Origin of the sequence: Microvirga puerhi (assembly GCF_020089865.1) — a bacterium.
Lineage (GTDB): Bacteria > Pseudomonadota > Alphaproteobacteria > Rhizobiales > Beijerinckiaceae > Microvirga > Microvirga puerhi.
In genome coordinates this window covers 285,879-396,746 of record NZ_JAIRBM010000001.1, presented here as the reverse complement: position 1 = coordinate 396,746, position 110,868 = coordinate 285,879, and the positions used below count along the sequence as shown (strand labels likewise).

At 61.5% G+C, this 110,868-nt stretch carries 112 protein-coding genes and 5 tRNA genes (2 of these 117 running past the window's edge); 31 read left to right on the top strand and 86 right to left on the bottom strand.

Going from position 1 to position 110,868, the window contains the following annotated elements; genetic code table 11:
• A protein-coding gene (locus tag K9B37_RS01885; RefSeq protein ID WP_439651663.1) for an SIR2 family NAD-dependent protein deacylase crosses the window boundary here: on the bottom strand, positions 1-399 show its 5' portion. 360 nt of this gene lie to the left of the window's left edge; 399 of the gene's 759 nt are visible here — the first part of the coding sequence; the start codon lies at positions 397-399; the stop codon falls past the left edge of the window.
• A gap of 60 nt (positions 400-459) precedes the next feature.
• Between K9B37_RS01885 and K9B37_RS01880 the strand changes: the two genes are divergently transcribed.
• Positions 460-1,437 carry an acetyltransferase domain-containing protein gene (locus K9B37_RS01880; RefSeq protein ID WP_224311085.1) on the top strand — a complete coding sequence of 326 codons (978 nt, stop codon included), beginning with the start codon at positions 460-462 and terminating at the stop codon, positions 1,435-1,437.
• A gap of 23 nt (positions 1,438-1,460) precedes the next feature.
• Here the strand turns inward: K9B37_RS01880 and K9B37_RS01875 are convergent, their stop codons facing one another.
• Positions 1,461-1,979 (bottom strand): Lrp/AsnC family transcriptional regulator, encoded by a 519-nt coding sequence (locus tag K9B37_RS01875; protein WP_224311084.1) that lies wholly within the window; start codon positions 1,977-1,979, stop codon positions 1,461-1,463.
• Between the two features lie 220 nt (positions 1,980-2,199).
• Between K9B37_RS01875 and K9B37_RS01870 the strand changes: the two genes are divergently transcribed.
• Positions 2,200-2,826 (top strand): 2-dehydro-3-deoxy-6-phosphogalactonate aldolase, encoded by a 627-nt coding sequence (locus K9B37_RS01870; RefSeq protein ID WP_224311083.1) that lies wholly within the window; start codon positions 2,200-2,202, stop codon positions 2,824-2,826.
• The gene (locus K9B37_RS01865; RefSeq protein WP_224311082.1) at positions 2,823-3,818 is read left to right on the top strand and encodes a ribonuclease Z; all 996 of its coding nucleotides are present in this window, start codon (positions 2,823-2,825) and stop codon (positions 3,816-3,818) included. Before K9B37_RS01870 ends, K9B37_RS01865 begins: the two co-directional genes overlap by 4 nt.
• Here K9B37_RS01865 and K9B37_RS01860 read toward each other — a convergent pair.
• The 9 genes from K9B37_RS01860 to K9B37_RS01820 all read right to left on the bottom strand — a co-directional run bounded on the left by K9B37_RS01860 (position 3,815) and on the right by K9B37_RS01820 (position 11,230).
• Positions 3,815-4,063 carry a DUF6894 family protein gene (locus K9B37_RS01860; protein ID WP_224311081.1) on the bottom strand — a complete coding sequence of 83 codons (249 nt, stop codon included), beginning with the start codon at positions 4,061-4,063 and terminating at the stop codon, positions 3,815-3,817. The genes K9B37_RS01865 and K9B37_RS01860 overlap by 4 nt on opposite strands.
• Positions 4,064-4,155: 92 nt before the next feature.
• The gene (locus tag K9B37_RS01855) at positions 4,156-4,386 is read right to left on the bottom strand and encodes a DUF6894 family protein (RefSeq protein ID WP_224311080.1); all 231 of its coding nucleotides are present in this window, start codon (positions 4,384-4,386) and stop codon (positions 4,156-4,158) included.
• Positions 4,387-4,526: 140 nt separating this feature from the next.
• Positions 4,527-4,601 (bottom strand) — tRNA-Glu (locus K9B37_RS01850).
• A 73-nt stretch (positions 4,602-4,674) separates the two neighbouring features.
• Positions 4,675-6,486 carry a single-stranded-DNA-specific exonuclease RecJ gene (gene recJ, locus K9B37_RS01845; protein WP_224311079.1) on the bottom strand — a complete coding sequence of 604 codons (1,812 nt, stop codon included), beginning with the start codon at positions 6,484-6,486 and terminating at the stop codon, positions 4,675-4,677.
• Between the two features lie 70 nt (positions 6,487-6,556).
• Positions 6,557-7,018, bottom strand: coding sequence for a GNAT family N-acetyltransferase (locus K9B37_RS01840; RefSeq protein ID WP_224311078.1), 462 nt, complete (start codon positions 7,016-7,018; stop codon positions 6,557-6,559).
• An 82-nt stretch (positions 7,019-7,100) separates the two neighbouring features.
• Positions 7,101-8,099: a class II fructose-bisphosphatase gene (gene glpX / locus K9B37_RS01835; RefSeq protein ID WP_224311077.1), complete on the bottom strand. Its 999-nt coding sequence runs from the start codon at positions 8,097-8,099 to the stop codon at positions 7,101-7,103.
• 55 nt (positions 8,100-8,154) lie between these two features.
• Entirely contained in the window at positions 8,155-9,477 is a 1,323-nt protein-coding gene (locus K9B37_RS01830; protein ID WP_224311076.1) for a homoserine dehydrogenase, read from the bottom strand.
• 93 nt (positions 9,478-9,570) lie between these two features.
• Entirely contained in the window at positions 9,571-10,791 is a 1,221-nt protein-coding gene (locus K9B37_RS01825; RefSeq protein WP_224311075.1) for an LL-diaminopimelate aminotransferase, read from the bottom strand.
• Between the two features lie 37 nt (positions 10,792-10,828).
• Positions 10,829-11,230: a hypothetical protein gene (locus tag K9B37_RS01820; RefSeq protein WP_224311074.1), complete on the bottom strand. Its 402-nt coding sequence runs from the start codon at positions 11,228-11,230 to the stop codon at positions 10,829-10,831.
• A 74-nt stretch (positions 11,231-11,304) separates the two neighbouring features.
• Between K9B37_RS01820 and phaC the strand changes: the two genes are divergently transcribed.
• On the top strand, positions 11,305-13,149 hold the full coding sequence (phaC, locus tag K9B37_RS01815) for a class I poly(R)-hydroxyalkanoic acid synthase (protein ID WP_439651662.1): 1,845 nt from the start codon (positions 11,305-11,307) through the stop codon (positions 13,147-13,149).
• A gap of 69 nt (positions 13,150-13,218) precedes the next feature.
• Here the strand turns inward: phaC and K9B37_RS01810 are convergent, their stop codons facing one another.
• Positions 13,219-14,520: an OmpP1/FadL family transporter gene (locus tag K9B37_RS01810; RefSeq protein WP_224311073.1), complete on the bottom strand. Its 1,302-nt coding sequence runs from the start codon at positions 14,518-14,520 to the stop codon at positions 13,219-13,221.
• A gap of 412 nt (positions 14,521-14,932) precedes the next feature.
• On the opposite strand from K9B37_RS01810, the gene K9B37_RS01805 reads away from it, so the two are divergent.
• Positions 14,933-15,829 carry a fumarylacetoacetate hydrolase family protein gene (locus K9B37_RS01805; RefSeq protein ID WP_224311072.1) on the top strand — a complete coding sequence of 299 codons (897 nt, stop codon included), beginning with the start codon at positions 14,933-14,935 and terminating at the stop codon, positions 15,827-15,829.
• Here K9B37_RS01805 and argC read toward each other — a convergent pair.
• Positions 15,821-16,789, bottom strand: a complete 969-nt coding sequence (argC, locus tag K9B37_RS01800) for an N-acetyl-gamma-glutamyl-phosphate reductase (protein ID WP_439651661.1) — start codon at positions 16,787-16,789, stop codon at positions 15,821-15,823. The two genes, K9B37_RS01805 and argC, sit on opposite strands and share 9 nt — an antisense overlap.
• 377 nt (positions 16,790-17,166) lie before the next feature.
• On the opposite strand from argC, the gene K9B37_RS01795 reads away from it, so the two are divergent.
• Positions 17,167-17,781: a 3'-5' exonuclease family protein gene (locus K9B37_RS01795; RefSeq protein WP_224311071.1), complete on the top strand. Its 615-nt coding sequence runs from the start codon at positions 17,167-17,169 to the stop codon at positions 17,779-17,781.
• A 107-nt stretch (positions 17,782-17,888) separates the two neighbouring features.
• Here the strand turns inward: K9B37_RS01795 and rpsI are convergent, their stop codons facing one another.
• Positions 17,889-18,365, bottom strand: coding sequence for a 30S ribosomal protein S9 (gene rpsI / locus K9B37_RS01790; RefSeq protein ID WP_224311070.1), 477 nt, complete (start codon positions 18,363-18,365; stop codon positions 17,889-17,891).
• A gap of 2 nt (positions 18,366-18,367) precedes the next feature.
• Positions 18,368-18,832 (bottom strand): 50S ribosomal protein L13, encoded by a 465-nt coding sequence (gene rplM / locus K9B37_RS01785; protein ID WP_224311069.1) that lies wholly within the window; start codon positions 18,830-18,832, stop codon positions 18,368-18,370.
• Positions 18,833-19,111: 279 nt separating this feature from the next.
• Between rplM and K9B37_RS01780 the strand changes: the two genes are divergently transcribed.
• Positions 19,112-19,747, top strand: a complete 636-nt coding sequence (locus K9B37_RS01780; protein WP_224311068.1) for a glutathione S-transferase family protein — start codon at positions 19,112-19,114, stop codon at positions 19,745-19,747.
• A gap of 4 nt (positions 19,748-19,751) precedes the next feature.
• Here K9B37_RS01780 and K9B37_RS01775 read toward each other — a convergent pair whose 3' ends face one another.
• Positions 19,752-20,168: a PaaI family thioesterase gene (locus K9B37_RS01775; RefSeq protein WP_224311196.1), complete on the bottom strand. Its 417-nt coding sequence runs from the start codon at positions 20,166-20,168 to the stop codon at positions 19,752-19,754.
• A 72-nt stretch (positions 20,169-20,240) separates the two neighbouring features.
• Here K9B37_RS01775 and K9B37_RS01770 point away from each other — a divergent pair, with 72 nt between their 5' ends.
• Both K9B37_RS01770 and K9B37_RS01765 read left to right on the top strand, forming a co-directional pair.
• The gene (locus K9B37_RS01770; protein ID WP_224311067.1) at positions 20,241-20,768 is read left to right on the top strand and encodes a CoA-binding protein; all 528 of its coding nucleotides are present in this window, start codon (positions 20,241-20,243) and stop codon (positions 20,766-20,768) included.
• A 278-nt stretch (positions 20,769-21,046) separates the two neighbouring features.
• Positions 21,047-22,330: an O-acetylhomoserine aminocarboxypropyltransferase gene (locus K9B37_RS01765; protein WP_224311066.1), complete on the top strand. Its 1,284-nt coding sequence runs from the start codon at positions 21,047-21,049 to the stop codon at positions 22,328-22,330.
• 155 nt (positions 22,331-22,485) lie between these two features.
• Here the strand turns inward: K9B37_RS01765 and K9B37_RS01760 are convergent, their stop codons facing one another.
• Complete coding sequence (locus tag K9B37_RS01760) at positions 22,486-23,160, bottom strand: AAA family ATPase (RefSeq protein WP_224311065.1); 675 nt, start codon at positions 23,158-23,160, stop codon at positions 22,486-22,488.
• 286 nt (positions 23,161-23,446) lie between these two features.
• Between K9B37_RS01760 and K9B37_RS01755 the strand changes: the two genes are divergently transcribed.
• Entirely contained in the window at positions 23,447-23,863 is a 417-nt protein-coding gene (locus tag K9B37_RS01755; RefSeq protein WP_224311064.1) for a DUF1236 domain-containing protein, read from the top strand.
• Positions 23,864-23,926: 63 nt separating this feature from the next.
• On the opposite strand, the gene K9B37_RS01750 is transcribed toward K9B37_RS01755, so the two are convergent.
• Positions 23,927-24,982 carry a COX15/CtaA family protein gene (locus K9B37_RS01750; protein ID WP_224311195.1) on the bottom strand — a complete coding sequence of 352 codons (1,056 nt, stop codon included), beginning with the start codon at positions 24,980-24,982 and terminating at the stop codon, positions 23,927-23,929.
• Positions 24,983-25,157: 175 nt separating this feature from the next.
• Here K9B37_RS01750 and K9B37_RS01745 point away from each other — a divergent pair, with 175 nt between their 5' ends.
• On the top strand, positions 25,158-25,367 hold the full coding sequence (locus K9B37_RS01745; RefSeq protein WP_224311063.1) for a DUF2842 domain-containing protein: 210 nt from the start codon (positions 25,158-25,160) through the stop codon (positions 25,365-25,367).
• A gap of 2 nt (positions 25,368-25,369) precedes the next feature.
• Here the strand turns inward: K9B37_RS01745 and K9B37_RS01740 are convergent, their stop codons facing one another.
• The 5 genes from K9B37_RS01740 to K9B37_RS01720 all read right to left on the bottom strand — a co-directional run bounded on the left by K9B37_RS01740 (position 25,370) and on the right by K9B37_RS01720 (position 29,904).
• Entirely contained in the window at positions 25,370-25,564 is a 195-nt protein-coding gene (locus tag K9B37_RS01740; protein ID WP_224311062.1) for a hypothetical protein, read from the bottom strand.
• A gap of 99 nt (positions 25,565-25,663) precedes the next feature.
• Positions 25,664-26,029, bottom strand: coding sequence for a hypothetical protein (locus K9B37_RS01735; protein ID WP_224311061.1), 366 nt, complete (start codon positions 26,027-26,029; stop codon positions 25,664-25,666).
• Positions 26,030-26,189: 160 nt separating this feature from the next.
• Positions 26,190-27,233 carry a helix-turn-helix transcriptional regulator gene (locus tag K9B37_RS01730; RefSeq protein ID WP_224311060.1) on the bottom strand — a complete coding sequence of 348 codons (1,044 nt, stop codon included), beginning with the start codon at positions 27,231-27,233 and terminating at the stop codon, positions 26,190-26,192.
• A 17-nt stretch (positions 27,234-27,250) separates the two neighbouring features.
• Positions 27,251-29,389 (bottom strand): sensor histidine kinase, encoded by a 2,139-nt coding sequence (locus tag K9B37_RS01725; RefSeq protein ID WP_224311059.1) that lies wholly within the window; start codon positions 29,387-29,389, stop codon positions 27,251-27,253.
• Between the two features lie 5 nt (positions 29,390-29,394).
• Entirely contained in the window at positions 29,395-29,904 is a 510-nt protein-coding gene (locus K9B37_RS01720) for a putative pterin-binding protein (protein ID WP_224311058.1), read from the bottom strand.
• 347 nt (positions 29,905-30,251) lie between these two features.
• Here K9B37_RS01720 and K9B37_RS01715 point away from each other — a divergent pair, with 347 nt between their 5' ends.
• Positions 30,252-30,671: a BA14K family protein gene (locus K9B37_RS01715; RefSeq protein ID WP_224311057.1), complete on the top strand. Its 420-nt coding sequence runs from the start codon at positions 30,252-30,254 to the stop codon at positions 30,669-30,671.
• Between the two features lie 55 nt (positions 30,672-30,726).
• On the opposite strand, the gene K9B37_RS01710 is transcribed toward K9B37_RS01715, so the two are convergent.
• Complete coding sequence (locus K9B37_RS01710; protein WP_224311056.1) at positions 30,727-31,092, bottom strand: MliC family protein; 366 nt, start codon at positions 31,090-31,092, stop codon at positions 30,727-30,729.
• A 275-nt stretch (positions 31,093-31,367) separates the two neighbouring features.
• On the opposite strand from K9B37_RS01710, the gene K9B37_RS01705 reads away from it, so the two are divergent.
• Positions 31,368-32,357, top strand: coding sequence for a ketopantoate reductase family protein (locus tag K9B37_RS01705; protein ID WP_224311055.1), 990 nt, complete (start codon positions 31,368-31,370; stop codon positions 32,355-32,357).
• Positions 32,358-32,454: 97 nt separating this feature from the next.
• Here K9B37_RS01705 and K9B37_RS01700 read toward each other — a convergent pair whose 3' ends face one another.
• The 8 genes from K9B37_RS01700 to K9B37_RS01665 all read right to left on the bottom strand — a co-directional run bounded on the left by K9B37_RS01700 (position 32,455) and on the right by K9B37_RS01665 (position 37,782).
• A complete protein-coding gene (locus K9B37_RS01700; RefSeq protein ID WP_224311054.1) occupies positions 32,455-32,982 on the bottom strand; it encodes a cytochrome P460 family protein in 528 nt (175 codons plus the stop codon).
• Positions 32,983-33,470: 488 nt separating this feature from the next.
• Positions 33,471-33,548 (bottom strand) — tRNA-Pro (locus K9B37_RS01695).
• 63 nt (positions 33,549-33,611) lie between these two features.
• Positions 33,612-34,106, bottom strand: a complete 495-nt coding sequence (locus K9B37_RS01690) for a MerR family transcriptional regulator (RefSeq protein ID WP_224311194.1) — start codon at positions 34,104-34,106, stop codon at positions 33,612-33,614.
• A 23-nt stretch (positions 34,107-34,129) separates the two neighbouring features.
• Positions 34,130-34,441 carry an integration host factor subunit alpha gene (locus K9B37_RS01685; protein ID WP_224311053.1) on the bottom strand — a complete coding sequence of 104 codons (312 nt, stop codon included), beginning with the start codon at positions 34,439-34,441 and terminating at the stop codon, positions 34,130-34,132.
• 107 nt (positions 34,442-34,548) lie between these two features.
• Positions 34,549-35,526, bottom strand: a complete 978-nt coding sequence (locus K9B37_RS01680) for a beta-ketoacyl-ACP synthase III (protein WP_224311052.1) — start codon at positions 35,524-35,526, stop codon at positions 34,549-34,551.
• A gap of 12 nt (positions 35,527-35,538) precedes the next feature.
• Complete coding sequence (plsX, locus tag K9B37_RS01675; RefSeq protein ID WP_224311051.1) at positions 35,539-36,573, bottom strand: phosphate acyltransferase PlsX; 1,035 nt, start codon at positions 36,571-36,573, stop codon at positions 35,539-35,541.
• Between the two features lie 151 nt (positions 36,574-36,724).
• Positions 36,725-37,240 carry a YceD family protein gene (locus K9B37_RS01670; protein WP_224311050.1) on the bottom strand — a complete coding sequence of 172 codons (516 nt, stop codon included), beginning with the start codon at positions 37,238-37,240 and terminating at the stop codon, positions 36,725-36,727.
• Positions 37,237-37,782, bottom strand: a complete 546-nt coding sequence (locus tag K9B37_RS01665) for a ubiquinol-cytochrome C chaperone family protein (RefSeq protein WP_224311049.1) — start codon at positions 37,780-37,782, stop codon at positions 37,237-37,239. The genes K9B37_RS01670 and K9B37_RS01665 overlap by 4 nt, the downstream gene beginning before the upstream one ends.
• Before the next feature lie 103 nt (positions 37,783-37,885).
• Between K9B37_RS01665 and K9B37_RS01660 the strand changes: the two genes are divergently transcribed.
• Positions 37,886-38,341: an outer membrane protein assembly factor BamE gene (locus K9B37_RS01660; protein WP_224311048.1), complete on the top strand. Its 456-nt coding sequence runs from the start codon at positions 37,886-37,888 to the stop codon at positions 38,339-38,341.
• A gap of 204 nt (positions 38,342-38,545) precedes the next feature.
• Here the strand turns inward: K9B37_RS01660 and K9B37_RS01655 are convergent, their stop codons facing one another.
• The 12 genes from K9B37_RS01655 to K9B37_RS01600 form a co-directional block, all read right to left on the bottom strand.
• The gene (locus tag K9B37_RS01655) at positions 38,546-40,669 is read right to left on the bottom strand and encodes a sodium-translocating pyrophosphatase (RefSeq protein WP_224311047.1); all 2,124 of its coding nucleotides are present in this window, start codon (positions 40,667-40,669) and stop codon (positions 38,546-38,548) included.
• 148 nt (positions 40,670-40,817) lie between these two features.
• On the bottom strand, positions 40,818-42,050 hold the full coding sequence (locus K9B37_RS01650; protein WP_224311193.1) for an MFS transporter: 1,233 nt from the start codon (positions 42,048-42,050) through the stop codon (positions 40,818-40,820).
• Positions 42,025-43,014: a thiamine-phosphate kinase gene (gene thiL, locus K9B37_RS01645; protein ID WP_224311046.1), complete on the bottom strand. Its 990-nt coding sequence runs from the start codon at positions 43,012-43,014 to the stop codon at positions 42,025-42,027. Before thiL ends, K9B37_RS01650 begins: the two co-directional genes overlap by 26 nt.
• A 15-nt stretch (positions 43,015-43,029) precedes the next feature.
• A complete protein-coding gene (gene nusB / locus K9B37_RS01640; RefSeq protein ID WP_224311045.1) occupies positions 43,030-43,512 on the bottom strand; it encodes a transcription antitermination factor NusB in 483 nt (160 codons plus the stop codon).
• A gap of 2 nt (positions 43,513-43,514) precedes the next feature.
• On the bottom strand, positions 43,515-44,024 hold the full coding sequence (gene ribH, locus K9B37_RS01635; protein WP_439651660.1) for a 6,7-dimethyl-8-ribityllumazine synthase: 510 nt from the start codon (positions 44,022-44,024) through the stop codon (positions 43,515-43,517).
• A gap of 90 nt (positions 44,025-44,114) precedes the next feature.
• On the bottom strand, positions 44,115-44,750 hold the full coding sequence (locus K9B37_RS01630) for a riboflavin synthase (RefSeq protein WP_224311044.1): 636 nt from the start codon (positions 44,748-44,750) through the stop codon (positions 44,115-44,117).
• Positions 44,750-45,892 (bottom strand): bifunctional diaminohydroxyphosphoribosylaminopyrimidine deaminase/5-amino-6-(5-phosphoribosylamino)uracil reductase RibD, encoded by a 1,143-nt coding sequence (gene ribD / locus K9B37_RS01625; RefSeq protein ID WP_255616319.1) that lies wholly within the window; start codon positions 45,890-45,892, stop codon positions 44,750-44,752. Before ribD ends, K9B37_RS01630 begins: the two co-directional genes overlap by 1 nt.
• The gene (gene nrdR, locus K9B37_RS01620) at positions 45,892-46,395 is read right to left on the bottom strand and encodes a transcriptional regulator NrdR (protein WP_224311042.1); all 504 of its coding nucleotides are present in this window, start codon (positions 46,393-46,395) and stop codon (positions 45,892-45,894) included. Before nrdR ends, ribD begins: the two co-directional genes overlap by 1 nt.
• A gap of 15 nt (positions 46,396-46,410) precedes the next feature.
• Positions 46,411-47,715 (bottom strand): serine hydroxymethyltransferase, encoded by a 1,305-nt coding sequence (glyA, locus tag K9B37_RS01615; RefSeq protein WP_224311041.1) that lies wholly within the window; start codon positions 47,713-47,715, stop codon positions 46,411-46,413.
• A 204-nt stretch (positions 47,716-47,919) separates the two neighbouring features.
• Positions 47,920-49,176, bottom strand: a complete 1,257-nt coding sequence (locus K9B37_RS01610; RefSeq protein WP_224311040.1) for a L,D-transpeptidase family protein — start codon at positions 49,174-49,176, stop codon at positions 47,920-47,922.
• A 313-nt stretch (positions 49,177-49,489) separates the two neighbouring features.
• Complete coding sequence (locus tag K9B37_RS01605) at positions 49,490-49,948, bottom strand: DUF6163 family protein (RefSeq protein ID WP_224311039.1); 459 nt, start codon at positions 49,946-49,948, stop codon at positions 49,490-49,492.
• The gene (locus K9B37_RS01600; RefSeq protein WP_224311038.1) at positions 49,948-51,000 is read right to left on the bottom strand and encodes an enoyl-CoA hydratase/isomerase family protein; all 1,053 of its coding nucleotides are present in this window, start codon (positions 50,998-51,000) and stop codon (positions 49,948-49,950) included. The genes K9B37_RS01605 and K9B37_RS01600 overlap by 1 nt, the downstream gene beginning before the upstream one ends.
• Before the next feature lie 176 nt (positions 51,001-51,176).
• Here K9B37_RS01600 and hemB point away from each other — a divergent pair, with 176 nt between their 5' ends.
• The 6 genes from hemB to K9B37_RS01570 all read left to right on the top strand — a co-directional run bounded on the left by hemB (position 51,177) and on the right by K9B37_RS01570 (position 57,523).
• Positions 51,177-52,214: a porphobilinogen synthase gene (hemB, locus tag K9B37_RS01595; RefSeq protein WP_224311037.1), complete on the top strand. Its 1,038-nt coding sequence runs from the start codon at positions 51,177-51,179 to the stop codon at positions 52,212-52,214.
• 15 nt (positions 52,215-52,229) lie between these two features.
• Positions 52,230-53,585, top strand: coding sequence for a branched-chain amino acid ABC transporter permease (locus K9B37_RS01590; RefSeq protein ID WP_224311036.1), 1,356 nt, complete (start codon positions 52,230-52,232; stop codon positions 53,583-53,585).
• 31 nt (positions 53,586-53,616) lie between these two features.
• Positions 53,617-54,858, top strand: coding sequence for a threonine ammonia-lyase (locus K9B37_RS01585; protein WP_224311035.1), 1,242 nt, complete (start codon positions 53,617-53,619; stop codon positions 54,856-54,858).
• Positions 54,859-54,870: 12 nt separating this feature from the next.
• Complete coding sequence (locus K9B37_RS01580; protein ID WP_224311034.1) at positions 54,871-55,353, top strand: RDD family protein; 483 nt, start codon at positions 54,871-54,873, stop codon at positions 55,351-55,353.
• Between the two features lie 125 nt (positions 55,354-55,478).
• Complete coding sequence (locus K9B37_RS01575; RefSeq protein ID WP_224311033.1) at positions 55,479-56,225, top strand: arginyltransferase; 747 nt, start codon at positions 55,479-55,481, stop codon at positions 56,223-56,225.
• Positions 56,226-56,356: 131 nt separating this feature from the next.
• A complete protein-coding gene (locus K9B37_RS01570; protein ID WP_224311032.1) occupies positions 56,357-57,523 on the top strand; it encodes a calcium-binding protein in 1,167 nt (388 codons plus the stop codon).
• A gap of 135 nt (positions 57,524-57,658) precedes the next feature.
• On the opposite strand, the gene K9B37_RS01565 is transcribed toward K9B37_RS01570, so the two are convergent.
• Together K9B37_RS01565 and dnaE are read right to left on the bottom strand one after the other, a co-directional pair.
• Positions 57,659-57,925, bottom strand: a complete 267-nt coding sequence (locus tag K9B37_RS01565; RefSeq protein WP_224311031.1) for a hypothetical protein — start codon at positions 57,923-57,925, stop codon at positions 57,659-57,661.
• A 113-nt stretch (positions 57,926-58,038) separates the two neighbouring features.
• Positions 58,039-61,509, bottom strand: coding sequence for a DNA polymerase III subunit alpha (dnaE, locus tag K9B37_RS01560; RefSeq protein WP_224311030.1), 3,471 nt, complete (start codon positions 61,507-61,509; stop codon positions 58,039-58,041).
• Positions 61,510-62,160: 651 nt separating this feature from the next.
• On the opposite strand from dnaE, the gene K9B37_RS01555 reads away from it, so the two are divergent.
• Positions 62,161-63,183 carry a SphA family protein gene (locus tag K9B37_RS01555; RefSeq protein ID WP_224311029.1) on the top strand — a complete coding sequence of 341 codons (1,023 nt, stop codon included), beginning with the start codon at positions 62,161-62,163 and terminating at the stop codon, positions 63,181-63,183.
• Between the two features lie 503 nt (positions 63,184-63,686).
• Positions 63,687-64,778, top strand: coding sequence for an AraC family transcriptional regulator (locus tag K9B37_RS01550; protein WP_224311028.1), 1,092 nt, complete (start codon positions 63,687-63,689; stop codon positions 64,776-64,778).
• A 26-nt stretch (positions 64,779-64,804) separates the two neighbouring features.
• Here the strand turns inward: K9B37_RS01550 and K9B37_RS01545 are convergent, their stop codons facing one another.
• The gene (locus tag K9B37_RS01545) at positions 64,805-64,981 is read right to left on the bottom strand and encodes a putative periplasmic lipoprotein (protein ID WP_224311027.1); all 177 of its coding nucleotides are present in this window, start codon (positions 64,979-64,981) and stop codon (positions 64,805-64,807) included.
• Positions 64,982-65,267: 286 nt separating this feature from the next.
• On the opposite strand from K9B37_RS01545, the gene K9B37_RS01540 reads away from it, so the two are divergent.
• Entirely contained in the window at positions 65,268-65,711 is a 444-nt protein-coding gene (locus K9B37_RS01540) for a lipid-binding SYLF domain-containing protein (RefSeq protein ID WP_224311026.1), read from the top strand.
• A 107-nt stretch (positions 65,712-65,818) separates the two neighbouring features.
• Here the strand turns inward: K9B37_RS01540 and K9B37_RS01535 are convergent, their stop codons facing one another.
• The 30 genes from K9B37_RS01535 to K9B37_RS01390 form a co-directional block, all read right to left on the bottom strand.
• The gene (locus K9B37_RS01535) at positions 65,819-66,514 is read right to left on the bottom strand and encodes an ABC transporter ATP-binding protein (protein ID WP_224311025.1); all 696 of its coding nucleotides are present in this window, start codon (positions 66,512-66,514) and stop codon (positions 65,819-65,821) included.
• 3 nt (positions 66,515-66,517) lie between these two features.
• Positions 66,518-67,792 carry a lipoprotein-releasing ABC transporter permease subunit gene (locus K9B37_RS01530; protein WP_224311024.1) on the bottom strand — a complete coding sequence of 425 codons (1,275 nt, stop codon included), beginning with the start codon at positions 67,790-67,792 and terminating at the stop codon, positions 66,518-66,520.
• An 8-nt stretch (positions 67,793-67,800) separates the two neighbouring features.
• The gene (gene proS / locus K9B37_RS01525; protein WP_224311023.1) at positions 67,801-69,129 is read right to left on the bottom strand and encodes a proline--tRNA ligase; all 1,329 of its coding nucleotides are present in this window, start codon (positions 69,127-69,129) and stop codon (positions 67,801-67,803) included.
• 390 nt (positions 69,130-69,519) lie between these two features.
• A complete protein-coding gene (locus K9B37_RS01520; protein ID WP_224311022.1) occupies positions 69,520-69,846 on the bottom strand; it encodes a DUF1467 family protein in 327 nt (108 codons plus the stop codon).
• Between the two features lie 19 nt (positions 69,847-69,865).
• A complete protein-coding gene (mce, locus tag K9B37_RS01515; protein ID WP_224311021.1) occupies positions 69,866-70,270 on the bottom strand; it encodes a methylmalonyl-CoA epimerase in 405 nt (134 codons plus the stop codon).
• 28 nt (positions 70,271-70,298) lie between these two features.
• Positions 70,299-71,972, bottom strand: coding sequence for a ribonuclease J (locus K9B37_RS01510; RefSeq protein WP_224311020.1), 1,674 nt, complete (start codon positions 71,970-71,972; stop codon positions 70,299-70,301).
• 3 nt (positions 71,973-71,975) lie between these two features.
• Positions 71,976-72,794 carry a biotin--[acetyl-CoA-carboxylase] ligase gene (locus K9B37_RS01505; protein ID WP_224311019.1) on the bottom strand — a complete coding sequence of 273 codons (819 nt, stop codon included), beginning with the start codon at positions 72,792-72,794 and terminating at the stop codon, positions 71,976-71,978.
• A gap of 1 nt (position 72,795) precedes the next feature.
• Positions 72,796-74,235: an NADH-quinone oxidoreductase subunit NuoN gene (gene nuoN, locus K9B37_RS01500; protein ID WP_224311018.1), complete on the bottom strand. Its 1,440-nt coding sequence runs from the start codon at positions 74,233-74,235 to the stop codon at positions 72,796-72,798.
• Between the two features lie 7 nt (positions 74,236-74,242).
• Positions 74,243-75,754, bottom strand: a complete 1,512-nt coding sequence (locus K9B37_RS01495) for an NADH-quinone oxidoreductase subunit M (RefSeq protein ID WP_224311017.1) — start codon at positions 75,752-75,754, stop codon at positions 74,243-74,245.
• Positions 75,754-77,784 (bottom strand): NADH-quinone oxidoreductase subunit L, encoded by a 2,031-nt coding sequence (gene nuoL / locus K9B37_RS01490; protein ID WP_224311016.1) that lies wholly within the window; start codon positions 77,782-77,784, stop codon positions 75,754-75,756. The genes K9B37_RS01495 and nuoL overlap by 1 nt, the downstream gene beginning before the upstream one ends.
• A gap of 17 nt (positions 77,785-77,801) precedes the next feature.
• Positions 77,802-78,110, bottom strand: a complete 309-nt coding sequence (nuoK, locus tag K9B37_RS01485; protein WP_224311015.1) for an NADH-quinone oxidoreductase subunit NuoK — start codon at positions 78,108-78,110, stop codon at positions 77,802-77,804.
• Positions 78,111-78,122: 12 nt separating this feature from the next.
• A complete protein-coding gene (locus K9B37_RS01480; RefSeq protein WP_224311014.1) occupies positions 78,123-78,737 on the bottom strand; it encodes an NADH-quinone oxidoreductase subunit J in 615 nt (204 codons plus the stop codon).
• A 143-nt stretch (positions 78,738-78,880) separates the two neighbouring features.
• Positions 78,881-79,369, bottom strand: a complete 489-nt coding sequence (nuoI, locus tag K9B37_RS01475) for an NADH-quinone oxidoreductase subunit NuoI (RefSeq protein WP_224311013.1) — start codon at positions 79,367-79,369, stop codon at positions 78,881-78,883.
• Positions 79,370-79,386: 17 nt separating this feature from the next.
• Positions 79,387-80,412, bottom strand: a complete 1,026-nt coding sequence (gene nuoH / locus K9B37_RS01470) for an NADH-quinone oxidoreductase subunit NuoH (RefSeq protein WP_224311012.1) — start codon at positions 80,410-80,412, stop codon at positions 79,387-79,389.
• A gap of 12 nt (positions 80,413-80,424) precedes the next feature.
• Complete coding sequence (gene nuoG / locus K9B37_RS01465) at positions 80,425-82,503, bottom strand: NADH-quinone oxidoreductase subunit NuoG (protein ID WP_224311011.1); 2,079 nt, start codon at positions 82,501-82,503, stop codon at positions 80,425-80,427.
• 8 nt (positions 82,504-82,511) lie between these two features.
• On the bottom strand, positions 82,512-83,813 hold the full coding sequence (gene nuoF / locus K9B37_RS01460) for an NADH-quinone oxidoreductase subunit NuoF (protein ID WP_224311010.1): 1,302 nt from the start codon (positions 83,811-83,813) through the stop codon (positions 82,512-82,514).
• 14 nt (positions 83,814-83,827) lie between these two features.
• Positions 83,828-84,814, bottom strand: a complete 987-nt coding sequence (gene nuoE, locus K9B37_RS01455) for an NADH-quinone oxidoreductase subunit NuoE (RefSeq protein ID WP_369414197.1) — start codon at positions 84,812-84,814, stop codon at positions 83,828-83,830.
• Between the two features lie 113 nt (positions 84,815-84,927).
• Entirely contained in the window at positions 84,928-86,118 is a 1,191-nt protein-coding gene (locus tag K9B37_RS01450; RefSeq protein ID WP_224311009.1) for an NADH-quinone oxidoreductase subunit D, read from the bottom strand.
• Between the two features lie 21 nt (positions 86,119-86,139).
• The gene (locus tag K9B37_RS01445) at positions 86,140-86,742 is read right to left on the bottom strand and encodes an NADH-quinone oxidoreductase subunit C (protein WP_224311008.1); all 603 of its coding nucleotides are present in this window, start codon (positions 86,740-86,742) and stop codon (positions 86,140-86,142) included.
• Positions 86,743-86,756: 14 nt separating this feature from the next.
• The gene (locus K9B37_RS01440) at positions 86,757-87,341 is read right to left on the bottom strand and encodes a NuoB/complex I 20 kDa subunit family protein (protein ID WP_224311007.1); all 585 of its coding nucleotides are present in this window, start codon (positions 87,339-87,341) and stop codon (positions 86,757-86,759) included.
• Positions 87,332-87,697, bottom strand: a complete 366-nt coding sequence (locus tag K9B37_RS01435) for an NADH-quinone oxidoreductase subunit A (protein ID WP_224311006.1) — start codon at positions 87,695-87,697, stop codon at positions 87,332-87,334. Before K9B37_RS01435 ends, K9B37_RS01440 begins: the two co-directional genes overlap by 10 nt.
• Positions 87,698-87,867: 170 nt before the next feature.
• A complete protein-coding gene (locus K9B37_RS01430; protein WP_224311005.1) occupies positions 87,868-88,308 on the bottom strand; it encodes a low affinity iron permease family protein in 441 nt (146 codons plus the stop codon).
• A 153-nt stretch (positions 88,309-88,461) separates the two neighbouring features.
• Positions 88,462-88,538, bottom strand: a tRNA-Asp gene (locus tag K9B37_RS01425).
• 600 nt (positions 88,539-89,138) lie between these two features.
• Positions 89,139-89,214, bottom strand: a tRNA-Val gene (locus tag K9B37_RS01420).
• Positions 89,215-89,297: 83 nt separating this feature from the next.
• Entirely contained in the window at positions 89,298-89,576 is a 279-nt protein-coding gene (locus K9B37_RS01415) for an HU family DNA-binding protein (RefSeq protein WP_224311004.1), read from the bottom strand.
• Positions 89,577-89,770: 194 nt separating this feature from the next.
• Complete coding sequence (gene lon, locus K9B37_RS01410) at positions 89,771-92,200, bottom strand: endopeptidase La (protein WP_224311003.1); 2,430 nt, start codon at positions 92,198-92,200, stop codon at positions 89,771-89,773.
• A gap of 211 nt (positions 92,201-92,411) precedes the next feature.
• The gene (gene clpX, locus K9B37_RS01405) at positions 92,412-93,680 is read right to left on the bottom strand and encodes an ATP-dependent Clp protease ATP-binding subunit ClpX (protein ID WP_224311002.1); all 1,269 of its coding nucleotides are present in this window, start codon (positions 93,678-93,680) and stop codon (positions 92,412-92,414) included.
• 227 nt (positions 93,681-93,907) lie between these two features.
• A complete protein-coding gene (locus K9B37_RS01400) occupies positions 93,908-94,537 on the bottom strand; it encodes an ATP-dependent Clp protease proteolytic subunit (protein WP_224311001.1) in 630 nt (209 codons plus the stop codon).
• A gap of 78 nt (positions 94,538-94,615) precedes the next feature.
• Positions 94,616-96,025 carry a trigger factor gene (gene tig / locus K9B37_RS01395; protein WP_224311191.1) on the bottom strand — a complete coding sequence of 470 codons (1,410 nt, stop codon included), beginning with the start codon at positions 96,023-96,025 and terminating at the stop codon, positions 94,616-94,618.
• Positions 96,026-96,139: 114 nt separating this feature from the next.
• Positions 96,140-96,224: transfer RNA gene (locus K9B37_RS01390), tRNA-Leu, on the bottom strand.
• 183 nt (positions 96,225-96,407) lie between these two features.
• Here K9B37_RS01390 and K9B37_RS01385 point away from each other — a divergent pair.
• Positions 96,408-97,763 (top strand): multicopper oxidase family protein, encoded by a 1,356-nt coding sequence (locus K9B37_RS01385; protein ID WP_224311000.1) that lies wholly within the window; start codon positions 96,408-96,410, stop codon positions 97,761-97,763.
• On the opposite strand, the gene K9B37_RS01380 is transcribed toward K9B37_RS01385, so the two are convergent.
• Entirely contained in the window at positions 97,756-99,243 is a 1,488-nt protein-coding gene (locus K9B37_RS01380) for an NAD(P)H-hydrate dehydratase (protein WP_224310999.1), read from the bottom strand. The two genes, K9B37_RS01385 and K9B37_RS01380, sit on opposite strands and share 8 nt — an antisense overlap.
• 178 nt (positions 99,244-99,421) lie before the next feature.
• Here K9B37_RS01380 and K9B37_RS01375 point away from each other — a divergent pair, with 178 nt between their 5' ends.
• Together K9B37_RS01375 and glnA are read left to right on the top strand one after the other, a co-directional pair.
• Positions 99,422-99,760 (top strand): P-II family nitrogen regulator, encoded by a 339-nt coding sequence (locus K9B37_RS01375; protein ID WP_224310998.1) that lies wholly within the window; start codon positions 99,422-99,424, stop codon positions 99,758-99,760.
• A gap of 68 nt (positions 99,761-99,828) precedes the next feature.
• Positions 99,829-101,238, top strand: a complete 1,410-nt coding sequence (glnA, locus tag K9B37_RS01370; RefSeq protein WP_224310997.1) for a type I glutamate--ammonia ligase — start codon at positions 99,829-99,831, stop codon at positions 101,236-101,238.
• A 90-nt stretch (positions 101,239-101,328) separates the two neighbouring features.
• Here the strand turns inward: glnA and K9B37_RS01365 are convergent, their stop codons facing one another.
• The gene (locus tag K9B37_RS01365) at positions 101,329-102,039 is read right to left on the bottom strand and encodes a helix-turn-helix transcriptional regulator (RefSeq protein ID WP_224310996.1); all 711 of its coding nucleotides are present in this window, start codon (positions 102,037-102,039) and stop codon (positions 101,329-101,331) included.
• Positions 102,040-102,159: 120 nt separating this feature from the next.
• Here K9B37_RS01365 and K9B37_RS01360 point away from each other — a divergent pair, with 120 nt between their 5' ends.
• The gene (locus K9B37_RS01360; protein WP_224310995.1) at positions 102,160-102,789 is read left to right on the top strand and encodes a LysE family translocator; all 630 of its coding nucleotides are present in this window, start codon (positions 102,160-102,162) and stop codon (positions 102,787-102,789) included.
• Positions 102,790-102,912: 123 nt separating this feature from the next.
• A complete protein-coding gene (locus K9B37_RS01355) occupies positions 102,913-103,263 on the top strand; it encodes a hypothetical protein (protein ID WP_224310994.1) in 351 nt (116 codons plus the stop codon).
• A 162-nt stretch (positions 103,264-103,425) separates the two neighbouring features.
• Here the strand turns inward: K9B37_RS01355 and K9B37_RS01350 are convergent, their stop codons facing one another.
• Both K9B37_RS01350 and K9B37_RS01345 read right to left on the bottom strand, forming a co-directional pair.
• A complete protein-coding gene (locus K9B37_RS01350; protein WP_224310993.1) occupies positions 103,426-104,085 on the bottom strand; it encodes an outer membrane protein in 660 nt (219 codons plus the stop codon).
• A 44-nt stretch (positions 104,086-104,129) separates the two neighbouring features.
• Complete coding sequence (locus K9B37_RS01345) at positions 104,130-104,345, bottom strand: hypothetical protein (protein WP_224310992.1); 216 nt, start codon at positions 104,343-104,345, stop codon at positions 104,130-104,132.
• A gap of 160 nt (positions 104,346-104,505) precedes the next feature.
• Here K9B37_RS01345 and K9B37_RS01340 point away from each other — a divergent pair, with 160 nt between their 5' ends.
• Together K9B37_RS01340 and K9B37_RS01335 are read left to right on the top strand one after the other, a co-directional pair.
• On the top strand, positions 104,506-105,927 hold the full coding sequence (locus tag K9B37_RS01340; protein WP_224310991.1) for a DEAD/DEAH box helicase: 1,422 nt from the start codon (positions 104,506-104,508) through the stop codon (positions 105,925-105,927).
• Between the two features lie 109 nt (positions 105,928-106,036).
• Positions 106,037-106,591: an NADPH-dependent FMN reductase gene (locus tag K9B37_RS01335; protein ID WP_224310990.1), complete on the top strand. Its 555-nt coding sequence runs from the start codon at positions 106,037-106,039 to the stop codon at positions 106,589-106,591.
• Here K9B37_RS01335 and K9B37_RS01330 read toward each other — a convergent pair.
• Entirely contained in the window at positions 106,588-106,947 is a 360-nt protein-coding gene (locus K9B37_RS01330) for a TfoX/Sxy family protein (protein WP_224310989.1), read from the bottom strand. The genes K9B37_RS01335 and K9B37_RS01330 overlap by 4 nt on opposite strands.
• Before the next feature lie 7 nt (positions 106,948-106,954).
• Complete coding sequence (locus K9B37_RS01325) at positions 106,955-107,335, bottom strand: HesB/IscA family protein (protein ID WP_224310988.1); 381 nt, start codon at positions 107,333-107,335, stop codon at positions 106,955-106,957.
• Positions 107,336-107,515: 180 nt separating this feature from the next.
• Between K9B37_RS01325 and aac(6') the strand changes: the two genes are divergently transcribed.
• Entirely contained in the window at positions 107,516-107,998 is a 483-nt protein-coding gene (gene aac(6'), locus K9B37_RS01320; protein ID WP_224310987.1) for an aminoglycoside 6'-N-acetyltransferase, read from the top strand.
• Positions 107,999-108,012: 14 nt separating this feature from the next.
• On the opposite strand, the gene K9B37_RS01315 is transcribed toward aac(6'), so the two are convergent.
• The 3 genes from K9B37_RS01315 to sufD form a co-directional block, all read right to left on the bottom strand.
• Positions 108,013-108,309 carry an SUF system Fe-S cluster assembly protein gene (locus K9B37_RS01315; protein ID WP_224311190.1) on the bottom strand — a complete coding sequence of 99 codons (297 nt, stop codon included), beginning with the start codon at positions 108,307-108,309 and terminating at the stop codon, positions 108,013-108,015.
• Positions 108,310-108,405: 96 nt separating this feature from the next.
• The gene (locus tag K9B37_RS01310; RefSeq protein WP_224310986.1) at positions 108,406-109,641 is read right to left on the bottom strand and encodes a cysteine desulfurase; all 1,236 of its coding nucleotides are present in this window, start codon (positions 109,639-109,641) and stop codon (positions 108,406-108,408) included.
• A 119-nt stretch (positions 109,642-109,760) separates the two neighbouring features.
• Positions 109,761-110,868, bottom strand: the 3' portion of a protein-coding gene (gene sufD, locus K9B37_RS01305) for a Fe-S cluster assembly protein SufD (RefSeq protein ID WP_224310985.1). 206 nt of this gene lie beyond the right edge of the window; 1,108 of the gene's 1,314 nt are visible here — the last part of the coding sequence; its start codon lies beyond the right edge, outside the window — the gene reads right to left on this strand; its stop codon occupies positions 109,761-109,763.

Sequence of the window (110,868 nt, the reverse complement as noted above, 5' to 3'; positions counted from 1 at the left end):
GCAGGTGGCATAGGTGCCGTTGCCGTGAAGCTCGATGACCTGATCGGTCGGTACACCCGAGGCCTGATGAAGGCCGTCGATGTTCTGGGTGATGATCCCCGGCATCCGACCTGCCTCGACAAGCGACGCCAGAGCCAGATGCCCGCGGCTCGGTCGGGCTCCGCGATAGAGGTCGTCCATCGTGAATTTGCGCCGCCACGCCTCCCGGCGCGCCTCCTCGCTCTTCAGAAAGAGGTCGAAGGGAATGGGCTTGTTCTTCATCCACGGGCTGTCGGGCGAGCGGAAATCCGGGACGCCGCTTTCGGTCGAGATTCCGGCGCCGGTGAAACCAACCGCGCCATCGGCATGGTCGATCAGGTCCTTCAGCGCGGCCATTGACGTATGAAGAGGATCGGTCATGAGGATGATATAGGGTATACACTCCGTAATGCCCCTACCCCTTCACCTGAGACGTTTCGCTTGAACATCCCAATCTCACAGAGCCAGATCGCCGCGCGTCAACGTTGGGATGCCATCGACGTGGCGCGCGGAATCGCGATTCTCGCGATGATCGTCTACCATTTCAGCTGGGATCTCAGCTTTCTCAAGCTGATCGCGACCGACATCGTCGCCGTTCCGGCCTGGAGATGGTTCGCACGGTGCATCGCAGGCTCCTTCCTGTTTCTCTCAGGCATAGGATTGGTCCTGGCCCATTTGCAGGGCTGGCGTTGGAAAGCCTTTCTGCGGCGCCTTGCAAAGATCGGCGGTGCAGCGATTGCGATCACGGTCGCCACCTATTTCGCCTTTCCGCAGAGCTTCATTTTCTTTGGCATTCTTCACTGCATCGCGGCATCGAGCGTCCTTGCCCTGCCCTTTTTGCGGCTCCGCCCGGCCCTCGTCCTGGCCGCAACAATCTTCTGTTTCGCGGCTCCCTGGATTTTCACGAGCCCGGCCCTCGACCAACCCTGGCTCGACTGGCTCGGCCTCGGGACAAGGGAGCCGGTCACCAATGATTACGTGCCGATTTTTCCTTGGTTCGGCTTGGTCCTGGCCGGCATTGCTGTGGCAAAGATTGTGCTTCCCTATACGGACGCGCTTCAGATCGCGCGGTGGCGTGCCAAGCATAGCACTACTCGCCTCATAGCCTGGGCCGGCCGCAAAAGCCTTCCGATCTATCTCCTCCATCAGATCGTCCTGCTCGGCGTTCTCTATGGCGTGCTGCAGCTGACGGGCCCCAATCCCATGGCCGAGGCGCGGCCGTTCATTGCTGAATGCGAAGCAAGTTGCTTGGCGCAGAACGGCCAGGCCGGGATGTGCCGGGCGCTATGTTCGTGCGTCGTGAAGGAATTGCGCCAGAGCGAGCTTTGGCAAAAGGTCTTAAGGGACGATATCGGCCCCGAGGAGCAGACGCGCATCTCTCGAACGGCGCAGCAATGCCTGCGTCAAAGCGAGCCCTGAAATATCCGTAGCGGGTGATCCTATCACCCGAGAGTGTCAGGGATCGGGTAGCCGTCGAACGCCTTGAGCATCTTGAGAACGAATGTCGTGTGGATGCGGGCGATTCCGAGCGTCGGATCGGCGAGAAAGCCGTCAGTCAGGGACTCATACGCCGAGAGCGTCGGTGCAACGATGCGGGCGACATAATCGTATTCCCCATTGACGAGCTGCAACTCGATGACGGCGGGGTGAGCGCACAAGACCTGCTCGAGCCGACGCCGCGTGGCCGTCGCCGCATCACGCAGGCCGATATTGGTCATGGCGACGATCTCGTGACCGAGGGATATGGGGTCGAGCATGGCGGAATAGCCGCGGATGACGCCCCGCTCCTCCAGACGCCGGACGCGCTCGAGACAGGGCCTTGGCGAGAGACCGACCCGCTCCGACAATGCCTGATACGTCATCCGTCCATTGGCGGCCATGGCCTTGAGGATGGACAAGTCGATACGATCGAGAATTGTCTTGCGCGTCCGGTTGGGCGGCGGCTTGGCTTCAGGCTTCATGGCTGTCACTCGGCATTGGGCTTCGCAGGCGGCAATCCCGCCTGCGGACAGCGCACGTCTCTATCCCAGCCTCTTCGCTTGGGCAAAGTCCCGTTTCTCCGTCGACATCTATATTTCCGAACACCGATTAACCGTTGAAAGCGTATCGTATCTCCGCCAACTAAGGGAGCTGAGGCCTCAAGGTTCACGTCGCCGCAGGGGCCGGGCAAAGGGAAAGACCGTGTTTCGCGATTATCTCACCGACCTTCCATTGATCGCTATTCTTCGAGGCCTGAGGCCTGAGAGCGCGGAGGCCGTTGGCCACGTCCTGGTCGAGGCAGGTTTTCGAATCATCGAGGTGCCCCTCAATTCTCCAGATCCCTTCCGGAGCATCGAGATTCTCGCAAAGACCATGCCCCGAGAGGTTCTCGTCGGCGCCGGAACGGTGCTCGACACCGAGAAGGTCGACGGTGTGCATGATGTCGGCGGCAAGCTGATCGTCATGCCCCATGCGGACCTGGACGTGATCCGGCACGCCAAGCAGCAAGGCCTCGCCTGTACGCCCGGCGTCGCCACGCCGACCGAGGCCTTTGCGGCGCTCAAGGCCGGTGCCGATGCGATCAAGATCTTTCCAGCCGAAGCTGCTCCACCACCCGTGGTGAAGGCTTGGCGCGCCGTGCTGCCCAAGGAGACGATCGTCCTGCCTGTCGGCGGCATCAAGCCGGAAACGATGAAGAGCTATACCGACGCCGGAGCCAATGGATTCGGCCTTGGATCCGCCCTGTTCACGCCCTCGATGTCCGTGGAAGACATAGGCCGCAATGCCCGTGCCTTCGCAACAGCTTGGCGGGATCTGCGCCAGGGATGAGCTGGCTCATCCAGCCGCGCCTTATCAACGGCCCCTTCGACGACCCCGGCCTCTACCTCGACTATCGGTTTGGTCGCCGTGCCATTCTGTTCGATCTGGGCGACCTCGGAGCACTCTCGCCCCGAGAGCTGCTCCGGGTCAGCCATGTCTTCGTCTCGCATGCGCATATCGACCACTTCATCGGTTTCGACCGCCTTCTGCGCTTCTGCCTGCACCGTCCTGGCCCTCTTCATCTTGTCGGGCCGCCCGGCTTCATCGATCACGTCGAACATAAGCTTCGTGGCTATACCTGGAACCTGATCGACGAGAGTTCCGTGGATTTTCAGCTTCACGTGGGAGAGTTCGACGGCCTGCGGCTTGATCGTTTCGTCGTCTTCTCCGCCCAGCATGTCTTCGAGCGGTGGGAGGGGCGACCGCCGGAGCTGCCGCCAGGGATCGTCTATGCGGATTCGGATCTTCGCATCGAGTCGATCGCCCTCGATCACGGAATTCCGTCTCTGGCCTTCGGCTTGAGGGAGACGCGGCGTGTGAACGTCCGCCGCGGCGTTCTCGAAGCGCGCGGCCTGCCGAAGGGCCCCTGGCTGACCGAGGCGAAGAATCTGCTGCGCGCCGGCATCGTGGATGCGGAGATCGCGATCCCGGGAAATGGCCGGGTCGCGCTCAGCAAATTGAAGGACGACCTTTTCCTGACGGGCCCGGGGCAGTCGATTGCCTATGTGACGGACACGGCTCCCACGTCCGAGAATGCCGAAAAGATCCTGACCATTGCTGCCGATGTCGATCAGCTTTTCATCGAGGCGGTCTTCCCCGAGCGGGATCGGGCGCTTGCGGAAGCCGCGCTTCACCTGACGGCCTGGGAGGCAGGGCGTCTTGCTCGCAAAGCGCGTGCCAAACGTCTCGTCGTCTTCCATCACTCGGCGCGCTACATCACAACGCCAGACGCCTTGCGTGCGGAGGCCATGCTGGCCTTCGAGAGCGCCGAGACGGCCTAGCTCTTTCGTCGGCGGTCCGCTTTCAGCACCAGCGTGAAAGGAAGCGTGGCCGCAGGGTGGCGATCCTGGTCTTGGATGTCGACAGCCCACGCCGTCCAGTTGCGGAAACGCCCCTCCTCGGCGACCAGGGATAGGATTGCCACCACGCCATGCTCGAGCGCTTCTGCGAGCGTCGCGCAATTTTCCCCGTGCTTGTCGACGAGGTGAAGGTGGGCTCGTCGGAGGTTGAAGTAGAAGCGGGGCACAAGGCGGACTCCGATCCCACGACCGCAGTCTGGGCGGTATAGCGGAGCTGCCCCAAAGACAGGCAAGGTCTCTTAGCGAATCGTCGCCAGTTTCAGCGGCGTCGGCCGTGGGAGCCGCGAGAGAAGGGAACCGTCATCAGCCGACGCCCAGTCTCGTCGGTGATCTCAAGCTCGATATTGCCTGCATCCGCGAGCTGGTCGCGGAGCTCCTCGACGGTTGCGAGAGCCTCGGCTCGGGCAGCTTCGACATCTGGTAATTCGATACCCTCGTCGTCCTCGTCGAGATCGTAGCCGTCCCGGATGTTGAAAAAGAAGCGCGGCATCAGAGGCCCCCGTGTGAGTCTATGAATCTCACCTTTGAACGATATCAAGCTTATGGAAGATCCGATGACAGCCCAACGGCAGGCGAACATTTTGCCTGGGGATTCCGGCTTGAGCCTGGCAGTGGGGAGGATCCTCGAAATGGCGCGGCCTAGGGGAATCGAACCCCTCTTCCCAGCGTGAAAGGCTGGTGTCCTAACCGATAGACGAAGGCCGCTTGAGTGGGGCGCTGCCCCTGAGGTGGGCGGACATATAGATGGGTTCTTCCGACACGGCAAGCGCCAGAATGCTCATTCCGGCCTCGCAATGTCCATTATTCGCAATTCGACCTTTTCGTTGCCGCCCCAACGATCGATGGACAGGGTTCCGGCCACGTGGACAGAGTTCCCCGTCCCCTCCAGCAAGGCCTCGCCGAGGGGCTGGCCGGCGGCCCGGAACGCGATTCCGCCGATCATGGCTCCGTCCCCACCCCGAAGCCGCACGCGCATATGCCCGCCGCTGCCGACCTCTCGTGTCTCCACGATTCGGTGGTGAGGAAGGGCGAAGACGGGCTCCGGCTGGCCGGCTCCGAACGGACCTGCGCGCTCGAGTGCCGCGACGAGCTTCGTCTGAGCTCCGCCGGCCGTAAGAGTTCCGTCGATGGCGAAATGGTCCTGCAAAAGCGTTGCGCCGACAGGTTCGAGAAACCGCTCGATGACAAATTGCTGGAAGGGCTCCATGTCCGCGGCCGGGATCGTCACGCCCGCCGCCATCATGTGCCCTCCTCCCTTTATTGCAAGCCCCGCCTCGACGGCTGCGCGGACGGCACTGCCGAGATCCACGCCCGGCACTGAGCGCCCCGATCCGGTCGCAGTCCCATCCGCATTAATGGTGAAGGCAAAGGCCGGACGGCGAAAACGCTCCTTCATCCGCGAGGCGATCAGACCGACGACGCCAGGATGCCATTCCGGAGACGATGTCACGATCACGGGCAATGCGGGGGAGCGCTCCAGAAGGAACAAAGCTTGGGCCTCGGCCTCCTCGACGGCCATGGATTCGATGGCTTGACGCTCCCGGTTCAGGCGATCGAGCTCTGTCGCGAGCTGGCCCGCATGGACGGGATCTTGAGAGAGCAGCAGTCGGGAGCCCAGAGCCGCGTCACCGATGCGGCCGCCCGCGTTGATCCGCGGACCGACCAGATAGCCGAGGTGCCAGCTTTCCGGAGCACCGGAGAGACCGGCCGCATCGAGAAGGGCCGCGAGCCCTATCCGTCCGCGATTCCGCATGATCGCGAGCCCCTGGCGGACGAATGCCCGATTGAGCCCAAGCAGAGGTACGACGTCGGCGACCGTCGCAAGCGCCACCAGATCGAGGCTTCCCATTAGATCCGGTTCGGAACCGGCCCGGAAAAACCCGCGGCGGCGAAGAGCGCGGTTAAGGGCGACGACCGCCAGGAACACCACTCCCGCGGCGCATAGATGTCCCAGCCCCGAGAGATCGTCCTGCCGGTTCGGATTGACTAGCGCCAGGACCTCGGGAAGGCGCTCCGGTGCCTGGTGATGATCGAGAACCACTGTATCGAGGCCAAGGCGGCGCGCTTCGGCGAGCGGTTCATGGCTTGCCGTGCCGCAGTCGACGGTCACGAGGACGCCTGCCCCCTGCTCCTTCAAGGCCCGGATGGCATCGATGTTCGGGCCATATCCCTCGGTGATCCGATCGGGGATATGAATCAGGTACGGAACATCACAGGCCCTGAGATATTCGGCCAGGACTGCCGCGCTGCAGGCGCCGTCCACATCGTAGTCGCCGAAAATGGCGACCGTCTCCCGACGCGTGACGGCGTCGGCAAGCCGCTCGGCCGCCTTGTCCATATCGGTCAGCACGGACGGGTCCGGCATGAGGTCCCGCAGGCGTGGATTTAAGAAGCTCTCGGTCTCATGCACGCCGATCCCCCGCCCGGCGAGGACGCGCGCCACGACATCGGACAAGCCATGGGTCTGGGCGATGGCGAGCGCGATGGCACCCTGAGCGGGATCGCAGCGTTCGACCCAAGTCCGACCGAGCGCAGAACGGCTGATACCGAGAAACGGGCGGGTGGAAGACAGGAAAGCTGATTCGGTCACGGGCGGAGTCTAGAGCGGGATCGTGTCTTTTTGAATCGTGAACCCGCCCTATGCCAAGCAAGTCTCGAACTCAGAAAAGCTTCCGATACTGAATGAAGCCGCTCTTGGCTGCGACCTTATCGTACAGAATCTGGGCGGTCGTATTGGTTTCATGCGTCAGCCAATAGACCCGGCTCGCACCGTCTGCCTGCGCCCGTCCATAGACTTCCTCGATGAGAGACCGGCCGACGCCCCGGTTCCGCGCCTTCTCGGATGTGAAAAGATCCTGAAGATAGCAGTAATTTCCCGGAGACCATGTCGAGCGGTGGTAGAGGTAGTGGACGATCCCGATGATCTCGCCGTCGAGCACAGCGGCGAGACCGTACATCGGTTCCGCCGGATCGAGCAGTCGCGACCAGGTCAGGTCCGTCGTCTCAGGGGGAAGACTCGACTTGTAGAAGGTCAGATAGCCCTGCCAAAGCGGATTCCATCCGTCCCGGTCTCCTGGCTGAAAGGGACGAATGAGAATGCTGCCCGGCTGCTGGTCCGCCATGGATTGCTCCCGCAAGATGATGTCCGCTTAATCAACGGGGCGGCGTCCTATCGGAGAAACGGATAGGACGCCAAGTGCCCCATCAGTCGAGATGGAACTTCGACAATTCGCGATGTTCGCCGTAGATCCGACGTACAGTGCCAGTGGCCGAACGATACACGACCGTTTCCGTGGTGATCACGTCCTTGCCGAAGCTCACGCCCTTGAGGAGCGCGCCGTCGGTGACGCCCGTTGCGGCGACGATCACGTCGCCCCGGGCGAGGTCCGTCATGTCGTATTTCCGGTTCGGATCGGTCACGCCCATCTGGTGGGCGCGGGCCCGCTTCTCTTCGGTGTCGAGAATCAGGCGTGCCTGCATCTGGCCGCCGATGCAGCGCAGTGCCCCGGCCGCCAGAACGCCTTCGGGAGCCGCCCCGATTCCGAGATAGATATCGATTCCGGTTTCGTCGGGCTTGGTCGTGAAGATCACGCCCGCCACGTCGCCATCGCTGATCAGGCGAATGCCCGCACCCGTCTTGCGGATGGCCGCGATGAGATCCGCATGGCGCGGGCGGTCGAGAACCAAAGCGTTGATTTCGTTGGGTTTCACGCCCTTCGCCTTGGCAAGGCTGTGAATGTTCTCTTCCGGCGAGGCATCGAGATCGACGACGCCGGTGGAATAGCCCGGGCCGACCGCAATCTTGTGCATATAGACGTCCGGCGCCGCGAGCAGCGTCCCGGATTCAGCCATTGCCATGACGGCGATTGAGCCAGGCATGTCCTTGGCGCACAGCGTCGTGCCCTCGAGCGGATCGACGGCGATGTCCACTTTCGGGCCGTTCCGATTGCCGACCTTCTCACCAATGAAGAGCATTGGCGCTTCGTCGCGCTCGCCCTCGCCGATCACGACCGTGCCGTCGATCGGCAGGCGGTTCAGCTCGCGGCGCATGGCATCTACGGCGGCCTGGTCAGCGGCTTTCTCATTGCCGCGTCCGCGCAGGCGGGCCGAAGCCACGGCGGCGCGCTCGGTCACGCGGACGAGCTCCAAGGTCAGAATGCGCTCAATGAGTTGGCCCGGTTGGACGGTAATGCCCTGCGACATGGACGTATCGTCTCCTTATGAATGAGGGAAATCGGGATCCGGCCTGCGCCGGGAATTATTCGCGTTCGATGCGGATCACTTGGGGCGGCTCGGCGATAAGACCATCTCCCGAGATTTTTTCAACAGCCGAGCGGATCGATGCCTCGGTGGCCGCGTAGGTGATGAGCACAAGGGAAACCGGTGCTCCCGAGCGGCCGTGAGGATCCTGTGTCGCAGCCGTTTCGGACCGCTTCTGCAGGATGCTTTCCAGGGAGATGTCGGCCTGAGCCATGCGGGTCGCCACGCCGGCCGCGACGCCCGGGCGATCATGGACCGTCAGGCGGATATAGTAACCACCCTCATGGCGCTGCATTGGGGCCCGAGGAGCCTTTTCCAGGCGGTCCACCGGCTGGCCGAATGGAGCCTCCGCCTTTCCGAGTGCCACATCGGCGATGTCGGCGACCACGGCGGAAGCGGTAGCGTCACCACCAGCACCAGGACCGATGAGGGTCAATTCCTTTACGGCGTCGGCATCAACGGTCACCGCATTCGTCACGCCCATGACCTGGGCAATGGATGAGGTCTTCGGCACCATTGTCGGGTGGACGCGTTGCTCGATCCCGGTCTCCGTCCGCTCGGCGACCCCGAGAAGCTTGATCCGGAATCCGAGCTCACTTGCCATGGCAAGATCAAGCGGCGTGATGGAGGAAATGCCCTCGACATAGATGGCGTCGGCGTCGATTTCCGTCCCAAAGGCGAGGCTGGTGAGGATGGCGAGCTTATGAGCCGTGTCGAAACCTTCCACATCGAAGGTTGGATCGGCTTCCGCATAACCAAGGCGCTGGGCGTCCTTGAGGCATTCGGAGAAGGTCAGCCCCTCCAGCTCCATGCGCGATAGAATATAATTGCAGGTTCCGTTGAGGATACCATAGAGCCGCGATACCCGGTTGGCGGGCAGTCCTTCGCGCAAGGTCTTGATGATCGGGATTCCCCCGGCGACGGAGGCCTCGAATGCCAGGGCGACGCCCTTTTCCTCGGCGATTCGCGCAAGGGAAAGGCCGTGTTTCGCCAAGAGAGCCTTGTTGGCAGTGACGACGCTCTTCCCCTGGGACAAAGCGGTCTCGACCGTCTGCAAGGCCGCTCCGTCCGCACCGCCCACCAGCTCGACCACGCAATCGACGTCGGCAGAGCGAGCGAGCGCGACCGGATCATCGAACCAATCGAAATCCGAAAGATCGAAGCCGCGGTCCTTGGTCCGATCACGGGCGGAAATAGCCGTCACTTCAATGGGACGACCGGCCCGCTGGGCCAAGACCTCGTTCTGACGGGCGAGGATGCGGATGACCGATGCGCCAACCGTGCCGAGGCCGGCGATGCCGACCCGAAAAGGACGTGTCACGAACAGCAGCTCCTAGTGAAAGTCGCGCAGCTCTTTACGACTGCCAGGGTTGCATGTCCATGCACGGTTCATGACAGCCGATCCGGCGCGCCCTCACCCGGCTCGTGTCAACGGCACCACGTTGTGCAGCGTATTGTCCGCCGTATCGAAGAACCGGCGGATGTTGCGGGCGGCCTGGCGGATGCGCTGCTCGTTCTCGACGAGCGCGATACGAACATAGTCATCTCCGTGCTCGCCAAAGCCGATCCCCGGCGCCACCGCCACATCGGCCTTCTCGACAAGGAGCTTGGAGAATTCCAGGCTTCCAAGAGATCGGAATTTCTCCGGGATCTGAACCCACGCGAACATGGAGGCGGTCGGTGTCGGAATGGGCCAGCCGGCCTTTCCGAAGGCATCGATCATCACATCGCGGCGGCGCCTGTAGGTCGCGCGCATCTCGCGGATGCAGTCGTCGGGCCCATTGAGAGCCGCCGTCGCCGCCACCTGGACCGGCGTAAAGGCCCCATAATCGAGATAGGACTTTACCCGGGCCAGAGCCGCGAGCAGACGCTCGTTGCCCACGGCGAAACCAATCCGCCACCCGGCCATGGAGAACGTCTTGGACATGGAGGTGAATTCCACCGCGACGTCGATCGCTCCCGGCACCTGCAGAATCGACGGCGGCGGATTGCTCTCGTCGAAATAGACCTCCGAGTAGGCGAGATCGGAGAGCAGGATGAGGTCATGCTTCTTCGCGAAGGCGACGAGATCCCGATAGAAATCCAGGGACGCCACGTAAGCGGTCGGATTGGATGGATAGCAGACGACGAGCGCCACCGGCTTCGGAATGGAATGCAGCACGGCCCGCTCGGCCGCCGGGAAGAAGGCCGGCGTCGGCTCCGCCGGCACAGAGCGGATTACTCCACCGGCCATGAGGAACCCGAAGGCATGGATCGGGTAGCTGGGATTGGGCACCAAGACGACGTCGCCGGGCTCGGTGATCGCCTGCGCCATGTTGGCGAAGCCTTCCTTCGAGCCGAGCGTGGCGACGACCTGGGTGTCGGGATTGAGCTTCACGCCGAAACGGCGCTCGTAGTAGCCCGCCTGGGCGCGCCTCAACCCGCCGATGCCCTTCGAGGCCGAATAGCGGTCGGTCCGTGGCTTGCCCACCGTCTCGACCAGCTTATCGATCACATGCTGCGGTGCCTGCAGATCGGGATTGCCCATGCCGAGATCGATGATGTCGGCGCCGTTGGCCCGGGCGGCGGCCTTGATGCGGTTGACCTGCTCGAAGACGTAAGGTGGGAGGCGCTTGATGCGATAAAAATCAGGCATGGTTCAGTCCTCGGGCAGGATTCTAAAAGGCTCGTTGCTAGGGGGTCTTTTTCTTCTTGGTCGGTTGCGCAGGGCTTGCGGGGGCCGGCAAGGCGACTGTCTGGGGCGCCGGAGTTCCTCCGAGCTGCGCTGCGGCCTCACCCTTCGATTGATTTTGCGCCCGAACGGCATCGAGCTCGGCCTCGGCGGCCTTGACCTCATCAAGCGTCTTTGCTGCCGTCGGGCGCCCCTCCTGAGGCGTGCCGATAGGGATGTAATCGAGATTCTGAGGCCTTGAGGCCGTGATGAAATCCGGCCTAGCGGCCATCTTGGGACCCAGTCCGCTCGATTCCACGAACTCTCCGGTCGCGTTGCCGCCGCATCCCGCCAGGAGGGCAGCCAGGAGGAAGGCGCAGCCCGCAGCGACGGTGCGGGCGATAGGAGCGGATGCAAAATTCATTCTTAATTCCGAGAACAACGGATGACTCTAGGCTTTATGATGATCCAATCGCTAAAATGTCGGAAATGCGGCATATGAGCAATGGCAGCGAGGACCGTCGGGAGAACGCCCTTATGGACAAACCGTCGTCGACTGACAAAGCGCCTCCCCCAGTCCCGGACTTCGACGAACTCTCACGCAATCTGACCTTGCTCCTGGAAGGAGTAGGCAAGGCGACAGCGGCATACCTCAAACCCATGACCGAAGGCCAGCACCGGTCGGGGTTCGCCGAAGAGGCGGCAGAGGCTGTACGTTCTTTCGGACATATCGCCGAAGCCTGGATGATCGATCCCCAAAGGGCGGTCGATGCGCAGAATCGACTTGGGGTGCAGTTCCTGGATCTGTGGGCATCGACCCTCAAGCGCGCTCACGGCGAGCCCGTCGAGGCGATTGCTGAACCAGAGGCGAAGGACAACCGTTTCAAAGATCCTGAATGGTCCGAGAACCCGGTCTTCGACTTCCTCAAGCAGGCTTATCTCATCACATCCCGGTGGGCCGAGAATCTTGTTGACCAAGCGGAAGGCGTCGACGAGCACACACGCCACAAGGCGCAATTCTATTTGAGGCAGTTGTCGAGCGCGCTGTCCCCATCGAACTTCCTGCTGACGAATCCGGAGCTGCTTCGCGAAACGCTCCAGAGGAACGGCGCCAATCTGGTCCGCGGGATGGAAATGCTGGCGGAGGATATCGAGGCTGGCGGTGGCGAGCTTAAGATCCGCCAATCCGATCCGACGCGCTTCAAGGTCGGCGTCAACATGGCGACGACACCCGGAAAGGTGATTTTCCGCAACAGCCTGATGGAGCTCATCCAGTATGCGCCTGCGACGGATACCGTCCTGAAGCGCCCGCTCCTGATCGTTCCGCCCTGGATCAACAAGTTCTACATTCTCGACCTCAATCCGGAAAAAAGCTTCATCCGGTGGGCGGTGGCGCAGGGCCTTACGGTCTTCTGCATCTCCTGGGTCAATCCCGGGCTCGAACATGCGGGCAAGGATTTCGAGAGCTACATGCGGGAAGGAATCTTCGCCGCTCTCGACGCCATCGAAACGTCCACCGGCGAGAAGAAGGTCACGGCAATCGGCTATTGCGTCGGAGGAACTCTGCTCGCAGCGACTCTGGCCTATATGGCCGCGAAGAAGGACAAGCGGATCGACAGCGCGACCTTCTTCACCGCACAGGTCGATTTCACCTATGCGGGCGACCTGAAAGTCTTCGTGGATAAGGACCGGGTCAGTGCCCTCGAGGCCAGCATGAAAAAGCGCGGCTACCTCGAAGGCTCGCATATGGCCAACGCCTTCAACATGCTCCGCCCAAACGATTTGATCTGGTCCTATGTGGTGAACGTCTATCTGAAGGGGCAGGCGCCCTTCCCGTTCGATCTGCTCTATTGGAACTCCGATTCGACCCGTATGCCGGCAGCAAACCACGCCTTCTATCTCCGGAACTGTTATCTGGAGAACAGGCTCACCAAGGGCGAAATGGAACTGGGCGGTGTAAAGCTCGATCTGAAGAAGGTGAAGATCCCGGTCTTCAACCTGGCGACCAAGGAAGACCATATTGCTCCGGCCCGCTCGGTTTTCCTCGGCTCGAAGAGCTTCGGCGGCCCCGTCGAGTTCGTGCTGGCCGGCTCCGGTCATATCGCCGGAGTGGTCAATCCCGTCGGTAAGGCCAAGTACCAATATTGGACCGGCAATTCTCTCGATGGTGAGCTGGACGACTGGATCGGACGGGCCCAGGAGACCCCCGGCACTTGGTGGCCTCATTGGTTCTCCTGGATCGAAAAGCAGACGTCACGCCGCGTACCGGCGCGCGAACCCGGCGGCGGGAAGCTTGAGGCGCTCGGCGATGCCCCGGGCACCTACGTGCTGGCGAAGTCCTGATCCGGCCGATGCTCGCAAACGAAAAGGCCGGCAAGATGCCGGCCTTTTGCATGAAAGATACCGAGGATCTTAGTATTTGCGAACGATTGGGGCGGGAATGGCCTTCGCCGGATTGTCCCAGCGGTATTTGACGCCGGCGGAGATGATGTCGACATGCGTGTCGACATCCGCCGTCAGCACCGCACCGCGCGTTGCGAAGGTCGGATTGCCGGGCGTCAGAGAGAGGTTCGTGTTCCCGACCGCGAAGATGTGCGTATAGGCGAGGTCGAACGAAAGCTGGTCGCTCCAGTTGTAGGTCGTGCCCACGGAAAGCCACACGCGATCGGTGTCGGGCAGGCGTGGGCTACGCGTCTCGAGTTCGATCGGGGAGATTTCGTAACCGAGGCCGGCGCGAACCGTCCAGGCGGGATTGATGCGATATTCGCCGCCCACCGAGAAGAACCAGCCGTCCTTGTAGTCTAGCGGCAGATACGGGGACTGCGCCAGGAGCGTTCCCGTCAGCCCGTTGGTCACGCGCGGATAGCCGAGACGGCTCCAGTTGGTCCATTCAGCGGTCGCATTCAGCGTGAAGGCGTCCGTGATCCGCTGGCTGATACCGACGGAGACGGATTCGGGCAGGACCAGGTTGGCTTTGATCGGGATACCGAAATATTGGAAGTTGCCTTCGAGCTTCTGCTCAACGGCCGAGCGGAAACCGATACCGATCGACGTGCCGGCGAATGGGGTCAGGGTCGCACCGAGAGAGTAGCCGAAGCCCCAGCTGTCGCCCTCGAGGCCGGCCGAGGGCGCAAATGGCGATGCCGCCGTCGCCGAGAAATAGCGAACCTTGAAATACTGGGCGCGCACGCCGGCACCGACTGACAGCCAGTCATTCACCTTATAGCCGATGGTCGGCATGGCTTCGTAAGAGAATACCGACGTGGTGCGGGCATAGATCTGACCGGCCCAGACGGGGTTGGGCTTCGTTACCAGGCCGTAGGGAGCGCCGTTATAGAAGCCGAGCCAGAGGCTGTCGTTGATCTGGAAGCTGGCATAGCCCGCGGGAACGACCGCATCCATACCGATGTCTCCGGACGGACCCAGAGCGGCGAGACCGGCAGGAATCGTGAAGGTCGGCGCGATCTTCGATTCGGGAATGATCGCTGTCGCGTGGAACTCGCCCTGCCAGCCCGGAGCCATCGTGATGGTGGCGGGGTTCCAGTACATCGACGAAACGCCGGCTGAGCCCGCCGCCACGCCGGCAAAGGACTCGCCTTGCCCGGTTGCACTCTGCTCCCGCAGAGCGAAAGCGCCAGCCTGAGCTGCGCCCTGAGCGGCCACGAGCGCCGAGAGAGAGACGGCAGCCAGAATTAAAGACCGATTGAAACGCATAGAGATTTCCCGCCCTTGTCGTCTTCTGTTGTTCATACGCGGGAGAATCTTCCCCGCTTTGAAACTCACTCTGCCAATGCTTTGATTTTGCCGCAATCCGTTAACGAGTTCCTATCGAGCTTGACCGTAGGACAATATATTCTAAGAAATTGTGACTTTTACTTTCGCTTTTACTTGCTCTTCCCTGAAGGAAAAGCAGTTAAAGATTTTAGTTTATATATAAACAGACGTATTTCCCCTCTTCGCCAAAGGACAAGCGCTTATCTGTCGCTTATGTGCCCGCTGTGATGTCCGAGGCGTTTCGTCGATATGCGTGACAAAACGGCAACATTTCCGTGACGAGGAAAGCGCATTGCGCCCGACCGCTAAATCGGACCATATGATGCCCTACCGTCAAAAAGGGGAAACGCTGATGAAGCTTGTGCGGTTTGGTGAGGTCGGGCGCGAAAAGCCCGGACTGGTGGATGCCGATGGTGGAATCCGGGATCTTTCGTCAGTCATTCCGGATATCAGCGGCGCTTCCCTCAGCGCCAACAGTCTCGACCGGATCCGTAAACTCGACGCAAAAACACTCCCCCTTGCCCCTTCGGGTCAGCGGCTTGGTGCCTGCGTCGGCAAAGTGGGCAACTTCATCGCGATCGGCCTGAACTACGCCGACCACGCCGCCGAGACGGGCGCCCCCATCCCTGCTGAGCCGATCATATTCAACAAGGCGCCCTCCTGCATCGTGGGCCCGAACGATAACGTGATCATTCCGCGTGGGTCGCATAAGACGGACTGGGAGGTCGAACTTGCCATTGTGATCGGCGAGCGCGCGTCCTACGTGGGCGCCAACGAAGCCATGGACTACGTCGCAGGATATTGCGTCTGCAACGACGTATCCGAGCGGGAGTTTCAGATCGAGCGCGGCGGAACCTGGACCAAGGGCAAGGGCTGCCCGACCTTCGGTCCCCTCGGCCCGTGGCTCGTGACCCGCGACGAGATCCCCGATCCGCACGCGCTGGACATGTGGCTCGACGTGAATGGCGAAAGGATGCAGAACGGCTCGACGAAGACGATGATCTTCAACCTGCCGCAGATCGTTTCCTACGTCTCACACTTCATGATCCTGGAGCCGGGCGACGTCATCACCACTGGCACCCCTCCCGGCGTCGGCATGGGCATGAAGCCGCCGCGCTTCCTCAAGTCCGGCGACGAGATAAGCCTCGGGATCGACGGTCTCGGCGTGCAGCGTCAGCGGGTCTTTGCGTTCGAGGAGCGGCCCGCCGACATCAGATATCCCGCGCACCAGCGCTCGGTGTCAGTCTAGACCGAGCATGAGCTTGATGTTCTGAACCGCTGCGCCTGACGCTCCCTTGCCGAGATTGTCGAGGCGCGCGACCAGGACGGCGTGGTCATAGGCGTCGTTCCGGAACACGCGGAGCTCCATCAAGTTCGTATCGTTCAACGCCTCGGGCTCGATCCGCTCGAGGCGTTTTCCGTCCGAGTGCGTGGTAAGGACGGAAACGATCTGACTGCCGGCGTACCAGCGGCTCAGAACGGCCTCCAACTCCTCGGCCTTTGGCTGCTTCGGAAGCATGTCCAGGTGCAGCGGCACGCTGACAAGCATGCCTTGGCGGAAATTGCCGACCGACGGTACGAAGATCGGGCGGCGCACGAGGCCGGTATACTTTTGCAATTCGGGCACGTGCTTGTGCTCGAAGCCCAGGCCGTAGAGTTCGAAGGCGGGCGCGGTGCCTGCCTCATAAGCTTCGATCATGGACCGGCCGCCGCCGCTATAGCCGCTGACCGCATTGACGCTGATCGGATAGTCCGGCGGTATCAGTCCTTCGTCCACAAGCGGGCGAATGAGCGCGATCGCTCCCGTCGGGTAGCAGCCGGGATTGGCAACCCGGTCCGCCTTTACAATGGCGTCGCGCTGCGACGGGGCGAGCTCGGCGAAGCCATAGACCCAGCCGGGGCTTACCCGATGCGCCGTGCTGGCATCGACGATCTTCGGTTTCCGGCCATCCAGCGCATCGACGAGGGCCACCGTCTCCCGAGCGGCATCGTCGTGCAGGCACAGGACCACCAGATCCACCTCACCGAGGATCTCGCGTTTGGCCGCGGGATCCTTGCGCCGCTCCGGGTCGATGCTCTTGATCGCAATCCCGGGCTCTCCCTTGAGGCGATCGCGGATGCCGAGGCCAGTGGTACCGGCCTCCCCGTCGATGAACACAGTCTTGGTCCGCGCGTCGGATGATGTCGTGGAGGTCGTCATGGTGGTCATCGCCAGATCCGTTCTGCCTGTCAGGCCGCTGATATAAGGCTTATTCCGGAAGAGAAAATAAAAAAGCCGCGCATCGGGCGCGGCTTGCGATCAGACTTCAATAGCCGTCATCGCGCTCGCGCAGCGGGAGCGTTCATGGAACGTCGGCGGATGGTGGTCCGAATGATCATGGTCAAGACATGCGCTGCAACGCCACCGTTGTCAACAAGCGCGGCATTCGAGGAGGATGCGTATGGGTTAGGATGGAGGTTCACAGGCGTGTTGGAGAGCCTGTCGCGGTTCCTGATCTAGCCACGCGAGACCGACTGCCCCAGTCCACCTGCCGCCGAACAACGGCAATGCTATGCTGGGAAGGGACAAGGCACCGGGCAACGCTCATGAAAACGGCAATCGTATTCGACTGCGAGTTTCTTTGCATCCAGGGCTCGCAGAGCCGGTTTTGGTGCGCGGCTCACGACCCCGATCCGGTGATCGCACAGATCGGCGCGGTGAAAATCGGGCTGGAGGGCGATTTCCCCCTTCTGGATACATACAAAGCCTACGTTCAGCCGATCGACCGGTTTGGCAACAGGTATGCCATAGACCCGTTCTTCACCAAGCTGACCGGGATCATGGGGGAAGACATAGAGACCAAGGGGATGGCCTTACAGGAAGCCCTCGCTGGAATTGACCGCTTTTCAGACGGTGCGCGGTTCTGGTCGTGGGGCAAGGACGAGCTGAACATGGTCGCCATCAGCTGCTATGTCGCGGGCATCCCGCCATCGATCCCGGCGCACCGGTTCGATAACGCCGTCAAGCTCGTGATCGCAGCCGGCATGCCGATAGACGATATCGCAAAGACCCCTAGTAACAAGCTCGCGGACTATTACGGCGTCCGGCATCCTCCGTTGCACGGACACGATGCTCTCGACGACGCGCTCTCCGTGACATACGCGCTGCAACATCTCTTGAGGATCGGGAAGTTGCAGCCCGACGTCTTCGACCGCACCTAGCCGATCTATTGCCTTGGCCCAGGGTTGGCGCGGAGCGGAGGTAACAAGTCATCCAACGAAAAAGGGCGGCCCGAAGCCGCCCTTTCGAATTTTCGTTGCCGTCGCGCTTAGCGCTTCGAGAACTGGAAGCTGCGGCGGGCTTTGGCCTTGCCGTACTTCTTACGCTCGACGACGCGGGCGTCGCGGGTCAGGAAGCCTTCCTTCTTGAGCGGACCGCGGAGTTCCGGCTCATAGTAGGTCAGCGCCTTGGCGAGGCCGTGGCGGACAGCGCCCGCCTGACCGGACAGGCCACCACCGTTGACGTTGACGACGATGTCGTACTGGCCGTCACGGTTAGCGATCTGAAGCGGCTGAGCAAGGATCATGCGCAGCACAGGGCGGGCGAAGTAGACCTCGACCGCACGGTCGTTGACCGTGATCTTGCCGGAGCCGGGCTTGATCCAGACGCGGGCGACCGCGTCCTTGCGCTTGCCGGTGGCATAGGCGCGGCCATGGGCGTCGAGCTTCTGGACATGCTTCGGAGCTTCCGGAGCGGCGGTCTGGGCGGACTGGCCCAGATCGGCGAGAGACTGGAGGGTCGCCATGATTAGACTCTCACGTTCTTGCTGTTGAGGGCCGCCACGTCCAGGGTCTCCGGCTGCTGAGCGGTATGAGGATGCTCAGCGCCACCATAGACGCGCAGGTTGCCCATGATCTGGCGGAAAAGCGGGCCGCGCGGGAGCATGCGCTCCACTGCCTTCTCGACCACGCGCTCGGGGAAACGGCCCTCGAGGATGAACTTTGCAGTCCGCTCCTTGATGCCGCCCGGATAGCCGGTGTGGTGGTAGTACACCTTCTGCTCGCGCTTGCGGCCGGTGAGCACCACCTTATCGGCGTTAATGACGATGACGTTATCGCCGCAGTCGACGTGGGGCGTATAGCTTGCCTTGTGCTTGCCACGCAGGCGCATGGCAACGATCGAAGCGAGGCGGCCCACAACGAGGCCGTTTGCATCGATCACAACCCACTTCTTCTCGACCTCGGCGGGCTTCAGCGAAGTCGTAGTCTTCATTGCGCTGTTTCCCGTTGGAGCCATAAGCGGCTCAGGTTCTGAAAACGACAGCCGCCGCGAAATGCGGCGGCGAGTAAGGGGTGAATAAGCAGCCTTGTTTGGGTTGTCAACCGAAAAGCCGCCCATGCGAGACGTCAGAAATCCTTACAGCAAAAGGGTTTCCGGCAAATGGTATTAAAATACCACATTTATGGTAATATGCTACCACACGCCGCGCTGTTGGCATGGACGGCCGGTTTGGATTACGCTGCCTGCCGATCTTTCTAGGGCAGCATTCCCATGACCGAAGAACTCGTCTTCTACACCAATCCCATGTCGCGCGGGCGGATCATCCGCTGGATGCTGGAAGAGGTCGGCAAGCCCTACCGGACCGAGATCCTGGAATTCGGTACGACCATGAAGGCGCCCGAATATCTGGCCACCAATCCGATGGGAAAGGTCCCTGCCATCCGTCATGGAGAAACGGTCGTTACGGAAGGGGCCGCGATCTGCGCCTATCTGGCGGATGCGTTTCCCGAAACCAACCTTGCTCCTCCAACGAATGATCGCCGCCGCGCTCCCTATTATCGCTGGATGTTCTTCGCGGCTGGACCCGTAGAAGCTGCTCTGAGCAACAAGGCGCTTGGCCTCCAGGTGCCGCCGGAGCGCAAGGGCATGGTCGGCTATGGCTCCGTTGAGGACGTCACCAACACCCTGGAATACGCAGTTTCACAGTCAGACTACCTGACCGGCGACAGCTTCACGGCTGCGGATGTGTATGTCGGCTCGCAAATCGGCTGGGGCATGATGTTCGGCACGCTGGAGAAGCGCCCGGCCTTCGAACGCTACTGGCAGCGGATCTCCAGCCGCCCGGCCGCCATTCGAGCCCGCGAGATCGACGACGCGCTCGTGCCGAAGAAAGAGGCCGGCCAATAGATCGTCACCCACGCTCCGGGATCGAATAGGTCCCGGTCGCGTGACAGACGATTTCCTCGCTTCCCTCCGAGGCCATGGCTACCTCCCCCACCGCGAGCCGCTTGCCGAGCTTCAGAAGGCGGCACTCGGCAATCAGGGCCCGCTGCTCCGGCTTGCGAAGGAAGTTGAAATTGAGGCTCGTTGTCACCGCGAGGGCTACCGGCCCGATATGGGCGAGGATGGCGGCATAGAGCGCCAAATCCGCAAGCCCCATCATGGACGGGCCCGAAAGGGTGCCGCCTGGACGGAGATGGCGGTCGTGATAATCCATGCGCAGGCGGACCCGCAGAGGACCGACCTCCTCCACGTGATACGTGCGACCACCGAAATGGATCTGCGGAAATTCGCGATCGAGGAAGGCGCTCAGCTCCTCGCGGGTCATGACCGGCTGATGGGACGTGCGTGACACAATATGCTCATTGAACTACGGCAGTCTCTCCCATACGGTCCCGCCATGGATCACGACAATTACCCGAACGATTATATCCGCGGCATTCTGCAGAGCGTGAAGACCATTGCGCTCGTCGGCGCCTCCGCGAATCCCGCCCGCCCGAGCTGGATCGTCACCAAATATCTGCTCGAGCGCGGCTATGACGTGATTCCGGTCAATCCGGGCTTTGCCGGCAGCGAATTGCTCGGAAAGCCGGTCTATGCCTCCCTAAAGGACATCCCGCAGCCGATCGACATGGTCGAAATCTTCCGCAATTCGGAAGCGGCGGGACCGATCACGGACGAGGCGCTGCAATTGGATCCCCTGCCCAGAGTCGTCTGGATGCAACTGTCCGTGCGCAATGACGAGGCCGCGGCACGCGCCGAAGCGAAGGGCGTCAAGGTCGTGCTGGACCGTTGCCCCAAGATCGAGTTCGGCCGCCTCTCCGGCGAGATTTCCTGGCAGGGCGTCAACTCGCGGATGCTGAGCGCCAAGAAGCCCGTGCTTGCCGGCAAGGGCTTTCAGAAACTGAGCCTCAATCGGCCGCGATAGGAACGCACCCTCGTCATTCCGGGGCCGCGCAGCGGGGCCCGGAATCTATAGCCGCCGCGCTTTGCCAATAAGATGCGGCCGCTGCCCCGGTTCTTTATTCTGAATCGAAAGAGTTTATGGGTTTCCCCGCTTCGCGTGGCCCTGCGGGTCGGACTTGCCTGATGGCAATCCGGAATGACAGAACGCTTTTTGCCAAACCCACTGACGGCCTTCTTGACCGGACGAACGGTACGTTCTTTAAATAGAACAGACCATACCCGTAAGGAAGAAGGCTCCTCATGACTGATCGCCTGCCAGGTTTCGATACTCTTGCCATTCACGCGGGAGCCGCGCCGGACGCGGCCACCGGCGCCCGGGCGACGCCGATCTATCAGACCACATCCTTCGTGTTCGACGATGTAGATCATGCAGCTTCGCTTTTCGGTCTGCAGGCCTTCGGCAATATCTATTCCCGTATCGGCAATCCTACCTGCGCCGTGCTCGAAGAGCGGGTGGCGGCGCTGGAGGGCGGCACCGCTGCCCTTGCGGTGGCGTCCGGCCATGCTGCGGAATTTCTGGTCTTCCACACTCTGCTCCAGCCGGGCGATGAATTCGTCGCGGCCAAGAAGCTCTATGGCGGGTCCATCAACCAGTTCAACCATGCCTACAAGAACTTCGGCTGGAACGTCGTCTGGGCGGATTCCGACGACCCATCCTCGTTCGAGGCCGCCATCACACCGAAGACCAAAGCCATCTTCGTCGAGTCGATCGCCAATCCCGGCGGCGTGATCGTCGATCTGAAGGCTATCGCGGCCATCGCCAAGAAGCACCGCATTCCCTTCATCGTCGACAACACGATGGCATCGCCCTACCTGATCCGTCCCTTCGAGCACGGCGCCGACATCATCGTGCATTCGGCGACCAAGTTCCTGGGCGGCCATGGCAATTCCATCGGCGGTCTTATCGTGGACGGCGGCACATTCAACTTCGCCGGCGACGACCGTTATCCCATGCTCTCCAAGCCCCGGCCGGAATATGGCGGTATGGTGCTGGGCGAGACCTTCGGCAATTTCGGCTTCGCCATCGCCTGCCGCGTGCTCGGCCTGCGCGATCTCGGACCGGCGCTCTCACCCTTCAACGCGTTCCTGATCCTCAACGGCATCGAGACCCTGCCATTGCGCATGCAGCGGCACTCCGACAACGCCCTCGCGGTCGCAGAACATCTGGCGGCGCATGCGAAGATCTCCTGGGTCAGCTATCCGGGCCTTCGCACGGACCGCTATCACAACCTTGCCAAGCAGTACTGCCCCAAGGGTGCCGGCGCCGTGTTCACCTTCGGCCTCAAAGGCGGCTACGAGGCGGGCGTGAAGCTCGTCTCCAATCTGAAACTCTTCTCGCATCTCGCCAATATCGGCGACACGCGCTCTCTCGTAATCCATCCCGCATCGACCACGCATCGGCAGCTCACGGATGCTCAAAGGGTCCAGGCCGGCGCCGGACCGGAAGTCGTGCGCCTCTCTATCGGCCTGGAAGACAAGGACGACCTGATCGACGATCTGAATCAGGCGCTTGAGGCCGCTTGAACTGATGATGCTGGAGCTGTTTCACGTAAGTGCGACAGCTCTTTCTTTGCTGTGCAGCATTTCGTAGGCAATCTAAATCTTCCGAGCCGAAAAGTGCCCTAGCCTCAAATAAAAAGCGGCCCAACGGGCCGCTTTCCTTTTCGGTATGATCGTACTCAAGCAGCGGTACGCGTGCCTCGTCCCTTATAGGCGCCCTGCACAGCCTTGATCGACCTGTCGATGGCGGTCCAGAGGCGTCCCAACTCGTCCGCGGCGTATGAACCGGGATCGAACTCCTCTGCGCCCTCGCCTTCCGCGAGAGCCATCGAGAAGTCCGCGCGATGGGTGATCTGACCGGCCCAGACGGGAACTTTGAGAGCGTTGAGCGCCCCGCGTGCATCGGCAACGATGGGGGCTTCTTCTCCACCGCGCTTTGCCGGTGCGCCATTGATGACCGCGGCATAGGGTTTGCGCAGCTCACGGGCGATGGCGACCGTGTCCTGCACGGCGGCGATGTCGAACAGGCTCGGCCGAGTTGGAATGATCACCAAGGTCGCGTTGCGGATGGCTTCGACGACGATGGGCGACTTATTGGGAGGCGTATCGACCAGAACCCAATCATAGCCTTCGCTCCGCGCCGCTTTCAAAGTCTGGGTGAGATCGCGGGGATTGTGCTTCAGCGCCGGGTTCTCCTCGCCCCGGATCCGATGCCAGAACGACAGAGACCCCTGGGGATCGCTATCGATCAGAAGGGTCTTGCGTTCCGGGGTCGCGATATAGGTGGCGAGATGAGCCGCAAGCGTGCTCTTTCCGGAGCCACCCTTGCGTGACGCAAAAACCAGCACGTTCATGCTTTACTCCCGATAAGTCCGTTTCTGGATACGACCGGATGAGCCGAGTCTTCTAACACTGTTCCATTTAACAGGATAATTACCAAGTCCCCAAATGAAACGACTATTTTCCCTTTGGAAAACAGCCAAGCAGACTGCGTCTCGCGGTTTTGCCTCCCGTCAAAAGGTTCCATTTGGGTCGATAAAGAATTCGACAAGTTTTCCGTGAACATCGAATGAACAAGCGGAACCGCAGGTAAAGTTGGCCGTTGGAAGTCCGACTTTCACTGCTAAGGAGCACGATCTCATGTCGAAGAAACTTCTTCTCACCGGTGCCGTTCTTGTTGCCCTTACGCCTGCCGCCGCCTTCGCTCAGGATCCGGCCGCTGGCGGTGCTGCAGCCGGTGCGGCGACCGGCGCGGTCGGCGGCGCGATCGTCGGCGGCCCGGTGGGCGCTGCCGTGGGCGGCGTGACAGGTGCCATCGTCGGCGGCATCGTTGGCGATCAGCAGCCGAGGTTCCGTCAGTATGTGGTCACCCAGGACGTCCCGTCCTACGCCTATAGCCAGGAACTGCGTGTCGGCACGGTTCTACCGTCCAGCGGCGTAACCTATTACGAAGTTCCGGCCGAGTATGGCGTGCGTGGCTATCGCTACACCGTAGTGAATAACACTCCGGTCCTGGTTGAGCCCAGCTCTCATCGCGTGGTTCAGATCATCCGCTAACTACAGCAGGATCGATCGAAGAGAGGGCAGCTTAGGCTGCCCTTTTCTTTGTGCCTCTGTATTTTAAGCGACGGCGTCCCGGCTGACGCGGGTGTGAACGACAGCCATGCTGAGAACCACCATGGCGAAGACTTGATGCAGCAGCCCGGCCCACAACGGGACGACCAGAAGCAGCGTCGCAATCCCGAGCACCATCTGCCCGATGGCAAGTCCTGCAACAGCCCTTGCCCGGCGTCCGGCTTTGGAAGCGGGAGCCCGCCGGCTGACGGACCAGACATGCCACAGGGCCAAGATCACGATGCCATAGGCCACGATCCGGTGGTTGAATTGCACGAGAGCGAGATTATCGACGAAGTTCTCGATCCATGGCGTGACGCTGAACAGCACTGAGCCGGGGGGCACGACGCTGCCATCCATCAAAGGCCACGTATTGTAGGTAAAGCCCGCCTTCGAGCCTGCCACGAGACCGCCAAGGGCAATCTGGAGCAGGACGAGGCATGCCAGGACCGCAGGAACGGCGCCGAGCCTGGGCTCAATTTGCGCCTCGGTTGGCTCATGCTTCCGCAGTCCAGCCGCGACCCAGACGAGGCAGGCCAGGATGACGCTCGCGACAGTCAGGTGAAGGGCAAGCTTGATTGGTGCGACCGCTGTCATTCCCGGCTCGAGGCCGGACGCCACCATGATCCAGCCGACCGCTCCTTGGAGCCCGCCCAACGCGCCAATTCCGAGGAGAGTCAGTGCAAGGCGTCCCTTGATGGCTCCGCGCCACCAGAAGAAGACGAGCGGCAGAAAGAACACGAGGCCGATCAGGCGACCCAGCTGGCGATGCCCCCACTCCCAGGCATAGATGAACTTGAACTCGCCGAGGGTCATTCCCTTGTTGACGAGTTCGTATTGCGGGATTTGGCGATATTTCTCGAACTCCGCCACCCAGGCCTGCTCGGTCAGAGGCGGGATGGCTCCCGTCACGGGCTTCCATTCGGTGATGGAAAGGCCGGAGCCTGTGAGGCGCGTAGCGCCACCGACCGCTATCATGGCGATGACAAGGGCCGCGAGCACGTAGAGCCATGTCCGCACTGCGAAAAGAGTCCGCGCGGTGGAAGGACCCGACAACGCCATGCCCTCGGGCGAGGCTGCGACAGCCATACTCACTCTCTCGATGAATTTGGGCTTGAACCCGGGATACCGGCTGTCACATAGAGGTTGCGGCTCTTCGAGGCAATTCTAGCCGGTGACGCACCTCCCGGTCCTGGAATTTTGCCGGTCCCGGAATTTTGGATGAAGGATCAAGGTCATGGGCATGCGTACACGCAAGCTGATCGGCACGGTCGTGATGATGATCTTCATCGCGTTCTACGTGCTGTTCGCTATGGCAGTTGCCGAGGGCCGCATTACTGAAGCGCCCAAGCCTATGCAGACCATCGCCTATATCGTGCTTGGATTGATCTGGATCGTGCCCCTGCTTCCCCTGATCCGCTGGATGGGCAAGCCGGACAAAGTATAGGCTCAGCCGCCGCCGATCTCTTCGAGGACGATTCCCGTCCCGCCACAAATCGGGCACGCGCGATTACCGATCTTCCCGCTGCCGTTACATTCCCGGCAAATATTCTCGCCAATGCCGGGAGTATCTGAGGCGCCCTCGTCCCCTGGATTGAGCTTGGTGCCGTGAGGCATGGCCGATGTATCTTTGGGCTGGGTCATTTTCGCCGCTCGCATTGATCTCGCCGCAGATCAACGCTGCCCTGGAATCAGGGTTGCCTCAGCTACAAAAGAAAAAGGCCCGCGATGCGGGCCTTACCTTCAATGGCAGACTGTCCGGCGGCGAGGCTGCCAGCCCCAGCCCGGGACCCACTCGCTATACCGGTCCGTAAAGCAGCGCTCTACGTAGACGGGGGCTGGCGGCGGATAATAGACAGGCGAAGCTTCCTCTACATACACCGGAGCCGGGGGCGGCGGGGCATAGACGGGGCCCGCAACAGGCGCGGCATAAGCGGGGCTCTGCGAGGCGGCAATGGCGCCTCCGACAGCGAGACCGCCCAAGACGCCAAGAGCGGCCGCAGCGCCGGGAGACAGACGATCACGGGCAGCGGCTGGCTCGATCGAGGCAGCACTCGTCACGAGGGCCGCGGCCAGAACGGCACCGGAAATCAGTCGAGAGAACTTCATGAACGTCACCTTGCGTCACGCAGAGACCGAAGGCCCCTGCCCGATTCGATGGCAACATTTATATGGAGGAAAACCTCTCTGGAAGCTGAACGAATCGTGGCAGAGACGTGGCTAAGCTTGCCGCCTCGCAACATGGTAACTCATGTATTAAAGCTGCTTATCAGTCGCCTGCCGTCCTCAGCGGCACCGAGAGCAGGACACGGATCAGATCAGCCTGGCGGTTCGTTTCGGTCTTTCTGAACAGGTTCTTCAGATGGAAAACGACAGTCGTCTGGGCGACATCGAGTTCCTCGGCAATCTGATCGAGACGCTTTCCATCGATCAACATGAGGGCCACGCGCGTTTCGGATGGCGTGAGATTATAGAGACGCACGAGGGTCTCGCCGGATACCTTGGTGCGCTGCTCGGTGTCGATCAGGAGAAGCACGACCGCCTCGGGCTTTTCTTCTGCTGAGAAGCGCTGTCCCGGAATCAGCACGAGATAAGGCCTGCCGCCCGAGAGGCGTTGGAAGGACACGATCTCGTCGAGGGATTCCTCATGGAAAGCCTTCACGATGCTTTCATGAAGCTTCGCATTCGTCTTGGGAACAGCGCCCTTGAGAATGCCTTGGGATACGCCTAGGCCGTCATCCTCCGCCAGGATGCGCTCAGCCTCCTTGTTCATGAGGCGCACGCTCCCCTTCTCATCCACGACCACGACCCCGACCAGGAAGCGATCGAATGCGAAGGTCGCCTTGTACAGCGCTTCCGCCGTGCGGCCGCGGGACGATTGCAGAATCTCCTGCCATGCCTCCTCGGCACGCTGAACGGCACTCTTCTGGACCCGAGCTACTTGGTTCAATCGCGCCGCCACGGTGGCGAGAAGGATTTCGTAGTCGATCGGCTTTACCAGGTAGTCGTCGGCTCCGGCCTGCTTGCCGACGAGCACGTCGTTCCGATCAGCCAAGGCGGTCAGGAAGATGAACGGGACATCGGCCAGCTCGCCGCGCTCGCGCATGGCCTTGAGCACGTCATAGCCACCAAGCCCCGGCATCGTGATGTCGCACAGGACAAGGTCTGGCCTGTGCTTCTTGAGCACCGTGAGGGCCTCGCTGCCGTTCGCAGCCTGAATGACATTGTAATGGGCGGATTCCAGCTCCTCCGCGATGTCGGTGCGCAGATCGTCCTCGTCCTCGATGCACAAAATGGTCTGACGGGCATCCATTGTTTTTTAGGCCCCTTTCATGCCGCCTGCTGCGATTGATCGACATTCGACGTCGGCAGGTCGAACGTGAACAGCGATCCCGCAGCCTCGTAACTTTCCACCTGAATCTCGCCCCCATGCAAGTGCATGATTTTTTGAGCGAAATTCAAACCGATCCCGGTCCCTGCAATTCCGGTTGCCGTCCGGGCGCGATAAAACCGGTCGAAGATCCTGGACAATTCGTCCGCAGGAATGCCGATGCCCCAGTCCCGGACGGAGCAAAAGGCGCGGGAACCATCCATCCAGATCTTCACCTCGACGACTGGGTTCTCGCCCGAATATTTCACGGCATTCGACAGCAGATTGATGACGACCTGTTCGATCAACATGCTGTCGCAATAGACCTGAACCGATGCACCTGGCGCATCGAAGCGAATTTCCGCATGCGAACTCAGCTCACGCTGCCGTTCGCAGATATCCCAAACGAGATCCACGAGATTGCAGGACGCGGGATTCAACTCCATGCGGCCGGCATCGAGTTTGGCCGCGTTCAAGACGCTTTCCACAAGCCGTGTCAGCCGCTTCGTCGCACTTCTGATGCGCTGAACCCGAACGACCAGCTCCTCCTCGGTCATGGCCTGCCCGCGCCGAAGGATTCGCTGAGCACTCGAATCGAGAATGGCGAGTGGCGTCCGGAACTGGTGCGACACCATCGAGACGAAGTTCCGATAGGCGCCGGTAGTTTCCCGCTCCCGGTCGAGAGCCGATTGGAGAGCGCGCGCTGCCTGCTTGTAGCCGGAAATATCCGTCAAACGGACGAAGATCGTTCCGCCATCTACGGTTGCAACGGAAAGATGAGCCCATTGATCGGCACGGATCAGCAGATCGAGCTCGATGTCCTCGAATTGATCGTCTCTTGCGAGAAGTCTCTCATCCGCGCCTTCGCACATGGCGAAGCAGCGAAGGAAGATACTCAGTGTCATCTCCTCGGCACACCACACCATGACCGGTTCGGCGGAACGGATCTTCTCGTTCGCGAAGAGAAGCTTTCCGGTCCAGTCGAAGGCTGCGAAACCATCGGGTGCGGTCTCGATTGCGGCAATCAGGCGCCGCTCCGCCTGCAGGAGGGCGGCCGTGCGTTGCTGGACCTTGATCTCAAGATCGAAGTTCTGGCGCTCCGCCTGTTTTCGGGCCGCCCATTGCTCGGTGATGTCGCGAATGAAGGCGATGCCGAGTCGCCGCTCAGCGATATGGAGCGGGAAGCAGTTGATCTCCAAACACCGCTCCTGCCCCTCGGGTGAATGCCCCTCGTCCTCGAGAATGGCGCTGGTCCCATAGATCGCCTCCGTCAGAGAGCGGACGATATTGGGCTTCGCGAAGATCGGCGCGAGAGACTGGAGGTTGTGCCCGACGGTATTGTCGGGGTTAAGGCCAAGCAACCCCTCCATGCCGGGATTCCAGAGCAGGCAGCTGAGCTGCTCGTCGAAGATGATGATGCCCTGATTGCTGATGTTGTTGATGACGAGATCAGAGAGCTCCTGCTCCTGACGAAGGAGCCGCTTGGCCTGGGTCGCCTCATGCACGCCTTTGAAGAGCCGCAACAACAGGAACGAAGCGCTCAGGACGATCCCGATGACGAAGGCGAGGCTCTCGAAAACGACTCGGAGGTACATGGAGCGCTTCGCCGCCCCCTGCTCCCGGTTCAGGAGCATGACCTTGTTGGCCACGTCCCTCAGATCCTGTGCAAGCGTTCGCGCCTCGCCGCGCATCTGCAGGGCAGCCTGAGGGACGAGATGCTCGCGCACCAGGGGCTCCGCCAATGTCAGCTGAAGATAGGCCCGCTTGAGGTCACCGAGTTGCCCGAACTGTTCGACCAAACGGCCCTGCGGCCCTTCCAGAAGGACAGAGAGGCGGCTGATCAGGATGGCAATCCGGAAGTCCGGCGCCTGTTCGGGATCGCTGAACGGCTCCCCTGCGGCCTCGCGTGCGAGGCTTTCGGCGAACAGCGTGGCTTCGTACTGTGTCTGCGTGATCTGCCACAGATTGGTGTGGGTATCCTCGGTACGCAGATCGTTCTCGACCTCGAGGAGGCGCGCGACCGTAAACACGAGGCACGCGACCATGCTGGCAATCGCGACCAAGGTGATGAGGGCCGTCCTGTAACTTCTCCAACTCACCGCCGTCATCGCTCAATATGCAATCGGTTCAGCTGCCAGACCCAACGTGATTCATACAGGGTGTGGTGCAACTCATCGTAATCATCACGGGGATAGACAATCCACAACGGCCCCCTGTCGCGAAGGGCCAGCACACGACCATCTGCCTTCATCGCGAGCAAAGGAGAGTACTTCAAGTCGCTAAAGGGGATACTGATCTTGTAGTCGTTCAGGGCCGAGGCGATCATCGACGTCCCCCGGGCCCCGACTCTGTCGAGTACGGCCTTCATGGGAACGCCCTCGAAGTGCTGCACGTAGTCCGTCCAGACGCTTCCGGTCGTAATGGAAGCCGTCCCGAGGGCTTCGAGCATCGCCCGGTCGAATCGGGCCTGTCCCAGTGCATTGGTCTGCTCGATTTCTCCGGTGATCGTCAAAATCACCGGCCCTTCCGGCTGCGGCAAAGCATCCGCAGCGCGCACTGGCGCTCCACGGACCAAACTGAAAATAATCAAAAGAAACAACGCGATCTTACGCATCTATGCCCCACCAGACACAACTTGATAACATAAACAAAGTTTTTATTAATCATATTTTTCGCCGCAATCTGAATCAAACGGACGTTCCCTAAAGGTCCTCAGCTCTTGTGGTGGCTATACTGATAAGCTTCCCCTCGGGTTCTGCCGACATTCAGCGCTTCTTAGTCGGATGAGACGTCGCTCGATGTGCCCTCAAGCACGGAAAGCATAGCCGTTTTCGGCCATCTTCCGCTGCGTCTGAGCGGACACCGCGGCTCATTGTGCCGCTAATCCGTTTCAGGCTATAGTAAAGCTCGATATTCCCAATGGCTGGGTCCTTCAGCCATCATGCAATCCAGGAGTAAGCAATGCGCAAGTTTCTTGCGGCTGTGATTAGTGCGGCCACACTCGCGACATCCTTGCCCGCAAGCGCTGACATGCTGCCGCGGCCGTCTCTGCCCGACGTACAGAAGCCATATCCAAACGAAAGCTATTCTCAGTATTACTACCGTCGAGGCTATTACTATGGGCGGCCCTATTACGGGCGCCCTTATTATAGGGACAACGGGGCCGCAGTTGCGGCAGGTGTCGCTGGCGTCGCCGCTGGTGCGCTGATTGCCGGAGCGATTGCCAACTCTGCTCAAGCACAACCCGCCGCTCCTCCGCCTCCCGGCACGGTCAGCCCCACCGTGGCCGCCTATTGCGCCAAGAAGTACCGCTCCTACGACCCGGTGACCGGAACCTTCCTGGCCAACAACGGCATGCGCTACGTCTGCACTTATCCGTAATCTGCCAATCGTCGGGCGCGGCCATTGAGCGCCGCGCCCCTCTCGGCAGCCGAGATCAACGGACCTTACAGGTCGTCGCCTTGCCTTGGCGTGTCAGGGTGGCATTTCGGCCCCTGATCCAGAACTCCAACATTCCCTTGCTATAGCGGCCCCCGTCAGCGGAAATGACCTGAGGCAAAATTGTCTCGGGCGCGGTCCCCGCAAACTTGAGCTTCACAGAACCAGGACCGTTCTGAACGAGTGAAAAGACGACCTTGAGCCGCGTCCCGTCAGCACAGGCATAGGAAACGGCGTTCGGCGCCGCCAAGGCAGCGCTGCTGCCGAGAAGCCCAATAACAATTGCGGCAGGCGCGAGCAGACGGAGAACAATGCGATCAGCCCGCCAATGATGGCCGCTCGATGTTTGTCGGAAAGATATCATTTCGACACGATACAGTTGTGATTAGCCCCGCTTGGACCAAGCGCGTTTAAGCGTTGCCGATGGGTGCGCCATTGTCAAACCAGATTGGGGAGACAGCATCGGAGGGCCTTCTCCTGGCAGAATGGCGCCGCCCCGACATACCGTTGAGGTGTGCGCAGTTCCGGCTTGCAACCTGCGCTCTTTCCGACACTACCACCTACGCTTCATATTGGGAGAGGAACCGGCAGGAAGCGGCGGCGCCTCGGTACCGGCCTGCCGCATATTTGAGGAATGTCATGCGGATCATCGTTTATGGCGTAGGTGGAATCGGCGGCACGGTTGCAGCAGCCTCGGCTCTCTCCGGACAAGAGGTCATCGGCATCGCCCGCGGTGCACAGCTTGAGGCCATCCGGAACAATGGTTTGCTGTTGCGCACACCTGAGAGAGCATCGCGCGCACATTTTCCATGTGTTGAGGATCCGACGGAAATCACCTTTCGTTCGGATGACGCCATTCTGCTGTCAATGAAGACCCAGGACACCCTCCCCGCCCTGGAACGTCTGCGGGCAGCGGGGGTAGCGGAGCAGCCCATCTTTTGCGTCCAGAACGGCGTTTCCAACGAGCGCTTCGCGCTCCGCCGTTTTCCGGAAGTCCACGGGGTCACGGTCATGATGCCGGCGACTCTCACCGCACCAGGCGAAGTCTGCGCGTTCTCAACGCCGCGCCATGGGATCTTCGATATCGGTCGGTACCCGAGCTGCCGAAACAGCCACGACGATGCGCTGGCTCAGGCGCTCGAAGCCGCAAACATCGCTGCCTTCGTCATGTCAGACGTGATGCAAAGCAAGTATGGCAAGCTGATCCTCAATCTCCGCAACATCCTGGAGGCTGCGCTCGGTCTCGAAGCCGACTACGGACGTTTTGACGCCCTGCTCCGCAACGAGGCCGAAACTGCCTTCAAAGCTGCCGGCATTGTATGGCGCGATTTCGGCGGCTCTGATCCGCGGCGTGAACAACTGATGCGCTCTCGTCCTATCGAAGGAGTCCACCGCTCCGGCGGATCGACGACGCAGAGTCTCGCCCGTGGTTCCGGCTCAATCGAAACGGATTACCTGAACGGCGAGATCGTACTATTGGGCCGGCTCCATGGGGTGCCAACTCCCGCGAATGCCTACTTCGTGGATCTGGGGGCACGGATGATCCGCGAGAAGCTCAAGCCCGGATCGATACCGATTGCCCAGGTTGAAGCCGAACTCAAGGCGGCCGGCGTGGTCGATCGCTTCTGATCGGTATTGCGAAGGCGCCAAGCCGATGAGATGCGCCACCGAACGTCGCTGACGCGAGACCAAGTTTGGGTCATCCGGGCCCGGTGTCTCGCTCGGCTCAACGCTTCTGGTACGGGTGGAAAATGTAGTCCTTCGCCTTCACGGCCATATGGCACGCGTGCCCGCAATCCGAGGGGCTGGGATCGGCTGTGAATTTATCGGACGCAGCTTCGTAATTGAACAGCGCATAGCCCCATCCGCCGCTGTCCGGAAATCTCTTGCTGTCCTTTTCAATGACGAAAGCCTGCGTGAAGACATCCGGCACATCAACGACGAAGGGTGCCTCAGCGCTCTTCTTCGGCCGCCACTGGAGCTTCACGATCTTGGAGCCATCCGGGAAGGGCTGGCCGTTGCCCGGAACGCCGGCCTTGTAGGCCTGAATCATGATTGGATTGGCGACAATGACCTTGAGCACTTCGTCGGTCCGGGCGGAAGAGACCACCGCCCAATCCTCGTATCCCCTGAAGTCGGAGAATGCGATTCCGCTCGGCGATACCAGAGAATATTTGTCCTGCGCGTAAACGGCCGAGCCCAGGACAAGCGCGGCTGTCGCGATGCCAATTGTGAACCTGCTTCTACGCCGCATAGCTGACCCTCTCGCAACGGTCATGGATGAGCTTATGCACCCGGCGATTCGAACGTCACGGTCCGCGCAGCAAGAACCGCCACCACGATGTTACCAGATGCAGCGCGGGAAGCGATGGCCCGAAGGTGTAGGCGCAGCCCCTCGCGTCATGAAGCGGAGCACGCGGAATAAGCATACGGCCCCCCGAGCATCACGATGGCAGAGAGACCCACGAGGCCAGCAAGTTCAAGGACGATCTCCACTTCCACGACTTGCGCGGAACAGCTGTCACAATGCTCGCAGAGGCAGGCTGTATTGTCCCGGAGATTGTAACCTTGACAGGTCACTCACAGGCACACGCTCAGAAGATTTTGGATCGCTATCTCCCACGCACTCGCACCCTTGCCGAATCGGCCATCGCGAAGTTGGACGAACACTGCAGGAACAAGTCTCTGCAAAACGCTAGGTGAGAAGCTTGGCTTTCAGGGGAAATAAGCCTTAAAATTCAATGGTCGGAGCGAGAGGATTTGAACCTCCGACCCCTAGTCCCCCAGACTAGTGCGCTAACCGGGCTGCGCTACGCTCCGACTGACGCGCCATATAAGCCGACAATCCGCCGGACGCAATCTCTGATGCGCGAAACAGGCATCTTATTCGTTGATGCCGGGTTCAGCAGGAGCGCGCAGCGTGTCGAGAACGCGCTCGCATTCGCGAAGCTCCTCAAGAGCCGCATGGAGGCGGCTCCAATCGGCGTCGACAGCCGCCGCTTCGGCCTCCGGCCCGTCCTCGGCGTAGATGGCGGATGTCCCATCATCGGGAAAATCGGTTTCGACCGCAGTGTCGATTTGCGCAGGGCTCGCCGCGACGGATTGCTCGCCCCTTCCCACCGCCTGAACGAAGCGAACGCCCTCCTCCTTGAGAATGCGTTGCACGCCCTTGATGGTATAACCTTCTCCGTAGAGAAGGTGGCGAATACCCTTGAGGAGATCAATGTCGTCGGGCCGGTAGTAGCGGCGTCCACCGCCCCGCTTGAGAGGGCGGATTGCCGCGAACCGCGTCTCCCAGAAGCGCAGGACATGCTGCGGCAGATCGAGATCCTCCGCGACCTCACTGATGGTGCGAAAGGCATCTGGGCTCTTGTCCATGGCGCTGCCAGCCACGGGACGGCTCAATCTTCGCCGCTGGCGGTTTCGCCGTTGATATGGGCTTTGAGGACGTTGGAGGGCTTGAAGACCATGACGCGACGAGGGTCGATCGGCACCTCGACGCCGGTCTTAGGGTTGCGGCCGACCCGCTCGCCCTTGCTCCGGACCACGAACGAGCCGAAGGACGAGAGCTTCACGGTCTCGCCCGCCGAAAGGCTGTCGCAGATCTCGGCAAGGACCCTCTCCACAAGCTCAGCCGATTCGGTTCGAGAGAGACCAACCTTTTGGTAGACGGCCTCGCTGAGGTCCGCCCTCGTCACAGTCTTGCCTGCCATCGAAATCCCCCAACGGCCAATAAACGATCCGGGCTCGCTTCGCTTGAAACGCTATGCAGACACGGCCCAACGGTCAACCCGTTGACAATCCGGGAAAAACCTCAGGGTCACCAGCGGATCAGAGCGCTGCCCCAGGTAAATCCCCCTCCAATGGCCTCGATCATCACGAGGTCGCCCCGCTTGATGCGCCCGTCCTTGCAGGCAACGTCGAGCGCGAGGGGAATCGAGGCCGCCGATGTATTGCCGTGGCGATCCACGGTGATGACGACCTTTTCCTGCGCAATTCCGAGCTTGTCGGCACTCGCAGTGATGATGCGCTTGTTCGCCTGATGCGGCACGAACCAGGCAAGATCCTCTGCAGTCGTGCCGGTCGCGGTAAAGGCGTCCTGCACGACGTCCGTGACGGATCCGACGGCAAAGCGGAAGACCTCCTTGCCCTCCATCTTGAGGACGCCCGTCGTCTTCGTCGAACCGGGCCCGCCGTCGACATAGAGCTTTTCCCGATAGCGGCCATCCGAGCGCAGCTGCGAGGTCAGGACTCCCCGGTCAGCCGAGGTACCCTCGCCTTCCTGCGCCTCCAGAACGATAGCCCCTGCCCCATCGCCGAACAGCACGCAGGTGGTGCGGTCCTTCCAGTCGAGAATGCGAGAAAACGTCTCGGCGCCGACCACGAGAGCCCGCTTGTGCGAACCCGACGAGAGGAACTTGTCGGCCGTTGCCACCGCATAGACAAAACCGGTGCAGACCGCCTGGAGATCGAAAGCAGCCCCGTGCGTCATGCCCAGGCCGCTTTGAATCATGGTTGCGGTCGACGGAAAGGTGTAGTCGGGCGTCGAAGTGGCGCAGATGATCAGGTCGATATCTGCCGGAGTCAGCCCAGCATCGGCGAGTGCCGCCTCCGCGGCCTTGATGCCGAGAACCGATGTGGTCTCGTCATTGTCCGCGATGTGGCGCGCCTCGATCCCCGTGCGCTGCACGATCCATTCGTGGGAGGTTTCGACCAGCTTCTCGAGATCGCGATTCGTGACGTGGCGTTTCGGCAGATACGAGCCGACGCCACGCACAATGGAACGGATGGGTTTCAAGATGTGCCTTCCTCAGGCCTGTTGCTCGATCGGATCATGCTCGAGCATGCCCCTGATCGTCTTCATCAATTCGGAATGCACCATGTCGTAGGCGACATCGATGGCGCTGGCAAAGCCGAGATCGTCCGTGCCGCCATGGCTCTTCACCACGACGCCCTCCAGGCCCAGGAAGACGCCGCCATTGACCTTGCGCGGGTCCATCTTGTCCCTGAGGGCGTTAAAAGCCTGTTTCGCGAATAGATATCCGATCTTGGCCATGAGCGTCCGGCTCATGGCGGCGCGGAGATATTCTGCGATCTGCTTGGCGGTGCCTTCGGCGGTCTTGAGGGCGATGTTCCCCGTAAAGCCCTCGGTCACGACCACATCGACCGTGCCTTTGCCGAGATCATCGCCTTCGACGAAGCCCCGATAATCGAGATGGGCCAGGTTCGATTCCTTCAGGATCCGTGCGGCTTCCTTGACGGTCTCGATCCCCTTGATCTCCTCCGTGCCCACGTTCAGGAGCCCGACGGTGGGCCGGTCGAGATCGAACATGATACGAGCCATGGCGGCACCCATGATCGCCATATCGACCAGATGCCCCGCATCGGCCCCGATGGTCGCTCCGACATCGAGAACGATGCTCTCTCCCCGAAGCGTCGGCCACATGCAGGCGATAGCCGGGCGCTCGATATGCGCCATGGTTTTGAGGCAGATCTTCGCCGTCGCCATCAGGGCGCCGGTGTTCCCCGCGGAAACCGCCGCATCAGCATCCCCATCGCGGACGGCCTGGACGGTCTTCCACATGGAGGAGCGGCCCCTTCCCATGCGAATCGCCTGACTCGGCTTGTCGTCCATGCCGATCGAGATCTCCGTATGGCGGATCTCCGTCGCTTCCTTGAGCTTGGGATAGCCGTTCAGGATCGGGGTCAGGACCTGCTCGTTCCCGAACATCAGGAAACGGATGTCGGGATGGCGCTCCAGAGCCAGGGCAGCGCCGGGGATGACGACAGAGGGACCGTGGTCACCGCCCATCGCATCAAGCGAGATCCGGACCTGCTGGGGCATGAGATGTCGTTTCTTTCTGATATTCGTTCGACAGGGGGCGGAAAATAGCGGTTTGCGAGGGCATCGCAACCGAATTCTGTTCTGAAGGCGGCCCTTTCGGGGCCTCGATTCGGAAGGCGCTAGAAACAAAAAAGCCTTGCATGGAAGTTACTTAATCCTTCCCCTTCAGGCTATCCAGGGCGGCGAACGGAGAATCCTTCGCATCTCGCGGATCCTTGTAGTCGAAGCTGATGCCGGGCTTCCTGGGATAGGGATCAAGACCCAGAGCAAGGAACTCGGCCGTCAGGGCCCCGAGATCGATCTGACCATTCACGATTTCATCCGGCGGCTCGTATTCGTGCATCTCGGTCGGAGGCTCGGCGGGCATGCCGGAGGCTTCCGCGAAATCGACCTCGACCTCTTCCTCGATGGTCGAATCGAAGGGATCAAGGCTGACGACGCAAATCTGTGTGATCGCCGCCCTGACCTTGCCGGTGACGTGGACCCCCTTGGCCGTGCTGGTGAGGTTGAAATCTCCTGCAAGGGATTGGACGTCGGGGAGCCCAAAATCCTGTGCGAGCGCCCGGCATTCTTCGGCGGAGGCCTCGACATGAACATGCTTTCCGGTCGGCGGGATGTTCACCACATCCACGATCCGGGTCAGCGGGCCAACGGCTTCAGGTGTCATGACACTCCTCCCCCAACGAAGGCTTCGGGTCTCGGGAATGCTGGCCCCTTTTCCAGCAGGGCGGCAAGATCCGTCTCCTTCAGGGTTCGGTCCGCCGCAAGCGCATAACGCGCGAGCGGGATGGCTGGTGCCTCGGTGCCCTGCGCGTTTCTACCAAGGGCCTCTGCGAGGGCGACCTCGTCCTGTTCCTGGAGGGGAGCATCATAGGCGCGCGCCCGTCCGTAAAAGGACGAGGCCAGCTTCTTCATGCGCTTCGGCACCACCGTGTCGCCCGCCCCCATTTCCCTCAACGAGGCATCGAGGTCCGCAAAGAATGCGTCCGTCAGGTCCTTGGCCACATCGTCGGCCGGAGCGGGAAGGTGGCGGAGAGCGCGGAGGATCAGGACCATATGCAGCGAAAGGGATTCGAAGCGCCCCTCCAGCGTATCTGGAATGTCGAGGCTCGCATAGAGTCCTGGTTCCCGCGAGGCGGTGGCCACACCCTTGTAGAGTGTGGCGATCAGGACGCGCCTCGGATCCTTTCGAAAGAGACTGAAGATCACCGTGATCGGCCTTCCTGCCTTGTCAAACCCGTAACACCGGGTTACGCCATCACAGTCCAAAGGCGCAAGCTTGTCCGCGCCACAATCCTGGAAGAACCCTACGATGCGTCGATATCACACTCTCTTCTTGCGCTTGGCGGCTGCGACCATTCTGACCACCTCCCTCGCCGGCTGTATGGGCGGAGAGGAATTCCATCGCGGATACTTCGTGGACGAGCAGACGGCCGGCCAAGTCAAAAAAGGCATGAGCGGAGAACAGGTGCTCACCACTCTCGGCACCCCGTCGACCGTCTCCACCGTCGGCAACAAGAGCTGGTATTACATCAGCCAGACCTCCCGCCGGCAGTTCCAGTTCATGGGCGAGCAGATCGTCGCGCAGAAGGTCATGGCGGTCTATTTCGACAAGGGCCTACGCGTCGAGCGCGTCGCGCTGTATGGCCTGCAGGACGGCAAGGTTTTCGACTTCATATCCCGCACGACTCCGGCGGGCGGCCAGGAATCCAGCTTCCTCGGCCAGCTGCTTCGCGGAACGAACAACTTCAACCCGTTCGGCGCGTAAAATCGTCCAATCCATTCTCGAAGGCCGGGCCATACGCCCGGCCTTTTTCTTTGTGCGGATGCCCCACTTTCCGGCTGCGTCAGAGTCCGCGCGCCGGCAGGCATTGACAGTCCCGATCCAACGGAGCGTGTTTACTGAAGTCCGGACGCAAAAAGCCCCGCGGACTGAACCGCGGGGCTTTCGATCGCTGGAGGCGTCAGCCGATCAGGAGTGAGCCAAAATCGCCAGCAGCAGCAATGCGATGATGTTGGTGATCTTGATGGCCGGGTTCACGGCCGGACCCGCAGTATCCTTGTAGGGATCGCCGACGGTGTCGCCGGTGACGGAGGCTTTGTGCGCCTCCGAACCCTTGTGGTGCGTGTTGCCGGAAACATCCGTGAAGCCGTCTTCAAAGGACTTCTTCGCGTTGTCCCAGGCGCCACCGCCGGAGGTCATCGAGATCGCCACGAAGAGGCCCGTCACGATTACGCCGAGAAGCATGGCACCCACCGCTGAGAAGGCCTGGCTCTTGCCGGCGATCGCGTAGACCACGAAGTAGGTCACGATCGGCGCGAGGACGGGCAGCAGCGACGGAACGATCATTTCCTTGATCGCGGCGCGGGTGAGCATATCCACCGCGCGGCCGTAATCGGGACGGTCCTTTCCGGCCATGATGCCCGGCTTCTCACGGAACTGCCGCCGCACCTCCTCGACCACCGAGCCTGCCGCGCGGCCGACCGCCGTCATGGCGATGCCGCTGAACAGGAACGGGATAAGGCCACCGAAGAGCAGGCCGACGACGACATAGGGGTTGGCAAGAGAGAAGTCCGGCTTCACGCCCTGGAAGTACGGATAGTTGGCCGCATTCTGCGTGAAGTAGTTGAGGTCGGACGTATAGGCTGCGAACAGCACCAGCGCGCCCAGACCGGCCGAACCGATGGCATAGCCTTTGGTCACGGCCTTCGTGGTATTGCCGACCGCGTCGAGCGCGTCCGTCGACTTGCGCACCTCTTTCGGCAGCCCCGCCATCTCCGCGATGCCACCGGCATTGTCCGTGACGGGACCGAAGGCATCGAGTGCCACGATCATGCCCGCGAGAGCCAGCATCGCCGTGACGGCGATCGCGATGCCGAAGAGGCCCGCCAGCGAATAGCTGACGATGATGCCGACAATGATCACGATCGCCGGCAGCGCCGTCGACTCGAGAGAGACCGCGAGCCCCTGAATCACGTTCGTGCCGTGTCCTGTCACCGAAGCCTGAGCAATCGAGCGAACCGGCCGGAAGCCGACGCCCGTGTAGAACTCGGTGATGACGACGATGAAGGCTGTGACGGCGAGGCCGACGACCGCGCACCAGAAGAGCGCGAGCCCCGTATAGGGGGTACCTGCTATCGGACCGAAACCGATGCCGAAATAGGTCACGAGCGCGATGGCCACGATCGACAGAATGCCGGTCACAATGAGTCCCTTATAGAGGGCGCCCATGATCGATTCGTTCTGCCCGAGTTTGACGAAGAACGTGCCGATGATCGAGGTCAGGATGCAGGCTGCGCCGATCCCGAGCGGATAGAGCAGCATGGATTCGAGAATCGGCTGGCCGGCGAAGAAGATCGCCGCCAGGACCATTGTGGCGACCACCGTCACCGCGTAGGTCTCGAACAGGTCGGCCGCCATGCCGGCGCAGTCGCCGACATTGTCGCCCACGTTGTCGGCGATCGTCGCCGGATTGCGCGGATCGTCTTCGGGGATACCGGCTTCGACCTTGCCCACCAGGTCACCACCGACGTCGGCTCCCTTGGTGAAGATGCCGCCGCCGAGACGGGCGAAGATGGAAATCAGAGAAGCTCCGAATCCTAAGGCCACGAGGCTGTCGATCACCTCACGGCTGCCTGACGGAAGCCCCGCGATCCGGGTGAGATAGCCGAAGTAGAGAGCGACGCCGAGCAGCGCGAGGCCGGCTACCAGAAGGCCGGTGACCGCGCCGGACTTGAAGGCGACGTCGAGGCCGCCGCCGAGCGACTGAGTTGCAGCCTGCGCAGTGCGGACATTGGCGCGGACCGACACGTTCATGCCGATGAAACCCGCAGCTCCGGAAAGGATGGCGCCGATGGCGAACCCGATGGCGACTCGAATGCCGAGGAGATACGCGATGATGAGGAACAGAACCACGCCGACGACGGCGATGGTCGTGTATTGCCGGCGGAGATAGGCCTTGGCGCCTTCAGCGATCGCCGCGGCGATCTCCTGCATGCGCTGAGAGCCGGCGTCGCGCTTCATCACGTCGTTAATGGCCCACAGGCCATAAGCAATCGAAAGAAGGCCGCCCAAAATAATCAGGGTAAGTGCCATTGTGCCATCCTTGTTATGGGAAGCAGAATGCCGCGCTCAAAGCCTGTATTTCGGCCTTGATCGGCCCTTACCCCCAGCGAAGTCCGCAAACGCTGCCAAAATTCCAGGCAGCCTGCAACGCGACTTCCGAATGACTCACAGGAAGACTTCAGGTCGGAAGGGGAACTTTTCTGGTTTTCTGCCAGGCAAGCAGGATCAGAGCGATAATAACCGGTGGAAATACCAGCCAATTCACGCTCATCCACCCGCCCGAGCTCAGAAGTTTTCCAGAGGAAAACGAAGCAACGGCGACTGATCCGAAAACCAGGAAGTCGTTGGCGGCCTGGACCTTGCTCCGTTCCTCGGGCCGATAGCAGTCTATGACCATCGACGTGGCGCCGATGAAGCCGAAGTTCCAGCCGATTCCAAGCAGGATGAGGGTTGTCCAGAAATGGGCGACGCTCAGGCCCGACAGCCCAATGGCCGCGGCAAGAGCGATGAGCAAGAGTCCGATTCCGGTGATCTGAGCCTTGCCGAAGCGGCTGATCAGCCGTCCAGTGAAGAAACTCGGACCGAACATGGCCAGGATGTGCCATTGGATTCCGAGCGCGGCCGTTTGCACAGGATAGCCGCAATCCACCATGGCGAGCGGAGCGGCCGTCATGATGAAGCTCATCAGCCCGTAGGATACGAGACCTGCCGCGACCGCGACGATGAATCGGGGCTGCGCCATGATGACGAGAAGGGGACGCCCTCCGCTGCTGCCGCTCTGCGGGACTGCCGTCGCTGGGGCAGACCGAAGGAATGACACGATCACCAGCGATATGAGCGCCAGACAGGACTGCGCGATAAAGCCTCCGGCAAAGGGGGCGGTTGGAATCAGGTCACTGGTCCAGATCACGGTCTGCGGGCCGACGATGCCCGCGACCAGACCACCGGCCATGACCCAGGAGATCGCCTGCGGCTTGAACGAATCCGAGGCGGCATCGGTCGCGGCGAAGCGATAGCTCTGCACGAAAGAACCGTAGAACCCCGAGATGAAGGTGCCGAGGCAGAAGATCAGGAAGCTGGAAGAGGCAATGCCGAAGGCCGCGAGGCATCCTGCGAAGGCGCAAAGCCCGGCGCCGAAGATATATCCGCTGCGGCGACCGACCCGCCGCATGAGCATGGCGGCCGGAATGGTGCCGAGCGCGAGCCCCAGATTCGTCAGGCTGACGGGAAGGGTCGCCAGCTGCTTGTTCTCCGCCAGGACTTGCCCAACGAGCCCTCCGAGCGACACCACGATGGCGGGATTGGCACCGCCCAGCGCCTGCGCGCAGGCGAGGACCAACGCATTATGCCGTGCCAATCCGTCTCTTGAGATGGAAGCAGCAGGATCAGAAGTGAGAGAAGGAGCCGACATCATACCGTCTTTCGCGGGAGCCCGCCCGAAAGACCGGCGAATCGTGTTCGGGCACGACGCGACCGATGGCGGATAGGCTGACGCCGCAGCTATCGGCCTCCCTTCGAAGGATGTCGACCGCTTTTTCCGGGACGGCACAGAGAATTTCGTAGTCGTCTCCGCCGGTCACAATGCGGTCGAGAAGATCGGGGCGGGCCTTCACAGCGTCCTTGGCAGGTACCGAAAGGGGAATCTTGTCGAGATCGACAATGGCGGAGACACCACTGACCCGCATCATCTTGGCGAGATCTCCGGCAAGGCCGTCGGAGACATCCATGGCTGCGTGGGCATGGGCCCTCAAGGCCTTTGCCAGGACGTGACGCGGCCGCGGATGCAGATACCTATCGGCAAGAAAGGCCCTGCCGTCAGGCGATAGATGCCTGGCCCAATCCGGCTCCTTTCGGAGATCGAGCCCGAGCGCGGCGTCACCGATGGTCCCCGTCACGCAGAGGACATCGCCTGCCTTCGCCCCGGCGCGCCGTACCATGTGGCCCTTCGGGACCTCCCCCAGGGCAGTCACCGAGAGCGTCAGAGCACCTTTGGCCTTGACCGTGTCGCCTCCCAGGAGCGGGCAGCCGAAATCCCGGGCGGCCTCGCCCAGGCCCGCCGCGAAGGCTGCCAGCCATTCCTCGGTCCAATCGGACGGCAATGCGAGGCTGAGAAGGAAACCAGCCGGATCAGCACCCTTGGCGGCGAGGTCCGACACGTTGACGCCCAGAGCCTTGCGGCCCACCGAACCGGCCGGATCGCCGGGAAGGAAGTGAACGGTTTCGACCAGGGCATCAGTCGTCAAGATGAGGTCATGACCGGGCTTCGGCGTCAGGCAGGCAGCGTCGTCCTTCAGGCCGAGACCACCATCCGCAGCGAGCGGTGCGAAGAAACGCGCGATCAGAGCATCTTCGGATGGGCGAGGCGCTGATCCCATGAGATGCCCCGCCGCCTATCGCTTCGTGTGTCCGGCCGCCTTCTTTTCCAGCTCGCCAGCCCGCACGTCACGTGCAAGGGTGTCGAGAACGGCGTTCACAAGCCCCGGCTCATCATCGCTGTAGAAACCGTGCGTGACATCCACGTATTCGGTGATCACGACCCGGGCAGGAACGTCCTTGCGGTACATCAACTCATAGCCGCCGGCCCGGAGGATCGCCCGCAGCACGGCCTCGATCCGCTTCAACGGCCAGCCGGCCGCCAGCGCCTTGTCGATCTTCACGTCGATGGCGCGTTGGTTATCGACCACGCCGGAAAGGATATTGCGGAAGAATTCGTTGTCGGAGGGCTGGAACTCGATGCCTTCGACCTCCCGACCGATCCAGAATGCCTCGAACTCGGCCAGCGCATCGATGACGCCCTTGCCCGACAGGTCCATCTGATAGAGGGCCTGCACGGCGGCAAGGCGCGCGGCGGAACGCTCTGCGGGCTTTGCCATGATCAGGCCTCCTGAACTTTGCGTTGAATGCGCAGAACCGCGAGGGCGGCCTCCACCGCTCCCCCGCCCTTATTCAATTCATTGACGCGCGCGCGGGTCCAGGCCTGTTCGTCGTTCTCGACGGTCAGGATGCCGTTCGCCAGCGGGATGCGGCGCGTGACGGACAGGTCCATAAGCGCGCGGGCGCTCTCACCGGCCACGATGTCATAGTGTCCCGTCTCGCCGCGGATCACGCAGCCCAGCGCGACAACAGCATCGTAGGGTTTTCCGGCCTTGGCTGCCGCATCGAGGGCGATCACGACAGTCGACGGAATTTCCAACGCGCCGTCGACGGTCAGCACATCCGCCTCGGCCTGTGCGGATTCGACAGCCTTGTGGGCACCACGCAGCAGTTCGTCGGCGATATCGTCGTAAAAACGAGCCTCGACGATCAGGATTCTGGCGCCCGGAACAGGCGGGCGAGCTTTGGCAGGAGCAGGAGCGTGAGCGACCATTTGAACCAATGAGAACATGAGGGGAGCATCATGCCGGAATCCGAACGAACCAAGGGCTCGCCTTCAAGAAACGGCTCGCTGCTCCGAGAAACGATGAATGGAGGGTCCCTACTCCCCTCGGCGCGCGTCCGCAAGACGTGCAGCGTATCTGGCCATCAGATCGACCTCGATATTGAGCGCATCGTCCACTTGGCGCTCGCCCCAGGTGGTGACAGCCAGGGTATAGGGAATGATGAGGACCGAAAACACGTCTTCTTTCACGGAATTGACGGTGAGTGACGTACCGTCGAGGCATACGGATCCTTTTTCAGCGATGAAGGGCGCGAGAGCCGCCGGCGCTTTGATATAGAACCGGGCCGTCGGCCCCCAAGGATCATCACTGGCCGTAATCGCCTCCCTCGCCACGATGGTGGCGACGCCGTCCACATGGCCCGTCACGATATGGCCGCCGAGCTCGTCGCCGATCTTGAGCGACCGCTCGAGATTGATCCGGGTACCGACCTCCCATTGCGGAACGGTGGTGCGTTCCAGGGTTTCGCTCGCCGCATCCACATCGAACCAGCAGCCGCCGTCGCGCGCGCCTACGGCCACCACGGTGAGGCAAGGGCCGCCGCAGGCGATAGAAGCACCGAGGGCGATAGAGGCCGGGTCGTACGAGGCATTGATGCGCAGGCGGCGCAGGGTTCCCTGCGCGCCCTCGGCTGCGACGACCTCGCCGACATCGGTGATGATGCCCGTGAACATCAGGGTTTCTCCCAGAACATGAAAAGATCGGAGCCGAGCTGCTCGTCGCCGACGAGAACAAGCTCGTCCATTTTTTCCTGCAGCGAATGGCCGAGCGCCGGAATGTCGCCCCTGCCCCGTCCCGAGCCACCGGTGACGAGCACGAGTTCGTCGATCAGATCGCCTTGCGCCAGTGCATCGGCCAAGGCGGGCCCGCCTTCGCAGAAGAGACGTGTCAGGCAGCGCTCGCCGAGCAGGCGCAGGGCCTCAGGCAATGAAACGCGCCCGGAAGCGTCGGCCGGAACCCGTAGGACCTCGACGCCGGCCTCCATCAGGGCGCGCTCCACATGGACCGGGGCTGTCAGCGTAGTGACGATCCAGGTGGGATGCGCGCGCGCGCCTGCGACCAACCGCGATGCCATCGGTATACGCAGGCTGCTGTCCAGAACGACCCGGACGGGCGAACGATCCTCGAGGCCCGGCAGGCGGACCGTCAGAAGAGGATCGTCTGCGAGGATGGTCTCGATTCCGACCAGAACCGCGTCGGTATGGGCGCGCATCAAATGGACGCGGCCATTGGCGATCTCATCGGTGATCATCAGGCGGGGTCCTTCACGCACCCCGGCGAAGCCTTCCGTCGTGCGGGCGAGCTTCACGGTCACGAATGGCCGACCTTCCGTAACCCGGACAATGTGACCACGGTGAGCCCGAAGCGCCTCACGGCTCATGCAGCCGACATCGACCTCGATTCCGGCCTGTCGCAGCCGATCATGCCCTCTGCCCGCGACCCGCCCGTCCGGGTCCTCGATGGCGGACACCACGCGAGCAACCCCCGCCTCCATGATGGCATCGATGCAGGGTGGCGACTTGCCATGATGGGAGCAGGGTTCGAGGGACACATATAGCGTGCCACCACGGGCTCTTTCGCCCGCGCGCGCCAGCGCCACGCGCTCTGCGTGCGGACGCCCCCCGGCCTGCGTCGCCCCCACTGCAATAATCAACGGCCCATCGTTCTGGTGTTGGACCAGAACAGCTCCGACGGAAGGGTTCGGCCAAGTAGCTCCGAGATTCCGGCGGCCGAGCGCGATGGCCAGCGACATGAAACGCCGATCCTGAATGATTCTGTCGCTCAGAAGCACTCCGACAGGAGCATGCGCGGCCATCACTCGGACTGGACCGGGTTCTTCCTCGGCGCGAGCGCCTCGTCCTCCGGCTCCTCGTTGGCAAGACGGCCAAGAATCTCTTCAAAATCCTTGGCTTCGCGGAAATTCTTATAGACGGATGCGAAGCGGACATAGGCCACGTCATCGAGTCCCTTCAGGCCCTCCATCACGAGTTCCCCGACCGTCTCGCTCGAAACGTCGGCGTCGCCCATGCTTTCGAGCTGCCGCACGATGCCGTTGAGCATCCGCTCCACGCGCTCCGGATCGACAGGACGCTTGCGGAGCGCCACCTCGACGGAACGCTCGAGCTTGTCGCGATCGAACGGTACCCGGCGGCCGGAGCGTTTCATGACGAAAAGCTCGCGCAACTGCACGCGCTCGAAGGTCGTGAACCGGCCGCCGCAATCGGGACAGACCCTGCGGCGCCGGATGGCCGACGAATCGTCTGTGGGCCGGGAGTCCTTCACCTGGGTGTCCAGGCTCCCGCAATAGGGGCACCGCATGGCTTGCCTTGAGCCTCAGCCGTAGATCGGGAAGCGGCGTGTCAATTCGTGGACCCGCCCCTTGACTGCAGTCTCGACGGCGGCGTTCGCCTCTTCGCCGTGCTTGGCGAGCCCGTCCAGCGTCTCCACGATCAGCTCGCCGACCCGACGGAACTCGGCCACGCCGAAGCCACGAGAGGTCGCTGCGGGAGTACCGAGGCGGATGCCCGAGGTCACCATCGGCTTCTCAGGATCGAACGGCACGCCATTCTTGTTGCAGGTGATGTGCGCACGGCCGAGTGCCGCCTCCGCTGCCTTGCCGGTCAGCTTCTTGGGACGCAGATCGACCAGCATGAGGTGGTTGTCCGTACCGCCAGCCACGATCGCATATCCGCTGGAGACCATGGTATCGGCCAGGACCTTGGCGTTCTCGACCACCGAGCGAGCATAGAGTTTGAATTCGGGCCGGAGCGCCTCGGCGAAAGCCACGGCCTTCGCGGCGATCACATGCATGAGCGGCCCGCCCTGAAGTCCGGGGAAAATCGCCGAATTGATCTTCTTGGCCAGATCCTCCTCATTCGTGAGGATCATGCCGCCCCGCGGACCGCGCAGGGTCTTGTGGGTCGTCGTGGTGACCACATGGGCATGCGGGAATGGCGACGGATGCGCGCCGCCGGCAACCAAGCCGGCGAAATGGGCGATATCGACCATGAAATACGCGCCGACCTCATCGGCGATCTCACGGAATCGGGCAAAATCCCAGAAGCGGGAATAGGCGGAGCCGCCGGCAACGATCACCTTTGGCTTGTGGGTCCGGGCGAGTTCGGCCACCTCGTCCATGTCGATGATCTGGTCGCTTTCGCGAACTTTATAGCTCACGACATTGAACCACTTGCCCGACATGTTGACCGGCGAGCCATGGGTCAGGTGACCGCCGCAGGCGAGATCGAGACCCATGAAGGTATCGCCCGGCTTCATCAGTGCCATGAACACGGCTTGGTTGGCCTGAGATCCGGAATTGGGCTGCACATTGGCGAACTTGCAATCGAACAGGCGCTTGGCACGCTCGATGGCCAGCTCCTCCGCCATGTCGACGAACTGACAGCCGCCGTAATAGCGGCGTCCCGGATAGCCCTCGGCATATTTGTTGGTCATCACCGAGCCCTGGGCTTCCAGGACGGCTCGGGACACGATGTTTTCGGAGGCGATCAGCTCGATCTCGTCCCGCTGGCGGCCGAGCTCCAGCCCGATGGCACGGGCGATCTCGGGATCGCTGTCGGCGAGGCTTGCCGAGAAGAAGGAGTTGGACAGGTGACTGCGTGCCGCTTCGCTCGCGCTCATGATGGACCTCGCCTGCTGCGATTGCCGCCTGAATGTGGGGATCGGACTCGTCCGTTTCAGCGCCCCGCGGCAACCTCGTCTCATTTTCGTCCTGGGGCTTTACCATGGGCGTATGAACGCCGCCAAGCCAAACGGAGGGCCATTCTAAAAAAGGCTCAGCCCGCCGTGAGGCGGGCTGTGACGGAAAGGATATCGGGACGAGAATCAGTTCTGCAGGAACATCTCTTCGTCGGGTTCGGTTGGCACACGGCTCGCCACCGGAATGGCATTGCCGAGGCCGTCCTTGTTGTAGATGTCGTCGCGGAACTGAACGAGACCATCCGGCGTCGCCCAGGACGTGATGTAGACCCAGTAGATGTTGACCGGCTGGGAAAGGCGGGCGTCGATGCGCTCACCCGACTTGAAGGTCGCGTCGATATGCTCGCGGCTCCAGCCGGGCGTGTCCTTCAGGAGCCATTCGATGTAGTCGCGAACGTTCTGGACACGGACACAGCCCGAGGAGACGAAGCGGAAGTCGTCGCCGAAGATGCCCTTCGACGGCGTATCGTGCATGTAAACGCCGTGCGGATTCGGGATGTTGATGCGCACGAAGCCCATGGAATTCAGCTCGCCGCCGGGATCCTGACGGAAACGATAGCGGGTCGCCTCGTCGGAGAACCAGTTGACCTGGCTCGGGCTCAGCTCCTGGCCGGAACCGTTGAAGATGCGGATCTTGTTCTCGGTGAGGTAGTTCGGCTCCTTCTGCATCTTCGGGATCAGATCCTTGCGGATGATCGAAGCCGGAACGGTCCAGAAGGGGTTGAAGTTTACCTCCTGCACCTTCGCGTTCATGATTGGCGACTGGCGGTCGATCTTGCCGACGCCGGCCGCGTGGCGGGTATGAACCACCCCACCCTCGACCGTTTCGACGAGAGCCGCTGGGATATTCACGCTCACATAGCGGCTGCCGAGATTTCCCGAGAAGCTGCGCAGACGGACCGCGTTGATTTCAAGCTGACGGATGCGCACGTCGACGGGCACGTTCATGGCCGCGACAGTCGCAGTGGTCATCGTGCCGGTGGAGCTCAGGCCGTGCCGGGCCTGAAAGCGCCGCACACCGGCTTCGACGTAGGAATCATAGATCGGGGACTCGCCGGCGGAGGGGTCCAGATCCCCGGTGATGATGAGGCGCTGACGCAGCGCCATGACGGCCGGGTTCTTGGCGCCGACGCGCAGTCCGTCGACTCCGCGAACCGGCTGCCATCCACCCCGGGATGAGATCTCTCGATACTGGGCGATCGTCTGCTCGGTCGCGGCCAGCGTTTCGCCCGAGAGCATCGGCGTCGCCGTGCGCTGAATTCGGGTGCGGGATACGGCTTCGTAGTTCTGCGACCACTCGGCCTGGCTTTGAGCCAAGGCTGCGGTAGCCGGCGTGAAGACGAGGGCGAGCGATCCTGTCAGGAGAGTGCGGCGAGACAACATGAGCGCAGGCTTTTCCGATTGTTTCAGAGGTGACGCAGCGAAAGCAGTGGAACGAGTTCCCTAACCACTCTCAATCTCCGGCGAAAAATGCCGGGATTGGATTAAGGAACGGTATCGAAAACGAGGAACATCGGGGCCGTTTTAAGGCAAAAATAGCTGGCTCGGTGCCCCTTTCGTCATTCGATCCCCTAGGGATGATTTCTAATCGGTCACTGTGCCTTTAGGGATACACTATTCCGTGAACGAGACCGCAATTGAGACTTCAGTCCTGAACTGAGACGTGAGGATCGAGCCGTAAGCCGTTGGCTAGGTCTCATTTCTCCTGCGCTTCGAGCCATGCGAGTCCCAGATAGACGACAACCAAAGTCAGAAAAAACGAGATCGTCAGGATGCCGCTGGAGACGATCCCCGGAAAGAAGGCTGCGAGAATCAGATGGCTCATCACGGCCAGGAGCCACATGATTCCGCCCCAGGTACTCGCCATCCACAATCCGACCGCCGCGATCAGATCAATGAGCGCGAAGTAGATGACCGTCGCCTGATAGCCGGTCGACCGCGTCTCGAAATGCCCGATCGGCGTCCAGACGCCGAGGATCACCGCCCAGGCGCTGAGCCCCTTCATGATCCACAACACCGAAAGCAGCCGCATATAGCATGTCAGGATGAACCCCCATCGCAAGGCACTGGGCGTCGGCGGACGTTCCTCGATGCGGTCGGACACGGAGTCCTTGGCCAGATCCAGACTGCCTTTCTGGGCGGAAGAACGGGGCATCAGTCTATCTCCAGTTCATCGGCGCCGAGGCCGCCGAAATACTGTTCGATAGCCGTTTTATCGATCGCATCCAAGGAGGCTGGCCGCCATTGCGGCTTTCCGTCCTTGTCGATCAGAGTCGCTCGAACACCCTCATAAAAGTCGTGACCATCGACGACTCTCGAGACGATTCGGAATTCGGTCTTCATGGCGTCCGCAAAATCGAGACTGCGCCCTCGGCGAACCTGCTCGAAGGCGATGGACAAGCTCGTCGGAGACTTCGTGCGGATCGATGCTGCGAGGCCGGCAGCGAAGTCGGATCCCTCCTCGGCCGCAACATTGAGCCGCCGAAGAACCGCTAAGACGCTCTCGGCCGAAAAGCAGCGATCGATGAGATCCCGATGGGGTTTCAGTGGGGCGGGTCCCGGATCGACGGTCGCCGCGGCAAGTGCCTCGTCGACGGGTGCGCCGTCGATCAGAGCCTCTTTAACGGCGTCGATCTGCCCGCTGTCGATCGCATGGGTCGCGAGGCCGAGTGCAAGCGCATCGGCGCGACGGAGGCGTTCGCCCGCGAGGGCGATAAACATGCCCGTCTCGCCTGGCAGCCGCGGCAGCGCATAGGTCGCCCCCACATCGGGAAAGAAACCGATCCCGACCTCCGGCATAGCGAAAAGGTATCTATCTCCCGCAACGCGATATCCACCATGAAGCGAGATTCCGACCCCTCCTCCCATGACGATTCCGTCGATAAGGGAGACATACGGCTTCGCGTAACGCTTGATCAGGGCGTTCAGCCGATACTCCTCACGCCAGAAGGTCAGCGCCTCTTCCTCGTGACCGGCCCGGCCGAGTTCGGTCAGATGACGGATGTCGCCACCTGCGCAGAACGCCTTCTCGCCTGCGCCCGTGACCACGACCCGGGTGACGGTCGGGTCGCTTTCCCAAGCTTTGAGAGCCTGCGTCATCTCCCGCACCATGCCCAGATTGAGGGCGTTCAGGGCCCGCGGGCGGTGAAGCGTGATGAGGCCCGCTGGTCCCTTCCTCTCACAGAGGATATCGGCGTTCTCGTCCATGGCGGCCTCCCGGTTCTGGTCTTCAGTGGCTTAGAACAAGAGCGTGTCAGGCCGTCAACCAAGCGTCCCGGACGCCACCTCGCACCGCAACCCCCTCATGCGACGCCGGACCCTTTTTTAGACTCGCTCAAATGTGCTAACGCTCTGCCATCCGCCTGCCTCGGACGTTGGGATCCATGTCGAAGCTTACCTCCTTGCCCCGCCCTGCCCTCCATGAAGCCACTGCACCGTCCCTGTCGCTGTCTCAGCGGCCGCGACGTAATCGCAAGGCCGATTGGTCACGACGGCTGGTGAGAGAGAGCGTGCTGACCGTCGATGACCTGATCTGGCCGATTTTTCTCACCGAGGGCGCCAGCGGCAGGGAGGCCGTTTCCTCCATGCCAGGCGTGGACCGGCTCACGATCATCGAGGCTGTGCGCGAGGCCGAGCGGGCTGCGGCGCTGAAAATTCCCGCCTTGGCCCTCTTTCCGAACACGGACCCGGCCCTGCGCGATCCGATGGGGTCGGAATCCCTCAACAGCCGCAATCTGGTCTGCCGAGCCGTTCGGGAGATCAAGAAAGCGGTTCCCGAGATCGGCATCATCACGGACGTCGCGCTCGATCCCTATACGAGCCACGGCCATGACGGTGTGATGGACGGGGATCGCATCCTCAACGATGAAACCGTGGCATTGCTCATCCGTCAGGCTCTCATCCAGGCCGAGGCGGGAGCGGACATCATCGCTCCGTCGGATATGATGGACGGACGGGTCGGCGCGATCCGTATGGCCCTGGACGAAGCGGGCTTCCAGGACGTCCAGATCATGGCCTATGCGGCGAAATACGCTTCAGCCTTCTATGGCCCGTTCCGCGACGCCATCGGCACGAGCGCCACCTTGGTCGGGGACAAGCGCACCTACCAGATGGATCCCGGCAATTCCGACGAAGCCCTGCGGGAGGTCGCGCTCGATCTCGAAGAGGGCGCGGACATGATCATGGTCAAGCCGGGACTGCCCTATCTCGACATCGTGCAGCGTGTGAAGGAAACCTTCGCCGTGCCGACCTTCGCCTATCAAGTGTCCGGCGAGTATGCGATGATCCAGGCCGCTGCCGCCAACGGGTGGCTCGACGGGGAAAAGGCTATGATGGAGAGCCTACTTGCTTTCAAGCGCGCGGGGGCGGACGGTATCCTGACCTACTTCGCCCCGCGGGTCGCCGAGAAGCTCAGGGCATAGGCCCGATCGACCTCCATGAAACGCCCCGGCTTGCTCCTGGCGTGGCGCTTCGCCCTGCTGGGAGCGGCTTTGGCATTCCTGTCCGGTTGCGCTCTCTCCGTCGATGCCGAGCAGACCCGCATTTGTCGGATCGCCCTGCCCGCCCTCAATCCCGACGCACACATCACCGTCAAGAAAGTCGAACGCGGTGAGGCGCCCCGCAGCCTGATCATTTTCTACGAGGTGGAATACGCCGACCGGCCCGTGCTCGACCGCTTCGTCGTCTGCCAGTTCGCTGCGGAGGGCCTTTCGCCCAACAAGGCGGATCTCACGGCCCTGTCGACGGAGACCGGGCCGCTTTCGGGCGCAAGCCTCTTTTTCCTCAAGCACTACTACATCGATACCCCGGAGGGTTTGGCGGGCGACCCCGGATCGCCGCCTCTCGCCGAGGTGGCGGAGATCCCGCGGGAGATCGCGTACTCCCTTCAGCAATTGGCGGCGAGCTTGCCCCGAACGGCGATCTATGCGCTGCTTGCTGTCGCCTATGCGCTCGTGTTCGGCCTCAGCGGACGCATCAATCTCGCCTTCGGGGAGTTGGCCGCAGTGGGATCGGCGGCGACCGTGGCGGGAGCCTCCATCGCCCTGGTCTCAGGGATCAGCGCGCCCGTGGTCGGGCTTGCCGCCGGCTTGCTTGCGGCGCTTTTTGCCGGCGCGATCTACGGTGCCGTAGGCGGGAACTTCACCATTCGCCGGATCAAGACCGCCAGCACGCAGCCGAGCCTGATTGCGACCGTGGGCCTGTCTCTTTTTCTCATGGAGTATCTGCGGCTCGTCCAAAGTCCGGTGACCGTGTGGCTCCCGCCGATCTGGTCGGAGCAGTGGCCTCTCGCCCGTGCCGGCGACTTCCTGGTGACATTGACTCCGATTTCGCTCGTCACCGCCGCCATCGGCCTCTTCGTCGCCCTAAGCCTGATCTGGGTGATGAAGGCCACCGAATTTGGCCTCGCCTGGCGTGCCTATGCGGATGATGCGCGCGCGGCCACCCTTTTCGGCGTCAACGGCGACCGCCTTCTCATTCAGACCCTGGGCCTTGCCGGTGCGATGGCCGGGCTCTCCGGAATGCTGATCGTCGCGCAATATGGCGGATTGGGCTTCGCGGGTGGCTTCCAGTACGGCCTGAAGGCTCTCATCGCCGCCATCGTGGGCGGCATCGGATCGGTTCCGGGAGCGCTCTTGGGTGGCGTCGCTGTGGGATTGTTCGAAACCCTCTGGTCCGCTTATCTCCCCATTGAGGCTCGCGACGTAGCACTCTATGCCGCCTTGGTGGTATTTTTGATTTTCCGCCCAGGAGGACTCCTTGGGATGAGAGAACTGACGCCGCGCCCCGTCTGATGAACAAAGACAACGATAAACGGAGGAAGCCTTGGCGGATTTTGCCATTTCCATCGACGACATAAAGACCGCCGCAGGGATTATTCGCGGACAGGTGCTGCGCACCCCGCTCGTACCGTCTCCTCGCCTGTCGCAGCTGACCGGGGCGACCGTCTGCGTCAAGCATGAGAACATGCAGCCGACCGGCTCCTTCAAGGAGCGCGGCGCCGTGGTGAAGCTCGAAAGCCTGACAGAGGCGGAACGGAAGCGCGGCGTCATCGCCATGTCCGCTGGCAACCATGCCCAGGCGGTCGCTTATCATGCCCGCCGGCTCGGCATTCCCGCGACGATCGTCATGCCCGAAGGCACTCCGCTGGTGAAGGCGGAGAATACGCGCTCCTATGGAGCACGGGTCATCCTTCACGGCGAAACCCTCTACGAATCGGCCGATCGGGCGCGGCAGATCGCGGCGCAGGAAGAACTTGTCTTCGTGCATCCCTATGACGATCCCAAGGTCATGGCCGGCCAGGGAACGACAGCCCTCGAAATGCTGGAGGATGCGCCGGACCTCGACCAGATCGTCGTGCCCATCGGTGGCGGCGGCCTGATCTCAGGCATCGCGGTCGCCGCGAAGGCGCGGAAGCCGTCCATCGAGATCGTGGGGGTCGAGGCCGCGCTCTATCCCTCGTTCCAGAACGCCATCCGCCATGAGGATCGCCCCATCGGCGGAGCGACCCTGGCCGAGGGCATCGCGGTGAAGGCCGTCGGGCAGCTGCCACTCCCCATCGTAAAGGAACTGGTCTCCGACATCATCCTGGTCGACGAGCCGATGATCGAGCGCGCCGTCAATGCCTATGCGACACTGCAGCGGACCATGGCGGAGGGAGCCGGAGCGGCGGGCCTTGCTGCCATGCTCACGCAACCGGACCGCTTCCGCGGCAAGCGGGTTGGCCTCGTGCTCTGTGGCGGCAACATCGATGCCCGCATTCTGGCCTCCGTCATGGTGCGGGAGCTCGAGCGTGACGAACGCATCACCTCGTTCCGGATCACCTCCAACGATCGCCCCGGCCTCCTCGGCAAGGTCGCGACCCGGCTCGGCGAGCTCGGCGCCAATATCCTCGAAGTATCCCACGGCCGCCTGTTCCTCGACGTGCCGGCGAAAGGCGTTTCCATCGACATCACTATCGAAACGCGGGACAGACAACATACATGGGAGATATTCGAAGCCTTGGCGGCTGACGGGCTCGCTCCGAAACGGATCGATTCGCACTGCCTGTCAGAAACCGCCTACTGAGAGGAGCTATCCATGGCCATGCGGCCCGTGCCGACCATCAACCAGACGGTCTATCCCGTCGAGCGCTATGCGACCCAGGGTGTGATCAGCCGCCGGTTCTGGGCCTATCTCATCGACCTGATCGTCATTGCATTCTGGTTCGTCCTCGTTTGGCTCGCCCTCGTGATCCTGGGGCCCATCACCCTTGGCCTGACATGGATCATCCTCGCCATCGGCCTGCCGCTCGCCGGCCTGACCTTCATTATCTACAATGCCATCACGATCGGCGGCCCCTCGCAGGCGACGGTCGGCATGCGCGCCATGGGGCTTCGCGTCGTCGATCCCAATACGGGCGCACCGGTGTCGATGCTGGCCGCAGCGGTCCATGCCCTCCTTTTCTATGTTGCGATCTCGACCTTCCTGCTCTGGGCATGCGATGTCGTCGTAGGCCTCGCCCGGGACGACGGCCGCTTCGTCCGGGATCTCCTGACGGGGATGATGATCGTCCGCGTCTAGGGCGTTCGCCCTGCGGCATTGCGGGCATTTCCCACAACGCCTCTTTACCTGGACGGCGCGGGCACCAATGTTATCCTTGGGCGTTGAGTTTCAGCGCTCAAGGTTCCTTTTGGGGCAAATACAGCTTGACGAGTCAGCCTCGCGACGCACCGCAATTCTACCTCACGTCCCCTTCGCAATGCCCTTACCTGCCGGGCAAAGAGGAGCGGAAGGTCTTCACGCATATCATCGGACGCCGGGGACGGGAGCTGAATGAAATCCTTACGCAGGGTGGATTTCGTCGCTCGCAGACGATCGCCTATCGCCCTGCCTGCGATTCGTGCCGCGCCTGCGTCTCCGTCCGCGTCATTGTCGACGAATTCAACCCGTCCCCGAATCTACGGCGGGTACTGAGGGACAATGCCGACCTGATCGGCAACGTGATTCCGAACCGGCCGACCACCGAGCAATATTCCCTCTTCCGCCGCTACCTTGACTCTCGCCATGCCGATGGCGGCATGGCCGATATGACCGTGCTCGACTATTCCATGATGGTCGAGGACAGCCACGTGGACACACACATCGTCGAATACCGCCGTCGCGGCATCGACAGCAGGATCACCGGCCGAGGCACTGGCGATCTGATCGCCGTCTGCCTGACCGACGAGATGAGCGACGGCCTCTCGATGGTCTATTCCTTCTACGATCCGGACCTGCAGCACCGCAGTCTCGGAACCTTCATCATCCTCGACCACATCGCCCGCGCCAGGGCCATGGGATTGCCCTACCTCTACCTGGGCTATTGGGTCGAGGGCTCCAAGAAGATGGGCTACAAGGCCCGCTTCAAGCCGCAGGAGCGCCTTCTCGCCCCTGGATGGGTGCGGGTGGATTGACTAAACCTCCTTTTAGAACGGAGCTGCGGCAAAAGGTGAAGACACCATCTCGCAGAAATGCATGATATAACCTTGTATTTTTAGCAATGTAATATAGTTAGATCGTCACTTAAATTGTTAGTGAGGATACTATGGCCCTTACCGTTACGAAAATCGAAGGCGGCTATTACGTCAGCTCGAACGGCCCCGACGATATTACCGATCAGACGGTGTCAGCGGCGTTGGCCGGCGCGACTCTCGGCGGCAACGATCATCTCGACCTCAAATCGAACAGCTCGCATAACCTGATCACTTCGGGCGGAGGAGATGACCTTATCACAGGCTTCTTGCAGGTCGGAGGCGTGATCGATGCAGGGGCAGGACAAGACACTTTAACTTTGCTATTCAATCCCGGCTCTACGGCGACCGAGACGCTGCTGCTCGGAGATGGAAATGACAGGGTCCAGATCTCGACGCCACAAGAATTTCAAGCAGAAGCCCATCGGAACATCGTGATATATGGCGGCAATGGCGACGACACTGTCACCGGCAGCGTCGACGATGGCGATTGGGTGTATGGTGGAAGTGGCAACGATACCATTGTTCTGGGTGGCACTTTTCGCCAAGCTCTCACCAACGAATACATTTCCTGGAAGTATGACGACGTTTTCAACAGAGCCTATGGAGACGACGGAAACGATACCATTGTCGGAGGCAAGGGTTACGACCTCATCTATGGTGGGGCCGGTAATGACGAGATTCATGGCGGCAGCAATTACCTCGCACCTCCCAACTCAGGCGATGTGATCAGGTATACCGGCGATCGCCTGTTCGGCGATGCCGGCAACGACAAGCTCTACGGCGAGGTCGGCAACGACAGTCTCGACGGTGGCACGGGCGCCGATCTGCTTTATGGCGGCACCGGCAACGATGTGCTGCTCGGAGGCGCAGGAAACGATCTCCTTGCTGGCGGTGCCGGACGAGATGTTCTGACCGGTGGGCTTGGCAGCGATAGCTTCGTGTTCGACACCAGCCCGAAGACGGCAAACATCGATACGATCAAGGACTTCAACGCTCGCTTCGACACGTTCCGTCTGGAGAACAGCATCTTCAAGGCGCTTGGGCCTGTCGGCCATCTTACTGCCGATGCTTTCACGGTCGGCAAAGTCGCCGTCGATGCCGAGGATCGGATCGTTTATGACCGGACGACGGGGAAGCTCTACTACGACAAGGACGGCGTTGGCGGCGCCGCACAGGTCCAGATTGCCATCCTGACCAACAAGGCCGCCCTCACGGCAGCAGATTTTCTGGTCGTTTAATATCCAGCAGGTTACCGAGCATGAAAGTCGCGTAAGAGCATATGGCTCCCACGATTTTCATGCTCGACAGCGGTACGATCGGCTCGCTGCGGCTCTATAGCCTCGAACCGCAGCGCTCATTTTGCCGATCCAAGTCTAGCCGTTGTCCTGGGACCTGTTGGCAGGATGCTTTTTCCTGGCTGGCTTCCCTGCGGGAGCCCCTTGCGATGACACAATCATCCTCTTCGCACGCTCTGCATCGGACATGGTGCTCGCACCTGACCCGGACAGCGTGGCGGCGTTCTGGGCGCGGCCAATTGCATCGATTGCCACCCCCGGCGGCAGAGAGTGCGCCATGACCTGGGAGCCTGCCAGCATCGGCACAACGAGAATTCCAGCGAATAGAAACACGCGAGCGGTCATCGGGACATCCTTTCAGGCAATGTATTTGAGCCGCCGAAGCGACGAACATCACCTTCCTTATCGGAAATCCTCCCGGACCGAGCCCTCCGAACGAAGGGGTGGAACGCTCTATCTCAGTTGATGTGCACGTCCACGACCCCCGGTACGGCGCGCAGGGCGCCGGCGATCTGGGGGGTCGCCATGTATTTGCCGGGCAGCCTGACCTCGACCTCCCGGTCGCCATCGTCGAGAATCAGCACGAGGGAGACTTCGCCCTCGCCTCTCGCCTTCAGGCGTTCAAAGACGCTGCCAATGGGCCGTTCGTCGCGCAGGAAGATCCGCATCCCTTTCTGATGCTTGGACACTGCCTCTTCCAGAAGCTCGGCCATGCCGATGCGCGCCCGCACCTCTTCACCTTCGACGCCCGCCTGGAGCATGAGCACGACGGCATTGCCGGGCTCGAGAATGTCGCGCAGGCGCTGGAGCCCCTCTGAGAAGATGATCGCCTCGAAATGTCCCGTCTGGTCGGACAGGTTGATGATGCCCATCTTGTTGCCGGTTTTGGTTCGCCGCTCCTGTCGGTCGAGAACGGTCGCAGCGACACGACCGACGGAGTTGCCGGCCTTCACCGAGCGGCTGAATTCCGCCCAGGTCTGGACCCTCAGCTTCTTGAGAAGGTCGCCGTATTCATCGAGAGGATGGCCCGACAGGAAGAACCCGACCGCATCATATTCCTTCTGAAGCTTCTCGGCCGCCGGCCAGGGCTCGTAGGGCGGAATGCGCAGCGGCACGTCCGCCGAGGCGACGCCGCCGAACATGTCGGCCATGCCGCCATTGGCCGCTTCATGGCATTGCTGCGCGAGGCTCATGATGGCATCCACCGTGGCGCAGGCCTTCGCCCGGTCAGGCTCGATCTCGTCGAAGGCGCCGGCCGCGATCAGATTCTCCAGCGTTCGCTTGTTGATCATGCGCGGATTGATGCGCCGGGCGAAGTCCGCAAGGCTTTGGAACGGTTTGTCGCCGCGCGCCTCGATAACCGCCTCGATCGCCTGCCGGCCAACGCCCTTCACAGCGGCAAGTGCGTAGAGGATCGCTCCGTTCTCCTCCTGGTCGTACTGCACGTCGAACACGACGCCGGAATGGTTGATCGAGGGCGGCTCGACCTTGATACCAAGACGCTGCGCCTCACGTCGGAATTCCGAGAGCTTGTCGGTGTTGTCGAGATCGAGCGTCATGGACGCCGCCAGGAACTCGACCGGGTGATTGGCTTTCAGGTAAGCCGTCTGGAAAGCGACGAGGGCATAGGCTGCCGCGTGGCTCTTGTTGAAGCCGTAATCCGCGAACTTTGCCAGGAGATCGAAGATCTCGTTGGCCTTCGCCTTGTCGAGCCCGTCTTTCGCGGCGCCAGAAAGGAAACGCTCGCGCTGCGCGTCCATTTCCGACTTGATCTTCTTGCCCATCGCACGACGGAGCAGGTCCGCGTCGCCGAGCGAGTAGCCCGCGAGCACCTTGGCGACTTCCATCACCTGCTCCTGGTACACGATGATCCCGAAGGTCTCGCGCAGGATCGGCTCCAATTTGTCGTGCGGATACCAATCCTTCTTGTTGTGCTCGTCCTTGCCGAGTTTGCGCGCGCAATAGACCGGGATGTTGGCCATCGGGCCCGGACGATAGAGCGCCACGAGGGCGATGATGTCCTCGAACCGGTCCGTCTCCATCTCGACGAGGGCTTTGCGCATGCCCGCCGATTCCACCTGGAACACGCCGACGGTTTCGCCTCGCTGCAGCATCTCGTAGGATTTTCGGTCGTCCAGCGGCAGTGCCGAAAGATCGACCTCGATGCCTCGGCGCCGAATGAGATCCACCGCTGTGCGCAGGACGGTGAGCGTCTTGAGGCCGAGGAAGTCGAACTTTACGAGGCCAGCCTGCTCGACCCATTTCATGTTGAACTGGGTCACCCGCATACCGGTTTTCGGATCTCGGTAGAGCGGCACCAGCTCCTGGAGTGGCCGATCGCCGATCACCACGCCGGCCGCGTGTGTCGAGGCGTGGCGGTGCAGGCCCTCGAGTTTCTGCGCGATGTTAAGCATGCGCTTGACGACAGGCTCTTCGTCGATTGCCGCCTGGAGCTTCGGCTCGCCTTCGATGGCCTGCGCCAGGGTCACCGGATTCGCCGGATTTTGCGGCACGAGTTTGGTGAGTTTGTCGACCTGCCCATACGGCATTTCGAGGACGCGGCCGACGTCGCGCATCACGCCGCGCGCCAGCAGCGTTCCGAAGGTGATGATTTGCGCCACCTGCTCTTCGCCGTAGCGCTTCTGCACATAGTCGATGACCCGCTCGCGGCCCTCCACGCAGAAGTCGATATCGAAATCCGGCATCGAGACGCGTTCCGGATTGAGGAAGCGCTCGAACAGCAGGCTGAAGCGGATGGGATCGAGATCCGTAATCGTCAGCGCATAGGCCACGAGTGAGCCGGCGCCCGAGCCGCGGCCGGGGCCCACCGGAATGTTGTGGTCTTTCGCCCATTTGATGAAGTCGGCCACGATCAGGAAGTAGCCCGGAAACTTCATGTTCCGGATGATGCCGATCTCGTAGGCGAGACGATCGTGATAGTCCTGCTCCGTCAGACCGGGTGCGGGGCCATGAGCGGCAAGGCGCCTGCGCAGCCCCTCCTCGGCCTGGCGCTGCAATTCCTCGCCCTCGTCCAGGGCGGCAGCGTCCGGCCCGATCCCGAAGCTCGGTAGGATGGGCTTGCGCGTCCTCACACGAGTGGAGCACCGCATGGCGATCTCGACGCTGGCCTGCAGGGCATCCGGCAGATCCGCGAAGAGCTCCATCATCTGCTTGCGGGTTTTGAAGTCATGCTGCGGCGACAACCGTCGACGGTTGTCGTCGGACACGATCCGCCCGTCGGCAATGGCCAGCAGCGCGTCGTGCGCCTCGTAATCGGCAGGTGAGGAGAAGAAGGGTTCGTTGGCCGCAACGATAGGCAGCCCATTGCGGTCGGCAAGATCGATCAGCGCGTGCTCGACGAGACGTTCCTCATCCAGGCCATGGCGCTGGATTTCCACATAGAGCTGATGACCGAAGGCGTGCTTGAGAGCTTCGAGCCGTGCCTGCGCCAGCTCATGCCGCCCCTCGCGAAAGGCGGTGTCGAGCGGGCCCGTGAGACCGCCGGTGAGCGCAATGAGACCCTCGCAATGCTGTGCCAAGGCGGGAGCGAAGACACGGGGCGCCTCTCCAAGCGGCACGCCGAAATAGGCATGGCTCACGAGGCGCATGAGATTCCGATAACCTTCATCCGTCTGGGCCAGCAGGACTATGCTGGCGGGCTGCGGAAGGATGCGGGCGACAGGATCGGGCTCTTCGAAGCAGACCGACAGCTGGACGCCGGCGATGGGCTGAATTCCCGATCCGGCCAGCTTCTCAGAGAATTCCAAGGCACCGAAGAGATTGTTGGTATCCGTCAGGGCCAGCGCCGGCTGCTTGTCCGCCGCCGCCAGCTTCGCCAGTTGCGCGATCTTCAGGGCTCCCTCGAGCAGCGAGTACGAGGAATGGACGTGCAGATGCACGAAGCCGATATCGTGAAGGAGGCGCGCCATGAAACCCAACTCGGAAACCGAACTCGAGACGGCGCGTATTGTGGCACGATTCTCCTCACCCGAACCTTGCCACGGAACTCGTTCCTGTGAATCCCGGCCTACGCCATCGGCGAGAGGGCCAGCGCCCATAGCGCTATGGCAGATCCGAACATCGCAAGGGAAGCGATTTCAGCGGCCGTTCCAAGAATTGTGCGAACCATGATGACCTCCTTGTTCCTGATAAGTTCATCATTGTTCGTTGTATGTTCTGTGTAAAGCAGTGGATATTGGTACCCTGCGACGTGAGTCAACGAAGCGTTAACAGGGCGTGTATCGCCCGAGCATATGCCCAAGAAGGCTCATCTCTGCCTCTTGCGCCGCAAGCAGAACATCCGTTTCGACCGACGCGAATGCCCGTTGTCCACAGGGTCGCTCAACTGCACCCAGGCGTTTCCGCAGCCGTATTCAGGGTTTTTCCTAAGTGCTGCGGTCGAGCGTTCCCGGTATGGATAAGGGTCTGCCCAAGGCATGCCGCGCCATGTGGCCTATCCTGATGCCAGTGATCACGGCATGTATGCTTGGGTCCAGCTCGCTCCGCGGCCAATCGAGCTGGAGCCGTCTCGGCAACCGGCTTCCTCATGCCGCTGACAGTCTGATGAAAGGTCATGCGCGATGCCGCGTCTCGAAAGGCTCCGATACCTTACGGCGACGGGATTAGGGCTGACGATCCTCACGATGATCGCGCCCATGGACCCGGTCTGCGCTACGGAGGGCGGTGCTAGCCTGTATCTTCCCGGCTTCCATGGAGCCGGCGCGGCGCTTGTCCCGCCACCTGGCTTCTACTTCGAGAACGATTTCTACATGTATTCCGGAGAACTCAGCAGCGGGCGGCGTATCCAAATCGGCGGAGCGGTCCTCTCGGACGTGCGTGCCGAAGCGAGAGCCAATTTCGTCACGGGGACATGGGTCACGCCGCTTGAGATCTTCGGCGGCAGTCTTGCCTTCGGCGTGAGCGTCCCCTTCGGCGTGCCTCGCGTGAGTGCTGGTGTGGTGATCGCGGCGCCGCGCCTTGAACGCGCCTTCTCGTTCAGCCAGCGGGACGCCACCTTCAATCTCGGTGACCCGATCGCGACGGCGCTGGTCGGCTGGCATGTGGGCAACTTCCATTGGGCCATCAGCGGGTCAGTGAACATTCCATCCGGAGCCTATCAGGATGGCCAGCTTTCGAACCTGTCGTTCAATCGTTGGATCGGCGACGTCTCGGGCTCATTCACTTGGCTCGATCCTACATTGGGTCTCGATATCTCCGGTGTCGTCGGCTTCGAGATCAACGGCGCAAATCCCGATACGGACTACAATAGCGGCAATGCCTTTCACGTTGACCTTTCCATTACCAAGAACTTGACCAAGGAGTTTTCCTTAGGAGTGCTTGCCGGCTACTACCATCAGGTCTCCGGCGATGATGGCCAAGGCGTTAGCGTCGGTCCATACAAAGGACGTGTTCTGGCGGTCGGCGCGACCGCCGGCTACAACTTCGCCGTCGCAGGAACGCCAGTGACCGCACGCATCAAAGTCCTGCGCGAAGTGGACGTGGAGAACCGCCCACAGGGAACCATCGGCCTGTTTACGGTGGCTTTTCCGCTTGGAGGCTCCGCCGCTCCTGCAGCGCCGAAACCTGTCACCGCGAAGTACTGAAAAGCGTCAGGGAATGGGCTTGGTGGATCCGGATTCAGGTATCACCGCAGTGACATCTGAGGGAAAGACCTGATGGCGGCGGGCTGATCCTTGGTCATGATGAAGGGGCACAACGCGCAACCCTTATCCTCGTTCACAAGGGCCTTGGCATGAGCAAGCGCAGAGCCTCGACTATGGGAAGAGGCATACAGGAAGCTTCAGCCGCGTCGAGATCGCAGCCACCTCCCTTGGAACAACTCTCATATCCTCATCACTTTCCGTGATGTTCGCGAGAGGATCAGCGCCACCGCACGACGGCAGATCCGAATGTCGCTAGGGGAATGAATTTCAGCTGCCTTAAGATAATGACCCATTCGGCAATCCCACATCCCCGATAACTCTATCGTGTAGTTGCCAGGAATAGCCACGCTTCCTCTCTGCCACAATCTAGACCATTTACTATATTCGACTTTGCATCATCGGCCATGCCGATCACAAATAGAGCGCCATAGGGGGCAAATGCGATGGAGAACATCGTGTTTCCGGCCGCAAATACTTATGAATCGCGCTCCACTACAGGCGCACCAACGAAACGAATGCTCCAGGCTGGCCATGTTCACATCGGCGCCGCCATAGAAATCGTCCCAACCCTGCGCGATTTCGGCATTGATCCCGATCCGATCATTCGACAAGTGGGGTTGGAGCCGAGCCTCTTCAGTGACAGCGACAACATGGTCCAGCAGACCGCCATGAACCGACTGCTGCCCCTCTGCGTCACTCGCACCAGTTGCTCGCATTTCGGCCTCCTGGTCGGCAAACGCGCCACGATACGGTCCCTAGGACTGGTGGGTCGGCTGATGCAGCATTCGGAGACCGTGAGCGATGCGGTGAACACCCTCGTGTCCCATATGCAGGTTCAGGATCGCGTCGTCGTTCCCTCGTTCACCATCAACGACGACATCGCCCTACTCACCCTCTCCGTTTATCGGCCCCAAACCGAGAGTGCCAACCAGATCTCCGACATTACGCTCGCCGCTACCGTTAACGCACTGCGCTCACTCTGCGGGGCTAGCTGGAATCCGACTGAGGTGTTTCTGCCGCGAACCGCTCCTCGAGACCGTGAACCTTTCTGGCGCCATTACCTGGCGCCCGTGCGTTTCAATCACGACACGGCAACCATCGCGTTCCCGAAGCAGGATCTGGACATTCGCATTACCGGAGCCGATCCGCTGCTGCGGGATATGCTGGAGCAGCGGATCCAGCAACTTGCAGGCCCTCAGGGAATGGACATCAAGGACGATATTCGGCGGCTGCTGCGCACGCGCCTCGGGAACGGTCCCTGTTCGGCCGACGAGATCGCAAAGGTGTTTGCAATGCACCGGCGCACCTTGAGCCGCCATTTGAGAGACGGTGGGGTGACCTACCGAGCCCTCACCAGTGAAATGCGTTTCGACATCGCGCGCCAAATGATCGAGAACACCGATGTATCGCTCAGCGAGATCGCACTGATCCTCGGCTATTCCGAACTCAGTGCATTCACCCGCGCGTTCCGAAGCTGGTCGGGACAAACTCCGAGTGCCTGGCGAAACGCCGTATACGCGGACAAGAGGGGATGAGCGGCACGCATCACCACAAACCGTGCCTAGCGATAGAGACCCCGCATCGGCATCGCCGCGCCACCGAAACCATCGTTGCGCATTGCAGGTGCCTGCGTCGCCTGAGACGCGACGTAATTCGGCGGCCGATATTCAGCTTCCGGGTTTGACATGCAACCCGCGAGGAATAGGCTCACAGCGAGAATGAAGATCACAATACGCATGGGGCATTCCATGTGTCTACCGATCACAGATCAAGTGATCGCGCGCCAGAATTCAACTTACCCTAAGCTTAACCTTATTGTTTGGCAATTCACGCGGACGTCACATCTCCCGCACAAGCTGGGTACTACATGAGAGTTATCGTCCGTTTACTGCTCACCGCCAGCACAAGATACTGATATGCTGGACTATAGCGCCTCCGAACCAAAGACGAACTGATTAAATATGCTTCTGAATGCGCAACAAAAAGCTTGCTGCCGTACTCGCCAGAGAAGAGAGGATAAGTCCATGCTGAAACTGAAACACGCTCTGTCGTCGAGTCTGCTTTCCCTCGGGCTGGCACTCGCGCCCGTCCTCGCCACGCCCGTGTGGGCCGCGACTGGCTCGGTCCACATTGAGATCGCCAAGGCAGGTTTCATCGTCGGTGTCGGAGGCGGCAGAGGAACGCTTACCTTCAATGGTCGCCGCTATCCATTGAGCATTGGCGGATTGAGTTTCGGTGCGACAATCGGAGCCTCGAAGGCCGAGCTGTACGGAAGAGCCTATAACCTGCGGCGCGCGTCAGATATCGCGGGGACCTATACGGCAGTTAGCGCCGGTGCCGCTGCCGGCGGTGGCGCATCCAGCATTCGCTTGCAGAACGCCAGAGGGGTCGTTCTTGAACTGCGCGGTCGCACCATCGGACTGGAACTGAACGTCAATGTGAGTGGGGTTGAAATCAGCTTGCGTTGAATCACGACCGGATACCTGCATCGTCGGAAAGTCTCCGCCGACACATGCCCGGCGGTACGCAACGTCCCTGAGTGAAAGGAGCGGCTCTTGCTGTACCGAGGGCAGCGTCACGGGAGCTGCACGATGACCCCGTCGCGAATGGTAACGCGGCGATCCATGCGCGCGGCTAGGTCGAGGTTATGGGTCGCGATCAGGGCCGCGAGCTTCGAGGCTCGGACGATGGCGACCAGGGTCTGGAACACCCGGTCCGCCGTGTGAGGGTCGAGATTGCCCGTCGGCTCGTCCGCAAGAAGGAGCCTCGGCGCATTGGCGACCGCGCGGGCAATGGCAACGCGCTGCTGTTCGCCTCCTGAAAGCTCGCCCGGACGATGATCGAGCCGCTTTCCGAGCCCGAGGAAGTTCAGGATCTGCGTCGCGCGCTCCTGCGCGTCGTTCTTTTTCAGCCCGCGGATAAGCTGAGGCAGCACGACGTTCTCCAGCGCGGAGAACTCTGGCAGTAGGTGATGGAACTGATAGACGAAGCCGAGTTCCTCGCGCCGCAGCCGCGTGCGATCCCGATCCCCCATGGCAGCAGTCGGTTGTCCGCCTACGAAGACTTCGCCGCCATCCGGCTTCTCGAGCAAACCGGCGACGTGAAGCAAGGTCGATTTTCCGGTTCCTGAGGGAGCGATGAGCGCAACGATCTCGCCCGGCCAGATGGCAAGATCGGCGCCGCGCAGCACCTCGAGATGCCCCTCCCCTTGCGGATAGCGGCGCTCGACTTGGCTGAGATAGAGGGCAGGCTTCTGTTGGCCGGAGGACATGATCTAACCGTAACGCAACGCCTCGACCGGATCGAGCTTCGCAGCACGCCAGGAGGGATAGAGTGTCGCGAGCAGAGACAGGACCATCGCCATGACCAGAATTGTCGTGACCTCGGTCGGATTCACATCCGCCGGCAGGCGGCTGAGGAAATAGAGCTCCGCCGGAAACAGGTTGGTGTTGGTAAGGTAAGAGATGAAATTGCGGATGCTTTCCACATTGAGCGCCAGCACCAGCCCGAGGGCAAAACCCGCAATCGTCCCGACGATGCCGATGGATGCGCCGGTGATCAGGAATACCCGCATCACGGCCCCGCGCGTGGCTCCCATCGTCCGCAGGATCGCAATGTCGCTCGACTTGTCCTTCACCAGCATGATCAGGCCGGAAATGATGTTGAGAGCGGCAACCAGAACGATCAGCGTGAGGATGAGGAACATCACGTTCCGCTCCACTTCGAGGGCACCGAAGAAGGTGCGATTGCGCTGTCGCCAGTCGGTCATCAGGATCTGCCGGCCCGCAGCCTCCTCGATGGAGGCGCGCGCCTCATCGACCTTGTCGGCATTGTCGAGATAGACCTCGATCAACTGGACATCGTTTGGCCGATTGAAATAACTCTGCGCCTCGGTCAACGGCATGTAGACGAAGCTCGAGTCGAACTCGGACATGCCGATCTCGAACACCGCCCTGACCGGATATCCCTTGATGCGCGGCGCCGTCCCGAACGGCGTCGAGGCGCCGCGCGGCGTGATCAGCGTCAGCGTGTCGCCGGCCTGAATCGACAGCGCTTCGGCCAAGCGCCGGCCGATGGCGACCCCGCCGCTCTGATCGAAATCCTCCAGGGTGCCCTGGCGGATATTGCCGGCGATGTGCTCGATCTTTCTCAGGTCATCGCCGCGAATTCCGCGCACGAGAACACCGCTGCCGCCATATTGGGATGAGCCGAAGGCCTGCCCTTCAATGATCGGCAGAGCGCGCTTCACTCCCGGCACGGCTGCGATGCGCTTCGTCACCTCTTCGTAGTCGGTAAGCGGCGTTTCGATGGGAGCGACGAAGATATGGCCGTTGATGCCGACAATCTTGTCGAGCAGCTCCTTTCGGAAGCCGTTCATCACCGACAGCACGACGATGAGGGTCGCTACACCCAGCATGATCCCGAGGAATGAGAAGCCCGCGATGACCGAGACGAAACCTTCCCGCCTGCGCGTGCGCAGGTAGCGCCCAGCGAGCATCCACTCGAAGAGCGAGAAGGGTTTCGTTCCGGTTTGCGCTGCCTTGGCCATCGCACCCTTTAGGAACGGTTGCCGAGATAGGCGAGCACGTTGTCGAGGGGAAGCAGTTCACGCTCGCCCGAGGCACGATGCTTCAGCTCGACCTTGCCGTCGGCGAGGCCCTTCGGCCCGATCACCACCTGCAAGGGAATGCCGATGAGATCCGCCGTCGCGAACTTGGCGCCGGGACGCTCGTCGCGATCGTCGTAGAGCACATCGTATCCGGCTGCCGTGAGCTCCCGGTAGAGTTTGTCGCAGGCCTCGTCCGTCGCGGCATCGCCTGCCTTCAGGTTCAGAAGCGCCACGTCGAAGGGGGCCACCGCCTCGGGCCAGATGATGCCGTTCTCGTCGTGGCTTGCCTCGATGATCGCCGCGACCAGGCGGCTCGGGCCAATGCCGTAGGAGCCCCCGTGGACTTCATGCTCCTGGCCGTCAGGACCCATCACCTTCGCCCCCATGGGCGCGGAGTATTTGGTGCCGAAATAGAAGATATGACCGACCTCAATGCCGCGGGCCGACATCTTCTTCTCCGCCGGGACAGCGGCAAAGCCTGCCTCGTCATGCATCTCCGAGGTTGCGGCATAGAGCGATGTCCACTTGTCCACGGTGCTCTGGAGACCCGTGACATTGTCGAAATCGGTGTTCTCGGGCGGTGTCGGGAAATCGAGATAGTCCGCGTGGCAGAACACCTCGCTCTCGCCCGTGGAGGCCAGAATGATGAACTCGTGGCTCAGATCACCGCCGATCGGGCCCGTATCGGCCCGCATGGGGATCGCCTTCAGGCCCATCCGGGCGAAGGTCCTCAGATAGGCCACGAACATCTTGTTGTAGGAATGCCGGGCACTCTCCTTGTCCAGATCGAAGGAGTAGGCATCCTTCATCAGGAACTCGCGGGAGCGCATGACGCCGAAGCGGGGCCGCACTTCGTCTCGGAATTTCCACTGGATATGGTAGAGGTTGAGCGGCAGATCCTTGTAGGAGCGCACATAGGCCCGGAAGATCTCCGTGATCATCTCCTCGTTGGTGGGGCCGAACAGCATTTCCCGCTCATGCCGGTCCTGGATGCGCAGCATCTCCTTGCCATAGGCGTCGTAGCGTCCGGACTCGCGCCAGAGGTCCGCCGACTGGATGGTCGGCATCAGCAGCTCGATGGCGCCGGAGCGGTTCTGCTCCTCGCGAATGATGGCGTTGACCTTGTTGAGGACGCGAAGGCCCAACGGCAACCAGGCGTAAAGTCCAGCGGCCTCCTGCCGGATCAGTCCGGCGCGCAGCATGAGCCGATGGGACACGATCTCCGCCTCTTTGGGCGTCTCGCGGAGGATGGGCAGGAAGTAGCGGCTCAAACGCATGGAACGCCTTCGGATCGATCAAGGAAGAGGATGAGGTTACGACTCGGTTTCAGCACACAATACAGCCCCTTGGCAAAAGACAAGCTGTCATCGCCGCCGAGGGGTACTGCGGCTCCACTTATACGAAAGAGTAATGAGAATTGTGCCAAAAATTGCATCAACCCCTGCCAAAAAAGATGACAGCGCTTTCCTGCCCCCCTATAAAGCAAGGGCTAACGTCTTCACCTTTCATAGGTCAGAGGTTGCGGTCCGAGTTTCGGGAGGAACAAGGTCCTCGTGCGCCATTACAGGCGACGGCGAAAGAAAGCCAAGGATTAAAAGTTGCCAAAAGGCAGTAAAGCAAGGCGAAAGCCTTGCTTTTTTCTTTGTCTACGCACCTTGCCTGACGATTTACAGCCCGGACAGCGGCAAGACTCCCGCGACAATCACCAGCACCACGGCCGAAACGAACGTCGTCCAAAGAGCCTTCTCCCGAAGGCCGGGAGCCGCCGGAGCGCCCGGCTCGCTTCCTTCGACCACCTCCCCCGCCTCCGCCTGGCTGCGGATACCGAACGGCAGGATGGCGAAGAGAAGGGTCCACCAGATAATGAAATAGAGAGCGGTGCCTCCGCTGATCCGTAGCTCGAAGGTCATCACAACAACGGCGACCGCGAGAGCCGAGACCGCGACGACCACCGCGGTGGTGCCCCAAAAAGATTCGGAAAGATTTTTTACCATTTGAATCAAGATCTTAACCTCACGCCTGCTCCAGCTCGACCAGCGCTCCCAGGAAGTCCTTGGGATGCAGGAAAAGGACCGGCTTCCCATGCGCTCCGATTTTCGGCTCCCCAGAACCTAGAACCCTGGCCCCTTTGCTGACCAGCTGATCCCGGGCGGCTCCGATATCCGCGACCTCATAACAGATATGATGAATTCCCCCGTCCGGATTCTTCTCGAGGAACTTGGCGATGGGGGAATCCGAACCAAGAGGCTCCAGGAGTTCGATCTTGGTGTTGGGAAGCGTGATGAAAACCACCGTCACCCCATGCTCGGGAAGCGCTTCGGGCGCGGATACCTGAGCTCCGAGGGTGGAGCGATAGACCTCGGAGGCCACGCTGAGATCGCGGACAGCGATGGCGACGTGATTGAGACGACCGATCATTCTCATTGAATCCGTTAAACCGGGCTCGTCATACCTCGACGACGAGGACATGGCACGCTGGCTTCTTGCCCCAGGCCTCATTGACGGCTGAACGGACGCCGCGATGGACGGCGGTTTCCACGGCCTCGGGGTCCCGTCGCCGGGCCTTGGGCAGGCCTTTCAACACATCACCCACCACATCGGCAATGAGATCCAGCATGATCTCGCCCTGGCGGTTCTTTTCCGGCAGCCCCATGGCGTCGACGATCGGATCACCTGCCAGCTCGCCCCTGTCGTCGATGGCGATGGCAACCGTCACGATGCCGGCGAAAGCGAGCTTGCGTCGCTCAGGCAGGGCGCGCTCGCCGGCCGCGATCACGATGTTCCCATCCTTGTAGAGACGGCCGGCAGGCAGCCGATCGATGATCTCAGCCAGACCGGGCGCCAGGCGCACCAAGGTGCCGTTTCGCGCCTGCACCACCTCCTGTGCACCCTGCGCGCGGGCGAATTTCGCGTGCTCCGCGAGATGCAAGGCCTCTCCGTGAGCCGGGATGGCAATCTTCGGCCTGGTCCAGCGATACATCTGTGCCAGCTCGCCTCGGCGCGGATGGCCCGAGACGTGCACCAGCTCGGTACGGTCCGTGATGATTTCGATGCCCTGTTCGACAAGGCTATTGATGATCGCCCCGATCGCCCTCTCGTTGCCCGGAATGGCACGCGACGAGAAGATCACCCGATCGCCAGCGGATAGCGCAATGTCCGGATGCTCGTCCTGCGCGATACGAGCGAGGGCCGCGCGCGGCTCCCCCTGCGAGCCAGTCAGGAGCGCCACGACCTTGTCGCGCGGCAGATAACCGAAGGCGTCGGGCGAGCGGAACTCGGGAAGGCCCTCGAGGAAACCGCACTCTGTTGCCACGTCGGCAACGCGCTCCATTGCCCGACCGACGATCACCACCTCACGTCCGCATTCGCGCGCTGCCTCCGCCACCGAGCGAATACGCGCCACATTCGACGCGAAGGTGGTGACGGCGACCCGGTGCGGCGCATCCTTGATCAGCGCCGCGAGGTTCTTCGAGACGTCCGCTTCGCTCGGACTCTCACCCTCGCGGACGACATTCGTGGAATCGCAGACAAGGGCAAGCACCCCCTCGTCGCCGAGATGGCGGAACGCCTCCTCAGATGTCAGGCTGCCGAGATAAGGTGTCGGATCGAGCTTCCAATCGCCCGTATGCACAACCAGCCCAAGCGGCGTCCGGATCGCGAGCGCGTTCGATTCCGGAATCGAGTGCGCGACGGGCACATATTCGATGTCGAAAGGTCCGGCCTTGATGTGCTGGCCTGGAGCAATCTCCTTCAGCTCGATCTTCGGCGCATTGGGCTCGTTCAGGCGGCGCGTTTCCAGCAGGCCAGCCGCGAAGCGCGTCACGTAAACCGGGGCGCGAAGCCGCGGCCACATCTCGACGAGAGCCCCGATGTGATCCTCGTGTGCGTGGGTGATGAAGATGCCAAGAAGATTGTGACGCTCTTCCTCGATGAAACGTAGATCCGGATAGACGACATCGATGCCGGGGAGATTCTCCTCTCCGCCAAAACCCATTCCACAATCGACGAGGATCCACTGCCGGTTCATTTCCGGGCCGAACCCGTAGAGCGCAGCATTCATACCAATCTCGCCCAACCCACCAAGGGGCAGGAAGACCAGTTCATCTTGTGCGGAAGCCATCGGTCAGGACCTTGTCGCGTTGGGGGTGAGCTTGCCTATATCGTGTTGCAAATGAGGAAAATAAAGATCACCCGCATCGATCAGTTCCATGCCGTCCGCGGTTTTCAATTGCAGACGGCCGTGAGGATCAAGCCCTTCGAAGCGCCCTTGCTTTGCACCGGTCGGCAAGCGAACGGTCACCTCCTGCCCCATTCCTGCACCTCGTTCGAGCCATAGGCGCCGAATAGGGCCGAAAGGATCCGACGGATTGAGCCGCGCGGCGGCCTGCCATGCCGCAAAGATGCGTGCGAAGGATGCGGACAACGCTGCAAAGACCTGATCCCGCTCCAGATCCGCCTTCAGAACCCGCAGCGACTTTGTCGGATAGGGTGTGCCGCCCGGAGAGAACGCGACGTTCACGCCGATGCCGATGACGATCGTGAGCGCGCCGTTGATGCGATGCCCTTCGAGCAGCAATCCTGAGACCTTCGCGCCATCGAGAAGAAGATCGTTGGGCCACTTGAGCGCGAGACGCGGATGGCCAATGCCGGTGATCGTCTCTATGGCTTCGTGCAGGGCAAGGCCTGCGACGAAACCCAGCTGCGGTGCCGAAGCCGCATCGCACGGATCGACCAACAGGAGGCTCGCATAGAGATTGCCGATCGGCGACGACCATTGCCGGCCGTGCCGTCCCCTCCCCGCCTGCTGCTCGGCAGCGACGATCCAAAGCCGACCCGGATCGCCGTCGCGCGCAGCTTGAAGCGCATCGTCGTTTGTCGAGCCCGTCGCTTCGAGTGAGAGAAGCCTGTAGCCGGCAGTCTCGGCTTCGTGCGACAGCCTCACGTCAGAACAGGGACCGCGCGGCCGCCGCTGCTGCAGCGTTCAGCGGTGCCGGAACCAGGACATAGAGGACCACGAACACGCTGGAAAGCGCCAGAACCAGCTTCACGCCTGCTGGCATGGCATCGTAGCGCTCGCCCGGCTCGTCGAAGTACATGACCTTCACGATACGCAGGTAATAATAGGCGCCGACGACGCTCGTGACCACGCCGATCACCGCCAGCGTCACCAGGTTCGCCTTGATGGCGGCATTGAACACCGCGAACTTGGCGAAGAAACCTGCCAGCGGCGGAATGCCGGCGAGCGAGAACATCATCATCGCCAGGCAGAAAGCCAGCATCGGATGCGTGCGGGCGATGCCGGAGAGATCATCGATCTTCTCGAACATCACGTTGCCGCGGCGCATGCCCAAGATTACCGCAAAGGTTCCAAGGGTCATGGCCAGATAGATTGCCATGTAGATCGCCACACCCTGGATGCCCTCGGGCGTGCCGGCGGCGAGACCGATGAGCGCATAGCCCACGTTGCCGATGGACGAATAGGCCATCAGGCGCTTGATGTTGCGCTGACCAATCGCCGCGAAGGAGCCGAGCGCCATCGAGGCAATCGAGATGAAGACGATGATCTGCTGCCACTGATCGAGAATGCCCGGGAAGGCATAGACGAAGACGCGCGTCGCCATGGCCATGCCGGCCATCTTGGGAGCCGCGGCGAAGAATGCGGTGACCGGCGTCGGCGAACCTTCATAGACGTCGGGCGTCCACATGTGGAACGGCACGGCCGAAATCTTGAAGGCGATGCCCGCGGCGAGGAACACGAGGCCGAAGATGAGACCGCTGCTGACGGACCCATGAAGCGATGCCGCGATGGTCGGGAACGATATCGTCCCGGTGAAGCCATAGACGAGCGACGCGCCATAAAGCAGCATGCCGGACGACAGGGCACCGAGGACGAAATACTTCAGGCCGGCCTCTGTCGAGCGCACGTTGTCACGGTCGAAGGCCGCGATCACATAGGACGAGAGACTTAGCAGCTCGAGGCCGAGGTAGAGCGCGATCAGGTCGTTGGCCGAGATCACCATCAGCATGCCGATGGTCGAGAGCACGATCAGGATCGGATACTCGAACCGGGCAATGCCCTCTCGCCGCATGTAGTCCATGGACAGGATCACACTGCTGGCAGAGGCGATCAGCGTCAGCGCTTTCATGAATTTCGCAAACGAGTCGACGACGAACGAGCCGCTCATGGTCTCGACACGCTCGGAAGGCAGCATCAGGACCGCAACAAACGCGAGTGCCAGCAGCACCAGCGCAATGCCGTTCATGGCCTCGGTCGAACGCTCGCCGCGAAATGCGCCAAACAGCACCAGCACCAAGGCGCCAGCCGCCAGAATGATCTCGGGCAACGCGGGTCCAAGGACGGGAAAGGTGAGGACGGTATTCATCGTGACCTCAGTGTGCCGCAACAGCGGCCGTTTTCACGGTTTCGAGCGCAGCCTGATAGCCCTGCATGAGAGCATTCGTCGGCGCGGCGAAGGTATCGAGGATCGGGCCGGGCTGCACGCCGTAGTAGATGACGAGCAGAACGAGCGGCACGAGTGTGAGCAATTCCCGACCGTTGAGATCGGTCATCGTCTGGAGCGAAGGCTTCGTGAGTGGCCCGTAGACCACCCGGCGGTAGAGCCAGAGCGCGTAGGCAGCGGAGAGGATCACGCCGCTGGCCGCGAAAAAGGCCACCCATGAATTCGCCCGGAAAGCACCGATCAGCGTCAGGAACTCGCCGATGAAGCCAGAGGTGCCAGGCAGTCCCACATTGGCCATCGTGAAGATCATGAAGGCCACGGCATAGAGCGGCATACGCTCGACGAGACCGCCATAGGCCGAGATCTCGCGGGTGTGCAACCGGTCATAGACCACGCCGACGCAGAGGAAGAGAGCGCCGGAGACAAGGCCGTGGGACACCATCTGGAACATGGCGCCCTGGATGCCCTGCGGATTCATGCTGAAGAGGCCCATGGTCACGAAGCCCATATGGGCGACGGACGAATAGGCGATAAGCTTCTTCATATCCTCCTGCACCATCGCCACGAGCGAGGTGTAGATGATCGCGACGACGGAAAGCGAATAGACGAGCGGCGCGAAGTAGATCGAGGCATCCGGAAACATGGGGAGCGACACCCGGATGAACCCGTAGCCGCCCATCTTCAGCAGGATCGCCGCCAGGATGACCGAACCAGCCGTCGGAGCCTCCACGTGCGCATCCGGCAGCCAGGTATGGACCGGCCACATGGGCATCTTCACCGCAAAGGATGCGAAGAAGGCAAGCCAGAGCCAAATCTGGAGATTGGCGGCGAACTTGAACTTCAGAAGCGTCGGAATATCCGTCGTCCCGGCATTCCAGTACATCGCCATGATGGCGAGCAGCATCAACACCGAGCCGAGCAGCGTGTAGAGGAAGAACTTGAAGCTCGCATAAATGCGCCGCTTGCCGCCCCAGATGCCGATGATCAGGAACATCGGAATGAGGCCGGCCTCGAAGAACAGGTAGAAGAGAACGAGGTCGAGCGCAGCGAAGACGCCGATCATCGTCATCTCGAGAACCAGGAAGGCGACGAAGTATTCCTTCACTCGATGCTCGATCGACCGCCACGAAGCCACGATGCAGAACGGCATCAGGAATGTCGTCAACAGAATGAACGGCATCGAGAAGCCGTCGACTCCGAGCTTGAACCGGATCGTGTCGGTCAGCCAGGCGTGGCTCTCGACGAGCTGGAAGGCGGAAGACGACGCGTCAAACCGGCTCCAGGCGACGAGCGACAGGAGGAAGGTCACGATCGTCGTGACCAAGGCGATCCAGCGCGCATTGGTCCGTGCCGCCTCGCTATCGCCCCTCAGGGTCAGGATGAAGGCCGCCCCGACGAGGGGAAGGACGAGAAGTCCGGAGAGGATGCCGAACCCGAGCATTAATGCGTTCCCCTGAAGAGATAGAAGGACACGAGAGCGGCGACGCCGATCAGCATGGCGAAGGCATAGTGGTACACGTAACCGGTCTGGATCCGCACGACGCCGCGGGTCACATCGAGTACGCGGGCCGACACACCGTCGGGACCAAGACCGTCGATGATCTTCTGATCACCCGTGCGCCACAGGAAACGACCGAGCCGGATCGCCGGGCGGACGAAGATGGCGTCATAGATCTCGTCGAAATACCATTTGTTGAGGAGGAAGCGGTACAGGATCGGATGGTCCGCCGCGAGCCGGGCCGGCTGCTTGTTGTCGACGATGTACATGTAATAAGCGAGCACGAAGCCGAGCGCCATCATGACGGTCGGAACGTATGGCACCCAGCCGGGGATGTGATGCATTTCCTCGAGGATGTGGTTCTCGGGACGGGTGAACAGGGCACCCTTCCAGAACTCCTCCGCACCATGGCCTAGGAAGGCATCGTGGAAGACGGCGCCTGCGACGAGCGCACCGAAAGCCAGAAGTGCCAGCGGCACCAACATCACGAGCGGGCTCTCGTGAGGCCTGTGGACGCCATGGCCATGATCGTCATGGTTTGCATGCGCCGCGGGCCCGATATCATGTCCGCTTTCGTCATGCTCGGCACCCTCATGAGTGCTGGCATGATGATGATGCGTATCCGCCCAGCGCGCCTGTCCCTCGAAGGTCATGAAGAAAAGGCGCCAGGAGTAGAACGAGGTCATCAAGGCCGCGATGACGGTCGCGAGGAAAGCGAAGTTGCCGGCCGCGCTATGGGAGGCAAAGGCCGCTTCGATGATCGCATCCTTGGAATAATAGCCCGCCGTGAAGGGAAAACCCGTCAGAGCCAGGGTGCCGATCGCCATCATTGCCGTGGTGAACGGAATGTAGCGGCGCAGCCCGCCCATGCTGCGGATATCCTGCTCGTGGTGCATCGCATGGATGACCGAGCCGGCACCAAGGAACAGCAGGGCCTTGAAGAAGGCGTGTGTGAAGAGGTGGAACACGCCGGCTCCATAAGCGCCGACCCCGAGGCCGACGAACATGTAGCCGAGCTGCGAACAGGTCGAATAAGCGATGACGCGCTTGATGTCGTTCTGAACGAGGCCCACCGTCGCGGCGAAGAAGGCCGTGATCGCGCCGATGACGGTGACGACTGTCAGAGCCGCCGGTGCATATTCGAAGAGCGGCGAAAGGCGAGCCACCATGAAAACGCCGGCGGTCACCATGGTCGCCGCATGGATCAGCGCCGACACCGGGGTCGGGCCCTCCATGGCGTCCGGAAGCCAGGTATGGAGCAGGAATTGTGCCGACTTGCCCATGGCGCCCATGAAGAGCAGCAGGCAGGCGAGCGTCAGGGCATTCCAATCGAAGCCGATGAAATGGAACCGGTTGTTGGCGAGATCCGCCACGCGCGGGAAGATCTGGTCGAACGCAATGCTGTTGAACAGGACGAAGACCAGACAGATGCCGAGAACGAAGCCGAAATCGCCGACGCGGTTGACGATGAAGGCCTTCATCGCGGCCGAATTGGCGGAGTCCTTGTGATACCAGAACCCGATGAGCAGATAGCTCGCGAGACCGACGCCCTCCCAGCCGAAGAACATCTGCGCGAGGTTATCGGAGGTCACCAGCATGAGCATCGCGAAGGTGAACAGCGACAGATACGCGAAGAAGCGCGACCGATGCGGGTCCTCGTGCATATAGCCGATGGAATAGAGGTGCACGAGAGCCGACACCGTATTCACCACCACGAGCATCATGGCGGTCAGCGTGTCGATCCGGAAGGCCCAGTCGACCTGCAGGTCGCCCACGGACATCCACTGCGCGACCTGAATCCGGGTTGCGCCGTCGCCGAAGCCGACCTGGATGAACGACACCCAGGACAGGACCGCGACCACGATGAGAAGCGCCGTGGTGACGATCTCGCTCGGCCGTGGTCCGATGATCCGGCCGAAGATACCTGCGATGAGGAAGCCGACGAGCGGCAGGAAGACGATTGCGTGATACATGGTCGGTCCGCTCGGCCTTAGCCCCTCATCATATTGACGTCTTCAACCGCGATGGAGCCGCGGTTGCGGAAGAACACCACCAGAATAGCAAGGCCGATCGCCGCCTCCGCCGCTGCGACCGTAAGGATCAGCAGGGCGAAGACCTGCCCGACGATGTCGTTGAGGTGAGTAGAGAAGGCGACCATATTGATGTTCACGGCGAGCAGGATCAGCTCGACCGACATCAGGATTACGATCACGTTCTTCCGGTTGATGAAAATTCCGAACACCCCGAGCGTGAAGAGCACGGCGGCAACGGTAAGATAATGTCCAAGCCCGATGACCATCGCTTGCCCTCCTTAGAGGCCATGACGGAAGGGAACCTTCCGCAACTGCACGGCTTCCTCCGGCGTCCGGGCATTCTGCCGGGAAATGTTCTGCCGCTTCACGCCGACGCGCTCGCGCAGCGTCAGGACGATCGCTCCGATCATCGCCACCAGCAGGATAAGACCTGCCGCCTGGAAGAAATAGAAATAGCGGGTGTAGAGGACCTGGCCGAGGGCCTCCGTATTAGTCATGACCTCGGGCGACGGGATCGGCACCGCAGCGGTACGGATCAGGTTCGGATCAATCACATAGGCGCCGATGACCAGGATCAACTCGAGCAGGAACACGATGCCGATCAGTGCGCCGACCGGCAGGTATTGCAGGAAGCCTTGCCGCAGCTCGGCGAAGTCCACGTCGAGCATCATGACCACGAAGAGGAAGAGCACCGCGACCGCGCCGACATAGACGATGACCAGGATCATCGCCAGGAACTCGGCACCCATCATCAGGAACAGCCCCGCTGCATTGACGAAGGCGAGGATCAGGAAAAGCACCGACTGCACGGGATTGCGTGATGCGATCACCATGAATCCCGAAGCGACGGTAATGGTCGCGAAAAGATAAAAGAAGGCGGCAGTGACCGTCATGCTTCAAGCTCAAGCCGCGCTAGCGCGGCCCCTTCCGAACGTGGCGCCGGTGGATCCGGCGGCCCGTCTATAATGCGCGAATCCGGAGGGAACAACCCGCCGGACCAGTTTGCCCCCTGCCCTCGCCAAAGGGCAGGAAACGCTCAACGATAAGGTGCGTTCTTCGCGATATTGCGCGCGATTTCACGCTCCCAGCGCTCGCCGTTCGCGAGAAGCTTGGCCTTGTCGTAATAAAGCTCTTCCCGGGTCTCCACGGAGAACTCGAGGTTGGGCCCTTCCACGATGGCATCGACCGGGCAGGCCTCCTGGCACATGCCGCAATAGATGCACTTCACCATGTCGATATCGTAACGGGTCGTCCGGCGCGTGCCGTCGTTCCGGCGCGGACCGGCCTCGATGGTGATCGCCTGGGCCGGGCAGATGGCCTCGCAGAGCTTGCAGGCGATGCAGCGCTCCTCGCCGTTCGGATAGCGCCGCAGGGCGTGCTCGCCGCGGAAGCGTGGCCCCCGGTGTCCCATCTCGAAGGGATAGTTGATCGTCGCCTTCGGCTTGAAGAAGTACCGCATAGCCAGCACGAAGCCGGAGACGAACTCCTTGAGGAGAAGCGATTTTGCGACCTGATCGAGCTTCATGAGCCGATCTCCTTGAACTAGCGCATGCCCGGCGCGGAGCCGGTGAGCATCAGTACGCCGGCCACGATCACGACCATGGCGAGCGAGAGCGGGAGGAATACCTTCCAGCCGAGACGCATCAGCTGGTCGTAGCGGTAGCGTGGCACCATCGCCTTGACCATGGCGATGAGGAAGAAGAGGAAACTCGCCTTCAGCACGAACCAGATCACGCCCGGCACCCAGGTGAAGGGCGCGAACGGGATCGGCGAAAGCCAGCCGCCGAGGAACAGGATCGTTCCGAGGGCGCACATGGTCATAATGGCCACGTACTCGCCGAGCATGAACAGCAGGTACGGCGTCGAGGAATACTCGACCATATAGCCGGCCACGAGCTCGGATTCGGCCTCGGGAAGATCGAAGGGCGGCCGGTTCGTCTCGGCCATGGCAGAGATGAAGAACACCACGAACATCGGGAAGAGCGGCAGCCAATACCAGCCCAGGATGCCGAAGTTCGAATTCTGAGCTTCGACGATCTTCGAAAGGTTCAGGGTGCCGGCGCACATGAGAACGGTCACGATGACGAAGCCGATCGAGACCTCGTAGGAGACCATCTGGGCCGCCGAGCGAAGCGCGCCGAGGAAGGGATACTTCGAGTTGGAGGCCCAACCACCCATGATCACGCCATAGACGCCCAGCGACGAGATGGCGAAAATGTAGAGAATGCCCACATTGATGTCGGCAATCGCCCAGCCAGCATTCAGCGGGATCACCGCCCAGGCCGCAAGCGCGAGCGTACACATCACAAGCGGCGCCAGCAGGAACATGCCCTTATTGGCGGGCGCCGGGATCACCGGCTCCTTCAGCACGAACTTGAGAAGGTCCGCGAACGACTGCAGCAGGCCCCAGGGGCCGACGACGTTCGGGCCACGCCGCAACTGCACCGCCGCCCAGATCTTGCGGTCGGCAAGAAGCGCATAGGCGATGAAGATGAGAAGCGCCACCAGCATGAGCAGGCTTTTGCCCAGCATGATCGCGACCGCGAGCAGGATATCTCCGGATTCCATGGTCCCGTTCCTTTACTCGGCCGCTACGAGCCGGCGCTCTTGAGCGAGTGCCGAGCACTCCGCCATGACACCGGACGCCCGAGCGATCGGGTTCGTCAGATAGAAGTCCTTGACCGGGCTCACGAAGGCCTCGCGGCCCACGGATCCGCCGAGGCCTGCAAGCGCCTGCACGGCAGCGCCGACATCGGCCGGTGCGATCAGATCGACCTCGGCGAGATGCGGATGCGCCTCATAGAGCTTTGCCCGCAGCGCATTCAGCGAGTCGAAGGGCAGCCGATGCCCGAGCACGTCGGAGAGCGCACGCAGAATCGCCCAGTCCTCGCGCGCCTCGCCGGGAGCGAAGGCAGCCCGGTTGGCGAGCTGGACTCGGCCTTCCGTATTCACATAGGTGCCGGACTTCTCTGTATAGGTCGCTGCCGGTAGGATCACATCGGCCCGATGGGCACCACGATCGCCATGTGTGCCCTGGTAGATCACGAAGGCGCCGGGTGCGACCGCGATCTCGTCCGCTCCCAGATTGAACAGAACGTCCACCCCGCCCTTGGCCATCTCACCGGCGCTCAGGCCGCCCGGCCCCGGCACGAAGCCGAGATCCAGGGCCCCAACACGCGATGCGGCGGTATGCAGGACGGAGAAGCCGCTCCACCCGTCCTTCACGGCACCGACCGACTGGGCCAGCTGAGCCGCAAGCGACAGGATGGCGAGACCGTCCGGGCGCGCGAGAGCGCCCTGCCCCACGATGATCAGCGGACGCTCGGCTCCCTTGAGCGCCTCGGCGAAGCTGTGACGCCCGGCCAGGAGTTCGGACAGCGTGTCCGGTCCCGCACCGAGATAGGTGGTCGGATAGGTCAGGTCGGCGTTCTCGCCGATCAGGCCGATTGGCGGCGGCGCGACGCGCCAACGCTTGCGGATCCGCACGTTCACCAGGGAGGCCTCGATACGGGGATTCGATCCGATGATCAGGACCGCGTCCGCATCCTCGATGCCCGCGATGGTCGTGTTGAACAGATATGAGCCACGGCCGTGGGCCGGCGACAGCACGGTGCCGTCCTGGCGGGCATCGATATTGGCAACGCCGAGGCTCTCCATGAGGAGCTTCAGCGCATAGATTTCCTCGACAGCTGCGAGATCGCCGACGACGGCGCCGATGCGCTTCGGGTCCGTACCCTTCACCTTCGCAGCGATGGTGGCAAACGCCTCCTGCCAGGAAGCCGGCCGGAGTCTGCCGTTCTCGCGGACGAACGGACGGTCGAGGCGCTGCAGGCGCAGCCCATCAACGATCTGACGCGCCTTGTCGGTGATCCACTCTTCGTTCACCGCTTCGTTGACGCGCGGCAGGATGCGCATGACTTCACGGCCACGGGAATCGACACGAATGGACGAGCCGACCGCATCCATCACGTCGATAGAGTCGGTCTTGGTGAGTTCCCAGGGACGGTAGTGGAACGCTTCCGGCTTATGGGTGAGCGCACCCACCGGGCAAAGATCCGCCACGTTGGCCTGCAGCTCGGACCCCAGAGCGCGCTCGAGATAGCTTGTGATCTCCATATCCTCGCCGCGCCAGATCGCGCCGAGATCGGAAACGCCCGCGACTTCCGTGGTGAAGCGGATACACCGGGTGCAATGGATGCACCGGTTCATGGACGTCTTGACCAGCGGGCCAAGATACTTGTCCGGCACGGCGCGCTTGTTCTCGTGATAGCGGCTCGTGTCGACGCCGTAGGCCATCGCCTGGTCCTGCAGGTCGCATTGACCGCCCTGGTCGCAGATCGGGCAGTCGAGCGGGTGGTTGATGAGCAGGAACTCCATCACCCCTTCGCGCGCCTTCTTGACCGTCGCCGACTTGGTCGAAATTTCCGGCGGCTCGCCATTCGGGCCCGGACGGCAATCGCGAACGCCCCAGGCACAGGATGCGACCGGCTTCGGCGCGCCCTTCACCTCGACGAGGCACATCCGGCAATTGCCTGCGATCGACAGCCGCTCATGAAAGCAGAAACGCGGGATCTCCGCGCCTGCCGCTTCGGCGGCCTGCAGCAGGGTGTATTCCGGCGGGACGTCGACCTCGACGCCATCAACGATGATCTTGGCCATCTTCACTCTCACTCCGCCGCAATCATGACGGGTTCTGAATGCGGGTTCGCCGCATAGTCGTCGATCCGCTTTTCGATCTCATGTCGGAAGTGGCGGATGAGGCCCTGAACCGGCCAGGCCGCTGCGTCGCCGAGCGCGCAGATGGTATGGCCCTCGATCTGGGTCGACACCTCGAGGAGCATATCGATCTCGCGCTTCTGGGCACGGCCCTCCGCCATGCGGGTCAGGACGCGCCACATCCAGCCGGTGCCTTCGCGGCATGGGGTGCACTGGCCACAGCTCTCGTGCTTGTAGAAATACGAGATGCGCGTGATGGCGCGGACGATGTCGGTGGATTTGTCCAGAACGATCACCGCCGCCGTACCGAGACCAGACTTGAGGTTCCGGAGCGTATCGAAATCCATGTTCGCGTCGATGATCTGATCGGCAGGAACGCAGGGAACCGAGGAGCCGCCGGGAATAACCGCGAGCAGATTGTCCCAGCCGCCGCGGATGCCGCCGCAATGGGCGTCGATCAACTCACGGAAGGTAAGGCCCATGGCCTCTTCGACGTTGCACGGCTTGTTCACGTGACCGGACACCGAGAAGACCTTGGTACCGACGTTGTTCGGACGACCGATGCCGGAGAACCAGGAGGCTCCGCGCCGCAGGATCGTGCCGGCGACCGCGATCGACTCCACGTTGTTGACCGTCGTCGGGCAGCCATAGAGGCCCATATTGGCCGGGAACGGCGGCTTCAGGCGCGGCATGCCCTTCTTGCCCTCGAGGCTTTCGAGCAAGGCCGTCTCTTCGCCGCAGATATAGGCGCCGGCGCCTTGATGGACGTAGAGATCGAACGGATAGCCGTGGATGTTGTCCTTGCCGATGAGCTTGGCCGCATAGGCCTCGTCGACGGCGCGCTGCAAGGCATGCCGCTCGCCGATATACTCGCCGCGGATGTAGATGTAGCAGGCATGAGCCCCCATGGCGAAGGACGCGATCAGGCATCCCTCGATCAAGAGGTGCGGATCATGCCGCATGATCTCCCGGTCCTTGCAGGTGCCGGGCTCGGATTCGTCGGCATTTACGACGAGATAATGCGGCCGCCCATCCGACTGCTTGGGCATGAAGGACCATTTCAGGCCCGTCGGAAAGCCAGCGCCGCCGCGGCCGCGAAGGCCGGACTTCTTCATCTCGTCGATGATCCAGTCGCGCCCCTTCTCCAGGAGGAACTTCGTTCCGTCCCAGGCGCCGCGCATCTTGGCAGCTGGCAGGTCCGGCGAATGGAAGCCGTAGAGGTTGGTGAAAATACGGTCTTTGTCCTGAAGCATCTCAGTCCACTCCGTCAGGACTTGTTGTTCTTGTCAGCCGGCGCATCGGCGGTCGGACGACCAGCCTCTGGCTTGCTCGGCGTCGCCACGTAGGACTTGTCGCTGTGCGGAGCGGGCTCCGCCTTGTTCTCGGTACGAGCGTCGACAGCGGTCGCCTTGGACTTGTCGGAAGCCTCCCTGCGCTCGGTCGGAGGAACAGGCGCCTCGCCCTCCTTGACGCGCTTCGCCGGCGTATCGGCTTTCTCGGTCTCGACAACGCGCCCGGCCTCCGGTTTGCCGGGCTTCGGCGTCGACGGGGCCGAAGTGGTGGCGGCAGCGGCCTCTTGAACCGCCGCGGCACTGGTGGCCTCTTCCTCGAAGCGCTTGCGCCAGGCACCAATCTGCGAGCCGTCGAAGAGCGCCGGATCCGTAAGAGTTTGCGGTCCTCCTTGCGGCTCGGAGGAGCGGCGGCCGACTTGAGATCCCTTCTTCACGGGGCGGCCGGCAGCCAGATCGTCGAGGAGCTTCTCGAAGTTCTCCGTCGTCAGATCCTCGTAATAATCGTCGTTGATCTGAACCATCGGCGCGTTGCAGCAGGCGCCGAGACACTCGACTTCCAGCCACGAGAAGATGCCATCTTCCGTCACGTGGTTCTGCTCGCCGACCCGACGCTCCAGCACCTGCCGGATATCGCCAGCGCCGCGCAACGCGCAGGGCGTCGTGCCGCAGAGTTGGATGAAGTACTTTCCGACCGGCTCGAGGTTGAACATCGTGTAGAAGGTCGCCACCTCCATGACACGGATCTGGGGCATATCCAGAAGTTCGGCGACCTTCTCGATCGCCTTGCGCGGCAGCCAGCCACCCGCCTGCTCCTGAGCGCGCCAAAGGAGCGGGATCACCGCAGAGGCCTGTCGGCCCTGTGGGTATTTCGCGATCTGCTGCGCGACGAATGTCATGTTCTCCGACGAGAACGTGAAGCTGTCGGGCTGGATATCTTCAGGCGCGAGCTTGCGAACGGCCATAGAACTCTTCTCCTCATCGCCATGGCGAGCCCTAGAAGCTGTCGCCATTCACGACTTGAACCTTTGCCCGCACTTGCGTGCGGATGCCCGGCGCAAGGCCGGGCGATAACGATTTACCGATCAACCTCGCCGAACACGATGTCCAGCGAGCCGAGGATGCCTGCGACGTCGGCCAGCATGTGGCCACGGCACATGAAATCCATGGCTTGGAGATGGGCGAAGCCCGGAGCGCGAATCTTGCAGCGATACGGCTTGTTGGTGCCGTCCGCCACGAGATAGACGCCAAATTCGCCCTTCGGAGCCTCCACCGCGGCGTAGACTTCACCTGCCGGGACGTGGAAGCCTTCGGTGTAGAGCTTGAAGTGGTGGATGAGCGCTTCCATCGACCGCTTCATGTCCTTGCGTGAGGGCGGTGCGACCTTGCCGTCGAGGGTGGAGACAGGCCCCTGCCCATCCGGCGCCCGCAGCTTGTCGATGCACTGACGCATGATCCGCACGCTCTCGCGCATCTCGAGCATCCGGATGACCTGACGGTCGTAGTTGTCGCCGTTACGGCCGACCGGGATGTCGAACTCCATTTCCTCGTAGCACTCGTAGGGCTGCGCCTTGCGCAGATCCCAGGCAGCGCCCGAGCCACGGACCATGACGCCCGAGAAACCCCACTTCCAGGCATCGTCGAGCGAGACGACGCCGATATCGACGTTGCGCTGTTTGAAGATGCGGTTGGTGATCACGAGATCATCGAGATCGTCGAGCACCTTCAGGAAGGGATCGCAGAAAGCCTCGATGTCGTCGATCAGCTCCGGGGGCAGGTCCATGGTGACCCCGCCGGGACGGACATAGTTGGCGTGCATGCGCGAGCCCGACGCACGCTCATAGAAGATCATGAGCTTCTCACGCTCCTCGAAGCCCCAGAGAGGCGGCGTAAGCGCGCCGACGTCCATGGCCTGCGTCGTGACGTTGAGGAGGTGCGACAGGAGACGGCCGATTTCCGAATAGAGCACCCGGATCAGCTGAGCTCGCCGCGGAACGGTGATGCCCAGAAGCTTCTCGGTCGCCAGACAGAAAGCATGCTCCTGGTTCATCGGCGCCACGTAGTCGAGGCGGTCGAAATACGGATTGGCCTGAACGTAAGTCTTGTACTCGATCAGCTTCTCGGTGCCGCGGTGTAGGAGACCGATATGCGGATCGACACGTTCAACGATCTCGCCGTCGAGCTCCAGCACGAGACGCAGAACGCCGTGAGCCGCAGGGTGCTGCGGCCCGAAATTGATCGAGAAGTTGCGGATATTGTGCTCGCCCATCGGCTGATCCTCTCCGCTCTCTTACGCCTTCGCCTTCTCGTCACCGGGCAGCACGTAGTCCGTGCCTTCCCAGGGCGACAGGAAGTCGAAGTTGCGGAATTCTTGATTGAGCTTCACCGGCTCGTAGACGACACGGCCCTGCCCTTCGTCATAGCGCACCTCGACGAACCCGGTGAGCGGGAAGTCTTTCCGCAACGGAAATCCCTCGAAGCCGTAATCCGTGAGAATGCGGCGCAGATCTGGGTGTCCCGAGAAAAGAATTCCATAGAGATCGTAGGCTTCCCGCTCGAACCAGTTGGCTGCCGGGAAAAGGCTGACCAATGACGGAACCGGCGTTGCCTCGTCCGTCTCGACCTTCAGCCGAATCCGATGGTTCAAATGCGGCGACAGGAGGTGATAGACCACATCGAAACGCTTCTCGCGGCCGGGATAGTCTGCCCCGCAGATATCGATGAAGCAGACGAAGCGGCATTGCGGGTCATGCCGCAGGAACGTGGCGGCCTTCAGGATATCCTGTCCGCGCACCACGATCGTGAGTTCGCCATAGGCGATGTCCCGCGCCGTCACCACGTCGTCAAGCGATGCAGCAATATGGTCGCTCAGGGTTTGCAGTTCAGCATTCATGCGTTGACCTCTGCTCAGCGCTCGATAGTGCCGGTGCGGCGGATCTTCTTCTGCAAAAGAAGCACGCCGTAGAGCAGGGCCTCAGCCGTAGGCGGGCAGCCTGGCACATAGATGTCGACGGGCACGATGCGGTCGCAACCACGGACGACCGCGTAGGAATAATGATAATAGCCGCCGCCATTGGCGCAGGAGCCCATGGAGATGACGTAACGTGGCTCCGGCATCTGGTCGTAGACCTTGCGCAGCGCGGGAGCCATCTTGTTGGTCAGCGTGCCGGCGACGATCATCACGTCCGATTGGCGCGGGCTCGCGCGCGGTGCGAAACCGAAGCGCTCGACGTCATAGCGCGGCATCGACATCTGCATCATCTCGACGGCGCAACAGGCAAGACCGAACGTCATCCACATGAGCGAGCCTGTGCGCGCCCAGGTGATCAGATCCTCCGTCGACGTGACGATAAAGCCCTTATCGGAGAGCTCGTCCTTGATCGACACGAAATAGGGATCGGTGGAGCCGATGGGCTGACCCGTCGCCGGATCGATTACGCCCGTCGGCGAGGGAGCCACGAGAGGAGAGCGGGTCTCAGCGATTAATCCCATTCCAGGGCCCCCTTCTTCCACTCATACACGAAGCCGACCGTCAGCACGGCGAGGAAAATCATCATGGAGATAAAGCCGAACCAACCGAGGTTCCCGAACGTGATCGCCCAGGGGAACAGGAAGGCCACCTCAAGATCGAAAATGATGAAGAGAATCGCGACCAGATAGAACCGCACGTCGAATTTCATGCGGGCGTCGTCGAAAGCGTTGAACCCGCACTCATAGGCCGAAAGCTTTTCCGTGTCGGGGCGGCTGTAAGCGACGACGAAAGGCGCCACGAGCAGCGCCACCCCGATCAGGAGCGACACGCCGATAAAGATCACGAGAGGCAGGTAGTCGGCGAGGAGATTCGTCATGCGACACCTAAAGGAACAGAACTGGTACAAAACCAGCACCGAACCATGGATTTAAGCCACAGACGACTTAATAGTAGGCCCTGCGACAAACCATGGATTGCGGGGGGAGGCTTAACCGAGATCCCCTGCCCTGACAAGTGTTTGCGGCGACGCAAAAGAATGTTTCCAAACTAGGAAGTCGCCCTCTCCGCAGCGCTTGCCGCCCTGCGGTTCGCCTTGTCCTGAGCCTGGTCTGCAGCCTTGCCCGCAACCATTTCCAGCTTGGCCTTGGCCTCGCACCGCGCCCGGATCTCGTCGAGCTCCTCCTGGGTCAGATGCTCGATGCCGATGAAAACATTCTGCGCCGCACTGGCCCGGATCAGCTCGTCCAGTTTGGCCTGGATCGCCGCTCCGTCGCGATTCTGGGTGTTCTGAATCAGGAAGACCATCAGAAAGGTAATGATCGTGGTGCCCGTATTCACGACCAGCTGCCATGTGTCCGAGAAACCGAAGACCGGCCCGCTGAGAGCCCAGACCAGAATCACGGCCACGCAGACCGCAAAGGTGACAGGTCGGCCGGATACTTGAGCGACCCAATTCGCCAGATACGTGAAGAGTTTCGATACGGACATGGAAGCAACACCTCTCCTGCTGGGCGATCAACGCTCAGCTTGGGCATTTGCTCCCGCGCCCATGCTTTGGACGCATCGCGCTTCTGCGCAGACAGCAGAGGCGTTCGTAGCTGGGAATTATGCCTGAGAAGACGCGTCGGCGGCGGTCCGTAATGGCGCGGGCGACGGGGCTCGAACCCGCGACCTCCGGCGTGACAGGCCGGCACTCTAACCGACTGAGCTACGCCCGCGTATGGACCCGCCGAAGCGGTGTGGGCGGTTTAAGGTCGCCCCTGATCTCTGTCAAGCGATCCGTGCGGCTCGGACGGAGAATCTTGATCGAGCTCGTCCTGACGGGGTCGAAGGACCTTCCTTAAGGCTGCGAAAATCAGATCAACCGCCGCGCAGCAAGAAACAAAAACATCGGTCGCTTTCGCTCTTCCGCGAGTTCCGGCTGGGGCATTGACCGGCCCATCGGCAGGTTCCCATGCCCCGACATGGGAGATCGTGAAGCCCGTTGCGCCATTCTCACGGGCCCGACGGCATAACCAGCCGAAGCCGGGATTTACGACCCTGAGGCCTTCGAGACTTGGAAGCGGGGATTTCAGCGCCAGCCATTCCGGCGCCCCGGCCGAGCATTCGACCAAGCGACGCAACCGGCTATAGCTTTAGAATCCCGTGTTCTCGTAGATGTTCTCAACCATTCATCATGTCCTTCGTTCGATGACGACAACAGTCGAGAAGAAAAGGAGATTACGCAACGTCACGCAAGCGCGTCATGATGGCTGGACCGGCACTCCGCAACGGCTTTTGCCCCGGAACTTCCGAAGGATCTGCGCCGGCGAATGTGATGGTGGGCGGTGACGGGCTCGAACCGCCGACCCTCTCGGTGTAAACGAGATGCTCTACCAACTGAGCTAACCGCCCTTGTGCGCACTCACATAAAAAGAGAAGGCCGACAACGCAAGCGCAGTCGGCCCTTCCTTGAAGAAAAGATCGCTTGAAAGCGATTACTTCCCGTTCACAGCCTCCTTCAGGCCCGCGCCGGCGCGGAACTTCGGGGTCTTGGAAGCAGGAACCTTCACCTTCTCGCCGGTGCGCGGGTTGCGCGCCTCGCCGGCAGCGCGATCCGTCACCACGAAGGTGCCGAAACCAACGATTTTCACCTCGTCGCCCTTCTTGAGAGCGCCGGTGATGGCCTCGATAGCGGCGTCGATGGCTTCACCAGCCTGACCGCGAGACAGCCCCACCTTGTCGGCGACTGCCGCAACGAGCTCGCCTTTGTTCATATGATATCCTCCAGTGATCCCGGCGGCGCCATGCAAAATGTGCCACCGTTTCAGGGAGACACCGTGTGGCGCAAAGCTCGGCCGCACGCAAGTCCTGAAACGGCTGAAATAAGCCGTTTCCAGAGATTCCACATCAAAAAAGCCCCCGGATCGGAATCCGGGGGCTTCGTCAAAATCATGACGCAAGGTCAGTCTTAGTGGGCAACCACGCTGGCCGAATCGTCCTCGACCTCGGCAGGTTTGGAGGCGCTGACAGCAGCGGTCTCCTCCCATTCGATCGGCTCCGGCATCCGCACGAGCGCATGCTGGAGAACCTGATCCATGCGCGAGACGGGTACGATCTCAAGACCGTTCTTCACGCTCGCCGGGATGTCGACCAGATCCTTGGCGTTCTCCTCGGGGATCAAGACCTTCTTGAGTCCGCCGCGAAGCGCCGCCAGGAGCTTCTCCTTCAACCCGCCGATGGGAAGCACCCTGCCCCGCAGCGTGACCTCGCCGGTCATGGCGATGTCACGACGGACCGGGATTCCCGTGATGACCGACACGATGGCAGTCGCCATGGCGATACCAGCCGAGGGGCCATCCTTGGGCGTCGCACCTTCCGGCACGTGCACGTGGATGTCGCGACGATCGAACAGGGGCGGCTCGACACCGAAATCGACGGCTCGGGAGCGGACATAGGACGCCGCAGCCGAGATCGACTCCTTCATGACGTCCCGGAGATTGCCGGTAACCGTCATCTTGCCCTTGCCCGGCATCATGATGCCTTCGATGGTGAGCAGCTCGCCGCCGACCTCGGTCCAGGCCAGACCCGTGACTGCGCCGACCATATCCTCGCTCTCGACTTCGCCGTAGCGATAGCGCGGTGGGCCAAGGAAATCGGGCAGGTTGGCGGTCGTCACCTCCACCGTCTTCACCTTGGAGATCAGGATCTCCTTCACCGCCTTGCGGATGAGGTTCGAGATCTCCCGCTCCAGGTTACGCACGCCCGCCTCGCGGGTGTACCGCCTGATGAGCATGAGCAAGGCCTCGTCGCCGATCGTCCACTCCTTGTCCGCGAGGCCATGCTTCTTCGTGGCCGACGGAATCAGGTGCGTGCGTGCGATCTCAGCCTTCTCCTCCTCGGTGTAACCCGCGATGCGGATCACCTCCATACGGTCGAGAAGCGGCGCCGGGATGTTCAGGGTGTTGGCCGTCGTCACGAACATCACGTTGGACAGGTCGTAATCGACCTCCAGGTAATGATCGTTGAACGAGTTGTTCTGCTCAGGATCGAGGACCTCGAGCAGAGCCGCCGACGGGTCACCCCGGAAATCCATGCCCATCTTGTCGATCTCGTCGAGTAGGATGAGCGGATTCGACGTCTTGGCCTTCCGCATCGACTGGATGATCTTGCCGGGCATCGAGCCGATATAGGTCCGCCGGTGACCGCGAATCTCTGACTCGTCCCTCACGCCGCCGAGCGACATGCGCACGAATTCGCGCCCCGTCGCCTTGGCGATGGACTTGCCGAGCGAGGTTTTACCGACACCGGGAGGGCCGACGAGGCAGAGGATCGGGCCTGTGAGCTTGTTGGCGCGCTGCTGCACGGCCAGGTACTCGACGATGCGCTCCTTGACCTTGTCGAGGCCGTAATGATCGGCATCGAGCAGATCCTGAGCAGCTTTCAGGTCCTTCTTGATCTTCGAGCGGCGGTTCCACGGAATGCCGAGCAACCAGTCGAGATAGTTGCGCACAACGGTCGCCTCGGCCGACATCGGCGACATCTGGCGGAGCTTCTTCAGCTCACCCATCGCCTTCTCGCGGGCTTCCTTCGTGAACTTGGTCTTCTCGATCTTGTCCTCGAGCTCGGCCAACTCGTCACGACCTTCGTCGTCGCCGAGCTCCTTCTGGATCGCCTTCATCTGCTCGTTGAGATAGTACTCGCGCTGCGTCTTCTCCATCTGACGCTTCACGCGGGTGCGGATCCGCTTCTCGACCTGGAGGACGGAGATTTCGCTCTCCATCAGGCCAAGAACCTTCTCAAGCCGCTGTGCGACCGTCGGGATCTCGAGAATCGCCTGCTTGTCGGCGATCTTGATCGCAAGATGCGAGGCAATCGTGTCGGCGAGCTTGGACGGCTCATCGAGCTGGGTCACCGCGGAGACAACCTCCGGCGACACCTTCTTATTCAGCTTCACGTAATTTTCGAACTCGGACACGACGGAACGAGCCAGCGCCTCGGCCTCAATCTGGTCGCCCAGGGAGTCCGGGAGCACTTCGGCTTCCGCTTCGTAATATTCGTCGGTCCGGGTGTAGGTCTTGACCTGCGCGCGGCTCGCGCCTTCCACCAGCACCTTCACGGTGCCGTCGGGCAGTTTCAGGAGCTGCAGCACATTGGCCAGGGTTCCGACCTTGTAGATCGCATCCGTCGCCGGATCGTCGTCCGTCGCATCGATCTGGGTAGCCAGAAGAATGTGACGGTCCCCCTTGACCACTTCCTCAAGCGCGCGGATCGACTTCTCGCGGCCGACGAAGAGCGGCACGATCATATGCGGGAAGACGACGATGTCACGCAGAGGCAGAACCGCATAGGTTCCGGTCGAGCCTGGAATGACAGGCTGACGTGGCTTCGCTTGTGTCATGAGACGACATCCTTTCGAAACGTCCGACGACCTCCTCGGATGAGCGAGCTCGTGGACGGGTAACCGAAACGCTCAAGCTTTCGTGATTGGCTGCGTCCGGTATGCGGCACCATCCCTCGGAACGGTGAGCGGATGGTGATCGCACAAGAAGCAATGTGGCGTGCCGGCGACAACGTTTCAAGAACGTGTCCCGGCACGGTAGACATAGGTCTTATGCGCTGACGCTCGCGGTCTGCTCACCGCGATCGCCATGGATGAACAAGGGCTTCGCCTTGCCCTCGACCACTTCCGGGCCGATAACCACCTGCTCCACGGAGTCGAGGCCGGGCAGGTCATACATGGTCTCGAGCAGGATACCTTCCATGATCGACCGCAGGCCACGGGCACCGGTCTTCCGCTCGATTGCCTTGCGGGCAATCATGGACAGGGCCTCTTCCTGGAACGTCAGGGCTACGTTCTCCATCTCGAAAAGACGCTGATACTGTTTGACCAGCGCATTCTTCGGCTCTTGGAGGATTCGCTTCAAAGCGTCCTCGTCCAGATCCTCGAGAGTCGCCAGGACCGGCAGACGTCCGACGAATTCCGGGATGAGACCGAACTTCAACAGATCTTCGGGCTCGACGCCACGGAAGATCTCGCCGGTCCGACGATCGTCCGGCGCCTCGACGGAGGCTCCGAATCCGATCGAGGTTCCCTTGCCGCGGCCGGAAATGATTCGCTCAAGGCCCGCGAAGGCGCCGCCGCAAATGAACAGGATGTTCGTCGTATCCACCTGCAGGAACTCTTGCTGGGGATGCTTGCGTCCGCCCTGGGGAGGCACGGAGGCGACGGTGCCTTCCATGATCTTCAGGAGCGCCTGCTGGACGCCCTCGCCCGACACGTCGCGGGTAATCGACGGATTGTCCGACTTGCGGGAAATCTTGTCGATTTCGTCGATATAGACGATTCCGCGCTGCGCCCGCTCGACATTGTAGTCGGAGGCCTGAAGCAGCTTCAGAATGATGTTCTCGACGTCCTCGCCCACATAACCCGCTTCCGTCAGGGTCGTGGCGTCCGCCATCGTGAAGGGGACGTCCAGAATGCGCGCCAATGTTTGAGCCAGCAACGTCTTGCCCGAACCGGTCGGCCCGATCAGCAGGATGTTGGACTTTGCCAATTCCACGTCGTTGTGCTTCGCAGCATGGGCCAAGCGCTTGTAGTGGTTGTGGACCGCCACGGACAGCACCTTCTTGGCGTGCTCCTGGCCGATCACATAGTCGTCGAGGACTCGGCTGATCTCTTTCGGGGTCGGCACGCCATCGCGGGATTTCACGAGCGACGACTTCGACTCCTCGCGAATGATGTCCATGCACAGTTCGACGCATTCATCGCAGATGAACACGGTGGGGCCAGCGATCAGCTTACGGACCTCGTGCTGGCTCTTGCCGCAGAAGGAGCAGTACAGCGTGCTCTTGGAGTCGTTGCCGCCAGCTTTGGTCATTATCACATCTCCAGTCGATACCGGGACGGCCCACGCCAGCCCAGCATCCTTAAGTTTAGGAGTGCCGGAGCTAATGAAAGGTTCCGGCACTTAAAAAAATTCGAGCCACCTATTCTTCCCGCGTCCCGAATCCGCATGCAAACACGCGAAGAGGACCTGATCAATAGGAACGGGGCAGGACGCCAAAAAGACGCACCGCCCCCGAATTTGTCCCCAACTATTCAGAATCAGGGCTGCGGCGCCGGCTCGGGGCGCTTGGCCAGAACCTGATCGATCAGGCCAAATTCCTGGGCCGCATCGGCGGTCATGAAGTTATCACGCTCGAGCGCCTGCTCCACGGCCGCGATGTCGCGCCCGGTATGCTTCACGTAGATTTCATTGAGCCGGCGCTTCAGGGCCTCGCTCTCGCGGGCATGGATCATGATGTCCGTGACCTGCCCCTGATAGCCGCCAGAGGGCTGGTGGACCATGATTCGGGCATTCGACAGGGCGAAGCGCTGTCCTGCCTCGCCGGCAGTGAGCAGCAGCGATCCCATCGAGGCAGCCTGCCCCACACACAATGTGGAGACGGGGCAGCGGATAAACTGCATCGTGTCATAGATGGACAGGCCGGAGGTCACAACCCCGCCCGGCGAGTTGATATAGAAGGAGATTTCCTTCTTCGGATTCTCGGCCTCAAGGAAGAGAAGCTGTGCCACGATCAGCGAGGCCGAATAGTCCTCGACTGGGCCGGTGAGGAAAATAATCCGCTCGCGCAAGAGACGCGAATAGATGTCGAATGCGCGCTCACCACGATTCGACTGCTCGACCACCATCGGGACGAGCGTGTTGTTATACAACGCAACCGGATCTCTCATCGTCTCATTGCTCCAAAGTCGGCCGCGCGGAAGCGCGGCCGTTAGATATGGCAAGCGGCGAGACGCTCGAAAAGGGCGTTACTCGCTCTTGCTGGACTTCTTGGCGCCCTTGGCCTTCGGCTTGGACTCGGTCTCGGAGGCAGCCTCCTCGCCCTCGTCGTCTCCGAAAAGCGCTTCCTTGGAAACGGTTTCGTCCACGACCTTCACCTGAGACAGGATCTGGTCGACGACCTTTTCCTCGAACAACGGCGCCCGGATTTCGGCCAGAGCCTGCGGATTCTTGCGATAGAAATCCCAAACCTGCTTCTCTTGGCCCGGATATTGGCGAACCCGCTCGACAAGCGCCTGGGTGACCTCGTCGTCGGAGATCTTGATATCGGTCTTCTCACCGATCTGCGCAAGCACCAAGCCGAGACGAACGCGGCGCTCCGCGATCTTGCGGTAATCGGCGCGGGCCTGCTCCTCGGTCGTGTCCTCGTCCGCGAAGGTCCGGTTGTTGGCCTTCATGTCGCCCTCGACCTGGCCCCATACGGCGGCGAATTCCTGCTCGACGAGGCTCGGAGGCAGCTCGAAGGAGTACTTCGCGTCCAGGGCGTCGAGAAGGTCCTTCTTGACCTTGCGGCGGGACTGGGCGTCGAAGTCGCGCTGAATGGCGCTTCGGATGGCGTCCTTCAGGGCGTCGAGCGAATCCATGCCGAAGCCCTTGGCAAGCTCGTCGTCGATCTTGAGCACGCCCGGAGCCTCGACGGCCTTCACGGTCACGTCGAACTCGGCATCCTTGCCGGCCAGATGCGCGGCCAGATAGTTGGCCGGGAAGGCGACCTTCACCAGCTTCGTGTCGCCGGCCTTCACGCCGACGAGCTGGTCCTCGAAGCCGGGGATGAAGGTGTTGGAGCCGAGTTCGACCCGGATATCCTCGCCCTTCCCGCCTTCGAACTCGGTGCCATCGATGCGGCCCACGAAATCCACGACCACCCGGTCGCCCTGCTCCGCCTTGCCGTCCTTGGGCTCGAAAGTCCGATTCTGCTTGGCCATCCGCTCAAGCGATTCGTTGATCTCGGCGTCCGCGACCTCGGCGACAGGCTTCTTGACCGTCACGTCGGACAGATCGGCCAGCTCGAATGCCGGGAGCACCTCGAGGGCAACCGTAAAGGCGAGATCGCCCTTGGCCTCCATGACCTTCTCGATCTCGTCCTTGTTCTCGGGGAGCTGGACCTGGGGCTCATGGGCAAGCTTCAGGCTGTTGTCTTCGACGATTTTGCGGTTCGCTTCGTTGACCGCATTCTGGACGACGTCCGCCATGACGGACCGGCCATAAACCCGACGCAGGTGGCCGACCGGCACCTTGCCCGGACGGAAACCGTTGATTTTCACCCGGTCCTTGAGGGTCGACAGCTCGTTGTTGAGACGCTCCTCCAGCTCCGTCGCCGGAAGAACGACCTTGAATTCCCGCTTCAAGCCTTGGGACAGAGTTTCCGTCACCTGCATGGTTATATCGCCTTCGCTCACTCGAAAAAATTCTTCGTCCCAGGCTCCGGCCGTTGCGGCTGCCGCCGTCAACCAGGCCCATCGGAGCCGTCCGGAAACCAACCCTGACGGGATTGGTGCGGGCGGAGGGACTCGAACCCCCACGACTTTCGCCGCTGGAACCTAAATCCAGTGCGTCTACCAATTCCGCCACGCCCGCGCGGGAGGCGGCGCAATGCGCCCCTCGTCCGGGACGGCGCTCTATAGCATGCCTGGAGGCGGGTGCATCAAAAAAGTTCGCGTCTCGTAACAAAGGGCTTTTGACCGAAAAAGCAACCAAACTTGGCCGTTTGCGTTCAAGCCTGTACGTCCGTCCCGTGCTTCTCACAAAGGGCTGCTTTGCATGATCACCCGTCGCGCCGCGACAGTCGGCCTCGCCACGGCCCTTTTTGGCCTTTCCCGGTGGGGGGAAGCTCAATCAGCTGTTTCGCCTGCGCCTGTTGAGGATATGCCCTCCGAGATCACCGCTAAGTCTTCGCGGAAGCGGCTGCGACCCAATGCCGAAGCGGACGCTGATATCTTGACACTGAATGGCCGCCTCGCTCCCACCTTTCGACTGAGGGCCGGAGCTCCTCTGGAATTCACCTTCAAGAACGAGACAGCCCTGCCCCTCAGCTTGCATATTCAAGGGCTTCGCGGGCCCAATGCCATGGATGGTGTCGGTCGATTGACCCAGGAATCGGTTCAACCGGGAGGCCGGTTCGCCTTTCGCCTGCCGCCACCGGATCCGGGCACCTTCTTGATCCGCCCATGCATTCTCGGCGGCAGCGCGGAGCCTTTGGGACGCGGATTGTCGGCCATGCTGATCGTCGAGGAATCCGCTGCTCCCACGGTCGATCTGGACTGCCCACTCCTCATCGATGACTGGCGTCTCAATGATGACGGCAGCCTCACGCAGTTCCTGAAAGCCTCGAACGAGGCCCCAGTTGGCCGCCTCGGCAACCTTCTGACGGTCAACGGCGTCCCGGCTCCACAGCGGATCGAGGCGCCTGCGGGTGGGCGCCTACGCATCCGGCTCGCCAATACCAGCAATGCCAGAGCCATGCGGCTTCAGCTTAGCGATCTGAAATCGGTGGTCATTGCCATCGACGGACAGCCAACGGAGACGTTTGAGCCACTGCGATCCTCTCTGCCCTTTGCCCCGGGCAGCCGCTACGACCTTCTGGTCGACCTGCCTGCCCAGCCAGGCGCGCGCGGAGCCATTCTTGCCATGCTCGGTGAGGGAATTCCCCTCGTGGAAATCATCACGAAGGGTGAACCCCAGGTCGATCGTCCGCCGATCGGACCGCTGGCACCGAACGACAAACTTCCCAAGGCGATCGCCCTTGAAAAGGCGACCCGCAAGGAGCTCACCATCCAGAACGTCGCCGATAACCCGACGTCAGGATGGACGATCAATGGTGCCCCCGGAGATCCTTCGACCCCCGCGCTCAAGATCCGGCGCGGCACGCCCGTGGTCCTGACACTCAACAACAAGACCCCCTTTGTGCAGCCGTTTCACCTGCACGGACACGTTTTTCGCCTGCTTCATGGCCTCGACGACGGCTGGCAGCCCTATTTTCTCGACACCGTCCAGGTGCCCGAGAACAAGACGAGCCGGATTGCCTTCGTTGCCGACAATCCGGGCAAATGGCTGCTGGAATCCACGGTGATGGAGCGCTTCGACGCTGGCCTATGGACCTGGATCGAGGTCAGTTGAGCAGATCGCTCAATACGTTGGGGATAAGATCGGCCAGATCTTCGGAAATCAGGCCGGGACCGAAGCTTGCGCCCGCAGCCGCATGAATCCAGACACCGGCGCAGGCAGCCTCGAAGGCCGGCATATGCTGAGCCATCAGCCCAGCGATGATGCCACACAAGGTGTCTCCGGAGCCGGCAGTTGCCAGATAGGGAGTGCCGTTCTCATTGATGACGGCGCGGCCGTCGGGCGCTGCGATGACGGTATCCATGCCTTTAAGGACAAGCACGGCGCCCGTATAGGCGGCGGCGCGCCTCGCTCGCTCAAGTTTCGAAGGTGGATCAAGGAGATCCGGATGCCCCTTGAATAGACGGTTGAACTCCCCATCGTGGGGAGTGAGCACCGTCGGCGCATGATGGAATGCCTGGTGCATCTCGGAGGCGAGCCCCTCGAAGGATGTCAGAGCGTCTGCATCGAGCAGGAGGCTGCGCCGGGCCAGCGTCGCCACGGCCACCATGGCGCGGGTGGCGGCGTGGACTCCGAGGGCCGGGCCAAGCACGAGGGCATTGAAGCGCTGATCCTGCAGAATGGCATGCAGGCCCTCCGGCCCTTCGCAGCCGCGCAGCATGACAGCCGTCAGATGGGCGGCATTGACGCCGATCGCTTCCGGTGGCGACGCGACGGTAACGAGGCCGGAGCCGATCCGAAGAGCCGCGCGGGCAGCCAGACGAGCCGCACCCGTCCGCGTCGCGCCTCCTGACAAGACGAGTGTATGGCCGCGCTCATACTTGTGGGATCCCAGATGCGGCCGCGGCAGCGCACCGCTCCATAGGGCAGGCCGATTGGCGAAGGTCGCGATACGGTCCGCCCCAGGCGCCTGGGCATCGATTCCGATGTCCGCCACCTCGACGAGGCCACTGAACCTGCGTCCGGGCAGAAGCAAGTGCCCGGGCTTGCGGGCCGCGAAGGTGACGGTTCGGTCCGCGAGCACGGCGAGGCCCCTCACCTCACCCGAATCGCTGTCGATGCCGGAGGGGAGATCAACGGCCAGAACCGGCCGCCCCGAAGCATTGATGCGCTCGATGGCAAGGCGCGCATCTCCCGCGAGGTCGCGGCCAAGCCCCGTGCCGAACAAGGCATCGACGATCAGGTCGGCACTTTCGAACGGGGCCGCCTGAACAGGGGTGACCTCACCGACCCAGCCCTCCGCGGCCTTGGCTGCGTCGCCCCGGAGACGGTCGCGTGCCGTCGCAAGGGCGAGGATCACCCTATACTCGCGGTCTTGCAGGATGCGCGCCGCCACGAAACCGTCCCCGCCGTTGTTGCCGGGTCCGGCGACCACGAGGACCTGTGCTCCAGGCGTCACCATGCTTTCGGCGACGCTCGCCACCGCTTCTCCCGCTCGGGTCATCAGGACGAAACCCGGAGTGCCGGCCGCGATGGCCGCGGCATCGGCTTCTCGCATCTGTTGGGCTGTCGGAAGCAGTTCGACGCGGGTCATGATGAGATTATGGCGCAGCTTTGCATGAGGCAGACTGCACTTGCATCATTTGCACAAACTTTACTCACAAACTGCCTCCAACAATGGCAGAACTGCCTGCCTCGGATTGATGGGACCGTGGAAACGGCCATCCTTGTGGTGCTAAAAGCGGCAAAACCTCGAAGAAAGCGGTCCCGGGATGAAAAAGATCGAAGCCATCATCAAGCCCTTCAAGCTGGATGAAGTCAAAGAAGCGCTCCAGGAGGTCGGTCTTCAGGGCATCACGGTCATCGAGGCCAAGGGCTTCGGGCGCCAAAAGGGACATACGGAACTCTATCGTGGCGCCGAATACGTGGTCGATTTCCTGCCGAAGGTGAAGCTTGAGATCGTGCTCGCGGACGACATGGTCGAGAACGCCATCGAGGCGATCCGCAAGGCGGCCCAGACCGGCCGCATCGGAGACGGTAAGATTTTTGTGTCGACGGTGGAAGAAGCCGTCCGCATCAGAACTGGCGAAACCGGATCGGACGCGATCTGAACTCGCTTTTCAAAGCCACGGCCTGACGCCGTGAACAACCATCAAGGGTAAAAGAGGACGAGACCATCATGCAGACCGCCAAGGATGTGCTGAAGGCGATCAAGGACAACGACATTAAGTATGTCGACTTCCGGTTCACGGACCCGCGCGGCAAGTGGCAGCACGTGACCTTCGACCAGTCGATGATCGATGAGGACGTGTTTGCCGATGGCGTGATGTTCGACGGCTCCTCCATCGCTGGCTGGAAGGCGATCAACGAGTCGGACATGACCCTCATGCCCGATCCCGCAACCGCCCAGATCGACCCCTTCTTTTCCGCCGCGACCCTGTCCATTGTCTGCGACATTCTCGAGCCCGCGACCGGCGAGCCTTACAACCGCGATCCGCGCGGCATCGCAAAGAAGGCGGAAGCCTTCCTGAAGTCCACCGGCGTCGGCGATACGGTCTATGTCGGCCCGGAGGCTGAGTTCTTCGTGTTCGACGACGTGAAGTTCTCCGCTGACCCGTACAACACCGGCTTCAAGCTCGACGCCTCCGAATTGCCGATCAACGGCAACACGGATTACGAAGGCGGCAACCTCGGACACCGCATCCAGACAAAGGCCGGCTATTTCCCGGTCCCGCCGCTCGACTCCGCCCAGGACATGCGCGGCGAAATGCTTGCGGCCATGGCGGCCATGGGCGTGACCGTGGAGAAGCATCACCACGAAGTGGCCTCGGCCCAGCACGAACTCGGCACGAAGTTCAACACGCTGGTGAGGACAGCCGACGAGATGCAGATCTACAAGTACTGCATCCACAACGTCGCCCAGTCCTATGGAAAGACTGCGACTTTCATGCCGAAGCCAGTCTATGGCGACAACGGCTCCGGCATGCATGTCCACCAGTCGATCTGGAAGGGCGGCAAGCCCATGTTCGCGGGCAACAAGTACGCGGATCTTTCCCAGGAATGCCTGTGGTATATCGGCGGCATCATCAAGCACGCCAAGGCGCTGAACGCCTTCACCAATCCGTCGACGAACTCCTACAAGCGTCTCGTCCCGGGCTATGAGGCCCCCGTGCTGCTCGCCTACTCGGCTCGCAACCGTTCGGCCTCGTGCCGTATTCCGTGGACGACCTCGCCGAAGGCGAAGCGCGTCGAGGTTCGCTTCCCCGATCCGACCGCAAACCCCTATCTCGCCTTCGCGGCCCTTCTCATGGCCGGCCTCGACGGCATCGTGAACAAGATCGATCCCGGCCAGGCGATGGACAAGGATCTCTATGATCTTCCGCCGCGTGAGCTGAAGAAGATCCCGACGGTCTGCGGATCGCTCCGCGAAGCGCTGGCCAGCCTCGACAAGGACCGCGCCTTCCTGAAGGCCGGCGGCGTCTTCAGCGACGACTTCATCGACAGCTACATCGAGCTGAAGATGACCGAAGTCGCTCGTTTCGAAATGACGCCGCATCCGGTCGAGTTCCAGATGTACTATTCCTGCTGATCGGCGGAACAGATTTCCTCCCGGCCGCGATTGTGGCCTGCCTATGCCGGAGCCCTCGGGCTCCGGCTTTTTTGTTTGAAAGGCAAAGAGTCACGTATCAGCGACGGAAGGCGCCATTCGATTGAGCTCCCAGCCGGCGACCCATTGGCGCCGCAGGGCATCGCCCTCTCCCTTGAAGAACACGTCCGTCACCATGCTCTGCTCGACGCGCTCGGCGCGAAATTGGCGCAAATCCTGACGCAGCTCGCACCATGCGATGATATTCGCAGCTTCTGAGTAATAAATGAGGGCAATCGGGCAGATCGTCCGCCGCGTCAGCCGATCCTGAACATCGCGATAGGCGATCTCGATCTTGCGTTCCTCGCGAATGGCGGCCCGGACCATCGCGAGATCGATGCCCGGCGGCGAAGGGGCGATCGTGCCCCATGCATGGAGCGCGCTGCGAGCCAGGATCTGACGGAGTGGCGGCGGCATCGCAGAGGCGATCTTCTGACCGACACTTTTCGCGGACGCTCGAAGGCCGACGTCGCCCGTTCTCTCAAGGAGTGCCAAGGCGAGGACGATGGCCTCCGTCTCATCGATCGAGAACATGAGAGGCGGCATATCGAAGCCGGGTTTCAGCCGATAGCCGATTCCGCGCCCGCCTTGGATCGGCACGCCCATAGCCTGGAGGGCGGCGATGTCCCGATAGATAGAGCGGGATGTGACATTCAGGGTGTCGGCGATTTGCGCCGCCGTTACGGGCTGAGACGCGAGCCGAAGAATCTGGACGATCTCGAAGAGTCGCGATGCCTTGCGCATGAACCCATCCTCGCAACTGACACAACGGTGTCAGTACGCATCCTTTTGAAAGGCTCTCGATCTCTTGGAAAATAACGACTTCCAGTCCATCAACATGTTCCCAACGCCACAGAAACTGACATGACCTATACTGCAAACCTCTGGCTTTTCGTCACGCTTCTTTTCGGGATCATTGTCATCCCCGGCATGGACATGCTCTTCGTCCTGGCCAACGCCCTGACGGGAGGGAAGCGGGCTGGATTGGCGGCGACGGCAGGAATCATGACGGGAGGAGCTGCCCACACGGTCTTCGGCGCGGTCGGCGTGACCCTGCTGGCCCAACTGGTTCCAACCGTTTTCGCCGCCCTCCTCTATGCCGGAGCGGCCTATATGGTCTGGATCGGCCTGACACTCATGCGCAGCTCTATCACCGTCGGGACGATTGGCGAGGCGCGCGGGCGCTCGCTCTGGCGTGCTTTCCGGCAGGGCGCGATCACCTGCCTTCTCAACCCCAAGGCTTATCTCTTCACCCTCGCCGTCTACCCGCAGTTCCTGCTGCCTCAATACGGAGCAATCTGGTTGCAGGCTCTCGTCATGGGAGTTCTCACCGTACTGATGCAATTGACGGTCTATGGCGGTCTTGCCGTCGCGGCGGGTCGAAGCCGTACGTTCCTGACATCCAGCCCGCGCACCACGATCATGATCGGCCGGGCGGCCGGCCTCCTGTTCATTCTCGTGGCCCTTGCAACCGTCTGGCGCGCGATCTCGTAACGCGTCCTCATTATTCGTTCGGCCTGCGGCAAGGTGCCCGTAAGTCGGTCAAGGAGCCGAACGACTTGACCCCGGCCCGGCACATGTGCTCCGTCTCGCCCTCGCACCCTGAAAGTGAGAGAGATGAGCCGCCCAGGAACAGCCAAAGCCGCATTCGGAGTCCTGCTTCTCATGGCGACGATAGGCGGCACGGAAATTTCAAGGGCACAGGAGCGTCCGGGGCAAAGCTGGCGTGAGATCAAATGCACGCGCTACAGGACAGCCTGGTCCGAAGCCGTTGCCCGGCATGGAACTCAGGGCTTGAGCAAGGACTTCCTTTCCCGTCACGAAGCCTTCCTGGCTTCGGGCTGCACGGCACGGGCCGACGTCTGCCCCCGCTCCGCCGAAGAGCTTGATCTCGCCAACATGATGGTCGTCGCGGCCATGAACGCGGGAACCGCCAGCACATTCCCACCCTTCGCCTGCCGGAAATAGCGCAAGGCGCTCGCCCTCAATCTAGGGACCCGGGTCGAGAGACTTCTGTCGATAGCAACAAGGCTTCTGTCCGCATCGAGAGAGTCGAGGACCAGCGCTCCCCTCAAAGAAAAAGGCCCGGCATTCCTGCCGGGCCTATAAGACTGCAAGTGCAATCAGATCTTAGTACGAGCCGAAACGGTAGTTCAGGCCAGCGCGGACAACCGCGAACTCGTCATTGCTGCGGCCAGCGTTGTAGCCGAGATAGATGTCGTTGCGGTTGTTGCCTTCGAGATTCACATAAAGACCCTCGATCTTGGCGCTGAGGTTGCCGGTGAAGGCGTATTCGAGACCGCCGCCAACCGTCCAACCGCCATTGCTGTCACCATAGGCAAAGCCGCCGGTGGCATAGATGAGAGCCTGGTCGAAGGCGAAACCGGCGCGGGCGCGGACAGTGCCGAACCAGTCGTCGGAGGAATTGTGGCCATAGTAGCCGAGCCCATAGTAGCCGTTATCACGGCCGCGGTCGGCATACTGGATGTCAGCTTCGGCACCGATGACAAAGGAGCTCATCTGGAAGTTGTAGCCGGCCTGAGCGCCGCCAACGAACCCGCCGTCGCTGTGGTTGCCGCCGTAATAGCCCAGGATCGGGTCATAGTAGCGGTTGCTGTCGTTGGTGTTCCAGCCGTAGCCAGCATTCACGCCGACATAGAAACCGGTCCAGGTGAAGACCGGGGCAGCAGCCATGACTGGAGCCGGAGCCGCACGCGACGGCAGGTCGGCAGCCATGGCGCTGATGGTGAGCCCCACGAAGGCGACGGAGGAGAGCAGGATCTTCTTCATGATTGTTATCCCATTACAGGCAGAAACGTCTGTAATGGAATTAACTAACATTCATCCTCGTGTCTGTCACTATATTGCAACAGCGGGTTGAAACCTTGGCCGGTGAGGCCAGCAAAGAGACCGCTACGCATCGAATCGGTCTCACGATCATGATCGTCGACGGCGTGTCGATGTATGATGAAAAGAACTCGTATTTGCTCTTCATGATGGCCGGATGTATTGCCGAGACCCGGAATCAATCCGCATATCTTGGCATTCATGCCTTTTCCTTGGATTGACAAGGCCATAGCTTGTCCTATGGTCGCGCCGCATCGTTACTTGAGCAGTTGATCTCAGGTGAAACCAGTTTTGCGCCCGTTTGTTGCCGTATCGAGCGGCCGGCATTGAAAGCGCGTTCAGCCCTCAACGGTTATTCCTCTCATGTCGTTTGCCGAACTCGGACTTAGCGAGAAAGTTCAACAGGCGGTCGCCGCCTCCGGCTATACCGAGCCGACTCCGATCCAGGCCCAGGCCATTCCGCATGTGCTGGCGCGCCGGGACGTGCTTGGCATCGCTCAGACGGGCACAGGCAAGACAGCGGCCTTTACTTTGCCGATGCTGACGCTTCTCGAGAGCGGACGAGCCCGCGCCAGGATGCCCAGGACCCTGATCCTCGAGCCGACCCGCGAGCTGGCAGCGCAGGTGGAAGAGAATTTCGACCGCTACGGAGCCAACCACAAGCTGTCGGTCGCATTGCTGATCGGAGGCGTTTCCTTCGGTGATCAGGACGCCAAGATCACTCGCGGCGTCGACGTGTTGATCGCAACCCCAGGCCGCCTGCTCGACCATTTCGAGCGTGGCAAGCTCCTGCTGACGGGCGTCGAGCTCCTCGTCATCGACGAAGCCGACCGGATGCTCGATATGGGCTTCATCCCCGACATCGAGCGTATCGTAAAGCTGGTCCCCTTCACCCGTCAGACCCTGTTCTTCTCGGCGACCATGCCGCCCGAGATCCAGCGTCTTGCGGATGCTTTCCTTCATAACCCGGTGAAGGTCGAAGTCGCCCGTGCGGCCTCGACAGCCACCACGATCACCCAGCGCCTGGTGGCCACGGGATCGCAGGATTACGAGAAACGCGAGACCCTGCGGGAGCTCATCCGTGGCGCCACGGATCTCAAGAACGCGATCGTCTTCTGCAACCGCAAGCGCGATGTGGCAGTGCTCCATCGATCCTTGCAGAAGCATGGCTTCAACGTTGCGGCCCTTCATGGCGACATGGATCAGCGCGCCCGCATGGCTGCCCTCGATGGCTTCCGTAGCGGCGATACGCCCCTTCTCGTGGCAAGCGACGTGGCTGCGCGGGGCCTCGACATTCCGGCGGTGAGCCACGTCTTCAACTATGATGTGCCACATCACGCGGAGGATTATGTCCATCGCATCGGCCGCACTGGACGCGCAGGGCGGACAGGCTATTCCTTCACACTCGTCAGGCCAGGTGACGAGAAATCTCTGGCGGCCATCGAAAAGTTGATCGGGCAGCCGATCGAATGGGAAGGTCCGAGCCTCGCCGAACGTCCCCCTTCCGCAGGCAAAACATCCGCCCGGCGTGGACGTGGAGGCTCGGAGCGTTCGCGCGGCGGCAAAGGAAGCGTCAGGACGACCGAAGAGGCAACCGTTCAGGACATCGAAGTCCGCGAAGAGAAAGCTCCTCGCCGCGACCGAGCTCCAGAAAGAGCCCCCCAAAGGGATCGGGACCGCGGCCGCAGCCGAAGGGACCAAGACACGGATGAGCCAGTGGTTGGCCTCGGCGATCATGTCCCCGCGTTCCTCTTGCGGCCCGCTCCGGTGAAGAAACCGAAATAGGTCGACTTGCCAAAGAGCAGACGCGCGGCACAATCCTCCTGACAAGTACAGCGGTCGTAGCCGCTCTCCAACGGCTGCGACGTATCGGATGTCTCATCAGGAAGTTGTCATGGCTCGGAATGTCGCCGTCTTCGTCGGAAGCCTTCGCAAGGAATCGTTTACGCGCAAGATCGCTAAGGCCCTCGTGGAGCTTGCTCCTGAAGGGATGTCGCTCAGCTTTGTCGAGATCGGCCAGCTTCCCCTCTACAATCAAGATGACGAAAGCAATCCGCCTGAATCGTACCGCGAGTTCCGACGGACGGTTGCAGCCGCAGACGCAGTCCTGTTCGTGACACCCGAATACAACCGCTCGATTCCGGGAGGTCTGAAGAATGCTTTGGATGTGGGATCGCGGCCGTACGGCCAGAGTGCCTGGGACGGAAAGCCCGGTGCGGTCGTCAGCGTCTCGCCCGGTGCCATCGGCGGTTTTGGCGCCAATCATCACCTGCGACAGTCACTCGTCTTCTTGAATATCCCGGCGATGCAGCAGCCTGAGGCCTATGTCGGCAATGTTACCCAGCTCCTCGATGACCAGGGGAAGCTGACGAACGACAACACACGCGCCTTCCTCGCGAAGTTCATGCAGAGCTTTGCGGCGTGGATCGAGGCCGTAAAGAAGAGCTAAGCCGACGCTCTCCGGGAGCGCTTCCTGGCAGGCTTAGCGGCACGAGTCCGGTAGGCCGCCTCCAGGGCCAGGCTGCCGAGACGTTGCGCTTCGTCCTCGTCCTCCATGGCGGATTCCGGCATGAGCCAATAGCTCATCACCGTCGTTCGCCCGTCGCGGCTTTCGTAAGTAAAGGGTCTCGAATTGAGCTCCTGGAAAACCGGCACGGTCTCAACATCGGTCTTCAAATAGAGCTCGCCGCCGGCCTCTAGGGCGAACATCACCTCGCCCCGATAGATGCCCTGTCCGCCGAACATCCGGCGGATCCTGATAGGGCCAAGCGCCCGGAATACATCGCTGATGGCTTCCGCATCCATGGAAGAATCACTCGGCGGGCTGGAACCTGTCAGGAGTCGCCGGCGTGATCGCGACAGATTCGCCGCAGCCGCAGGCCGAGGTCTGGTTGGGATTATTGAAGACGAACTGCGATGCCAGCTTCGTGGTCTGGAAGTCCATTTCGGTTCCAAGGAGGAACAGCACGGCCTTAGGGTCGATCAGGACCGTGACGCCTTTGTCCTCCACAACCTCGTCGAGTGGCGAGATGCTGTCCGCATATTCCATGGTGTAGGACATCCCGGCACAGCCGCCGTTCTTGACGCCCACGCGCACGCCGACGATCGGCCGGTCAGCCCTGGCGATGATGTCTTTGACGCGGCTTGCCGCCGCATCGGTCAAGGTGACGACCTTGAATCCCGGTAAAGCCATTGAATTTCTCTCCTGGCGTCCGGGTTCAAGGCCCGGGCAGAACGAGTCCATTTCCATATAAATAGGAGATGGAAGCCTGAACGTCGAGATTTATCCCTCCGCCATACCATTGTGGTTGACGGTCCGTGCCGAATTCCAATCTAGGCAATAAGCCCATCAGATAAGGGGAACCGCTGTCGCATGAGCAAGAATGATGCCGTCCGGATCGTGACTGCCGACATCTCGCTTCTCGAAGATTGGACGCGCCTCCGAGCGGCGCTCTGGCCCGAATCGAGCCGAGAGGACCATCATCGCGAAGCGGAGGAGTTCCTGCTGACTCCCTCCAGTGATGCGGTCGTGCTGCTCGCCCTGGCGGATGGATCAAGAACGGCGGGCTTTGTCGAGGTTGCGCTGCGCCGCGACTATGTGAACGGCTGCGTTTCCTCCCCCGTCGCCTTCCTTGAGGGGATCTATGTCGACCGCAATTGGCGGCGAGGCGGTATCGCCCGTCTCCTGGTCAAGGCGGCGGAAGCGTGGGCCATGGAGCGCGGGTGCAGCGAATTCGCCTCCGATGCCGATCTTGGCAATACGGTATCGCACGCGATGCACGAGCGCCTCGGATTTGAGGAGACCGAACGCGTCGTCTATTTCAGGAAACAGCTTGCCTCGCCGGCAGACAGGTAGCCAGCGGCCGGCACCTACCACATGTCGAGAGCGACGCGCGCCTCGTCCGACATACGGCTCTGGTCCCACGGCGGATCGAAGACCATGTTGACGGTCACGGCCTGGACACCCTGCACGGTCGCCACCGCATTCTCGACCCAGCCCGGCATTTCGCCGGCGACGGGACAGCCGGGTGCCGTCAAGGTCATGTCAATCGTGACGTTCCGGTTGTCATCGATCTCGACCCGATAAATGAGGCCCAGTTCGTAGATATCCGCCGGGATTTCAGGATCGTAAACCGTCTTGAGAGCCGCCACGATGTCGTCCGTCATACGGTCGAGCTCTTCCGGCGGGAGTCCAGCGCTGGGGTTCACCTGCGGCGCGTTCGGCGCATCGTTGATCGGGGTCAGGTCGTTCACAGGCAATCCTCACGCGAACAGGGTTTCGGCCTTCTGCAGGGCTTCGGCCAGTTTATCGACTTCTTCCAGAGTGTTGTAGAGCCCGAATGACGCGCGGCAGGTCGCAGTCGCCCCGAAGCGTTCGAGCAGGGGCATGGCGCAATGGGTCCCTGCCCTAACGGCAACGCCCTGGCGGTCGATCACCGTGGCGATATCGTGGGCGTGGGCGCCCTTCATGTCAAAGGCAATGATGGCTCCCTTGCCTTTGGCTCGCCCATAGATCCGAAGTGAGTTGATGGCCCCGAGCTTCTGATGGGCATAATCCGAGAGGGCAGCCTCATGAGCCCGGATCCGGTCACGGCCGAGCTCCATCATAAAGCGAAGAGCTGCATCCAGGCCCACGGCCTCGACGATCGCCGGCGTTCCGGCCTCGAAACGGTGCGGGGGATCGTTGTAGGTGATGCTGTCGCGACGAACCTCGCGGATCATCTCGCCACCGCCCTGGTAGGGCGGCATCTGCATCAGAAGCTCCTTCTTGCCGTAGAGCACGCCGATGCCTGTCGGCCCGTAGACCTTATGGCCGGTCATGACATAGAAATCCGCATCAAGGTCGCGGACATCCACATCGAGATGGACAGCACCCTGCGCGCCATCCACCAGCACTGGCACCCCGTGGGCATGGGCGATCCGGATGATGTCCTTCATGGGCGTGACTGTGCCGAGCACGTTGGACATATGCGTGATGGCGACGATCTTGGTGCGCGGTGAAAAGAGTTTCTCGTACTCGTCGAGAAGGAAATTGCCCTCGTCATCGACCGGTGCCCAGCGGATGACCGCTCCCTTGCGCTCACGCAGGAAGTGCCACGGCACGATATTGGAATGATGCTCCATGATGGAGAGGATGATTTCGTCCCCCTCCCCGATCGCCATCCGTCCGAAGGAATCGGCCACGAGATTGTAGGCTTCGGTCGCCGATTTGGTGAAGACGATCTCGTCTACCGACCCAGCATTGAGGAAGCTCCGTACGGTCTCGCGCGCCCGCTCGAACGACTCGGTCGCCGCATTCGCCATGAAATGGAGGCCGCGGTGAACGTTGGAGTAGCCGGTCTCCATGGTATTGACCATGGCGTCGATCACTGCCCGCGGCTTCTGCGCCGAGGCCGCATTGTCGAGATAGACGAGCGGCTTGCCGTAAACTTGGCTCGACAGGATCGGAAACTGAGCCCGAATGGCCTCGACGTCGTAGGGCTTTACAGGTGCGTTCATCGTCTCACCATTTCTCCGTCGTCATGCCCGGCCCTGTGCCGAGCATCCACGCCCTGGCAATGCTGGGGCGCAGAAAGACGTGGATGGCCGGGACGAGCCCGGCCATGACGCATCGATTCTTACGAGCGTGTCCGCAGCCATTCCTCGATGGCGGCTACAAGGGCCTCGCGCACGGGTTCGTTGTCGACGAACTCGACCGCTTCGCCGAGGAAGGCTTGGACGAGAAGGCTCTCGGCTTCCTTCTTCGGCAAGCCGCGGGCCATGAGATAGAACAGCAGATCCTCGTCGAGCTGACCGCAGGTGGCGCCGTGGGCGCACTGCACATCGTCAGCAAAGATCTCAAGCTCCGGCTTGTTGTTCATGGCGCCGCCTTCGGCCAGAAGAATCGCGGCCGACATCATGCGACCGTCGGTCTTCTGAGCGTGATGCGGAACGATGATCTTGCCTTGGAAGACGCCAGTCGCTTCGTCATCGATGACGGTCTTAAAGAGCTCTCGGCTCTCGCAGTGGGGAGCACCGTGCTCGACGACGAGTGTCGAATCCGCATGCTGGCGCCCCTTGATCATCGTGGCACCGTTGATCTGCGCCTTCGCATTCTCGCCGTTGAACAGGCCGAAGACCTGATGGCGAGAGACGGCAGCGCCAGCCACCAGATTGACGCTGGTGAGCCGGGCCTCCGTGCCCATCTTCACCGCCAGCGTCGAAAGGGCCAAAGCCTGATCGCCTTCGACGTTCATCCGAATGTGGCGCACATCGGTCTCGTCGCCGGCAATGATCTCGACCACATCGTTCGGCTGGTGCCCTGCGCCGTTGCTGCTCTCGTGGCTTTCAAGAAGCGTCACGGATGCACCATCCTCCACCAGGACCAGCACGCGCGTCGCGGTTGCAACGGCAGAGGCACTGGATGTCACGAAGCGCAGGTGGACCGGCGTCTCGACCGGGCCAGTGATCCGCAGCATCACCCCATCCGCCATGAACGAGGTATTGAGCTGATAGACCGGGTTGTCCGAAGCCCAAGGTATCGGGCTTAAGTGCGCAAGCCAGTCATGTCCTGAGGCCAGCGCCTCCGCGAGCGGAACGACCTCGACGCCTTCCGGCAACGACTCGAAGCGCACCGCGTCACGAACGAAGTGACCGTTGACGAAAGGCACTTGGAGCGCAGACACGCCTGCAAGCGCCTTGGCATTGGCCAAGGCTGCCCTCGCCTCCTCGCCCGACGGCTTTGCG

What these genes read in the sequence shown, in the direction of transcription:
- K9B37_RS01745 (WP_224311063.1), top strand. Translation starts at nt 25,158, where the DNA reads ATGGGCATGCGTACACGCAAGCTGATCGGCACGGTCGTGATGATGATC.
- K9B37_RS01805 (WP_224311072.1), top strand. Translation starts at nt 14,933, where the DNA reads ATGAAGCTTGTGCGGTTTGGTGAGGTCGGGCGCGAAAAGCCCGGACTG.
- glnA (WP_224310997.1), top strand. Translation starts at nt 99,829, where the DNA reads ATGCAGACCGCCAAGGATGTGCTGAAGGCGATCAAGGACAACGACATT.
- K9B37_RS01520 (WP_224311022.1), bottom strand. Translation starts at nt 69,846, where the DNA reads ATGGTAAAAAATCTTTCCGAATCTTTTTGGGGCACCACCGCGGTGGTC.
- K9B37_RS01610 (WP_224311040.1), bottom strand. Translation starts at nt 49,176, where the DNA reads ATGTTGTCTCGCCGCACTCTCCTGACAGGATCGCTCGCCCTCGTCTTC.
- thiL (WP_224311046.1), bottom strand. Translation starts at nt 43,014, where the DNA reads ATGGGATCAGCGCCTCGCCCATCCGAAGATGCTCTGATCGCGCGTTTC.
- K9B37_RS01435 (WP_224311006.1), bottom strand. Translation starts at nt 87,697, where the DNA reads ATGACGAATCTCCTCGCCGACTACCTGCCTCTCGTGATCTTTATCGGC.
- K9B37_RS01495 (WP_224311017.1), bottom strand. Translation starts at nt 75,754, where the DNA reads ATGCTCGGGTTCGGCATCCTCTCCGGACTTCTCGTCCTTCCCCTCGTC.
- K9B37_RS01600 (WP_224311038.1), bottom strand. Translation starts at nt 51,000, where the DNA reads ATGGACGAGAACGCCGATATCCTCTGTGAGAGGAAGGGACCAGCGGGC.
- phaC (WP_439651662.1), top strand. Translation starts at nt 11,305, where the DNA reads ATGAGCAATGGCAGCGAGGACCGTCGGGAGAACGCCCTTATGGACAAA.
- K9B37_RS01340 (WP_224310991.1), top strand. Translation starts at nt 104,506, where the DNA reads ATGTCGTTTGCCGAACTCGGACTTAGCGAGAAAGTTCAACAGGCGGTC.
- K9B37_RS01480 (WP_224311014.1), bottom strand. Translation starts at nt 78,737, where the DNA reads ATGACGGTCACTGCCGCCTTCTTTTATCTTTTCGCGACCATTACCGTC.
- K9B37_RS01555 (WP_224311029.1), top strand. Translation starts at nt 62,161, where the DNA reads ATGCCGCGTCTCGAAAGGCTCCGATACCTTACGGCGACGGGATTAGGG.
- K9B37_RS01705 (WP_224311055.1), top strand. Translation starts at nt 31,368, where the DNA reads ATGCGGATCATCGTTTATGGCGTAGGTGGAATCGGCGGCACGGTTGCA.
- K9B37_RS01380 (WP_224310999.1), bottom strand. Translation starts at nt 99,243, where the DNA reads ATGACCCGCGTCGAACTGCTTCCGACAGCCCAACAGATGCGAGAAGCC.
- K9B37_RS01400 (WP_224311001.1), bottom strand. Translation starts at nt 94,537, where the DNA reads ATGAGAGATCCGGTTGCGTTGTATAACAACACGCTCGTCCCGATGGTG.
- K9B37_RS01750 (WP_224311195.1), bottom strand. Translation starts at nt 24,982, where the DNA reads ATGGCGTTGTCGGGTCCTTCCACCGCGCGGACTCTTTTCGCAGTGCGG.
- K9B37_RS01780 (WP_224311068.1), top strand. Translation starts at nt 19,112, where the DNA reads ATGACCGAAGAACTCGTCTTCTACACCAATCCCATGTCGCGCGGGCGG.
- K9B37_RS01325 (WP_224310988.1), bottom strand. Translation starts at nt 107,335, where the DNA reads ATGGCTTTACCGGGATTCAAGGTCGTCACCTTGACCGATGCGGCGGCA.
- K9B37_RS01855 (WP_224311080.1), bottom strand. Translation starts at nt 4,386, where the DNA reads ATGCCGCGCTTCTTTTTCAACATCCGGGACGGCTACGATCTCGACGAG.
- argC (WP_439651661.1), bottom strand. Translation starts at nt 16,789, where the DNA reads ATGACCACCATGACGACCTCCACGACATCATCCGACGCGCGGACCAAG.
- K9B37_RS01350 (WP_224310993.1), bottom strand. Translation starts at nt 104,085, where the DNA reads ATGAAGAAGATCCTGCTCTCCTCCGTCGCCTTCGTGGGGCTCACCATC.
- lon (WP_224311003.1), bottom strand. Translation starts at nt 92,200, where the DNA reads ATGACACAAGCGAAGCCACGTCAGCCTGTCATTCCAGGCTCGACCGGA.
- K9B37_RS01545 (WP_224311027.1), bottom strand. Translation starts at nt 64,981, where the DNA reads ATGCGTATTGTGATCTTCATTCTCGCTGTGAGCCTATTCCTCGCGGGT.
- K9B37_RS01755 (WP_224311064.1), top strand. Translation starts at nt 23,447, where the DNA reads ATGTCGAAGAAACTTCTTCTCACCGGTGCCGTTCTTGTTGCCCTTACG.
- ribH (WP_439651660.1), bottom strand. Translation starts at nt 44,024, where the DNA reads ATGTTCTCATTGGTTCAAATGGTCGCTCACGCTCCTGCTCCTGCCAAA.
- K9B37_RS01740 (WP_224311062.1), bottom strand. Translation starts at nt 25,564, where the DNA reads ATGACCCAGCCCAAAGATACATCGGCCATGCCTCACGGCACCAAGCTC.
- K9B37_RS01430 (WP_224311005.1), bottom strand. Translation starts at nt 88,308, where the DNA reads ATGTCCGTATCGAAACTCTTCACGTATCTGGCGAATTGGGTCGCTCAA.
- K9B37_RS01655 (WP_224311047.1), bottom strand. Translation starts at nt 40,669, where the DNA reads ATGGCACTTACCCTGATTATTTTGGGCGGCCTTCTTTCGATTGCTTAT.
- nuoF (WP_224311010.1), bottom strand. Translation starts at nt 83,813, where the DNA reads ATGCTTCAGGACAAAGACCGTATTTTCACCAACCTCTACGGCTTCCAT.
- glpX (WP_224311077.1), bottom strand. Translation starts at nt 8,099, where the DNA reads ATGTCGCAGGGCATTACCGTCCAACCGGGCCAACTCATTGAGCGCATT.
- K9B37_RS01875 (WP_224311084.1), bottom strand. Translation starts at nt 1,979, where the DNA reads ATGAAGCCTGAAGCCAAGCCGCCGCCCAACCGGACGCGCAAGACAATT.
- nuoL (WP_224311016.1), bottom strand. Translation starts at nt 77,784, where the DNA reads ATGTATCACGCAATCGTCTTCCTGCCGCTCGTCGGCTTCCTCATCGCA.
- K9B37_RS01685 (WP_224311053.1), bottom strand. Translation starts at nt 34,441, where the DNA reads ATGGCAGGCAAGACTGTGACGAGGGCGGACCTCAGCGAGGCCGTCTAC.
- K9B37_RS01330 (WP_224310989.1), bottom strand. Translation starts at nt 106,947, where the DNA reads ATGGATGCGGAAGCCATCAGCGATGTATTCCGGGCGCTTGGCCCTATC.
- K9B37_RS01630 (WP_224311044.1), bottom strand. Translation starts at nt 44,750, where the DNA reads ATGTTCACGGGCATCATCACCGATGTCGGCGAGGTCGTCGCAGCCGAG.
- K9B37_RS01720 (WP_224311058.1), bottom strand. Translation starts at nt 29,904, where the DNA reads ATGCGTAAGATCGCGTTGTTTCTTTTGATTATTTTCAGTTTGGTCCGT.
- nuoG (WP_224311011.1), bottom strand. Translation starts at nt 82,503, where the DNA reads ATGGCCAAGATCATCGTTGATGGCGTCGAGGTCGACGTCCCGCCGGAA.
- K9B37_RS01735 (WP_224311061.1), bottom strand. Translation starts at nt 26,029, where the DNA reads ATGAAGTTCTCTCGACTGATTTCCGGTGCCGTTCTGGCCGCGGCCCTC.
- nuoK (WP_224311015.1), bottom strand. Translation starts at nt 78,110, where the DNA reads ATGGTCATCGGGCTTGGACATTATCTTACCGTTGCCGCCGTGCTCTTC.
- K9B37_RS01565 (WP_224311031.1), bottom strand. Translation starts at nt 57,925, where the DNA reads ATGACCGCTCGCGTGTTTCTATTCGCTGGAATTCTCGTTGTGCCGATG.
- ribD (WP_255616319.1), bottom strand. Translation starts at nt 45,892, where the DNA reads ATGGCCGCGCATGCTCCTGTCGGAGTGCTTCTGAGCGACAGAATCATT.
- K9B37_RS01760 (WP_224311065.1), bottom strand. Translation starts at nt 23,160, where the DNA reads ATGAACGTGCTGGTTTTTGCGTCACGCAAGGGTGGCTCCGGAAAGAGC.
- K9B37_RS01795 (WP_224311071.1), top strand. Translation starts at nt 17,167, where the DNA reads ATGAAAACGGCAATCGTATTCGACTGCGAGTTTCTTTGCATCCAGGGC.
- K9B37_RS01345 (WP_224310992.1), bottom strand. Translation starts at nt 104,345, where the DNA reads ATGAATGCCAAGATATGCGGATTGATTCCGGGTCTCGGCAATACATCC.
- K9B37_RS01650 (WP_224311193.1), bottom strand. Translation starts at nt 42,050, where the DNA reads ATGTCGGCTCCTTCTCTCACTTCTGATCCTGCTGCTTCCATCTCAAGA.
- nuoI (WP_224311013.1), bottom strand. Translation starts at nt 79,369, where the DNA reads ATGAAGCTCGATCAGGTCGCAAAATCGCTTCTCCTCAAGGAGTTCGTC.
- clpX (WP_224311002.1), bottom strand. Translation starts at nt 93,680, where the DNA reads ATGACCAAAGCTGGCGGCAACGACTCCAAGAGCACGCTGTACTGCTCC.
- K9B37_RS01825 (WP_224311075.1), bottom strand. Translation starts at nt 10,791, where the DNA reads ATGCCTGATTTTTATCGCATCAAGCGCCTCCCACCTTACGTCTTCGAG.
- K9B37_RS01580 (WP_224311034.1), top strand. Translation starts at nt 54,871, where the DNA reads ATGGCCATGCGGCCCGTGCCGACCATCAACCAGACGGTCTATCCCGTC.
- K9B37_RS01510 (WP_224311020.1), bottom strand. Translation starts at nt 71,972, where the DNA reads ATGGCTTCCGCACAAGATGAACTGGTCTTCCTGCCCCTTGGTGGGTTG.
- plsX (WP_224311051.1), bottom strand. Translation starts at nt 36,573, where the DNA reads ATGCCCCAGCAGGTCCGGATCTCGCTTGATGCGATGGGCGGTGACCAC.
- dnaE (WP_224311030.1), bottom strand. Translation starts at nt 61,509, where the DNA reads ATGGCGCGCCTCCTTCACGATATCGGCTTCGTGCATCTGCACGTCCAT.
- K9B37_RS01440 (WP_224311007.1), bottom strand. Translation starts at nt 87,341, where the DNA reads ATGGGATTAATCGCTGAGACCCGCTCTCCTCTCGTGGCTCCCTCGCCG.
- proS (WP_224311023.1), bottom strand. Translation starts at nt 69,129, where the DNA reads ATGCGTTTGAGCCGCTACTTCCTGCCCATCCTCCGCGAGACGCCCAAA.
- rpsI (WP_224311070.1), bottom strand. Translation starts at nt 18,365, where the DNA reads ATGGCGACCCTCCAGTCTCTCGCCGATCTGGGCCAGTCCGCCCAGACC.
- K9B37_RS01590 (WP_224311036.1), top strand. Translation starts at nt 52,230, where the DNA reads ATGAAACGCCCCGGCTTGCTCCTGGCGTGGCGCTTCGCCCTGCTGGGA.
- K9B37_RS01730 (WP_224311060.1), bottom strand. Translation starts at nt 27,233, where the DNA reads ATGGATGCCCGTCAGACCATTTTGTGCATCGAGGACGAGGACGATCTG.
- K9B37_RS01605 (WP_224311039.1), bottom strand. Translation starts at nt 49,948, where the DNA reads ATGCCCCGTTCTTCCGCCCAGAAAGGCAGTCTGGATCTGGCCAAGGAC.
- mce (WP_224311021.1), bottom strand. Translation starts at nt 70,270, where the DNA reads ATGATCGGTCGTCTCAATCACGTCGCCATCGCTGTCCGCGATCTCAGC.
- K9B37_RS01690 (WP_224311194.1), bottom strand. Translation starts at nt 34,106, where the DNA reads ATGGACAAGAGCCCAGATGCCTTTCGCACCATCAGTGAGGTCGCGGAG.
- K9B37_RS01775 (WP_224311196.1), bottom strand. Translation starts at nt 20,168, where the DNA reads ATGACCCGCGAGGAGCTGAGCGCCTTCCTCGATCGCGAATTTCCGCAG.
- K9B37_RS01445 (WP_224311008.1), bottom strand. Translation starts at nt 86,742, where the DNA reads ATGAATGCTGAACTGCAAACCCTGAGCGACCATATTGCTGCATCGCTT.
- K9B37_RS01310 (WP_224310986.1), bottom strand. Translation starts at nt 109,641, where the DNA reads ATGAACGCACCTGTAAAGCCCTACGACGTCGAGGCCATTCGGGCTCAG.
- K9B37_RS01810 (WP_224311073.1), bottom strand. Translation starts at nt 14,520, where the DNA reads ATGCGTTTCAATCGGTCTTTAATTCTGGCTGCCGTCTCTCTCTCGGCG.
- K9B37_RS01550 (WP_224311028.1), top strand. Translation starts at nt 63,687, where the DNA reads ATGGAGAACATCGTGTTTCCGGCCGCAAATACTTATGAATCGCGCTCC.
- K9B37_RS01570 (WP_224311032.1), top strand. Translation starts at nt 56,357, where the DNA reads ATGGCCCTTACCGTTACGAAAATCGAAGGCGGCTATTACGTCAGCTCG.
- rplM (WP_224311069.1), bottom strand. Translation starts at nt 18,832, where the DNA reads ATGAAGACTACGACTTCGCTGAAGCCCGCCGAGGTCGAGAAGAAGTGG.
- K9B37_RS01540 (WP_224311026.1), top strand. Translation starts at nt 65,268, where the DNA reads ATGCTGAAACTGAAACACGCTCTGTCGTCGAGTCTGCTTTCCCTCGGG.
- K9B37_RS01355 (WP_224310994.1), top strand. Translation starts at nt 102,913, where the DNA reads ATGAGCCGCCCAGGAACAGCCAAAGCCGCATTCGGAGTCCTGCTTCTC.
- K9B37_RS01385 (WP_224311000.1), top strand. Translation starts at nt 96,408, where the DNA reads ATGATCACCCGTCGCGCCGCGACAGTCGGCCTCGCCACGGCCCTTTTT.
- K9B37_RS01335 (WP_224310990.1), top strand. Translation starts at nt 106,037, where the DNA reads ATGGCTCGGAATGTCGCCGTCTTCGTCGGAAGCCTTCGCAAGGAATCG.
- nuoE (WP_369414197.1), bottom strand. Translation starts at nt 84,814, where the DNA reads ATGGCCGTTCGCAAGCTCGCGCCTGAAGATATCCAGCCCGACAGCTTC.
- K9B37_RS01700 (WP_224311054.1), bottom strand. Translation starts at nt 32,982, where the DNA reads ATGCGGCGTAGAAGCAGGTTCACAATTGGCATCGCGACAGCCGCGCTT.
- K9B37_RS01865 (WP_224311082.1), top strand. Translation starts at nt 2,823, where the DNA reads ATGAGCTGGCTCATCCAGCCGCGCCTTATCAACGGCCCCTTCGACGAC.
- nuoN (WP_224311018.1), bottom strand. Translation starts at nt 74,235, where the DNA reads ATGAATACCGTCCTCACCTTTCCCGTCCTTGGACCCGCGTTGCCCGAG.
- hemB (WP_224311037.1), top strand. Translation starts at nt 51,177, where the DNA reads ATGTCGAAGCTTACCTCCTTGCCCCGCCCTGCCCTCCATGAAGCCACT.
- K9B37_RS01535 (WP_224311025.1), bottom strand. Translation starts at nt 66,514, where the DNA reads ATGTCCTCCGGCCAACAGAAGCCTGCCCTCTATCTCAGCCAAGTCGAG.
- tig (WP_224311191.1), bottom strand. Translation starts at nt 96,025, where the DNA reads ATGCAGGTGACGGAAACTCTGTCCCAAGGCTTGAAGCGGGAATTCAAG.
- K9B37_RS01365 (WP_224310996.1), bottom strand. Translation starts at nt 102,039, where the DNA reads ATGCGCAAGGCATCGCGACTCTTCGAGATCGTCCAGATTCTTCGGCTC.
- K9B37_RS01315 (WP_224311190.1), bottom strand. Translation starts at nt 108,309, where the DNA reads ATGACGGACGACATCGTGGCGGCTCTCAAGACGGTTTACGATCCTGAA.
- K9B37_RS01660 (WP_224311048.1), top strand. Translation starts at nt 37,886, where the DNA reads ATGCGTCGATATCACACTCTCTTCTTGCGCTTGGCGGCTGCGACCATT.
- K9B37_RS01710 (WP_224311056.1), bottom strand. Translation starts at nt 31,092, where the DNA reads ATGATATCTTTCCGACAAACATCGAGCGGCCATCATTGGCGGGCTGAT.
- K9B37_RS01670 (WP_224311050.1), bottom strand. Translation starts at nt 37,240, where the DNA reads ATGACACCTGAAGCCGTTGGCCCGCTGACCCGGATCGTGGATGTGGTG.
- K9B37_RS01450 (WP_224311009.1), bottom strand. Translation starts at nt 86,118, where the DNA reads ATGGGCGAGCACAATATCCGCAACTTCTCGATCAATTTCGGGCCGCAG.
- K9B37_RS01415 (WP_224311004.1), bottom strand. Translation starts at nt 89,576, where the DNA reads ATGAACAAAGGCGAGCTCGTTGCGGCAGTCGCCGACAAGGTGGGGCTG.
- K9B37_RS01715 (WP_224311057.1), top strand. Translation starts at nt 30,252, where the DNA reads ATGCGCAAGTTTCTTGCGGCTGTGATTAGTGCGGCCACACTCGCGACA.
- nrdR (WP_224311042.1), bottom strand. Translation starts at nt 46,395, where the DNA reads ATGCGGTGCCCCTATTGCGGGAGCCTGGACACCCAGGTGAAGGACTCC.
- K9B37_RS01770 (WP_224311067.1), top strand. Translation starts at nt 20,241, where the DNA reads ATGGATCACGACAATTACCCGAACGATTATATCCGCGGCATTCTGCAG.
- K9B37_RS01375 (WP_224310998.1), top strand. Translation starts at nt 99,422, where the DNA reads ATGAAAAAGATCGAAGCCATCATCAAGCCCTTCAAGCTGGATGAAGTC.
- K9B37_RS01360 (WP_224310995.1), top strand. Translation starts at nt 102,160, where the DNA reads ATGACCTATACTGCAAACCTCTGGCTTTTCGTCACGCTTCTTTTCGGG.
- nusB (WP_224311045.1), bottom strand. Translation starts at nt 43,512, where the DNA reads ATGGCAAAGCCCGCAGAGCGTTCCGCCGCGCGCCTTGCCGCCGTGCAG.
- K9B37_RS01530 (WP_224311024.1), bottom strand. Translation starts at nt 67,792, where the DNA reads ATGGCCAAGGCAGCGCAAACCGGAACGAAACCCTTCTCGCTCTTCGAG.
- K9B37_RS01765 (WP_224311066.1), top strand. Translation starts at nt 21,047, where the DNA reads ATGACTGATCGCCTGCCAGGTTTCGATACTCTTGCCATTCACGCGGGA.
- K9B37_RS01840 (WP_224311078.1), bottom strand. Translation starts at nt 7,018, where the DNA reads ATGGCGGACCAGCAGCCGGGCAGCATTCTCATTCGTCCCTTTCAGCCA.
- K9B37_RS01820 (WP_224311074.1), bottom strand. Translation starts at nt 11,230, where the DNA reads ATGAATTTTGCATCCGCTCCTATCGCCCGCACCGTCGCTGCGGGCTGC.
- nuoH (WP_224311012.1), bottom strand. Translation starts at nt 80,412, where the DNA reads ATGGAATCCGGAGATATCCTGCTCGCGGTCGCGATCATGCTGGGCAAA.
- glyA (WP_224311041.1), bottom strand. Translation starts at nt 47,715, where the DNA reads ATGAGCGCGAGCGAAGCGGCACGCAGTCACCTGTCCAACTCCTTCTTC.